The sequence below is a fragment of the Glutamicibacter protophormiae genome, assembly GCF_014647495.1.
GTDB classification, from domain to species: domain Bacteria; phylum Actinomycetota; class Actinomycetes; order Actinomycetales; family Micrococcaceae; genus Glutamicibacter; species Glutamicibacter protophormiae.
In genome coordinates this window covers 114,467-229,809 of sequence record NZ_BMPH01000004.1, presented here as the reverse complement: position 1 = coordinate 229,809, position 115,343 = coordinate 114,467, and the positions used below count along the sequence as shown (strand labels likewise).

Sequence of the window (115,343 nt, the reverse complement as noted above, 5' to 3'; positions counted from 1 at the left end):
CAGGGCTGGAACAGGGTGGCCAAGCCATCCGCCTGTTCGGTTCCGGATCGGTTGCAACGTCTGCTGCAATCAGCGCCGCGAATTTTCCTGCCGATGTAGACACCGTCGTTGTCGCCAGGGTCAACCATTACGCCGATGCGCTCACCGTCAGCGCGATCGCGAGGAAAGCCAACGCGCCGGTGCTCTTGATCAATACGAACAGCATTCCTGCGGTTGCGGCTGAAGAGCTGACTCGGTTGAGCCCAGAGAAGATCATCATCGCAGGTGGTCCTAGTGCAATCAGCGCTACCGTTGAGGCTCAACTGGCGACGTTCGCTCCGTCCGGTGTAAGCAGAATATTCGGCAGTACGTCTGCAAATACGGCCGTCGAGATCAGCAAGTATGCGCACCCGGATCCTGACGCGAATCCAGTAGCAACGGTCTACATTTCGACTGGTTCGAGTTTCCAGGACGCGCTTGCGGTCGCCGCACCGGCTGCCCGCGACAATTCGCCGGTACTTCTTGTTGGGCGCGACAGCATGACTACTGCGGTTCGAAATGAAATCGCCAGGTTGACCCCGGACAAGGTGGTCATTCTCGGTGGAACGAGCGCCGTATCGACTGCCGTAGAGAATCAGCTGAAGGCATCATGGACGACAGAGCGCATCGGCGGGGCAGGATCCATTGAGACCGCGGTCCGCATCTCAGAGGCTCACTTCCAGCCTCCGGTGCCGGTTGCGTACTTGACAACCAACTCCAACTATCCGGATGCCTTGTCGATCGCCTCGGTCGCCGGCGCCAAGGGCGCCCCGATCATCCTGGTTCCGCAAAACGGGTCGTTGCCCGACCTTGTCAAGGCCGAGCTGACTCGCTTGCAACCGGGAAGCATCGTGATTCTTGGCGGAAACACTGCGGTCAACATGTCCCTGGATCAACTGGTCAATCCGCTGATTACCAGCACCAATTTCGTGATTCCCGACATCGCGACCGATGAAGGGCTTTCGGCTTCGGCTACCGGACTGTTCACGATTTTCGGCCAGTTCTTCGACCACGGACTTGACCTCGTTTCGAAGGGCGGCAATGGTACTGTCGTGATCCCGTTGAAGGAGGACGATCCGCTGTATGTTCCGGGATCGCAAACCAACTTCCTGACACTGACACGTGCAACCATTGACACCACCGACGGCCAGCGGGAGCACGTAAACCGTACGACTCCATTCGTCGATCAGAACCAGACCTACGGTTCCCACGCTTCGCACAACGCGTTCATGCGTGAATACGAGCTCAACAACGGTTCGCCGGTTCCAACCGGCCGGATCCTGAACGGCGCCAACGGCGGTCTGCCAACGTGGAAGGACGTCAAGGACCAGGCACGCAACGTGTTGGGTATCGCAATGGACGACTTCGATGTGCTCGACGTTCCTTTGCTGGTCACGGACCCCTACGGCGGTCTCGTGCGGGACGCCAACGGCCAGGCTCAGCTGGCGTTTGCCGATGGCATGCGCTCCGGCGACCGGGCCAATCCCTTGTCCACCGAAGGCGTGCTCACCGCGAACGCTTCCTTCCTGGATGACATCGCGCACGGTGCCACTCCGAAGGATCCCACCATCAGCAACGATGGCGTCACGATTCCGGGGTATGACAACGTGGCCTTGGACGCCCACTACATCACCGGTGACGGACGCGGCAATGAGAATATCGGGCTGACCTCCGTGCACCATGTGTTCCACTCCGAGCACAACCGAGTGCAGGCCCAGGTCAAGGACGAGCTGGAGAACAACATGCCGGCCAGCCTGCTGGCCCGGTACCAGAAGGACGGATTCTGGAACTACGGCGAACGCCTGATGCAGGCTGCCCGGTTCTTCACCGAGATGCAGTACCAGCACCTGGTCTTCGAGGAATTCGCCCGAAGGATCCAGCCATCGATCGACCCGACGGTGCTGAACGAGAACTCGTACCAGCCGAACGTGAACTCGTCGATCAGTGCAGAGTTTGCCCATGCGGTGTACCGCTTCGGACACTCGATGCTGCGCGAGTCCATTCCACGTGAGCACAATGGCGTGGTGACGGAAATGCCTCTGCTGGATGCATTCCTGAATCCAACGGCGTTCGCCAACGGGCCGGATGGACAACCGATGTCTGCCGATGACTCGGCCGGAGGCATCCTGAAGGGGCTGGCCAACCAGACCGCCAACGGTATCGATGAGTTCGTGACCGATACCCTGCGCAACAAGCTGCTGGGGCTGCCGCTGGACCTTCCGGCGATCAATATGGCCCGTGCCAGGGACGCCGGCGTTCCACCGCTGCAGAAGGCCCGCGAGACCTTCTACAACGAATCCGGTGATTCGCAGTTGGCTCCATATGAAAGCTGGGAAGACTTCCGGCTGTCGATGAAGAACCCGGAGTCGATTTCGAACTTCCTGGCCGCCTACGCCAACCACCCATCGGTGGTTGACGCGACGACCTTGGAAGCCAAGCGTGCAGCAGGCACGGCGCTTGCGGCAGATGCGGCATTCATGTCGGCACCTGCGGCAGACACCGGGGTCAACGACATCGACCTGTGGATGGGTGGACTGGCTGAGAAGCCATACATCTTCGGAGGCATGCTCGGCTCGACCTTCAACTACGTCTTCGAGCAGCAGCTGGAAGATCTGCAGAACGGCGACCGGTTCTACTACCTCTCGCGGAACCTGGGCAATACGCTCTTCAGCTCGCTGGAGGCGAACTCGCTGTCGCAGATCGTGTTGCGCAACACCACCGCTGACCGCGTCCCGCATGACGTGTTCGCCTCGCCTCAGTTGACGTTCAACTTGGATCAGCCGCAGGCTGAGCTGAATGCGGCCGGCCTAACCGGTTCGGCGGCTTCGGGCTGGCGCTTCACCGGCCCTGAGCACATCGTGATCCAGGATACCGACGCGGCAAGCACCATTCGCGGCGGACTCGGCGACGACTCCATCTGGGGCAAGGGCGGAAACGACCGGATCGAAGGTGACGACGGCGTCGATGCCCTGATGGGCGGTGACGGCGACGACATCCTCAACGATCTGTTCGGAGACGGCGACAGGTTGCAGGGCGAAGCCGGCAACGACGTCATGAACCCCGGACCGGGCGTAGCCGATTTGACCTTCGGCGGGTCTGGCAGGGATTACATGCTGGGAGGCCAAGACAGGGTTACCGCGCACGGCGGCCTGGGCAATGACTTCCTGATCGGCTCCACCGGACCGGACGTCCTCTACGGCGATGAAGGCAACGACTGGCTTGAGGGTCTGGGCGGCGCCGACTTGGTTCAGGGCGACATGGGAAACACCATGTTCAACGATCCGAACCTCTACCATGGTGGTCACGATGTGCTGATCGGCAACGGCGGCAACAACGACCTCGATGCCGAGGGTGGAGATGACATCATGGTGGCCGGTCCGGGAACGGACAGGTACTCCGGTGTCCTCGGTTTCGACTGGGTGACTCACAAGAATCACACCACGCCGGTAAATGCGGACATGGGATTCATTGTCGGTATGCCTCAGGACCTGACCAGCATCAGGGACAGGTTCCTGCAGACCGAAGCCACTAGTGGCTGGCGCGGCAACGATATCCTCCGCGGTTCGCAGGGCGGCATCGATCTGACCTTTGATCCAGCCGGCGGGCAGATCGGCTACGGACACCAGCTGACCCAGAGCCATCTGAATCGGATTGACAATCTGCGTGAGCTGCTTGGTGGTGGGGAAGTACCTGCCTATGCAAGGCCGTTCCTGCAAGACGACCCGGTTTCCTATGACGGCGACTTCAACAACAACATCCTCCTTGGCGGTCAGGGATCGGACCTCATTGAACCTCGCGACGGACGCAACTTTGTTGACGGCGACGCATGGCTCAACGTCCGGCTTGAATACCGTCCAGAAGGCGGTGCGGTCGAGTCGCGGGACTCAATGACATCGTTCAACACCAGGATGCTCAACGGGACCATCAATCCCACCGAGCTTCATGTTGTCCGCGAGGTCATGAGTCTGGAGAACCAGGCGAACAACATTGATACCGCGGTGTTCGAAGGCATTGCCGACGACTACACGGTCACGGAGTTGGAATCCAACGTGGTCAAGGTGGTCAACACCTTGGAAGGCGAGGAAATGTCGAACGTGCTGCGCAACATTGAACGCATCCAGTTCAATGACAAGGCCGTCTGTCTGCCGCTGGGCTCTACCGCAAACTGCGGTCAGGCCGATGGCGAAGTCACCTTGAACTACACGCAGCCGATCTCTGAAGATGGAACGATTACCGCGGACGCCAGTGGGGTCACCGACCTCGACGGCATTGATTCGGCGTTCACGTATTCGCTGCAGTCGTTCGTTGAGGCTGGTACCGATCCGTTCACCAGTGCCTGGGTAACTACCCAGACCAATGAGTCTGGCGAGTTCACGCTCACCGACGCGGAGGTTGGTGCTCCTGTCAGGATCCAGGTGACCTACATTGACGGCAACGGCACGCACGAGCAGATCTCGTCCGCGGGCACGGAAGCCGTGGCGAACGTGAATGATGCACCAGTCGGCGCGGTCATCGCACCTCAAACACCGCAAGTTGGCGACAACCTGCATATCACCACGCACATGTCGGATGCTGACGGTGTTGAGTCGGTACTCGAAGAACCAGGCGGCGTGTACACCTGGCAACAGAGCACCGATGGTGAAAATTGGACGGACATCGATGGCGCTACCGGAGACGGTTCGAACATGGCTAGCTTCACGGTAACCGCCGCGCAACAGGACCACCACATCAGGCTGGCCATCGCCTATACGGACGATCAGGGGCAGGACGAAGTTGCATATTCAAATGCGACCGATCTTGTGCCAAGTCCCGCGAATCCAGTCCAGGCCCCATAGGGAAAGGGAATGTCGAAACAGGCCTGAAATCAAGTAAACGGAACGGCGGGTGCCGCGTGGGATTGTCGAATCCTGCGCGGCACCCGCTTGCCGTGAGATCGGACTGACGTAGTCCCGCGATTGCCCAAGGCATGGAATGCCTGTCAATGGTTTTTGGCTCGCATTTATAATCATTGATTAGGCAGGGCAATAAGTTGTCGACAGGTCGTCAATTGCCAACAACGATTGCGTATTATTTGCCCCAAACTCGGGTATATTGCGAGTGTGGTTTGGAATGATTATCGATATCATTTTGATTCGTTTGTGGAACCGCAGCGAATATCTGGCTGATCGGCAAGCGGCATGCTTCAAACAATTTTCCGCGGATGCAGAAACACTGTTTGGTTGCATTGTTGCAACCTTATTCCGATCTAAATACTTGAGTCCGAAGTGGGGGTAACTGAATGTCGATCATCTTTTAAATACGCGTCAATTCTCCATATTTCATGATAATATTTATTGTTAATATGTGATGTTCGGCACAAGTATCTCGTTGGGGCAAAGTAGTTGCTGGGCGTCGCATTAGTTGGCTGATGATTCAATGGGTAGCTGCAGAATTAGTGGATGAATCGATGGCCTACTAATACTCGAATTCTGGACCCGGGGAGTCTGGCACCATGAAGGATGTACTTCATCAACTCGTAGCAGCAGTAAAAACCGACTCGAGAAATCTTGCGGGAAGATTGGGGCGGAAAGCGGGTCTTCATGAAGCGCTCGGTTGGATAGGTATTGAGAATGGCCGTTCGTTCAATGTCGAGATCGAAAATGTGTCTATTGACGCCACTATCGTTGTGTACTTCGGCGATGAGCCCGACAAGATGTACCAGTTGCTTCAATGGCTACCGATCCTGGAACAGCTGCATGAGTCGTATCGTGTAGTCCTGCTGTTCCGCGACGTTGCAACCTTCCGTCAAATACGCCGACATACCGAATTGCCACGTATGTTCGTCCGTCGTTTTTCCAGTCTGATGGATCTATATGAGGATAACCAGTTCCAGCTTGTTCTCTACGTGAACAACAGCCGGAAGAACTTCCAGTCCTTGGAACACCCGCGTCTTGTACATGTGCATATCAATCATGGTGAAAGTGACAAGCTTTCCATGGTTTCCAACAAGGCCAAAGCTTATGACCGAGTCCTCGTCGCCGGGCCTGCAGCCATTGAGCGATACAAGGCCCGGCTTATTGATTTCGACCTGGACAAGCTGGTGATTTCGGGGCGGCCGCAGCTTGACGTGCGATTCGAACCAACCTTAGCGGCCCATGAAAAATTCACGGTGATGTACGCTCCCACCTGGGAAGGGGAGAACGAAGACAACAACTACACGTCCATTGATTGCTACGGAGTAAATATTGTCCGGGCCCTGCTATCCTGCGACGATTTCAGGGTTATTTACAAACCGCATCCAAGGATCATCGACTCTAGGACGTCGTCCGTGAGGGAGTCGCACGAAAGGATCTGCGCCCTGATCGATCACTCGCGTCGCACCGGATCAAACCACGAATACCACGATTCTGGCAATGTTCTTGCAATGTTTGACTCGATCGATGCGCTGGTAGCCGACGTTTCCAGCGTTGGATTGGATTTTTTGTATCTGTGTCCAAACAAGCCACTGGTCATTACGGATCGGCGACAGAATCTTCCGCAGCTTCTATTGGACACACCGGTAGCCGGCGCCTGCAATGTGATCAGCGCTCGTGAACTTTCGTCCCTGAACACGTTGCTGCCATCATGGATCAAATCTGACGATTTCTCGGAGGAACGACTTGATATACGTAGCTACTATTTTGGAGATATTCGTCGAGGCGAGTCAACCGAACGTTTTTTCACCCATATTGCCGACCTGCTGATGGATCGAAGGAAAAAGCTCCCAGGATACCGGGCATGGCATTCTGCGATGGGGGATGAGGCGAACTCATTCCCTCCGAATCGAAATCACTTCCAGGCACAGACAGAAACTCAATAATATTCCCTGGATTTTCTGTCTTCCAACGGCGACGCCGAGGTCGGAAAGCTCGACGTACCCAACCTGAACGTGCTGCATTGCGGACCTCGCGCTGACTTGAATTTGGCACGGGAATGTAATGCGCCGAAAGCAGGTTATTCGACGATTTCCTGATTTCGCTTTTTCACAGATTCCGACCGAGTCGCCAACAATTGATCAATGGCGTCTAGGAATGCCTGAGTCGAGGTTAATGAATTGTTCGTCCCGAAATAGTAGGATCGCATTTCAGCGCGCACCGCAATCGATTCTGGTTGGCTGTACTCGGCCCACCGCGTAAGAATCTCTTCTTCGTTGCCCACAGTGATAACTGGACAAGCCTTGCTGATCGGGGCGTCAGTATTCAGGAGGGCCTGGTTATTTCTCCTGTCGGTGAGTACCAAGGGCTTCTCAGGGCATAGGTATAAGTAATCAAGCCCGACGCTAGAGATGTCGGTGATCATGCCGTCGGTGCTTTGGAAGTGGGCAAGGATGTCCCCTGCCTCCACATAGTTATTGGGGATTCCCTGCTCGGAGCTTTCTTCGAGAATCTGAACAATTGCCAAGTGGGCCTCAGTGACGGCCTTATTCGTCGAGCTGGCAATTCGAGGATGCGGTTTGTAGAGCACCCGGGTATCAGGCTGTGAAAGAATGGTCTGCACGATTTTCACACCATACACGTCGATGGAAGTGTAGTTGTTTTGTTCGTTCTCGCCTTCCCACGTTGGAGCGTACATGATCGTCCGACCCTTGAATGGATCGATGATCGGATCGTAGTCGTTATCCAATTGAGGTCGACCAACACTCACGAGCTTGGACAGATCAAAGTCGTAGAGCGCGCGGCGGTGACGCTCAATGGCGGCCTGTCCGGCGACGAAGACCTTGTCGTATGCCTTCGCTTGGTTTGAAACCATCGAAAGCTTGTCGCTTTCTCCGTGATTGATGTGCACATGCACCAACTGCGGTGCACTCAAGGATTGGAAATTCGCGACGCCGTTGTTGACATACAGGCAAATCCGAAAATCGTTGTGATTGTAGAAAGTGACCAGATCTTCAAAGCGGCGCAGGAAGATTTTCGGCAGGCTGGTTAGCTGGCGAAAGTAACGAAGTGCTTGAACCTTACGGAAGACCAGCACCACACGATGATGCCTGTTGAGCTCTTCCAAGGTAGGTAGCCACTGTTCAAGCTGATAACTCTTCTGCACCGCGTCGCTGAAATATACTACGACAGATCCACTGACGGATATTCGATCTAGCTCATGATTAGCCGCAATAGTTGGTTCGAGCCCGAGCCACTTCCTGGCCGTAGCTCCCGGCTTCGATTGAATCATTGACTTAGCTTGGTCGCCTAGCCAGTCCCTAACGCTCAAGAATCCTCCTGATCGTATTCGTCGTGTCCTGCCTGCATAGCGGAAAACAAATTTTCGCAAATCCGCTTCTTTGAATGCCAACTGTACCGTGCGGAACCATGATTACTCTGGGCAGTCGCTGCGAGCCGCCCGCATGTTGCTTTGAAAACCAGAAACTGCTTCGGTGCCGCGTAAAACTAGAGTGGTACGTTGTTTGCCCAATTCGGCATTCATGACCCCAGCCATTGAAATTGTTTAGCTCCACCGTTGGCATGTGAAGTGCGCAGAGCAGGGCAACATCATGCATTGACACCGTCAGTTTGCTAGCAATTTACAGTGCATCGCTCCACGACCGTAGTAGAACCCAATTGGATCGCTGACGCACCTATTCGTTGAGACTTCTGTGCTACTCAAATAGGACTACGCCAGCGCGCGATGTCCAGATGTATTCGTGCTTCGGCGATGAAGTAATGGTTCTTTTGGATGGATATCTCAACAATTCTCATGTCGCGACGACGAGATTCAACATAAATTGTGACCATTTTCAACTGCCGCAGACAGTTCCGGAGCAGTAGAAGTTTCAGACAAACTTGAGCTGACTTTTCCGATGATACGTGTCTCAGTAACCCGTGAGTCATTAACAACGGTAGACGGTATCCCAGACGACTCCGTGTTGCGTCTGTCGCGCGGAATTCCAAAATACGTCCAAGGGCGTCTACCTCGGTGAAATCACGTTCTTTCCAGGGACGTTCTACTACAAGGACCGGAAGATCATGCATGATGTCGAGGCCGACAGGCTTGGCCGCCTTTGGGCCCGTGCTGAAGAACGCCTCGAAATTGCCAAAACGACTGGCTAGATCCGTTAGGGCCGGCCAACACGAAAGCGGGAGCCTTGGAATAATCATGAGTGATTATTCCAAGGCTCCCGCATCCGTATTTACCGTTTACAGAAGTATCTAGACACTCAGCGGATCCGCGGCAGCGTGATATGGATCTGCGAACCTGTGATCGAGCAGCTCTTTGAGATAATCTCCGTAGCCGCTCTTGCCGAGCTCGACGGCCAAGCTGCGCAGGTGTCCATCGTCGATGAACCCCTGACGCCAGGCGACTTCTTCCGGAGCACCGATTTTCAAACCCTGTCGGGCTTCGACGGTACGAATGAAATTGGACGCATCGTTCAAAGATTCGAAAGTTCCGGTGTCAAGCCAAGCGGTGCCCCGGGCCAGGACATTCACATTCAGGCTTCCCTCGTGGAGATACAGGCGGTTGATGTCTGTGATTTCCAATTCGCCCCGCGGAGATGGAGCGAGTGTCTGCGCCTTGCCGACCACGGAATTATCGTAGAAATACAACCCGGGTACTGCGTAGTGGCTCTTCGGTTCAGCCGGCTTTTCCTCCAGGGAAACAGCTCGGTGGGACTCGTCGAATTCCACCACGCCGTAGGCCCGCGGGTCTTTGACCCAGTAGCCAAATACCGTGGCTCCAAGCTGGTCTACGTATTTCCGCAGTTGAGTACCGAAGCCCGGTCCGTGGAAGATGTTGTCGCCCAGCACAAGGGCAACGGACTCATCCCCAATGTGATCGGCACCGATAATGAACGCTTGCGCTAGTCCTTCCGGCTTCGGCTGCACCTTGTAGCTGAGCCTGATCCCGAACTGCGAGCCGTCGCCGAGCAAGCTCCGAAATTGCGCCTCGTCTTGAGGCGTTGTGATGATTAGAATGTCCCGAATACCAGCCAGCATCAAAGTTGATAGCGGGTAGTAAATCATGGGCTTATCAAAGACTGGCACCAGTTGTTTTGAGATGCCCTTCGTAATTGGGTGCAGACGCGACCCGGTTCCCCCAGCAAGTATGATTCCCCTCATAATTCGAGCGTAGCAACGACGCAATACTGGTTGTCAGCGTATCCGTACTCGAAAATCTCTAGGTCTGCACAACGCGCGCGTAATGCTGGTTAGCGTAGGGCTATGAATAGAATCCTTGTGACTGGGGGAGCGGGATTCATTGGGGTCAACTATGTCCACCACATGATCAAGCACTCCGACAGCGCCATCACAATCCTTGACAAGATGACCTATGCGGCGAATCGGCTATCTCTGGAGGGCCTTCCGAACAACCGGGTCAAGCTGGTTGTCGGGGATATTGCCGACGCGGCCCTCGTCGACGAACTGGTCGCGAAGCACGATGTCGTTGTGCATTTCGCGGCGGAATCGCACAACGACAACTCGCTGCACGATCCGGGTGTCTTCGTACGGACCAATGTTGTGGGGACCTTTGAGCTGCTTGAAGCGGTACGCCGGCACAACGTGCGGTTCCACCATATTTCCACGGACGAGGTGTATGGAGATCTGGCTCTGGACGATCCGCAGCGGTTTACCGAAACCACGCCTTACAATCCATCAAGCCCGTACTCGTCGACCAAGGCATCAAGCGATCTCCTGGTTCGCGCTTGGGTGCGGTCATTCGGTATCAACGCAACGCTTTCAAATTGTTCCAACAACTACGGTCCGTTCCAGCACGTAGAAAAGTTCATTCCACGCCAGATCACCAATGTCCTGACATGTGACAGGCCAAAGCTCTATGGCGACGGAACCAACGTCCGCGACTGGATCCATGTTCAGGACCATTCGTCCGCGGTCCAACGCATCGTGGAGAAGGGACAGGCCGGACGCACTTATTTGATTGGTGCCGACGGAGAACGCAACAACATCCAGGTTCTGAAAATGATCCTGCGACTCATGGGAGAGCCGGAGGATGCATTCGATCACGTGCTCGACCGCCCGGGCCATGATCTGAGATATGCCATCGATTCCACGACCCTTCGTACCGAACTGGGCTGGGAGCCTGAGTATACGGACATCGAGCTCGGATTGGCGCAAACCATCGACTGGTATCGCACCAATCAAGCCTGGTGGGAGCCGAGCAAGGCGCAAACCGAAAGCCGATATGCACAGCAGCTGGGCAACACCTCGCAGGCGGCCACGGCATGAGCGAGGCCAAGCGACTTGACGTCCAACCAACCGCGATCGAAGGACTGCTTGAACTGACGCTGCCCGTGCATGCAGACGCACGCGGGTGGTTCAAGGAGAACTGGCAACGTGAAAAGATGGTCGGCGCTGGGCTGCCTAACTTTCGTCCGGTGCAAAACAACGTTTCGTTTAATGCCGAGCGCGGGACTACCCGCGGGTTGCATGCAGAGCCATGGGACAAGTACATCTCTGTGCTTTCCGGGAAGATTTTCGGCGCCTGGGTGGATTTGCGCCCGGGTCCGGGATTCGGTGCAGTCCATACCGCGGTTGTCGGGCCGGACTCTGCGTTGTTCATTCCGCGAGGAGTTGCCAATGGCTTCCAGACGCTCGAAGACGAAACCGTTTATTCGTATCTGGTGACCGAGCACTGGACTGAGCAAGCTCGCTCGGAGTACAGCTACGTCAATCTGGCGGATCCCGCCCTCGGAATCGACTGGCCGATCGCTATCGAGGAAGCAATTATTTCCGACGCGGATCGGAATCATCCATCGCTGGGCAACGCTAAGCCGGTTTTGCCGAAGAAGATTGCCGTATTCGGCGGCAACGGGCAATTGGGGCGTGCCCTTGCGCAGTTGGGGAAGCAAGATCCTCGGATCGAGGTATTCACCCGCGGCGAGATCGATCTGGAGCGGCCCGACTTCCTAGAAGGTTTCCCATGGGCTTCGTACAGCCATGTCATTAATGCTGCGGCGATGACGGCGGTGGATGAAGCGGAGAATCCTCTAGGACGGAAGACCGCTTGGCGGGTTAACGCCACGGCGGTTGCGGACATGGCAGCTCGGAGCTCACAGCATGGCGTCAAGCTGATCCATGTCTCCACTGACTACGTCTTTGATGGGAAAGACCAGTGCGTCGCTGAGGACCATCCCATTGCGCCTCTGGGCGTCTATGGCCAGAGTAAGGCGGCTGGTGAGGCTGCAGTTTCTTCGCACCAGGAACATACAGTGGTGCGAACGAGCTGGGTTGTCGGTGATGGCAAGAACTTCGTTGACACGATGTTCAGGCTCGCGACAAGCGGGGTTTCACCGCAAGTGATCGATGACCAGTTCGGACGGTTGACGTTTGCGGAGGATTTGGCGGACGCCATCTTGCACTTGATCAATACGGGGCAGCCCGGCGGGATCTACCACTTGCAAAACGAAGGCCCGGCAGCCAGCTGGTTTGACTTGGCCAAGGCGATTTACGAGCTGTCCGGACACGACTCTGGGCAAGTACGGCCAACGTCGGCTGCCGAATACTCTCGCACTGTGGTAATGGCTGCTCCTCGGCCCCGGAATAGCACTTTTAGCTTGGAAAAGATTCGGGCAACTGGGTACGAACCCACTGCATACTTGGTTCGTCTGGCGGATTACCTCAAGGCTAAGAGTGAAGCCAGTCAAATGGTCGACTAATTTGCGGACCTGATGAGTAACCCAGTAAAAAACGAGTAAACCTTACTGGGATCGGCGGATTCGTGGCGCAGTGCAACTAACGGGGAGGCCTTCGATCTTAACTGTTGACATAAATCATCTAGTCAACTGGTTATCCTAAGTAATCCTGCGCAGTGCACTGGCTGCAAGGCATGGAGGGGCATGTACTTGATTCCTTGCGTAGTCATACTTGGATCGTTTGAAGCGCCCTGAAATATGGTGATTTTTGTCTAATGCGCGCCTAGGATGAAAGCACGCGGATTGGTCGGGGGATCCATCCGCAGTCATATTTGGGGAATGAACCGATTGGGGCGGTTTTTAAATGGAGTACTCGAGAGTACTTATTGGGGAAGATACTCGGAATTCACGCAGGCTTTGGGGCGAGACCAATGCGTTGGTCGCAACTCCAACTGACGCAATTACCGAGATCGGCAGGATTCTAGAAAATCCTGCAAAGTCCGGAGCGGTGGTCTCAGGACCATCGGGCAGTGGCAGGCGCGCAAGCGTAGAAGCGGCGCACAGCCAACTCATTGATCCGCAACGACTCATTCGGCTCAATGGCAGCAGTTTCGGCCAAAAGATGCCAATGGGAGTTTTGGCGTTTCTGCTGGCACAGCTTGAAACGACTGAACGGCCAAGCCGGCATGAGCTTGTTCATGGACTTGCTCGGGCCTTGTGCCCGGATGGTAAAGCTTCTGTTGTCTTGCTCGGAAAGCCGGAACTCATCGATGAAGAGTCAGGGTCATTGCTTGCCCAACTTGCGGCGATGCACAAGATCAAGCTGATTGTGATCTGCGATGAAATCCAGGATTTGCCGCAGGATATCCTTTCGCTGTTCCGTACCGGGCAGATGGAGCATGTGAGCATCAGCCGCATGACCACCCTGGAGACGCGGGCATTTCTGGAGTCCGAACTGCAAGGGCCGATCTCGGCATTTGCTGCTTCGACGTTGCAGTATCTGGCCGACAGCAACCGTGGGCTGATTCTTAAATTGTCGAGGATTTGGATTTCCAACGGGCAGTTGAGCCAGGAATCCGGAACATGGATTCTTCGGAACCTGGATCTGGGCAATGGGGCTGCAGTGCAAACCATGTTCAATTCCATGACCTCCGGGCTGGAAGACTCCGAACGCGTACTTTTGTATGCACTGGCCATGGGCGGGGCAGTCTCACGAGACATGGTGCACCGTTCCGAGCAGACCGAGGCCATGGATCAGCTGATCGCCAAGGATCATGTCAAGGTCGTTCCGGAGGCGGATCACCGCGTTATGATCGCGATTCCGCTGCTGCGCTTGATGCTTCGGCAGAACATTGATCCGGACATGGAACGCCGCTGCAACGAAGTCGTGGCACAACTGCACAAGGATCCTGCGACGGCCGTGGCGCTATCAGGGATGTCCATTTTGTCGGATCTGGGTCAGAACACCGAGCTGCTTGTAATCGCGGAAAGGTATTCACGCAACGGGTACGCCAGCGAGAAATGGGTTGAGGCACCGTTTGCCCGCATCCGCATTTTGAAGCTTCACATCCGAGTATTGCTTCTGCAGGGCGACATTCCTGCTGCCCTGCGCCTCGTGCAGGAAGCACATGAGAATCTTCGTTCAGCCATTGACGATGCGTGGTCCCAGGATCGGCTTTTGCGCGCCCAGCAAGAGCTTGAGTTACTGGCCCAGCTGGTTGACTCGGCTCAAGCCGAGACTATTGCAGGGGCGGAAGAAAAGACTGTCGATGAAACCCCGGTCCATCTGAAAGGGTGGATGACCCGGGGACTGCACTTGCGAGCCATGGCTTTGCAGTCGACCAACCTCGCCGCGCGGGCGCACCAGACCGACGCTCTGGCGATCGTCGATCATATCGGCAATGAGCTCAGAACTCGCCGCTTGGGCATGGCCGCTTACGGCGGTATGTGCGCTGACGACCTGGGAGAGATAGAAGAACAGCTGCTCCTCACCGAAATGCTGTGTGGAAAGTACGCCGAGGCATTGGTCAGGGCGACTGAGCTTGCGGCCGGGAAGTTCGCCAATCCGCAATTGATCGCCCGGGCAGAGAGCCATAGGGGCATTCTGTTCGCCTTACAGAGCGATCATGAACGTGCGCTGAAGATTCTTGAACCCTGCCTCTGGCAAGCGCTTCAGCAGGGGGAATCCGCAGACAGGGTTGCAATGGAAGCCGTAGTTTCGCACGCCCTGATGGGGTTGGGACGGCGGACCGAAGCTGCAGAACTTCTGGCACAAGAACAGGAAGAAAGCTCGGTCACTGGGCTGGTGAACTTCCACAGCTGGGTAGCGGAAGTCTTCTCCTCCATGAGCCTGGCCGCAATCGGATCGTCAGCGCTGGCGATCTCGAAGTTGGTATCCATTGCCGATCGATCCCGCGCATCTGGATACCTGACGCTGGAGATGGGCAGCTTGGCGTGCGCACTTCGACTGGGGTATGAAGACAACGATTCCCGTTTGGGCGCCGTAGCCGCAGAATGCCAGGGAGACACGGCAGAAATGTACGCCGAGCTCGCGAAGCATCATCATGGCGAACCAGCTGACCTGTTTGCAGCGCTCCGCAACCTTGTATCTGCCGGTCACCTTCTCATGGGAGCAGGCCCTGGCAATGCGCTGGTTTCGTCGCTGACGACAAAGGACCAGCGTAAGCTGGCAAAGCTCGTGGGTACGCTCAAGCGCCCTGCGTACCTCGCGGATAACAATCGGGCCGATGCCCCGGATCCTGCGAAAACCGGCGCACCGACGTGGGCCGGAGAGTTGACCAAGCGCGAGTCGCAGATTGCCTTGCTGGCAATTTCGGGGAAAACGAACCTTGAAATTGCGCGAGTAAATGGTGTTTCGATTCGTACCGTCGAAGGACACCTGTACCAGGTGTATTCGAAGCTGCAGGTACGCAATCGGCAAGAACTCACTGCCTTGGATCGTGCCAGCCGACGTGCGGCGGGACAGCTATGAGCACCATAGATTACAAGAGCCGCAGTAAGTCCAGCGAGTACCACGACCTGTTGCATGTCGTCAGCACCCCGGAGCCGAGCGGTGCCCTGGTGCTTGGCGGCGTGGGGATGGGCAAGACCAGTTTGGTTGACGCGGTCATGGGCAGCATCGGGCTCAGCGAGCCTGCAATGAAGCTCTACTGCAGCCCAACACTGGCTTCAGTGCCCTACGGCGTGCTGTCGCCATATCTCGACGCCCTGGAATCAGTGGAAGAACCCGTGCAGGTGCTGCGGGAGATCAACCACGTTCTGGCCAGCGTTCCCGATAGCGACCAGCCAAGGATCGTTGTCGTTGAGGATGCCCACTTCCTGGATGCGCAGAGCTGTTTCGTGCTTTCCACCCTGATGGAGAATGCCGCGATCAAGCTGATTGCACTGGGCACTGGCGTCCTGGAACCAGAATCGACTGTCGGGCAGCTGGCTCAATCGCCCCTGATGTCTACGATCGTTGTTCAGCCATTGGAAGTATCCGGAACCCGAGCGGTTGCCGAATCCATGATCGGGGGGATCCTTTGTGAAATCTCAGCTGGGACGATCCACCGGCTGTCCGGCGGGAATCCAAGCTTCGTGGAGGCCCTGATTGCTTCCAGTTTGGAGCAGGGACTGCTGGTCCAAGACAAGGAACTGGATTACGGCCCCAGTGCACCTCAGGGGATTTGGATCTTGATCCAAGACGGCATCGGTGCCGACTCGCGGCTCACTGACCTCGTCAGTGAAATCCAACGATTGAGCACCGACGACGAGCGGCGCACCATGGAACTCCTGGCTCTGGGAGGGCCGGCATCCAAGCGGATCCTCGATTGCGGCCGTTTCGAGTACCGGCGGATGACCGACGCCGGCCAGCTGGTCGAAACGCCGGACGGCACTGTGGCACTGGCCTCCGAGCTGCACCGCAAAGTGCTTCGGTTGATGATTCCATCGCAGCGAAGTGCCCAGCTGTACCAGTCATGGCAGCAGTGCACGAATACGTTGGGAGTCGAGCAGTCGGCTTCCCATATGCTTTGGGGGTTGGAACTGGGACAGGTCTTTACGACCGAGCAGATCCTGGAAGCCGCAACTTCCGCCTTAGATGAGGGCGATTATTCGTTGGCTTGGGAGCTTTGCCGGGCTGGAAAACTTGCCCATTCCAGCGGCCAGGGAGCATTGTTCGAGGCAGACGTGCTGCTCGGCCTGGGACGGTTCGAGTCTGCGCGAAACATCCTGTTGAAGTTCGTCGGAGCGGCCAAGGAGCCGCACCTACTGACCTTGGCCTTTAGCCAGCTACTGGTGGTTGTCACCCACCTAGGCAACAACTTGCCCCTGATGCGCGACTACATCCAGCAGTGGCGGGAATGGGTCTTGAATCTTCCAGCCGATACTGAATCGGCGAAGGCCGTGGCGGATCAGCAGTATGCGCAGCAGCTGCTGGACCTGTGGAAGCGGGTGAACTCGGTCAACGCGCAATTCCCCGCGGCAGAAGAATTCGAGCGGATCATTAATGACCCCGAATTTCCCGATGAAGGCCAGATCATCGCCCGGCTGATGTATTGCGATGCCGAAAGCATGGCCGGACGCTCCGAACAAGCACTGGCTATCGCGCAGGATGCCATCGCGCTGATCTCCGACGATCCGAAGGCCCGGACGCTGTATGAAACCCGGTTGCTGTTCCTACAGGGATGGAATCTGCTGCAAATGGGGGAGAATCATAGGGCTCAGCAGCTTCTTGACACCTATCGGTACGGCGGAAAACGTTTTGGCGTACAGCACCAAGGTGTGGTCATCCTGCTCATGGGGCTTGCTGATCTGCTGCAGGGGCGCAGCCAGTTAGCCGTTCGGAGGTTCGCGGAAGCAGTCGCCGAACTACGGTTCGGCGATCCCGCCCAGGTGCTGGTGTGCGCACGGAACCTGCACGCCATGGCACGCCAATATGGAGGAGGCCTCGGCACAGGTTCATCCTTCGTCGTGTTCGAATCCCCTTCTCAGTACCCAGGCCTCCTGGGTGAGACTCCGTCGCACCAGCGAGTTTTTGCCAGGGGGTCGGCCGCGACGATTGGCAGGCCGAAAGGCAACGAGAAGCTCAAAGACTTCCCTGTTTTCGAGCGAATGGCACTTGCCCAAAGGGTTTCGCATCTGTCAGACGACGAGCTGGCCGGCAGCAAGGACCTCAAACGCTTGATGGAGCTTTGCAGCGACCATGAAGGCACGAAGTCGCAATTGTTGCTGCAACTGAGTAAATACCGCGCCAGGAGCGAGCCCCAACCGCTGGAAGAGCTTGCACAGAAAGCGTTCCGAAGCCAAGAAGTACTGATTGGCGTCGAAGCTCTGGCTCGTGCGGCGGTGCGGTACTCGGAAGCGGGGGACTCGCGGACTTGCGGCACACTGCTTCGCCAGGCATCGCGGGTAGTTAACGAGCACCGGATTAATCCGAACAAATACGTTGCACGTGCACTCGCGCTGACCGAGCTGACCGCTCGGGAAGCGGAGATTGTCCAGCTGGCATTGTCCGGGAAAAACAATGCGCAAATCGCTCGAGTGCTGACCGTTTCGCAACGTACCGTCGAGGGCCATCTCTACAGGGTTTTCTCAAAGCTTGGTATTTCCGAGCGTTCGGAACTAGTTGTTGCGGAACTTGATTTTGGGACAGTCCAGTAAGCTGACTACGGGTTTCAAGCAATCTTGAAGTAAGAAACACGCGTGTGCAGGCCGGTGGAGCCTAAGTAGTCTCTATTGTTAGGGAGCGGCGCGGGATCCATGGATTCCGTACTGTCCACGAGAGAACTGGGGACCATGCACGTGGTTAATATCCCTGAGGACTCCTTCCCATAGACGGGGCGGCGGTTAGCGAATCCGCAAGGATTACCCCCCAGCGCAACCGTTCGCCCCTTATACGAAACAGGCTTCATACCGGATCTCCCCCGATCGTTGGTATGGGGCCTGTTTTGTCGTTTGCGGTGCAGGTGCTCCCTAGGTATCGCCTAGGTATCGGTCGAGTATGTTCTCAGAGTTTATTCTCAGAATTCGAGTGATCGGCCACTCGTGCCACCAAGTAACTCGCATCATAAGCTCGAAGTAACGAGAGTTGCGGGATAACGCAAGGGGAAGCGGCTCTCAATTGGGGAATTTGCATCATTTTGGGGGATTGCACAAGATGTTTATTTTTGGGGGGCTTTCACGCGCCTGCACCCGCGCAACGGAATCTTCGCAGGTCGCGGGGTTCGGTCATGTCGCAGCTTAGCGGACGCCTTGAAAGCAATGACTTTGGATCATCCAAGCTGTTCAGCTCAACCAGGACAGCAGGTTCGGGTGTAGCATCCACTGCCGCAGTCGACGGGCGACGTTACGTCCGTCGCTTGGCGATCACGGACTTCATCATCATCGCCGCAGCGAGTGTCCTGCCGGAAGTTTTCGTTCTGGCCGGAGGCCAGATGGATCCAGCCGCGCAACAGTTGTCGCAGCACTTTGCCCTGACCGGAGCCATTGTCGCGGTGGCCTGGATTCTCAGTTTGGTCTTTTTTCAAACCCGGGCCGCCGGCCGGATTGCCGTAGGAATGCAGGAATACAAATTCCTGGTCTACGCAACCGCGGCGGTTGCCGGAGGCATCGGGTTGATCGCGATCATCACAGGAAACCTGGACTACAAGTTGTTCATCCTGCTGAGTTTGCCAGTCGGTCTCGGAGCGCTGCTTCTGGGGCGTTGGGGTTGGCGCCAGTGGTTGTCACGGCAACGCAAACGCGGCTTCGCGTTGAGCAACGTTCTGGTCTATGGACAGATCAAGGACGCACCCTACGTCGTTCGCCAGATTTCCAAGCAGTCCGGTCCCGCCTACCGCGTAGTCGGCGTGCTCTTGGATGGAGACAAGGACGCAGACTCCGAGCAGGCCCTGCGGGCCGTGGACCCGACGCTCCCGCTGTCCTATGAATCCGGAGCCATTGAGGATGAAGTCAACCGCTACGGGGCAGACTCCGTCGTGGTCGCCGGTCCTTTGGCAGGTGGAAATACCGCGCTGCAGGAACTCGGATGGCGTCTGGAAAAGACCGGTACCAAGCTCATCGTTGTTTCCTCGCTGACCAACGTGGCCAGCCGGCGCGTGCGGACCAGCCCTGTTGACGGGATGCCGCTGCTGCATGTCGAACTGGCCCGGTTCACCGGGTGGAGGTTCTGGCTCAAGCGCGGGTTTGACATCGTTTTCGCCTCGCTGGCGCTGCTGGGCTTGTCCCCGGTATTCCTCATCATTGCCCTGCTCATTCGGATGGATGGCCCGGGCAAGATCTTCTACAAGCAGGAACGCGCAGGACTAGACGGGCAACCGTTCTACATGCTCAAGTTCCGCTCAATGGTGGAAAACGCCGAGGAGCGGCTGGCGGAGCTGGAAGCCCAGAACGAAGGAGCTGGACCTCTATTCAAGCTCAAGGACGACCCCCGCGTGACCCGTATCGGTCGCCTGCTGCGCAAGCACTCGCTCGACGAGCTGCCGCAGTTCCTGAACGTCCTGCGTGGCGACATGTCGGTGGTCGGTCCGCGGCCGCCGCTGTTCAAGGAAGTCGAAAGCTATACGGGACACGACCACCGTCGCCTTTACCTGAAGCCAGGCGTCACCGGACTGTGGCAGGTCAGCGGACGGTCCAACCTGGACTGGACCGAAAGCATCCGCCTGGACCTGTACTACGCGGAGAACTGGACGGTCCTGAGCGACCTGCGCATCGTATGGCGCACCTTTAAAGTCATGATCAAACCGGATGGAGCCTACTAAATGAGCATCGCACCAGATACAAGCATCAACCCCGCACTGCGAGTCGCGGTGGTCGGTGCAGGATACTGGGGACCTAACCTGGCGCGAAACTTTGCAATGAGCAGTGAATGGGAACTTGTCGCCATCTGCGACATGGACCTCGACCGCGCCCGGGCACTGGCCCGCAAGACCGGAGAGCCTGCAGTGGCAGGATCCTTGGATGAGCTCCTGGAAAACTACGAGATCGACGCCATCGCAATTGCCACGCCGGCAAGGACGCATTACGCCATCGCCATGCAGGCGATCGCCGCCGGCAAGCACGTGGTGGTCGAAAAGCCGTTGGCGGACAACAGCGTGCACGGACGCGAAATGGTGCAGGCCGCGGCCGACGCCGGAACCATCCTGATGGCCGACCACACGTACTGCTACACGCCGGCCGTGCTGAAGATCCGCGACCTGCTGGCCGACGGCGAGCTGGGGGAAATCCTCTACATCGATTCGACCCGCATCAACCTCGGACTGGTCCAGCCCGACGTCGATGTGTTCTGGGATCTCGCCCCGCACGACCTGTCCATCCTGGACTTCGTGCTTCCAGGCGGGCTGCGCCCGCTGTCCGTCACCGCGCAGGGCGCGGACCCGCTGCAGGCCGGCAAGTCCTGCATCGGCTACCTGAGCATGCCGCTGGAAAACGGCGCACTGGCCCACGTGAACGTCAACTGGCTTTCGCCGACCAAGATCCGCCAGATGGTGATCGGCGGCAGCAAGAAGACCCTGATCTGGGACGACTTGAACCCGCAGCAGCGCTTGAGCATCTTCGACCGCGGCGTGGACCTGGACCGCCAGGAATTGATCCGCACCGATTCCGAGGACCGCAAGGGCGCCACGATTTCCTACCGGCTCGGGGACACCTGGTCTCCGGCCCTGTCCGAATTCGAACCGCTGGGACTCATGGTCTCGCAGTTCGCAGCCAGCATCCGCGGCAACCAGCCCGCACCCACCGACGGTGAATCCGCACTGCGCGTCCTGCGCGTCCTGGAAGATGCCAGCGCAAGCCTGGCCAACGGATCCTCACCGCAGTACAACACCGAAACTTCCGCAATGGAGAACGCATCATGACTCAGCCACTGGCACGCCTTGAAGGCAAGAAATTCCTGGTCACCGGCGGTGCAGGGACCATCGGTTCGGAAATCGTCGACCAGCTGCTGGCCGCCGGCGCCGACCAGGTGGACATCCTGGACAACCTGGTCCGCGGACGCCGCGGCAACATCACCGAGGCACTGGCCAGCGGCCGGGTCAACCTGATCGAGGGCGACATCGCCGACCGCGAACTGGTCCGCGAGGTCACCCAGGGCAAGGACGTGGTATTCCACCAGGCCGCCATCCGCATCACCCAGTGCGCCGAGGAGCCTCGGCTGGCGGTGGATGTCATGGTCAACGGAACCTACAACGTCATCGAAGCAGCCGTAGAGGCCAAGATCCCGAAGGTCGTTGCCGCCTCCAGCGCCTCTGTCTACGGCATGGCCGAGCAGTTCCCGACCACCGAACGCCACCACCCGTACAACAATGACACCCTGTACGGCGCGGCCAAGACCTTCAACGAGGGCCTGCTCAAGAGCTTCCACGCCATGTACGGGTTGGACTACACGCTCCTGCGCTACTTCAACGTCTACGGACCGCGCATGGACGTGCACGGCGCCTACACCGAGGTGCTGGTGCGCTGGATGGAACGTATTGCCGACGGGCTGCCGCCGCTGATCTTCGGCGACGGCTCGCAGACCATGGACTTCGTGTTCTCCGAGGACATTGCGCGCGCAAACCTGCTCGCCGCCGCCAGCCCGATCCGCGAAGGCGTCTACAACGTGGCCAGCGGCACGGAAACCAGCCTCAAGCAGCTGGCCGAAACCCTGCTGAAGGTCATGGGCTCGGATTCGCACATTGAATATGGTCCGGAACGCGCAGTGAACTCGGTGGTACGTCGCTTGGCGGACACCAGCGCTGCCCGCCGCGACCTCGGTTTCGAATCAACCGTGGGACTGGAAGAAGGCCTGCGCCGGCTGGTGACCTGGTGGGAACCGCTGCGCGAGGAAGTCGCCGCCGGCCGCCTGCTGAAGAAGCCGGTCGCCGCAAGCCACTAGGCAAAACAGCGCGTACGCACTACATTTGTGGATCAACACGCGAACAACGATTTCTTGGGGGAAGAATCATGGATCGCATCAGCGTCATGAAGCCATGGCTGGGGACGGCCGAATCCGACGCGGTAGCAGAGGTCATCGCCTCGGGATGGGTCGCACAAGGCCCGCGCACCGCAGCATTTGAACAGGCATTTGCCGAGCACCAGCAGGCGGGGCATGCGGTAGCGGCCTCGAACTGCACCACCGCACTGCACCTGGCCCTGAAGGTCGCCGGCGTGCAGGCAGGGGATGACGTGGTAGTCCCATCATTCTCATTCATCGCCACGGCCAACGCCCCGACCTATCTGGGGGCGCGTCCGGTCTTCGCGGACGTCGAGGAAACTACGGGCAACGTCACGGCGGAAACCATCCGCGCCGCGCTCACGGACAAGACCACCGCCATCATCGCCGTGGACCAGGGCGGCATGCCGCTGGACCTCGAGCCCTTGCGCAGGCTCTGCGACGAGCGCGGCCTGGCACTGGTCGAGGACGCGGCCTGCGGCGCGGGATCCACCTACCGCGGTGCGCCCGTCGGTGCCGGTGCCGACGTGTCGGCGTGGTCCTTCCACCCGCGCAAGCTGCTCACCACCGGCGAAGGCGGCATGCTCACCACGAACAACGAGCAGTGGGCGCAGCGCGCCCGCCGCCTGCGTGAGCACGCCATGGATGTCTCCGCCGCGGACCGGCATGGGTCCACGCTGGCCCCGCAGGAAAGCTACGGGGAAATCGGCTTCAACTTCCGGATGACCGACATGCAGGCCGCCGTGGGGCTGGTACAGCTTTCCAAGCTTGAACGGATGGTGGAGCGCCGCAGGGAACTGGCGGCACGCTACCAGCAGGCGCTGGCCGGGGTACCGGGGCTGCGCTGCGTGCAGGACCCGGAGTACGGGACCTCCAACTACCAGTCATTCTGGGTTGAGGTGGGCCACCCGTTCCCGCTGGACCGCGAACAGCTGCTGGCCAAGCTGGCCGAGGACGGGATCTCCGCCCGCCGCGGCATCATGGCCTCGCACCTGCAGCCGGCCTACGCCGGGCATTCCGGGTACACGATCCCGCTGCCGGTGACCGAACGGCTGACCGCAAACACGCTGATCCTGCCGCTGTACCACGACCTGAGCGAAGCGGAACAGGACCGCGTGATCGCCAGCGTGCTCTCGGCCAGCGTACTGACCAGCGCCGGAGCATAGCATGGCCCAGGTTCTGCTCGTGGCCGCCAGCGGGCTGGCCAGGGAGGCTCTTGAATCCATCCGCCAGACCGGCGACCACGAGGTGTCCGGCATCCTGGACGACAACGCGGACCTGCACGGCACCCGCGTGAACGGGGTGCCGGTGCTGGGCGGCCTGCAGCTCGCGGCGCAGCGGGGCGAACAGCTGCTGCTGTGCGCCGGGAAGGGCGCCTCGCGGGCGGCCATCGCCCGGCGCCTGGGCCTGCCCGAGGAACGCTACGCAACGCACATCAGCGCCCACGCGGTGCTGGGCGGCAGCGTCAGCGTGGGCGCCGGCAGCATCGTCCTGGCCGGCACCGTGGCCACCTGCGACGTGCGCATTGGCCGCCACGTGGTCTTGATGCCGCGGGTGGTACTCACCCATGATGATGTCCTGGAGGACTTCGCCACGCTGGCCGCCGGCGCCGCCCTGGCCGGCACCGTGCACGTTGGCAGCGAAGCCTACCTGGGCACCAACAGCACGGTCCGCGAAAACCTCAGCATCGGCCGCGGCGCAGTGCTCGGCATGGCCGCGGCGCTGATCGCCAACCTGCCGGCGGAACAGACCTGGGCCGGAAATCCGGCCCGACCGCTGGGCACGGGAAACGCCGGGCCGCACCCGGCCCCGCACACTGAAAAACTTTTGAACGCAAGCCTGAAAGAAGCCACTCGATGACCAACAACTCGCTGACGACCCACGCACCCATTCCACTGGTCGACCTGAAGGCGCAGCAGCGCGAAGTCCAGGAACAGGTTAATGCCGGCCTCGCCAAGATCTTCGAGAACACCGCATTCATCGGCGGCGCCGCGGTGAGCGACTTCGAACAGGCCTATGCGGGTTTCCTCGGCGCCGGACACTGCATCGGGGTGGGCAACGGCACCGACGCGCTGGAGCTCGCGCTGCGCGCCGCCGGTGTGGGCCCGGGGGATGAGGTCATCATCCCGGCCAATACCTTCGTGGCCACGGCCGAGGCCGTGAGCCTGACCGGAGCCACCGTGGTTCCGGTGGACGTGGACCCCCAGCATCTGCTCATCGACCCGCTGGCCGTGGCCGAAGCGGTCACCGAGAAGACCAAGGCGATCATCCCAGTGCATCTGTACGGCCAGACCGCCTTCGTGGAAGAGCTGGAACCCATCGCCGCCGCCTGCGGCGCCGTGATCATCGAGGACGCCGCGCAGTCGCAGGGCGCCACCCGTTTCGGCCGTACCGCCGGAACCCTGGGCCACATTGCCGGCACCAGCTTCTACCCGGGCAAGAATCTGGGCGCGGCCGGCGACGCCGGCGCGGTCCTTACCAACGATGCAGAGCTTGCCGAACGGGTTCGCCTGCTGTCGGCCCACGGCAGCCGCGTGAAGTACGTCCACGAGGCAGTGGGCCGCAACTCCCGGCTGGATGCGGTGCAGGCCGTGGTGCTCAGCGCCAAGCTGGAGCGGCTGGCCGGCTGGAACCAGCTTCGCCGCGAAGCCGCCGCACGATACGCCAAGCTGCTGGCGGATGTTCCTGGCGTGGTCCTGCCGCGGCAGGCGGAGGGCAATGAGGACGTCTGGCATTTGTACGTCATCCAGGTCGAGGAGCGCGACCGCGTGCTGGCCGAGCTGAACGAGGCAGGCATCGGGGCGGGCATCCACTACCCGGAACCGGTGCACCTGACCGGCGCCTTTGAGCACCTGGGCTACGGCGCGGGGTCCTTCCCCGTCGCAGAGCAGGCCGCCGGGCGCATCCTGTCGCTGCCTCTGTACCCGCACATTACCGAGGAACAGCAGCAACGGGTGGTTCAGATACTTAAGCAGGTCCTCTAGCCATGGCGCAACACCGGCTTGAGTCAGGAAAGCCCGCCAAGGCTTCTGGCCCTTCGGCCGGTGGAGCTTTCGGCTGGAGCTTGGCCAATACGCTCATTTCACGGCTCGGAACGCTGGGTATCGGCATCGTGCTGGCCCGCGTGCTGGGGCCCGAGCAGTTCGGCACCTTCGCCATTGCATTGGTGGCGTTGATGGCTGTCTTGAGCTTCAACGAGCTCGGGGTGTCCCTGGCCATCGTGCGTTGGCCGAGCGATCCTGCGCTGATTTTCCCGACGGTCAATACACTGTCGCTAATCGGAAGCTCCGTGTTCTGCGCACTGGCGTGGCTCGCGGCGCCGCAGTTCACCTCGCTGATGGGGGACCCTGAGGCCACGCAGGTGGTCCGGCTGCTGATCTTGTCCGTGCTGGTCAATGGCGCGGTGGCAGGTCCCGCGGCACTGCTGCAGCGCTCGTTTCTGGAGCGACCGCGCATGGTCATCGACCAGGTGAACGTCTGGGTCGGCGCCCTCGTGTCAATCGTTCTGGCCTTGATGGGGATGGGCGCCATGGCGCTGGCCATCGGCCGGCTGGTGGGCAGCGTGCTGTCCGGCATCATGTTCCTTGCAGCTTCCCCGATTCGCTTTCGCCTGGGGTTCGACCGGCAGAAGGCCTCTGCACTGCTGAAGTTCGGGCTACCGCTGGCAGGATCCAGCATCGTGGTGTTCCTAGTTGGCTACGCGGACCAGCTCATGGCCGGTGCCCTGCTGGGGACCATCGCCCTGGGTTTTTACGTGCTGGCTTTCAACCTGTCCAGTTGGCCGCTGAACATTGTGTCCCAGCCGCTGCGGCGGGTCGCGCCGGCGGTCTTCGCCGCCGTGCAGCATGATCCGCAGCGCTCGCAAAACACCCTGCGGGGCCTGTTCGCACTGGTCGCCAGCGTGAGCATCCCGGTGTTCACCGCTCTGGCCGGCGCCGCCGAACCTCTGGTTCAGCTGATCTACGGCGAGGTCTGGATGCCTGCGGCCGCGGTGCTCATGTGGCTCGTGATCGCCGCGCTGGCCAGGGTCTTCTGCGAACTGGTCTATGACTACCTGGTGGTTGCCGGCCGGACCTCCGTGGTCTTCACGGTGCAGTTCATCGGGCTGGTGCTGCTGGTACCGGCGTTGTGGATCGGCGCAGAGCTGGGCGGCATCGTTGGCCTGGCCGCCGCGCAGACGCTGGTGTGGTTTGCCATTATTCTTCCCATTTACCTGGGGCAGCTTCGCAATCTGGGAGTGCATTTCCTCTTCCTGCTCAAGGCGTTTTGGCGCCCAGCGCTCGGTGGATTGGCCACCAGCCTGGTCTGCTACTTTGCCGGCGAACTGGATATCCATCCGCTGGCTGCCTTGGCCTTGGGCGGGCTCTTTACCTTATTGATCTTGGGATTGCTGCTTTGGCAGCAACGCGGTGAAATCGCAACGATCCGCAACATCTCGCGAAATGACGAAACGACGGTGCCAGCATGAGAATCCTTCTTTACCCTCATGACCTGGACATGGGCGGAAGCCAGCTCAATGCCATCGACATTGCATCCCAGCTTCAGGCCGAAGGGCATGAAGTCATCGTTTACGGGTGGCCCGGGCCGCTGGTCGAACGCATCAAGGAACGCGGTCTGGAGTTCATCGCTTCCCCGCGCCCGCGTTTCCGGCCCACGCCGGCAATCGTTGCCGACCTGAGAAGGCTGGCCGTTGAGCGCCAGCTGGATGTGCTGCATGGATTCGAATGGCCTCCCTCGCTCGAATGCAGGCTGGCCGTGCAAGGGCTGGAAGGGAAAACCAGCGTATCGACCGTCATGTCCATGGCGGTCGCCGACTTCATCCCGCGCGACATGGCGCTGACTGTAGGCACCGAACAAATCAGGGACGAGCGGCGCAAGAAGGGCTACTCGCAGGTCTCGCTGCTCGAACCGCCCATCGATACCCGAGAAAACCGGGCCGATGCGGCGTTGGGCGAGCAGTTCCGCCGCGCCCACGGGATTCCGGATGACAACCTGCTGCTCGTGGTTGTCTCCCGGCTGGTTCCGGAGCTGAAACTGGAAGGAATCCTCGCGGCGATTACCCACGTCGGCAAGCTCGCAGAGCACCGGAATGTGTCGTTGGCCATCGTGGGCGACGGATCAGCCGAAGATCTGGTTGCCGCGCAAGCCGCCGCGGCCAACGAGGCCCGTCCGGGCACCATCATCATGTGTGGCCAGATGTCAGATCCGCGTGGGGCTTATGCGGCGGCGGACATCATGCTGGGAATGGGCGGGTCGGCGCTGAAGTCGCTGAGCTTCGCCAAGCCGCTGGTGGTCCAGGGGGAAAACGGCTATTGGAAACTCCTGGATGAAACCACGCTCAAGGACTTCGAGTGGCAGGGATGGTACGGAGTCGGGGAGGGCGCCGAGCGCGGCGAAGCGGTACTGGCCGAAGAACTCGCGCGGATCCTCGACGACGAGCCCTTGCGACGCCGGTTGGGGGACTTCGGCCGCCGTCTGGTGGAGGAACGCTATTCGCTTCAAGCTGCTGCATCCACTATGGAGGGCATCTACACTTCAGCGCTCGACCGCCGACGGGCTTCCTGGTCCGAGGCCGTGCGCGCCGGCGTATTCTTCGGTGGCTACCTCGCCGAACGCGCCATCCAGAAGGTGCAGCGGAAGGTCGTCATGGACGACTTCAATTCGCGCAAGCTACTGGTGGAGCGCAGCCAGCATCCGGGTGCCCGGCAGCGCGTCGTCGTTTTTGTCCCCGGGACATTCTGGGATGATCTGAAGGGCACGGACCACATGCTGGCCAGCGCCTTGTCCCGAGAGGCCTCGGTACTGTGGGTGGATCCTCCGAGGACCATCCGTTCCTCGGTGTCCGAAGGCAGGGGTGTGTCGCTGAAACCGGTGGTGGTCGACCAACTGGAGAATTCGGTGACTAGAATCCGGACTCAGGTTCCGGGCGGAGTGCGCTTCGCAATCCTGCGCAACCTGTATGATCTGCTTCCGCTGCACAGGATCCGCACGTTCGTGCGGGCGCAGAGCGCGGAGAAGCCGGTGATCATCAATGCCTCGGCCACGGCATCCTTTCCCAAGGATCTGGATGGCATCAAGATCCTTTACGTCACCGATGATTGGATCGCCGGTGAACAGCTGATGGGATTGCCTGTGGGCAGCGTCATCAAGAGGTTGCGCGCGAATCTGGTCGAAGCCGATGCCGTATTCGCCGTGTCTCCGACGTTGGTCCAGGAGCTAACCCAGCTGGATCCCTCGTGCGGTGCTACGCTACTGCCCAATGGCTGCAGGCTCCAGGACCTGCTTCCCGATGCCGGCCAGCCTGCCGCCGGTCTCGTTGGGCAGCTCAATGACAGGTTGGATTTGAATCTGCTGGAAGCAATCCGGGACGCCGGAATCGCCCTGCGAATCGCCGGTCCGCTCCGGGGCAACGACCCGGCATGGAGGGCACGGATGGAAGAATTTCTCGCGTCCGACGGGGTCCAGTGGGTAGGCCAGATCCCGTCCGAGCAGATTGCAGAATTTCTTTCCCATTGCCGGGTCGGCATCACCCCATATGCCAACAATGAATTCAACCAGGCAAGTTTTCCCTTGAAGACGCTGGACTACCTGGCCGCGGGACTTCCTGTCATTTCCACGAACCTGCCGTCATCGAAATGGTTGGCCACCGAACACGTCTTGATCGCAGAATCCACCCGCGAGTTCGTGGATTTGCTGGGCCAGGCAGTGGCCACGGGCCTTGAGCCTGCCGAACGGCAGGAACGGCGCCAGATCGCTGAGCAGCACACTTGGGAACGACGAGCACAGCAACTTTTGGCCGATATTGATGACTGCGTGCTCACCGGCACGTAGACTCGAGTAAGCCGACGGACATCGTTCGTTCGGCCACGCCACCGATAATTGGGGATCGTGTGGCATGGGGGTGCCGCCGTGGCGGCAAATTTTTGGGGGAAACATGTTTGTTAACGACATGCTGCGCAGCTTAATCCACCGATGGTACATCGTACTCGCGGGATTGCTGGCGACAGCAGGCATGGTCTACGGGGCCTATGCAGTCACGCCGGTCACCTACCAGGCGCAGGCCACAGTCATACTGCTGCCGCCGGAAAAATCTGTAGTGGACGGAGACAATCCGTATCTCTACCTCGGCGGGCTGGGGCAGGCGCTGAACGTCTTGGTGATCAGCATGAACTCTGCGGAATCCCAGAAAGCCTTGGTCGGGGAGCAGGAAGGTTATGGATACGCGTTGGAACAGGACGCGACAACCACTGGCCCGATCATCAACATCACCACCGTGGCACCTGAAGCCGACGCAACCATGGCGTTGCTGGACCAAGTAGTAGCCCAGGTGCCGAAGACCCTTGTGGGGCTTCAAGACCAACTGGAAGTCCAAGCGAACGCGCAAATCGGCATCATGACACTCGCCAAGGACGCTGAGCCTGAGGAAGAAAACAAGAAGCAGCTGCAGCTCATGGCAGTCGCAGCGGGAGCCGGTGGTGTGGGTACGTTGCTGCTCGCCGCCGCCGTCGACAAGTTGCTGGCACGACGCAGCGCCAAGCGCGCCAACGATCAGGGCGGGGATAAAACGTCTCGGCGCAGGCGCTCAGATAAAAGGAGGAATTCACGGCTCGAAAACGACCAAACCGGGGACGACAGCCAGTTGCCTGGGCCGGCGACGGGTGAGGTGCCGGACGGCAGCGACTCTGACAGCCCGCGTTCGACCGACGCATCGATTCTGCAGGTCCGCAGCCTGAAAGCCTTCAACGGGTTCTAACTGATGCTGACGATTGCGCTTCCAGCACCAGCGAACACGCCCGTCAAAACGACGCGAACCAGCGTCAAGTCGGATGCAGTGACCGGGCTAAGCATCTATGTTGCGCTGATGTTCCTGATTCCCAGCGACCGGGTGGTTGCACAACTGGGCGGATCAGGCACGCCATCGGTCGTTTTTTCCATTGGACTTCTGGTCTGGTGGCTGTGGTTCCGCGCCCGACGGTCAACACGAGCGCGATTCCCCAACCCGGTAGTTATCGCCTTCACCTTGTTCTGCATTGCGGTCTTGGCCAGCGAGGTGGTCGCCGCAACCATGACCGTCCCCATGATGGATCGAAACGCCGCCGATACGGGGCTGATCAAGCTAGCCAGCTATGCCGGTGTGTTTTTCGTCGCGGCCGACGGCATCCCGAGTTTCGACCGGCTCATGGTCCTGATCCGACGATTGGTCTTTGCCGGTGCGCTGGTGGCCTTGCTGGGCGTCTACCAGTTCGCCACCGGGACGGTGCTCATCGACAGGATACCGACCCCAGGGCTGGCCAGCAGCGACGGTGGTATCGACATGCGCGGCGGGTACATGCGCCCGCGAGGCACTGCCAGGCACGCATTGGAATTCGCCTCGGTGATCACGAGCATCTTGCCGCTTGCATTGGCCTTGTGCGTGGGAGACCAGACGCGCCGGGTGATCCGCCGACTCGTTCCTGTCATGCTATTGGTACTCACCGCCTTGATTTCTTTGACTCGATCGGCGCTCATCGGCCTGGTGCTGGGGTTCGTAGCGATGTTTCCGTTCTGGGACAGCAAAGTGCGGCGCATTGCCATTGCGTCGATGATTGCCGGGATGGGCGCTGCCGCGGTCGCGTTCCCGCAGCTGATTCGGACGATCGGGGACATGTTCTCCGCCGTGGATTCAAGCGTCAACTCACGCACCGATAGCTACGGCGTCGCCTTCGAGATCTTTGAGATCCATCCGTGGTTTGGCCGCGGGTTTGGAACATTTCTTCCTTCCTACCGCATCTTGGATAACCAGCTGCTCCAGTTGCTGCTCGAAATCGGCATCGTGGGCATCCTGTGTTTCCTCGGCCTGCTGCTGACCTCCGTCTACTGCCTCTTCGCGGTGCGCAAGGCAAAAATGAGTACATTGGAAAGCCATGTGGGCGTGGGCCTGGCAGCCTCGATCACGGTCGGTGCGTCGCTCATGGCGTTTTTTGATGCGTTGTCCTTCCCCCAAGCGCCCGGAGTCCTCTTCTTGGTGCTTGGATTGGCGGCGGCGTACGTGAGGCTGGTCGGCGAGGAGAACACCTATAACAGGATCATGATCCCCGTGGTTTCCGTATCAAAGCATCGGGCGCATCTGCTGGCAACGGTAGCGGCGATGCTGGTACTGCTCATTGCGGCGCCCGTTGCCATGGCAATCAAGTCGACTCCGGGCATTGTCTGGGCCCAACGCGACGTTGTTTTCCTTCCGCCGGCTTCCTCGGTGGGCGGCAATTCACTGAGATCCGATGCTCGGGACCTGATTCCGTTCGCCACCATGGTTGAGCACAGCTATGACGGGGTGCACGGGCTGGACGCCATCCAAACTGTGTCGGCGCCAATTTATGGAACCGGTATCTCCTCTGGTTCAGCTGTGTACGTCCCGAACGCGGGAGGCCAATGGCAAACGTACATGACCGACGCAATCATCAGCGTCGAAGTGGTCGCAGACACTAACGAGGCGGCATTGCAGAAGCTCAATGTCATGACCGACGAAATCGTGGCTTTGGCTGCACAACCTCAAGCGGATATGAAGATCATCGAAAGTGCCTATATTCTCACCGATACGTATCCGGAAGAAGTTGTGCCGCAGACCATCATGCCGCGGACCAAATGGGCCCTGTTGCTCTTTGGATTCCTCACCATTGTGGGTGTTGGATTTGCCTACGACTTGACCCGGCGAAAGCTCGGCTGGCCCTAACCGCAACTGATTCACGAAAGGCGAGATATGGACTACAAGCGAACGCAGAAGGCAGCCGCCGTCTGGAAGCCAGTGCTGCTCCTTTCGGCCGGCCTGCTGGCCCTGTCCGGCTGCAGCACGGCTGCCGGGAACGTATCTTCGCTGCAGGATGATCAGCGGGCCATCGACGGAGGCGCCGATTACTATTCGCAGTTCACGAATGGACTGCCCGATGACACCGGGTTCTTTCCGCTGGCTCTTTGGCATGAGAGCCTGACCGACGTCGCGGGGGTCCAAGCCGACAAGTCGTTCGGAATCAACACCTATGTTGAAGTCACTCCGGACTCGGACACTTCCTTGGCCCGGAACCAAGACATGTATGTTCTGTCCAGCCTTCCCACAGAAGAACAGAACGGATTCGTGCTGCCTGATGAAGTGGACATGTGGGCCAAATCCGGCGACGGTCTCTGGACCGGGGCCTGGCCGGGGGAAGCCCCCGTGTGCGAACCGGAAGAGAGTCGCTGCGGTTACACCGTGATGGAGCAATCCCTGGCCAAGGCGCCACAAGGCTTGGCTGTCTACGCGAACTTCGGCAAAGGGGTGACGTTCTGGGATCCGGATGAACCCGGGAAGAAGTTCGTCAATTCCTATGCCGATATAGTCTCGGCCGACAACTACTGGTTTACGGACCCGAATATCTGCAGCCAGCATGAGGGGGGAAGACGATTTGAGACGCCGCGGGACATGACCGCGGAAGAATGCCGTCTCGCCGCCAACTACGGGTGGACGGTCGAAAGAATCCGTAACCTGATGGATCCCGAAGCTCGCAAGCCCGTGTGGGGATTCGTTGAAATCGGGCTGCCTTTCGCCAACGGCTCTCGCCCGATTGCCATCCAGGAGATCCGTGCGGCGGTGTGGCAGAGCATCATCGCCGGGGCTCGGGGCATTGTGTACTTCAACCACAGCTTCGGCGGAACGTGCCAGTCCCAGCATGTGTTGCGGGACTGCGGAACCGAGCTGGGCAACGATCTTTCGGCGATCAACATGGAGGTGGCCAATCTCGCTGCGGTCATCAACGCCCCCATTCTTGAAGGAGCAGTGGCCGTCAATGGCCCGACGAACGCGGTGGTCAAGTCTGTCGGCCATGACTTGTACATCTTGGCTGGTTCGGCACAGGCAGCGAAGCAGGAGACGGAATTCAGGGTCTCATGCGATCTGCAAGGAAGTGTTGAAGCCATCGGTGAAGGCCGGACGATCCGGGCACCTGGCGGAACGTTCACAGACGTGTTTGCCGACGGTAACGCGATTCACCTCTACAAGCTTGCCGGGGCCAGCTGCTGAACCGTTGAGCTGCTGGGACCCCACCACGCGGCGAGGGCCCGCATGCCGCTTGGGCGCGCTACACGCCGCCGGGTTCTACGTGCCTTTCAGCAGAGGAGCTATGCGCAGCCGCCAAGCTTGCCCCGCTCAACTGCGGCTGGTCAAGTCCCGCTCCCAGGTGACAACCTTGGTCTGGTCCTGCCGGTTCTTTAGCCTGGCAGCGGCAACCATAAGGGCATAGACCGTTGCATCAAGCGCCGACCGCGGCCCCGCAACGGAACGCGCCAATTCTCGGGCTGTCTGCATAGTGCCGGAGGTGGTGGCCATGGTTGGGGCCTCCGAAGCAATTTCAGCCTGCCCGCGATAGTTGCGCTTCAGGATGCCCATCAAGGCCTGGACCGTGCGCGGGGTCGCGACCTTGACCGGGATGCTTGGTACGATCTGCTTTTCCTCGGCCCCGAACTGCAGATCCACAAACAGGTCGTCGCCGGTGAGCTCCGGGAACTGCTCGAACCGGGCACGTCCCGAGGCGCTCATGGCGTACGCCCCGGCGCCCCACAGCGCGCTGTTGGTCGAGGGCAGCCGGCGGCGCGCCCGGTAAAAGGAACGGACCGCCCACGATGCACCGGTGGTGTCGTATTCGAACGCGGGACGGGCAGACAACGCACCTGGCTGGTTCAGCCGTTCGAAGGTCATGCGCAAGGCCGACACAGTCAACGTGATATCGGCATCCAGATACAGCCGGGGGAAGGTATCGGTGGATTCGTCGGCCATATTCAGGGCCGCCACCTTCGACGGGACGGGAGATTCAATCACCCGCACTCCGGCAAAACTGCGGGCAATATCCGCAGTGTTGTCGGTGCAGCCGTTGCAGGCAACGATGACCTCGATCGTGCCTGCCGCCGCCAGCGGAGCCAACGGGGTCAATGTGCGGGCAATGACACTGGCCTCATTGTGCGCCGGGATGATCACCGCACCGTGGGGGAAATACGCACCCCCATTGACCGTCTGCGTCCCGGAGGGTAACGCCTGCCAGGATTTCTCGTCGGCGACCCGTGCGAAAAGGCCCCGATGCGCCGGCTTGTTGCGCCGCGCGGCTTGGTGCAGGGCCACAAGAGCATGGAATGCGGACGCATGGCGCGGCGTTCCGTGCTTGCGGGCGTAACGCACCCGGTTGACGGCCATGAGTGCGTTGAGCTCCAGGGAAGCTCCCGACCCGCCCATCTGGTGGGTCATCACCGCTGCTGGCTCGTACCAGATCTTCGCCCCCGCAGCACGCGCACGCTGGAAGTAGTCCGTCTCCTCCGAGTACAAGAAGAACTGCTCATCCCATGGGCCGAGCTGCCGCTCCAGCTTCGCGTCGATGAGCAGCGCGGCACCCGTGGCCCAGTCGATCTGGTGCGGATAGGCGTAGCTTTCCGAATCGAACTCGATCTCGGTGGTCCATCCCGGCCTGGATGAAAGCTTGGCGCCAAACAACGCGTCACCCAGCGCACGCATCAAGGTCGGCTCGCGGCGCAGCGATACGTAGGTTGTCCCGTCCGACTCCAAAAGTTTCGGCACCACAATTCCCGCCCCCGACCGGCGCATGCGTGCCGTCAGTGCTGAAATAGCTCCGGGGGAGACCGTCAGGTCGGGGTTGAGCACCAAAACGGCATCGCTGTCGCCGATCAGCGTGCGGGCCATGTTGATACCGCCTGCGTAACCGAGATTGGCCCGATTTTCCAAGACGAGGACATCTTCGTGTTCTTCAAGGATGGAAAGGGTTGCATCGCGGGACCCATTGTCGGAAACCACCACCCGAAGGTGCATGTTCTGCGCTTCGTTGCGCAGGCTGTCGAGCAGGTCTTGAATCGAATCTTCATTGTTGTAGGTGACGGCCAGGATGCTCACGTCAGCGTGTTCCGAAGCGGAGCAGAACCTACCCGGCGAAGTCTGCAACCGCTCCAGCGCCTTCGGGAGGTTTTCGACCTTGCGAGGTTCGACGCGTCCCGTCAGATGGGCGCGCTCACGTCGGATCCGCAGTAATCCCGGGGGATCGTTGACCAGATAGCGCTGCGCCAGTCGACGAGGTTCAAGGCTCAGCCGCCATGCCCATTCCAGGCCGTTGTCGCTGACCCAGGCAGGCGATCGCTTGACTGCGCCGGCCAGGAAATCCACCACGGCGCCGAAGGCCAGAAGCACCTTGGCCCCGGTTAGGGCTCCATAGCTGGCCATCCACAGCTCCTGGCGAGGCTTGCCCAGGCCCACCACCAGGATGTCGGTCTGCGAGTCGTGGATTTGTTCGGCCAGCTCGAAGGACGCCTGCGGATTCTCGACGTCGTCCCGCGACGGGGCCCAGAATCCCGAAACCTTGAGCTGTGGCCTGTCCACCGGCAGCGTTGCGGCCAGCTGCCGCTGCACCCGAGGCTGGCCTCCGAGGAAACCGACGGAGAGATTCTCCTGCTCGGCGGCATCGAGGATGGGCCCTATGAGATCGCTGCCGGCCAAGCGCGGCCACGTCTGCTTAGTGATCTGGTTGGCTTGGGCCACCAACGGCGCCCCGTCAAGCAACGTCAACCAGTGCATGCCGCGCTCTGCGGCATCGTGCACCGGATCGTTGCCGGGGCGCAACGGCCTGGTGTTGTGCGTTGAATCGCCCAGCACCCCGCGCCACCGGCTTTCGTTGCCGAACTGCACGATATGGTCCAAGTTCGCCGACACGACCGAGAGCGGGCCCACGGAATCCGTTGGCGCCAAGGCATGATCGATGATCCGCTTGACCGCAGCGGGCTGGTCCATCAGGTCGACGACGATGCCTCCGAGACTGATTTTTTGATGAGTTGAGTACACTTGCGACTCCTTGCAAAATCCAGCCGGGCGCGGCCGCAGGGCTTTGCTGCAGGCGGCAGGGACTGGTACGACGTAGGTGAATGAAAGGCGCGGCGGATTCAGCCGACCGGGGCGAGCTGTTCGTCAGCGACGGAATAGCGCTCGCCGGTAGCGGGACAGACCCACTCATCGCCTTCGAGGACCAGGCGGTGGCCTGATTTTCCGACCCAGCCGATCTGCTTTGCAGGAACTCCCGCCACAAGTGCATGTGCAGGAACGTCCTTGTTGACGACGGAGCCCGCGGCCACCATGGCCCAGGCACCGATTTCGACAGGCGCAACACAAACCGCGCGGGCGCCGACGGACGCTCCTTCGTGCAGGGTGACGCCCACTGCATGCCAGTCCGAACCGTCTTTCAGCGAGCCGTCGGTATTGATGGCGCGCGGATAGAGGTCGTTGGTGAGCACGGCGGCGGGGCCGATGAACACGCCATCTTCAAGGCGCGCAGGTTCATAGACCAAAGCGTAGTTCTGGATTTTGCAATTCTTGCCCAAGATCACGTCAGGGCCGATGTAGGCACCTCGACCGATGTTGCAGCCAGCGCCGATCTCGGCCCCCTCGCGGACCTGCGCCAAATGCCAGATGCGTGCGTCGGCACCGATACGTGCCCCCGCGGAAACATCAGCGGTGTTTTCAATATGTGACATGTAATTTCCCCCAAGTATGGCTCCGTATTAGCCATGGGCGCCCAGCAAGTGCGGTGTTGGGCACCTCGTAGCTCCGAGGATAGATTCAGCGCACAACTTTCTCAATGCGAATTGCTGAATTACGTGGCAAATAGGTGGGAATAGCGTACTTGCAAGTAGTAATCGAGTGTCACGCTTGGAAGCCAAAAGCGACATCAGGGCCCATGGCGTTCTAGTCTTGTGGTGGTGATATTCCGCATTCGTGGGGGATCGGGATATCCATGGGGGAGAAAATGAAATTCAAGTCTTTGATTGCCGTAATTCTATCTTTGGCGGCAATTCTTTTTGCGGTGGCTATGACGCTGGACTGGATGGGGCGACCAGAGGCGCCATCAATGGCTGGAGCACCGTCGAGCACCGCGGTTGCGGGCGCTTCCAAGGGCACCGATTCGCCGACAGGCAGCGCCGATACGCCCATCGAGACATCGCCGACGCAGCCATCGTCCGGCGGCGCGAAGCCTTCCCAGCCAGCGGACACTTCGGAGAACGTCGAAGCGACCCGCCCGAGCTGGAATCCGCAGCCAACACAGGCCGATGAACGCCTTGAGGTTCCTGAGGATCCTGAGAAATCCTCCGGCGCCCTGCCAAGCGGCGAACCGCGCAAGCCGGTGTTGACCAAGGCACCGAAGCCCGGAGCCGCAGAGGGGAAGCTGACCAAGGGATTCCCCAAGGACGCCATGCCGCTGCCGTCGTCCACGACGATTGAATGGTCTTCCGTCGAGAAGCAGTCCTCGCTGGTCATGGTGGGGGTGCAGGGCCGCAGCAAGCAGGGCGTGGAAGAAATCCTCGCGTTCTACGAGTCGCATTTCAAGGACCTCCAATGGCTGGCAACCACCAGTTCCGAGGCTGACGGGAGCACCCGGCTACAGGCAGGATTCGGTCAGGACACCGCCACGGTGACACTGCACCAGCTGCCCACAGGATTGACCGAAATCAACGCTGCCGGCGTCTTCACCGTGGAGGACTAGGGAAAATGTACCTGAGCCTCTCGGACTGGAGAAGCAACAAGGCATCCAACACCTCCCGGGCCGCAAAAGTGGCGTTCAAGGCCTCGCCGACGGTGATCGCCCTGGGCATCGTGAGCATGCTGACGGACATCTCCTCGGAATCCGTCGCCGCCATCCTTCCCATGTACATCACCGGTGCGCTGGGGCTGTCCATGATCGCCTATGGATTCTTCGAGGGCCTGAACCAGTCGGCCAGCGCGCTGGTCCGCATCGCCGCCGGATACGCCGCCGACCAGACCAGCCGGCCCAAACCGGTAGCAGTCGCAGGCTATGGGCTGTCCATGGTGGCGCGTATCGGACTGCTGTTCGCCACGGGGTTCGCCGGAATCGCCGCAATCATCGGGGTGGACCGCGTGGGCAAGGGGATCCGCACGGCGCCGCGCGATGCCATGATCCAACAGGCGTCCCAGCCCGAGCACCTGGCTCGCTCCTTCGGCCTGCACCGGCTGCTGGACACCATCGGCGCCACCGCGGGCCCCATGCTGGCTTTCGTCGTCCTGCTGCTGGTCCCTGACGGATACCGTGCAGTTTTCGTGCTGTCGCTGGCCGTGGCGATTCTGGGCGTCGCGGTGCTCGTTCTGGTGGTGCCCAATCGCAAGCTGGGGGCGAAGCCCGTACCTGCAGCGCAGTCCCGCACTGCGGCCGCGGAACCGGAGCGGAGCATCCAGGTGCTGAAATTCAAGCCGTTGCTGCGGATGCTGTCGCGCGGGCGGATGGGAAGGATGCTGTGCGCCGCGGGCTTGCTCGGCCTGCTGACGGTCGGCGACGGCTTCGTCTACCTGGCGCTCATGGCCCACGGAACGATGGACTACTTCTGGTTCCCGCTGCTGTTTGTGGGCTCCAATCTGGTGTTCCTGCTGCTGGCGATCCCCTTGGGCAAGCTGGCAGACCGGACGTCCCGGGCAGCAGTTTTCGTTGCGGGCCATCTAGCACTAGCCGTCGCCTACCTGTGCGCCAGCGGGGGAGGATCGCTGTTCTTCATCGTTTCCGCCCTCGCAGCTCTGGGGCTGTTCTACGCGGCGACCGACGGAGTGCTGGCGGCCTTGGCTGGACAGCTTTCGCCGGAGGGATCGGTGTCCACGGGGATCGGGGCGGCGCAGACGGTTGTGGCCGTAGCCCGCTTGTTGTCCGCTACGGGATTCGGCGTGCTGTGGGTGCTGTTCGGGTCTAACCTCGCCCTGCTCGGCGTCGCGGCCTTGCTTTTGCTCGCGGTCCCGTTGGCTTGGTATCTTTTGCTCGGAAAAGCCTCCCGGCCGATTGAGGAGAATTCATGAGCGATACCGGGCCCAAGTTCCTGGGAAGGCAGCGGACGCTGGTTCTAATTGCCATTGCGGTGCTGGTCCTCGGAGCGGCCGGGATCTACAGCGTGCAGGCCTTCCAGCGCTACCAGGAACGTACAACCGGCGCCTCGGCGGCGGCGTTGCGTGCGACCATGCCCGAAGGCGACCGCATCGTCTTCCGCAATACCGCCATGGGAGAGGGCTACGGGTCCATGGCCGCCGTCGCCCTGGACGCGCCGTCAGGCCAGCGCGCGGTGACCGAGATTCCCTGCGACCGGGTGGCCGAGCGTGCGGGGCTGGTGTCCTGCATGAAGACGCGCCGCGGGATTCCCACGACCTTCGAAAACGACGTGCTTGATGCCGACGGAAACCTTGTTGAAACCCTGCCGCTTCCAGGCATCCCGAGCCGCACCCGTATTTCTGACGGAGGCCTGGTGGCAACCACGTCATTCGTGACAGGGCATTCCTACGCGGCCGGGAGCTTTTCCACCGAGACCACGGTGACGAGGGCTGACGGCAGCGGGTACGGAAACCTTGAAGACTTCACCATGATGGTTGACGGCGAGGAGCTCACTGCCGTGGATCGCAACGTTTGGGGCGTCAGCTTCGTCTCCGAAGACGAGTTCTACGTGACCGTCGCCTCCGGCGGCAATACCTGGCTGATGAAGGGGAGCTTCTCCACGCGGACCTTGGCCTCGGTGCTCGGGAACGCCGAATGCCCCTCGGTATCGCCGGACCGCACCCGCGTCGCGTACAAGAAGCGCACCGGTTCGGGCGCGGCGGTGCATTGGGATATTGCGGTGCTGGATCTGCAGACCGGCAAGGAAACTGTCATCGGGTTGCGCGACGGCTTCGACGACCAGCTTGAATGGCTGGACGACGGCCGGCTGCTGTTCGGGGTTCCGCGTCCCGGAGCAGTGGGAGACAGCGACGTCTACGTCATCGATGCCCGGGCCGAGGCGGAACCCGAGCTGCTGATTGAACATGCGTGGTCGCCATCGGTCGTGCGGTCGGCCAACTAGCGAGGCGGTGCCGGGCCGTGGCGTGACAAGGCGTGGCCGGGGAGAATACTCTCCCCGGCCACGCCTTGTACTGTTTCTGTTGATGTCCGGAGACCACAGCGCCCGCGAACTGCGGATGCTGCCCTTCCCCCTACTGCTCCGAAGCCTCGGGCGGCCTGGAGGGTTGCGGCACAACGCCGTCCGTGTCGTCCGGCGTCGGCGTAGGTGTTTCGCCGCCGTCCGCGGTGGGCGTGGCCGTCGGGGATGGCTGCGCCGGCTCCGGATCCCCGGTGTTCTGCGGTGCCGCCGGAACCGTGGATTCGGCAGGCCCGTCGGAGGCCTGCTCCACCGAGGAGGGCTCGTCCGGTGCTTGCCGGGCTGCTGGCGCCTGATTGACCGAATACAGCAGGTCCACGAAGTAGTTGCTGTTGTTCCAGGAATTCGAAGGCCGGCTTCCGGGGCCGTAGGCGAACAACCCGTTGCTGCCCGACAGGCTCAGCGCTGCGTTGTCCTTGCCGTTGGCGAAGTCCGCACCAGTGACGACGTACCCGCCGTTGGGCGCGTGGTAGGACACCGTGAACTGCTCACCGTTGCTGATCGCCACCGGAGTGCTCAGGTACGCGGTATACCAGCCCGGAGTCGTGGCCGGCCCGAAGGTCGTGGTGGCCAGCAGGTTGCCCTGGGTATCCCACAGGCTTCCGCTGGAGGCCCCGGAGCCGGTGCTGCCGCGGTAGTAGCGGATCGCGTGGACCGTCAGGTCGGCGGATGCCGCCAGATGCATGCCCAGCTCGACCTCGCCGGTGTCCTGCGGATCCAGGGTCTGCGGAACCTGGTCTCCCAGGAAGGAATCCAGCTGGAGATCGGCTCCGGCGGTGTGGACGGTCCACGGCGCGATGGCGGCCGCGCCGGATTCCACGCCGCGGATGTTCTGCGGCGTGATGGTCAGCACGCTGCTCTCCGGCAGGGCGGAGGCCGGCGTGAACGTCATCGTAGTGCCCTGCTGGCCCAGCTGCGAGGTCCCCGGGATCTCGCCGTCCGGCCCGGTGACCTTCAGCGTGGCACCGCTCTCCAGCGCCTGGCTGAAGGTTGCGCTCAGCGTGCTGTCCAAGGCGACGTTCGAGGCTCCGGCTTCAGGGTTGCGTTCGGTGACGGTGACCGGCGGAGCCTTCGGGACGAACCTCACGTCCACCAGGTAGCTGGTGGTGACCGTGGACGCCGGGTACCCCGTGCCGTAGCTGTAGTGGCCGGCGCCGACACCGGTCTTCAGATGCCCGGTCTGCGCGGTCGCGGCGAACTTGCCCGGCGTGGCCGGGTAGGTTCCGTTGCTGCGGTAGGCGGCCACGTAGTCGTTGTTCGGCTGGATCTGCACCGGTGTCTCGAAGGCGGCGTACTGCCAGCCGGAGACGTTGGTGTCCGGGAATTGGACCGTTGCCAGCACCTCGCCCGAGGTCGAGTACAGCGTGCCGGTATGCGTTCCGGTTTCTCCGATGCTCCGGTAGAACTCAAGCCCTGTCAGCTTTCCTTCGACATCCGAGGAGAACCGGGTGCCAAGGGTGACCGGGGTACCGTCGGCAATCGCCGCGACGGTGGGTGTCTCGGTGTTGTTGAACAGCCCGCACGGGCAGTTCGCGGGATCCTCGGGCATCGCCTGGGTCCTGAATGAATAGGAGGACGGGTTGGCGAAGCCTTCCGGCTCCCCGCTGATGGAGAAATCCACGGTGTAGACGGTGTCCGCCTGCAGCGGCGCCTGCGGGGTGAAGGTCAGCGTGGTCCGTTCGGCGTTCAGCGCCGAGGAACCGTCCACGGCCGTGCCTTCCAGCTTCAGGGACAGGCTCGACCCCTCGGCCACCGGTCGGTTGAATGTCGCGCTCACCGCAGACGAGGTCTGGACCGCCGAAGCCTGCGCTTCGGGACTGCGGGAGGTGACCTTCAGGTCGCTCGGTGCCGAACTGCTCGGCGATGGCGTTTCGGTGGGCTGCCCGGAGCCGGAGAGGCTTCGGTAGACCAGGTCTGCGAAGTAGTTGCTGTTGTTCCAGGAACTGCCGGGCATGCTCCCGGCGCCATAGCTGTAGATGCCGTTGGCGCCCGTCAGCGACAGGACACCGTCGGTCTTTCCGTTGGCGAAGTCAGCGCCCGTGAAGACATACCCGCCCTTCGGGGCCTGATAGGAGACGGCGAACTCGGCCCCCGCGGCCAGGGTGACCGGGGTGCTCAGGAACGCGGTCTGCCAGCCCTGTGCGGTGGTCGCGGGGAAGCTGGCGGTGCCCAGGAGGTTGCCCTGCGCGTCCCAGATGCTTCCGGTGTGCTCGCCGTATCCCAGCGGGCCCTGGTAGTAGCGCAGCGCCTGGATTTCGATGTCCTGGCTGCTGGTCAGCCTGATGCCGAGCTCGGCCGCGGAAGAATCCGATGGATCGAGATTGGCCGGTTCCTGGCTGCCCAGGAAGGTGCGCAGCTGCTCGCCGCCTCCCGCGGTGCGGAAGGTCCACGCCGGGATCTGTGCCGCACCGGTGTCCGTGCCGGAGATGTTCTTCGGCGCGACGGTGATAACGCTGGCCTCGGGCAAGGGGGCGCCGGGGGTGAAGGTCAGTTTCCTGGCGTCTTCCGAGACCGCGGTGGTTCCGGCGATGGCGTTGCCACCTGTGCTGACTTCCAGCTGGGCTCCGGCTTCCAGCGGCTGGCTGAAGGTGGCAGAGATCTGCGAGTCCACCGGGGCATCGAAGACGCTGCTGGCAGGGGATCGCTCGCCGAGGCTGACGGGCTTGCCCTGCGGCTGGAAGCGGACGTCTACCAGATAGCTGCTGGAGACCATCGAGTCCGGGAACTGGTCGCTATAGGTGTAGTGCCCGGCCGAAGCACTGGTGCGCAGCGGGCCGACCTGCGTCGGGCTGCCTAGGGCGCCGGGGGAGACCGGGTAGATGCCGTTGCTGCGGTAGGCCGCCACGTACTCGGTGTTCGCGGAGATGGTCACCGGGGTGTCGAAGGCGGCGTACTGCCAGCCGACGGCCGAATCATCCGGGAAGGTGGCCTCGGCGAGCTGCTGGCCGGTGGCGGAGTACAGCCAGCCGGTGTGCGCTCCGGTTTCGCCCGGGCTGCGGTAGAACTCCAGTCCCAGCAGCTGCCCGTCTTCGACGGCGGAGAAGCGGGTGCCCAGGGTAACCGGCCGGCCGTCGTTGACCGACGGCACGGCGGGAACCTGCGCATCCGGGTACAGGCCGCACGGGCAGTCGTTCGGATCCGCCGGCGTGGCGAGCACCGTGGTGAAGCTCCAGGTTCCGCCGCCGCTCACCGGGTTGCCGGTGGTATCCGTGGCGCTGATCTGTGCCGTGTAGGTGGTGCCCTTGGCCAGTTCGGCTTGCGGGGTGAAGACCGCTTTGCGTGTGGCCGCGTCATAGGAGGTGGCACCCTGGACTGCGGTATCGGAGGCGTCTTTCAGCGTGATCTGGACCGACCCGGGATCGACCTTCTTGGACAGGGTCGCCCCGATGGGCGTGGTGGTCGGCACGCTGCGTGCGGTGTCTATGGGGGAGTGTCCGTAGGCGCTGAGGCTGATGGACTCCCCGGTTTCGAAGACCGCGTCGACGAAGTAGTTCGCCCGGTCCCAGTCACGGGTGGGGAACCCTGCGCCGCTGACGAACAATCCCGCGGCCGGAGCGCCGAAGCCGCCGGCGGCGCTGATCGGGTTCGCCTCGGCTCCGCGGTAGGCGAAGTCCTGGGTGACGGCCGAATAGTGGCCGTTCGGCGCGTGGTAGGAAACCACGAACTCGTCCCCGGCACGGGCTTCGACAGGCTTGGCAAAACTTGCGGTCTGCCAGCCTTCGGCCGATTCGTTGGAGAACGTCACGGTGGCCAGCTCGGTGCCGTTCAGCGTCCACAGCGTTCCGGTATGCGTGCCGGTGTTGGCCTTGGACTTGTAGAAGCGCACGCCGGTCACGTACCCGTCGGTCTGAGCGGTGAAGCGCAGACCCAGTTCCACCGCCGCCGAGTCGCCGGCGTCAGCGGTGGCCGGCACGCGCTCGCCGAACACGCTGTAGGGTCCGGTGATCTGCAGCGGCACCGCAGTGCCCTGTTGCGGGTAGTTCGCTGAGTCGTCCACCGCACGCACCAGCAGCTGCTCGTCGCCGCTGCCTTCCTGGACTGCGGTGAAGCTCCAGTTGGCCGTTCCCTGGGCGGCCTTCCAGGTCGTTCCGCCGTCGAATGAATACTCGACCGCGGCGACACGGCCCCCGGGGTCGCTGGCGGTGCCCTTGACGGTGATTTTCTCGCCGTTGCGCACCGAGCCCGTGGGTGCGGTGGTCACGTTGACTGTGGGCGCGGTGGTGTCCTTGGCCGCGGTGGGCATAACCAGCCCGCTCATCAGCGTGGTCGGCATCGAATCCATGTCCGCCAGTAGGTTCACCTGGGCCTGCTGCATGCGGGCGTCGGCCGGCGCGCCGTCTCCGTCATGCCACTGGTCCAAGCCCCAGGTCCACTGCACGGACCCGGTGGAGAAGACCAGCGCCCCGCTGGCCGCACGATACATGGTTGTGTGGTGCGTGGTGCTGCCGGCGGCCACGGTGTTGCCGAAGTCCTGCAGGTATTCGGGAACCGAACCGGTGGTGGTCGACAGGTGGATCAAACCCGGTGGGCGGAAGCCGTTGGGCAGATCTTCATTCGATTCGTAGCCCACGGTATGCGGAGCCAGCTCGGTTTTGGCCCCCGGGCTCTGGGCATTCAACGGCGTATCGCGCCACAGGCGCATCTTGCCTTCCTCCGCGTTGACCGTCACGGGCAAGTCGCCGCTGTTGACCACGTAGGCAGTGCCGGTCAATCCGTTTTCCGGAAGTCCGCCGCCGTTGGCGGTGGAGGCGAAACGAGGGTCCCGCCAGGTTCCGGTCCATTCTTCGGACGGGTCGATCTTGTTATTGCCCCAGGTTTCCTTGTAGGTGACCAAGGTGCGGTAGTCCTTCTGGTCCGTGGGCGATTTCTCGTAACGGGTGCGCCAGTACACCTCGTTGCCGGTCAGGAACTGCAGGTTGACGCCGGCATCCCTGGCCTCCTCGACGTTCTTTCGCTGCGCTCCCGACCAGTATTCGTCGTGTCCTACGGAGACGAAGACCTTGTGGTTCTTCAGCAGCTCGCCGTGCCGGTCCGTGTCCACGCCGGAGAAATAACTGACGTCGTAGCCGTTGCGCTCGAGGAAGCGCACCAGCGGATATTCGGCACCGAAGTAGAAATCGCGGGCTTCCAAACCTGCGCGGGTGGCGAAAGGCCGGTTGTAGCTGAGCTTGAAGGCCCGGCCGTTGTCGGCGCCCGAGTAGAAATCGGAGCCGCCGTACAGGTTGTAGGCGTGCCAGGTGGGGTCGGAGGTCTGGACCAGTACGTCCGAGGTGCTGGCCTCGTTGCGCACGATGAAGGTGATGTGGCTGGATCCGCCGGTGTCCTTGCGGGTGAGCTTGGCCAGGTAGACGCCGGAGACGGCGTCCGCCGGAACATTCCACGAGGCGGAGACCGCCCAGGTCCCGCAGTCGATCAGTTCCGTGGTGACGTCGCTGAGGCATTCGGGCTGGCGCTGCGGCAGCTGGGCGCTGGGCTGGACGGAGGTGATCTTGCGGGCGCCCAGCCCCTGGTACCAGCCGGTGCGGTAGATGTCGATGGAGTAGGCGTTCGCGTCCGTATCGATCTTGAAGTCGACACGTTGGCCTACGTTGACGCTAATGTCGGTGGCGAACCCCTGGATGGAATCGTCCCCGGCACCGTCGATGTCCCATTCTTCGAAGGACGTCCCCAGTTTCGAATTCTCGCAGACGATCGCGTTGGCCTCAGGCCCGCAGCCTGGTGTCACCGCAGCTGCAGGAACCGCTGGCAAGCCGACGGCGACCAGTACCGTAGCAGAGAAAGCCGCCGCGGAAATCTTCGCGGTGCGGCTGAATGTCGTTATAAAGCGGCGTGTCATCCCCATGACGAAGCCCATTTCATCCCCCAATGATGCGTCTCCCGACGCGCGAGCGTGGATGCCGCCGAAAGAACATCTCTCCGGGGCATGCCCAGCATACGGCGAAACACAATCTTTAAAGTATGGGTTCCGTAAAATCAGGAAATATCCGAGTGTGCAATTTGCGTCACTGTGTTCCCAATGGCGGTGCAGGGTTGAGCATTCTTACAAGTCACATCGCAGAGAATTCAGTCGGAGCAGGGCCTGTCCCGATGAGGAAAAGATGGGAAGCACCAGCGTTTGGGCGCCTTCGGCTGGCCGGTGGCATCTTGCACCATCCATGAAGTTCCGTCGGCCCGCGAGGGCATCAAAATAATTCTTACTTAGTTGTAGGCGACACGATGAGAAGAAGTTCTTTTGCCAGCGGGCATTAGCGCCGCCTGTTTCCGGGCCATTGCATTCCAAGGCGACCCTATAAGAATTGCACTTGATCGAACTCGGCTCACGGGCGAATGGAGCTGATTCAATGGGCGCTATGGTGCGGAACTGCGTTCCCTGGATCTCGGTTCCAAGGACCAGGTCTCGGACTTGCCCACCATGTTGCCGACTGCGTTGGCGCCCAGCCAAAACTGCCGCCAGGAAAACGAGCGTGGTATCAAAATGCGGGGTGGTCCTCACCGAGTAAGTGCGAATTCTGCGCACCCTTGCGAACCTGGCTCGGCCGTCGGGGCATACGTCATCCGGCCCAAAGGCTATTCAAGTAGCGAACCGAGTAGAGGGAAACCCCAAACACTTGGAAAAAAGCCAAAATCAAGTACGCGGAAGGGGTGGCAATATTGCATATGAATCCTATCGTAGGGAGTGGATACTGTGGCCAAATCCGGCCAAGCGTTACATCGGGGGAATTGGACGCACGCTCATGAAGCTAGACGACGGGTATTCGTGGGGCAACCCTCACGGCTTGGTTTTGCCGGAGGATACGCCGCGACAAGAGATTCCGAATAATGTGTCGAGGGCCGAGAGGGAAGAAATTGCTCCGGGTTCCGGACCTCTAACTGAAAAGCGTCAACACAATCGAATGGCCGTTCCACCGGCGATGGAATCGCATGTGGAAGGCCGGCGGCCTCGCTCCTTGCTTGTTGGCTATGCAGCTGGGGCCTACGACTTGTTCCACATCGGTCATCTCAACATTCTCAGGCAAGCGAGACAACGTTGCGACTATCTGATCGCTGGAGTCGTGTCAGATGAAATGCTGAGAGCAAATAAGGGCATCGAACCTTTCATTCCGGAGGACGAGCGTTTAGCTATCGTCCAAAGTATTGAATTCGTCGATGAAGCAATACTTGAAGATTTACCTGACAAGCTAGAAACGTGGAAAATCCTGAAATTTAATGTTTTCTTCAAGGGCGATGACTGGCGAGGCACAGCGAAGGGCCAGGATCTTGAAGAACGTTTCGGCAAAGTTGGTGTCGACATCGAGTACTTGCCGTATACCTTGCACACATCATCAACTAAGCTCCGGATGGCCCTGGATAACTTTGAACGGATAGCTCGAGGTCAGTAGCCAGCGGGGTCGATTGGGCCTTCCAGCCATCGACTTCGATTTGGCATGATGAAATTGGCCTTGCGGGGCGAATAATTGGTACTTCTTTGCTGGATGGGTCGGTTAGCTAATTCGCCTCTTGCCTTCCAACTCGTTCGTGGTTCACGGCGGCTCCTACCGCCTTGGCCGCTGTGGCAGTGGCGGTGAAAATTGTGAGCGACGTGCAGGGCGTCCCCAAAAATGCTCATCTGCCTGAGGGGCCATTGACGCATCGTTACTTGGTGCGTGCATGATATCGCGTGGACGAAAATCTGTAGGCCGCGAACTTTTCGGGTCGATGTCCCGCACGCGTGATTTCGAGAGCGTCATTTTCGGTGCGGCCAAGCTCTGCTTACCTGCTCCAACCGGGGAAATGTGGTCCGGGCAGAGGTTATGGCCATCTGTTTGGCACCTCCGGCTACTGCTGCCGAGATGGAAGACATGAGCCGCGCATGATGGCAGTCGAGCTGGGACCTGAGATTCCAATGAAATCGGGTGCGCGGCAGCGGGCAATCGTTTTGCAATGACTTCCTTTTTAGTCTCCGCCGCTGGGGAGAACGGCGATGGATGCCACGCCTACCAGATCTTTTGTCCGAAAAGACCGATATCAGCCGAACACCTATGACGATGTTCGCAATCTTGGGCTGGCGTGGGGCTCAATCAATCTGAATATCATGCGATCAACGTTTTTCGAGTATTAGTGCGTAGAGATTCTAGTCACACAAGTGTTAAACGGGTATCTCCATGCCCGTGCTTGCTACGCCTGATGGACATATGCTTGAGGGCAACTGGGAAATCGTATGGTGCGCATGCGGCTATTTTACTTAGCTTGAGCAGGTCATCGTGTTATTTGGGGGACACTGTGCAGGTAAACAGGCAGCCCGTGCTGCTTTCGGAAATTTGGGGGCGCATCGTATTTAGATGGAAGACGGTATGTACGGTACTGGTACTTACCGTCATCGTTGCTTTGGGCTTTGGCGTCGTCAACGGAACAAGCTATTCGGCCAAAACAGTTCTGACTGTTAACCCGCTAACTACGAATCCGTTTTCATCGGCGACGGCGAGCCAGCAAATTAACATTACGACCGAACGTGCCATCTTGGGCTCTAGCGAAGTGGCGCGGAGGGCAGCAGAAGACCTAGGAGAGGAAGCCAGCGCGGCTTCGCTGAGCGAAAACGCAAGGATCGAGGCACCGCAGGGCTCCCAGGTTCTTACCGTGACCGTCGTTGATGCGAATCCTCAGCGTGCAGCGGATAAAGCCAACGCTTTGGCAGCGGCCTATCTGGAATTCCGTGCCGAGGGTGCCGCGCAGGTCGCGGATACGTACATCAAGGCAATCGACAAGCGCATTGAGACTCTGAGCCAGACCGGAAAAAACGGTTCATCCTACGAGCTGGCACTCGCTGACCTCGTCAATCAACGTAACGACCTCTCCCTTGTAGCAGAGAATCCGGGCCGTATCATCGGTTTCGCAGACCCGGCTGATGCTGGATCGTATGCGGGTTTGCTTCTGTACGCTGTTGCAGGGCTCGCCGGAGGCCTGGTCCTGGGACTGATCGCTGCCGTCGTCCGGGACCGTTTAAGCAAAACCGTAGGAAACGCGACTCGCCTGGCCGAATTGACTGGTTTGGAGGTACTCGCCTTGCGTAACCCCGCAGACCGTGAAGGGATGCGGTGGATCGTCAGGTCGCAGATAGGAACGGGGGAGCCCGGGACACGGTACCCCAAGGCCATTGGGCTGCTGGGTCTTGGCCGAACCCCGGAAGCAAGAATCCGTTCGCTCCTCTATCAGGGATTGAAAGCACGGGAGCAACACAGCTACAGCATGTCTCTGGCTGCTATCTCGCCAGAGGAACTTGATCGTGGTTGGCCGGACTCAGCCGCGCGAAGTGCATGGGCCGGCATGGATACCGTGCTTATTGGAATTCCGACTGAGGTTGCAGACTCCCGAGTGGCTTTTTTGAGCGACAGATTTTTGGACTCAATAATCCTGTTGGTCGATGAGACGACACCGATCACGGCGATAAGCCGTCGTGTGGCGTTCCTAGGCGGGATGAGCCAAGGAGCGATTTGCCTAGTTTTCATTGAAAAGCCGAAAGGCCACAGTGAAGGGTCGCCTAATCGAGATTCTAGGGAAATAAAGGTCGAGGAGAGCGCTGGCGTCATTTAGGCGTCGGAATCTTTCGGCAAAAATTCTGCAAAGGGGGAGCAGATGAAAATTCTACTAGTGACATCACCGGGTGGTCACCTGGCTCAGCTACTGTCATTGAAGTCGTGGTGGGGCAAGCATGAACGTGATTGGGTGACATTTAATCAGTCCGAGGTGACCTCGTCCTTGAGCGGCGAGAGGATTTCGTGGGCCTATTTTCCGACGTCCAGAAATGCCTTGAACGCCATTAGGAACTTTTGGCTGGCATGGCCTACGCTGCGTCGAATCCGTCCGGACGTTGTGATTTCCAATGGTGCCGGGGTCAGCGTCCCGTTCTTCATCGTCTGCAAAATCATGAAGATCAGGACGGTCTACATCGAGTGCTTTGACCGAATAACTCTGCCGACGATGAGCGGAACTATCTGCTATCCGATCAGCGACCTGTTCTGCGTGCAGTGGGATGAACAGAAGCGATTTTATCCTGATGCTGTGAACATTGGACATTTGTTATGACTGCTTTGACACTTCTTCAGGAAACGCTCGATGGGGTCCAGCCCGAGATCGTGGTTTCCGTGGGAACAGATCTTCACTTGTTTAATCGGCTCATCGATTGGGTCGATGATTGGCTGGGCAGCCAGGAGGATCGTCCGACCTGCCTAGTGCAGTACGGCGCCAGCCGAGCCCCGAGAAATGCGCTGGGGGTTAGCCGCATGTCTCGCGACGAATTGCTGGACCTGTACGCGGGGGCAAAAGTGGTTGTCGTGCAAGGCGGCCCCGGGTCCATTCTGGACGCCCGGGAGGTTGGTGCTCTGCCTATCGCCGTGCCGCGATGGCCGGAAAACCAAGAAGTCGTCGACGGGCACCAAATCGCATTTACCGAAACCATGGAACGCCACGGGGAAGTGGTCGCCATCCATTCGGAGGATCAACTGCGCTGGTCCTTGGACGCCGCGTTGGAGAATCCGGATTGCTTCCGTAAAGCCCCGAGAATCAGTGATCCGACAAACGCCACGGCGTTTCTCGAGGCGGAAATCGAAAAGCTAATCAATGATCCACGGAATCCGCAAATGCTGAAAAAAGCCTGGTCGATGATGCGTTCACGAAGTTCAAAGGCAAATGAGGGACGCGGCTCGCGAGCCACGAATCCGGTGGGGAAGTTTGTGCGAACTTCGATTGATAACCGAGGCCTGCAACAGCCATGAAGAAGGTTCAGCGTATTCAGTTCTCGCGGGCCCTCGTGGTTGCCATGCTACTGGCCGGCTTAGCAGGCTGCGTCCCGCAGCAGTCGCAATCCTCCCAAACCGAGCCATCATCGGATGCTGCTGGAGCCGTATCGGCAATTCCCGGTGCAAGGGAAACTGCTTCTCCGGAGGCGGCCGCAACGAAGCCTTCCAGAGCGCCCGAAACAGGTCCGTCAACCGGAAACGAGGTCGTGCCTCCAGCGTCGGACGACCCGACGTCGGCCCGTGTGATCGCCACGGACGTCAAGCCGCCAAAAACCTGGCCGCAGAAGTCCCGCAAGAGCGATGCCGCTGAACAAGCGGTCACTAACGGGTTCATCGGCAAGTCCGAGAATATGACATCTCCGAATTTCGGAAAGAAGTTGTTGAGCCCGGAGACGGCCATCGGATCACCGCCCGACTACACCGGTGTTGCCAAAGGCGCTGCGCTGGGTGAACTCGAGGCCCAATACATGGAGTATGCCGCCAGCAATTGGAAGCAAACAGGTGAGATCTTGATTGTCGGTGAGCCGAAGGTCGAGGATCTGACTATCGATGATGTCGTGACTCATCGAGTGTACTTGTGCATCGACTCCAGCGGCATCCAGGTCACGGAATCGGACGGGTTCGTTGTCACGCCTACGGCGAAGCCCGGAACACGGACCGCGCTGAATATCTATGATCTCCAGGAGCACGAAGGCCAGCTTCTGGTGGTCAACCATATTTTCCCTGAAGATCCCAACTGTTGATTTTAGGTTCGGTAGAGACCATGAAACGTGCATCTAGATTTGCCCGACGGGGAAGCGCGAGCCTCCCTCTTTGCGCCGCAGCCATTGTTGCCCTTGTCGTGTCGAGCCTGAGCGCGATGAGCCACCCGGCAGAAGCTGCCGGCCAGCCAACATTCGATGGGTCGAGCGAACTTAACGCGGCGGCATCCTGCTGGGAAGCCAAGAAGATCGACCCTTCGTCCGCGTCTGGTATTTACTGGTTGCAGACCCCAGCTATGGCAGCTCCGCAGCAATTTTACTGCGACCAGGAAACGGACGGCGGCGGGTGGGTGCTGATCGGTCGAGGCCGCCAGGGCTGGAAGGAAACTTACGAAGGGCTTGGAACAGCCGCCCAGGTACGTTCCACCGTCACAGGCCAAGGAGCGTTCGCGCCCAAGCAGCTAGCTTCGAGCACCATCGACGAGCTGCTCAACGGGAAATCGGCCCAGACGCTCAGCGATGGAATCCGGCTGCGTCGGGCCTTGGACGTTGACGGATCCCAATGGCAGGAAGCCCGATTCCAAACCAGCAAGCGAGAACGCTGGACGTGGGCATTCTCCTCCCAGACCCCCATTACCAGCTACAAGTTCGACGACCAAACGGGCAATGGCGGCACCACCGCATCCTTCGGCTCCGGCCAAGGCACCTCCAGGGTGGACACGAACGAAGCGCAGACGCAGGGCTGGACCCAGGGATGGGCTTTCGGCTCGTCCATTTCCGGCACGAGCGCGAGCAACAGCTATCTCTGGTCGGCCTCCGCCGGCGTGGGCAACGCGCGGCCGTTCACCCAGATGTACCTTCGACCGAAGCTGCTGCAGGCAGATTTGGACTTCGGTACGATTCCCGATGGCGGAACGCCGAAGTACGAGCAGCGATCCATGCAATCGACCGGAGCCATGCCGACTGTTTGGGGCGTGAATGGCCTGGCCTCAGGTAGCGGCGAGCTGCGGACCGAGGCCCAGACCTTTGCCCAAATTGGAAACACCGTGTTCGTCGGGGGCAATTTCAGGTACGTGCAAAAGGACTCAGGCGGCACCGGGCGCGTAGAGCAGTCGTATATCGCTGCCTTCGACGTGACGACCGGAGAGTTCCTGCCGGGATTCAAGCCGAAGCTCAACGGCCAGGTCAAGGAACTCACGGCACTGCCCAACGGTTTGCTGGTGGCCGGCGGGGAATTCACGCAGGCCAACGGCCAACCAACGGTGGGCATCGTCGCTTTGAACGCGACGACCGGGGCTTCCTCCACGTCGTGGAAGGTAGGGATGGAAAACCGGATCACCGGTGGCTCCGTGTCCGTCAGGTCTCTGGGCGTGCACGGCCAATGGCTCTATATTGGCGGAGCATTCACCCATTTGACCGGCGGGACCAATACCAGTGCGGTCTACGCACGATCTGCCGCGCGAGTCTCCGTGGCAGACGGTACGGCCGACCGCAACTGGAACCCGGCCTTCAACGGGACGGTTCTGGACGTGGCTCCTTCTAAGGACGGCAACCGGCTCTACGCCTCGGGATACTTCACCTCGTCCAACGGCGTGCCCACCGATGCGGCGGCTGCCATCCGTACGGCATCCGGAGCGGGGGTGGATACCTGGAACTGGACGCCGAGTGCTCCGGCGCACTTCCAGTTCGGAATTGCCGAGGAGGGCGGCCGTGTATGGCTCGGAGGATCCGAGCACAGCTTGTTCAGCTTCAATCCATCGACTTTCGAACGGCTGTCCACCAACATCACCCGGGCCGGTGGTGACTTCCAGGATGTCACCGGCCAAAACGGCCTGATCTACGCGGGTTGCCACTGCGGAAACTGGAACTACACGGGTGGAACCGTGTGGCCGGGGCCCGGACCCAGCTGGAGCATTGCCGACAAGATCAATCTCGTGGGCATTTGGGACGCAACCACCGGACACTACCTGCCGCAGTTCAACCCGGTGATCAAGGGTCGTGGCGGCTACGGCATCTGGGGCAACTTCGTGGACAGCCGCGGAGTGCTCTGGAGCGGTGGAGATCTCGTTTCTTCAGTACGCACCAACGGTTCAGGCCAATGGTCCGGCGGGTTCGCCCGGTTCGCGCTGAATGATTCGACCGCCCCGGGGACACCGGGCGGGGCCAAGGCCGTGAGCAACGGGAGCACCGATACGCTGTCGTGGACGGCGTCCAGCGGATCGCCGGCCAGCTATCAGGTGCTGCGCGGCGACAGGACGATTGCCACAACGACAAGCACGAGCCTCCAAGTCGAGCATGTCGACGGGGCCCGCTATTTCGTCCGCGCAACGGACGCCGCGGGAAACCGCTCGGCTTCCTCGAAGGTGTTCCGCGCAAGCACGGATACCGTCCCTGCCGGTTCGATCCAGTACATCGCTTCGGCGGAGAACTGGAAGTTCCGATTTGAGAACAGCGCGCCGCCGGCACAATGGGCCACTACGGGGTTTAACGATGCGTCGTGGAGCACGGGCAAGGCCCCGCTGGGCTGGGGCTCGGCGAACCTCGGCACCACGCTGGCCGCACCGGGCACGAAACCGCTGTCCTACCATCTGCGGAAATCGTTCAACGTCGCCGATGCCAGCAAAGTCTCCAGTTTGGAATTCGAGACGATCGCCGATGACGGCATGGTGGTGTACCTCAACGGAGTTGAGGTGGCCCGCGCCAATATGGGATCCGGCAACATCTCGTACAACTCCTATGCGACCACGGCGCCGAGCACGAGTGCCGCGCAAGCGAATCCCGTGAAAGTCACGGTTCCAGGCTGGGCCGTGCATGATGGGAACAACGTCGTGAGCGTCGAAGTCCACTCCAATTACCGGAGTACTCCGAATTCGTCCTTCGACCTGAAACTGACGGGAAACCTGGGCACGCAGCCCGACCCGCCAGCTTCTCCGGTGGTTAACGAACCGGCCATGGCCGTCGCATCCGGAGCCACGTGGAAGTACAGGTTTGAGAATTCTGCTCCCGCAGCGAACTGGGCGGCAGTTGGAATCGACGACGCTGGATGGGCGCAGGGCAAGGCCCCGTTGGGCTGGGGCAGCACGCAGATCCAAACCGAACTGGCCGCGGCCGGAACCAAGCCATTGACCAGCTACTTCCGCCATGGTTTCACTGTGAAGTCCCTGGCGGGGGTGCAGGAACTGCAAATCACAACCCGATCGGATGACGGGATAGCGGTCTATGTCAATGGTGTCGAGGTGGCGCGGAAGAATTTGCCGACCTCGGGGCTGACCTACCTGACCTATGCGACGGCAGCGCCGCGGACCAGCGCAGCGCACAACGCGCCGCTTGAGGTGACGCTTCCCGCCAGCGCCCTCAGAGCGGGAGCGAACGTCATCGCCGCGGAAGTCCATTCGAATTGGCGGGCGACGCCGGATTCGAGCTTCGAACTCGAAGCCGAGCTGGTGAGCGGAGCGCAAGCGCAGAACGTGATGAAGAAGGATCTGGAGAAGCTGGGGCTGCTGGATCAATAGGGGAACGGCGCCTGCATGGGGCAGCGCCGAGCGAGCACAAACTTTTTGGGGGAGCAGTGAGAACAACAGAGGCGCGGACACCTGCGGGAGTCCGTCCAACATTCATGCAGGTCTTGAACGAGCTGGATCATGCGCAAAAACCGGGTGACGGTGTTCCCGCGTATTCGCGGTGGGTCAACCGTCGGGCCGCGCGCGTTTCTGCGGCCGCAGCCGTTTCGATGGGGCTGGGCCCGAACGCGGTCACGCTGGTCAGCGCCTGCGCCAGCACCATCGGGTTGCTGCTGCTCGTGGTGGTTCCAGCCAGCTGGGGAAGCGGGCTTGCCGCGGCAGCGCTTTTGGCGCTCGGGTACGTCATGGATTCCGCCGACGGACAGGTGGCCAGGATCACCGGAACGGGCAGCCCCGCCGGCGAATGGCTGGATCATGTCGTCGACGCCGTCCGCACCCCGGCGCTGCATGTCGCCGTATTCTTCGGATTCCAGCTGTCATTTGGGATCGAATCGCCCCTGAAGTACTTGCCCCTGGCCTTCGCCCTGCTGTCCGTGGGGCATTTCACCAGCCAAATCCTGGCCGAGCAGCTGAGCCGCTACCACACGGCCCGCACGGAATCCTCCGCAGGCGCAGGCGATGCAGGCGACCCAGGGCAGAAGGGCATCCTCTGGTCGATTCTGATTCTTCCGGTCGACACAGGGGTCATGTGCTGGGTATTCGTACTGTGGGGGAGCCAGACGCTGTTCCTTGCCAGCTACGTGATCCTGTTTGGCTTCGCAGCAGTTTTTGCCGGAATCTCCGCACGCCGGAAGTACGCACAGTTGAAGGGCCTGGGAAAATGAACCAACTCCACGAAGACACCAGCACAGCACGGGGACAACAGGAAACTCTTGCCAGCGTCAGCGCGGTCATTACCACCTGCGGGCGCCCCGAACTGCTGCGCAAGGCAGTCAGGTCAATACTCGACCAGTCCTATGAAGGAGCCATCGAAGTTGTTGTCGTTTTCGACAAGATCGCCGTAGACCCGCTCACGGACATTGAGGTTCCGCCAGGCCGGAGGCTGTCGACGATCCCGAATGCGCGGACGCCGGGTCTTGCCGGGGGACGGAACACGGGCATCCTCGCTGCCGGAGGGGACGTGATCGGGTTCTGCGACGATGACGATGACTGGCATCGGGAGAAGCTGGTACGGCAGATGTCGACGTGGGAACAAGCTCCCCAGGCAGTGGCCATTGCCAGCGCAATTGATATCCGCACCGACGGCTCCAATATTGTCCGCACCCCGCCGGCGCAGGTGTCCTTCGACAATTTCCTGCGCTCCCGGGTGACGGCCGTACATCCTTCCACGATGCTCTACCGGCGCGCGGACCTCATTGGCCGCATCGGCCTGGTCGATGAGCAGCTTCCCGCGGGCTACGGCGAGGACTACGACCTGTTGATCCGCGCAACCCGCTTCGGGGATGTCCACTCTACCCAGGAGCCCCTGGTGTCAGTCCTCTGGGACAGGCCGTCCTTTTTCGCGGGCCGCTGGGAGAACATCGCTGCGGGATTGAGCTATATTCTCGCCAAGTTCCCGGAGTTCGAGGGCAGCGCCCAAGGCACCGCACGGATCGCCGGGCAGGTGGCGTTCGCCCAGGCTGCGCTGGGCCAGCGGAAGCTGGCTCGCAGCTGGGCCCGGCGTTCCCTGCGCAGCGATTGGAAACAGCTGCGGGCCTACGCCGCCTTGGTGGTCTCAACCGGCCTGGTTGATGCTGGATGGCTTGTGCGGCAAATGCAGAAGGCGGGACGAGGCATTTGACACCGTATCGGCTGTACACCACCGGCCCGACCGCGGCCATCGGGGGCGTAGGCACCCGGGAACTGCCGCGCTGGCCGATCGCCGCGCTGCTGGTCGGTTTTCCGGTGTGGTGGTTCCTGGGCGCGATCCCACTGCTGCCGCCGGTGCTGGCCACGGTGATGGTTTTTTATCTCTTGAATTCGAAAAGAGTCAACTTCCTGCCGGGTATGGCTCCCTGGTTCCTGTTCCTCATCTGGGTCGCCGCAGCAGTGGTGAATGTGCACGGCACCGGGGATCTTATCGGTTTCGGAATGCGCGCCATGGACCTGATCCTGGCTGGCGTGAGCATGCTCTATGTGGCGAACGCGGGGTTTTCGCTGCCCAAGGAGCGAATCGTCAACTATCTGGTGATCGTGTGGATCGCGATTGTCGCCCTGGGCTTCGTGGCCTTGCTGATCCCCGAAGTCAGGGTGAAAACCGTTTTGGGAGCCGTGCTTCCCGAAGCGGTGACCACCAATGAACTGGTCCGCAATCTCGTGGCCCCGCCGCTGGCGGAGGTCCAGCGGCCGTGGGGTGCCCCGGAGCCCTTCTACCGTCCGGCCGCGCCGTTTCCCTATGCCAACAGCTGGGGCGCAGCCTTCGCCATGCTCGTGCCAGTGGTCCTTTCGCGGATGGCCACCCTACGCCGCTGGAGGTCTTTCGTACTGCTCGGAGTGCTGCTGGCGCTGTCGTTCATTCCCGCCGTTGCGACGAGCAATCGCGGAATGCTTGTCGGCCTGGCGATCGCGGTGGTGTACGCCCTGTGCCGGCTTCTGGGCCTTGGGCACTGGAAGATGGCCGCGGCATTTTTCGGTGGCGCGGCACTACTTGGGGTGGGGCTGGTTGCGAGCGGAGCCGTTAGTGAGATTCTCGGGCGTCAGGAGTACAGCGATTCAACCGGCGGTCGTATGGCGCTGTACGTGAAAACCTGGGAACAGAGCCTTGAAGCCCCGGTTCTAGGGCATGGTAGTCCGCGCATCGATCCCACCATCGGGGTGTCGCTGGGCTCCCAGGGCTTCCTGTGGACGCTGATGTTCTGCTATGGCTTCGTGGGACTGGCGCTGTTCCTCTACTTTTTCGCCGGGGGATTGCTCCGGACCTGGCGGCAGTCATCGGTGGCCGATGTGTGGCTGCACGCTGCGATTCTGGGCGGCCTGTCCTTGATCCCGTTCTACGGGTTATCGGTCTTGCAATTGTGCGTGCTGGCGATTCTCCTGACGGTGCTGCTGCGGCAAAGGTACGTGGGTAACCATGGGTGAGCGGGTGCTGGCCGGCAACGCCGCATCCAAGGCGCCGGGGACAGCCCGCACGACGATACTGACCTTTTCCAGCGTCCTGTGCGGTGCTGTCCTCGCCTTCGGAACCACGCTCTATGTGGGCAATCAGGTCGGGGAAAAGGGAGCAGGCCTGTTCTTCCAGATCATGGCATTTTTCTCCATCGCCACCGTGTTTGTCACCTTCGGGGCAGATACCGGGCTGGTGCGTTCCCTGGCCGCGATTAAGGTCCTGGGCACCCCCCGGGACTTGCGGCGCACGGTGGCCATCGCCGGGGTGCCGGTTCTGATTTTCGCCGCCTTGGCAGGTCTGACGCTCTGGGTGGTGGCAGACGCGCTGGAGAACTTGTGGGGTGTCCACGGGCTCACCGAGGTCATCCGTATCATGGCGGTCATGCTTCTTCCCGCTACGGTCATGAATCTCGGGTTCGGCGCCATGCGGGGAATGGGGCGTGTAGCCGGCTTCAGCGCCATTCAGAATATTCTGCTTCCGGCAACGCGGTTGTGCACCGTGGCCCTGGCGATTCTCCTGGGCGGAAGCCTGCTGCAGCTTGCTACTTCGTGGGTGGTTCCCGTGCTGTTGGCAGCCGCGTTGGCCGTTGCGGCAACATGGCGGGCTATCGCCGGCTTCACCCCCGGCAGCGGCAGGACGGCAACTGTCGGCACGCCATTGCCGCATGCGGAGCTCTCGGCGGGAAAATTCTGGAGTTTCTCCTCCGCACGGGGAGCAAGCGCTCTGGTTGAGACGCTGCTTGAGTGGATTGATGTCATCGCTGTCGCGATTTTTCTCGGCCCCGCGGCGGCGGGCATCTACGGTGCGGTGAACCGGTGCGTCCGGCTCGGTGTGATGCTGGAGCACACGGCGCGACTGGTGACAGGTCCGATGCTCAGTGCGTGCTTAGCCGTAGGGAACCAAACGGAGGCCAAGCGCCTCTTCGGCGACACCGCGAAACTATTGGTCTGGTGCGCCTGGCCTTTCTACCTCACGCTGGCGATCTTCTCAGAAGGCGTCCTGTCATTGTTTGGAGCCGGATTCACCGCCGGCGCAGTGCCCTTGGCCATCATCAGCTTGGTGATGATGCTGGTCGTCTCGGCTGGGGGCGTTCAAAGCATGCTGCTCATGGGGGGCAAAAGCCGATGGCAATTGGGCAACAAGTTCTGTGCCTTGGCGGTCGCCGTGCTGTTCAACCTGTGGCTGGTACCGTTGTGGGGCCTTCTGGGGGCCATCACCGCGTGGTCGCTCGCGGTGCTCGTTGACAGTGCCCTGGCGACGCTCCAGGTTGCGCGCAGCATGCGCTGCAGTGTCCCGCTTCGCGAGCTCCTGCCACTGGCTGCCATCAGTCTGCTGATCTTCGGAGGAGGCGGAATGCTCTGGCGTTTTCTCCTCGAACCGAGTCTGCTCGTCGCGGCGCTCCACCTTGCAGTAGCCTTGCCAATCTATTGCTGGGTATCCGTCAGGCTCAGCAGGAGGTTTGGGCTGGAGCCCCTCGTCCAGCAGATTGCCAAGACGCTGGGCAGGCGCAAGTACCCGCTGGACGAGCACGGTCGGTGAGCAAAGCTGTGAACCTCGTGGAAATGGCCGGAAACCAGGCTCCCGGCGGCCAAGGCCTGTGCGCCTTTGAACTCAACGGCCGCACCGAGAATTCAGGCTTGCTAGCAGGTCCATGACGCAGATGCCATTGCACAGAATTGCGCACGGCTCGCCGGAGGACGCAAATGAGGATTGCCCGGCTGGATACTTCCAACCGGGCAATCCTCGGTAAATCGCGGGCCAATAACTTTCGATCGGATGAACCATCCATTTTTCACGCAGCTTGATACTGGCGAAAGGTTGGAATGGCGTAGGAAAGCATCCGAGCGTACTGCTAATGCCCTGAGGCGCTTCTGACTAGCCCTTGTAGGCCCACGCACGGACGTAGTCGATCTTGAAATCGGCGGTGTCCTTGGTGGTGGAGTCCGGCATTCCCCAGTACGGGGAACCGTACTGCATGTTGAGGCGAACATGGAACTTGGCTGCAGTCTCGAAGGCCTTTTCGTAAGCGGCGTTGCCTGCACGTTTGACCGTCTTGTATGGCTTGCCATCGAACAGCCAGGTCATTCCCTCTGGGGTCCATTCAAAGGCCCAGGTGTGGTAGCCGCCGGACAGGTCGGTGACGGGGATCCACGAGTTGGTCTTGCTCTTGCCGCTCTGGTCGTAGTGGAGCGTTCCTTCGCTGCGGTTGAACGGGTTGAAGGAGGTGTTGGCGCTGTGCGGAGTGCCGTAAGCCTCCATGATGTCGATTTCGCCACCGGTCTTGGCGCCGTCAGGACGAAGCCAGAAGGCCGGCCATACGCCCTTCGCATTGCCCTTGGTCAGCGGCAACTGCGCACGCATTTCCCAACGACCGTACTTCTGCGAGAACTTGCCGATGCTATCGACATATCCGGTGGAAAATTCACGCGTGCCGCTCTTGATGACCGGCTTGTCCATCCGCTTTCCCTTGATGGTCAGCACGCCGTCCTTGGTGGTAGCGTTTTCCTTCTTGATGATGGCTCGGTCATAGGACAGAACGCCGTGCGTTGCATCATCACGGACGGTCCACTTGGACAGCGAGCTATTGAATTCATCCTGCCATACTGGGGTTCCCCACCCAGCCACGTAGCCGTTCCCCGATGAAGGGGGAGTGGTCGGTGTTGTCGGAGGGGTCGTCGGCTTGATCGGATCAGGCGTCGAGGTGCTCGCCAACTTCATTGGTGCGATGACCAAGTCATCGTAGGACAGAGTCGAAACGGGGCTGCTGCTGCCGCGGTACGCGCTCACCTCTACAGTTCCAACGCCGGTCAGCGCGTCAGCGGAGGAGTCGGTCGCCGAGGTATTCCAGCCCGACGGTTCGGCACTTCCTACCGGCCATGCCTTGGCGCGTACGCTGACGGCAGGCTTGCCAGTGACTTCGAGCTTGAGGTTGGTCTGCTTATTTGCTGCAACCTTGAAGCCGAGCTTCACGGGCTTGGTGAGGGACTTCATGCCCTTGCTGGTCCAGCGGTTGAGTTCCAGGTAAGTGACGCCCTGCGGGGAAACGCGCAACGTTGCGCGGTAGTCTCCGGCGGCGGACTTGCGTGCGTGGAGCGACGAATAGATTCCGGCACCGCTAGTAGCCAGCTTGTTCGTGGACACCTTGTAGTTGGCGACTACGTCTTGCAGCTTGTAGTTGGTGTTGACACCCTTGGTCTTGCCCGATGCCGGCAAGGCAATGAGTGCGCGGGACCCATTGACCGAGAACTCGGTGCCCTTGCTGTTGTATGCGACAGAAGATGAGTACTTGCCCCATCCGGAGGTCTGCGTGCGCGACATGGAGTCTGAGACGATGGCCTTGCCAACGGTGTATTTCGAAGCGGCGTCTGCAGCAGACGTAGAGCCGATTACGGGGGACACCACGGCAATAGCCGTGGCAAGCGCGGCAGTTGCGGCAACTGCCTTCGCCAAGCGTTTCTTGCTGGGTCGATTGTGCGAGCGGGGGGTCTCGTTATCGATTTTCGTCAAGGGGAGGCCTCTAATCATAGGTCTATCAAGTAAGCATGCGCAGGGGGTAACAGGCGCCAAGTACTGGGGGAGGATGGGGGAGCATGTTGTTGGGGGCAACGCTCCGTATCCGACGTGAATCATGGTTGCATGCATCGAATATCGTTAGCAAATCGTTATAAACAACCTTGCGTTCGCGCGAAGTCGCGTGAATATGGGGTGTTCGAGGGCATCTGGCAGTGCAATCCTGTGCGCCGCATAAGTATCCGAATAGAATGTTGACCAGTGTTGTTCGATCCCTGAAATCCGCGCACCGGGGAGTGCTCGATGGGTCCTCGGAGCCACGCCGATTCAAGATGGCGGCAGGAACAAAGCGTAAGACAATTCACAAAATTCTGCGGTGTTTTGCAAATGTGAACTAACAGGCTTTCGATACTTCTGGATGTATCCTGCGCGGCACTTTCCGCACTGTGCGGCGGCAACGGCGATAGGCCGAACCTTGCATCTACTCACGGATGCGAAGACGGGCCGAGCGCTCAGATTTAACGCGGAGAATGGGGAAACCGTGAGGGGGCCGTGCTGCGTAGCGAAATAGTCAGCGTCATGCATTGAGAACAATCGAATGAGAGATCCTGACGCTATTGGGATGGGCGCCATACACGCGGTGCCGTTGCGTGTAGTGGCCAGCGCTCAGGACTGCGCAAGCATGCAAAACCGGGATCGTGCGCTACCGGAAATACTGCCGGTGCAACAAAGATTCGCATTCATCCGGAACAGCAGCGAGCGCCCTTGCATCGTGGGCCAGGTCGAGGCCGCTGCACGCTGAGCCGGAACACGGCGAAAAGTTGTCGCGTAGGGAGCTATTCGCGACTGCAGGCCGCAATTGACTCCACAGCCTTGCAACCGATGAAGCACTCGGGCGCGGCCCGTCCGTTAGGAGTGCACATGTTGCCCTGCAGTGTGAGGAGTGGTTGGAGGGTTGGGCCCTGCGGCCTTGTAGAATCTGCGCTCGCCGAGTCGAGCGTTCTAGCTCTCGGTGGTTCCTGCCTGCTCGGATCACGAGTTAGTGGCATCTAGGTCGTTCTAGCACTCCGGAGGCCGGGCCCTGTAGATGCTCCCAGGTTTGTTCGTCCGTGCACGAGACAGTGGACGAGTTGGACGGGCAGCGGCGACAGAAAGATTGGGGCAACATGGACACACGCTTTGTGATGGGCGTCAAATAGGTGAAAAGTAAAAGTCTGAACAGGCATGTAAGTCGAGTGAAGTGATCTTGCTTCCGGTTGGGAACTACCTGTGAGAACGGATTCATCATCACACCGACAGAATGGTCTAGCGTTGCTCATTAGGAGCCGCTGATAACTCAGTAGTACTTATCGTAATCACTCGTGAAAATTTTCACAAAGTACGCCATTCTGTGCGTAACATGCAGGAATTCAAGGCGAATCGGGGCATCTGAGGGGTTAGTCTGATTAACGGGGATCTCCTGCCGAGGTCTCCATGCAAGCCACCAGCCCAATGAAATCGCAAAGGTGCCACACCCGTGTCTGACAACAAACCAATCGTACTTCTGGCCGAACAGCTCTCGCCTGCAACCGTCGCGGCGCTCGGTCCCGACTTTGAAATTCGTCAGACCGATGGAGCGGACCGCTCCCAGCTGCTCGAAGCCATCGCCGATGTCGATGCCATTCTCGTCCGCTCGGCTACTCAGGTTGATGCCGAAGCCATCGCAGCGGCAAAAAACCTGAAGGTCATTGCCCGCGCTGGAGTCGGACTGGACAACGTGGACATCAAGTCGGCCACCCAGGCCGGCGTCATGGTCGTGAACGCACCAACCTCGAACATCATCTCGGCCGCCGAACTCACTGTCGGCCACATCGTATCGCTGGCTCGCCGTATTCCGGCTGCAAATGCCTCGCTCAAGGGTGGAGCTTGGAAGCGTAGCTCGTTCACCGGTGTGGAATTGTTCGAGAAGAAGGCCGGAATCATCGGCCTTGGCCGCATCGGCGCACTGGTTGCCGCCCGACTGCAGGGCTTCGGGATGGACATCATTGCTTATGACCCGTATGTAACTCCAGCACGAGCCTCCCAGCTCGGCGTAACCCTGGTGACCCTTGACGAGCTTCTGGCGCAGGCGGACTTCATCACCATCCACATGCCGAAGACCCCTGAAACCTTGGGCATGCTCGGCAAGGATGCGTTCTCCAAGATGAAGAACACCGCTTACGTAGTCAACGTAGCCCGTGGTGGACTTGTTGACGAGGACGCGTTGTATGAAGCACTCAAGAACGAGGAAATTGCCGGTGCCGGCATTGACGTCTTCGTCAGCGAGCCAAGCACCGACCTGCCGTTCTTCGAATTCGACAACGTCACCGTCACCCCGCATCTGGGTGCATCTACCGACGAAGCTCAGGAAAAGGCCGGCGTATCGGTCGCCAAGTCGGTACGCCTGGCTCTGGCCGGCGAACTCGTGCCGGACGCTGTGAACGTCGCTGGCGGTGTGATCGACGAAAACGTCCGCCCTGGCATCCCGCTGATCGAGAAGCTCGGCCGTATCTTCAATGCGCTGACTACCGGATCGTTGACCAGCATCGATGTAGTTGTTGCTGGTGAAATCGCCGAGTTGGATGTCAAGGCTCTGGAACTGTCCGCACTCAAGGGTGTCTTCATGGATGTTGTCTCCGACCAGGTTTCCTACGTCAATGCTCCGGTTCTAGCAGAGCAGCGCGGCGTTGCAACTCGTCTCATCAAGACCACCGATTCGCCTGAATACCGCAACCAGCTGACTATCAAGGGTGCGAGCAACGAAGGTGCACAGCTGGCAGTAGCAGGAACTTTGACCGGTCCGAAGCAGATTGAAAAGCTCGTAGGCATAAATGGACACGAAATCGAGATCCCAATCTCGGACCACATGATTGTTGTCCGTTACTCTGACCGTCCTGGTGTTGTAGGTTCTTTGGGCAATGTGTTGGGCGAGCAAGGCATCAACATTGCCGGTATGCAGGTTTCACGCGACGAGAATCGTGCTGAAGCGCTAGCAGTGATTAACATCGACTCTGCACTACCACAAGGAGTGCTGGATATTGTCGGCGCTGCGATAGGAGCTAGTGTCGCGCGCGAGATTAATCTTGCCGAGTAGTATGTTCTGAGATTCGGCAAGGAAGAACTGCCAACAGCCGAAAGCACGATGCAGAACGCAATAAGCTAGAGCGGCAATTGCATGGGGTAGGATCAAATGGGCGCGGACCCCTGATCCTACCTTTTGCTGTTTTACAATAGGAAGTCAATAGTTTAAGATCCTGTAGAATAACACTGCACAGGAGTCCAACCGAATGACATATTCCACCTAGATAGACAACGGGAAGACAATTATGAGACTTAAATCCCTCCGAGAAGACACGGCGTTCAAAGAAATGGCGGCTGAGATCAGGACGCTTTCTAGAGGCAAAAAAGTTGTCTACGTGGCAAATGTTGGTAACTGGGGAGACGGCCTAATCCACAAGGGAAACGAACAATTCCTTCGCGCGAACAATGTGGATTACCTTCAGATGTCTAGAAGCACTGTAGAATCCATAGTCGATTCCGTATCTAAATTGGGATCACGGCTCGACGGTACAATTTTGATCGCAGGGGGAGGTGGATCGTGGTGTCAAAAATGGAATGGCAGTAGACGATTTGTGGAAAAAGTCCACCGAGCTTTCGATAATGTCGTAGTCTTGCCAACAACGTTTGAGCTTCCGCCATTAGAAAATGCTAATAATATTACGTACTTTAGACGTGATAATTTTCTTAGTAAACAGGAAAATCCAAATAGTAAATTCTGCCATGATACGGCTTTCTATTTAGAGATAAAGAAAGATTCCAACGATCCAGTGATTGAACGAGGGAATTTTTTCCGAGAAGATCGCGAAAAGAATCCGAATGCTCGAACCTATCCAGATAATTTAGACTTGAGCCTATTGGCGAATGATTCAAAGCCAATCACCCCATTCTTTCAAATCCTATCTAGCTACAAAAATATATTTACAGATAGAATGCACGTAGCAATCGCAGGAAGCCTTTTGGGAAGAAACGTAACTCTGTATCCGGGAAGCTATTCAAAGTCGGTTGACGTATTTAAAAGTTCTATAGAACCTAATTTCAATACGAGCAAACTAGGACAATGGTAGTGAAATCACAGAGTTTCCATATCGCCGAAATCTCGCCAGTCCTCCTACGCCCCAACGTGGGCGTATATCGAAAACCTCCACGGTCTAAGCGAAATCAGGAGAGTGACTACCTGGAACGTTTCGATCATCATACGCTTTTTTACGACTTATTTGAAGACTATAACGGTGTGGTATTTTCAGGGCCGCCACTTAGAAATCTTTTAGACATCATCAAAATCGCGAATATTGAACTTTATGGACAGGAAGTTCACCAGAAGGATGCGTTCGCCGACGGATGGAAAACGCAACGCTCGAAAGTAACGATTCCTGCAGAAGAGATTTATTATTCTAATGACAGCACCTTTAGAATTGACGTCGGCAAACTTTCAGTAAGAGGTAAAATCCAAAAAAATCATTCCGATGTTTTTAAAGATAGAAATGTTTTAGTAACACTATCAAAAAACAATGACTTAAAATGGATTGAAGACTGGGCAACATATTATGCGCGACAACACGGCATAGACGCGGTTCTATTCTACGATAATAATTCTTCAAAATATTCACCAAATGATATTCTTAATGTTTTCAAGAGCATAAAGGAAATAAAAAAGCCGTGGTTGTTCCTTGGAACTTCAAGTACGGACCTGGCTCGGGGCCAAACAAAGAATGGGATTCTAATTATTGTCAATATGGCGTACTCGAGCACGCTAAACGACGCTATCTCCGACAGTCCAATGTGGTCGTTAATGTTGATATAGATGAATTAGTAGTAAAAGAGAACGATATTTCTTTGGTTGACGGAGTACTAGCGTCAAAAGATGGCGCAATCAGGTTCTCTGGCTCGTGGGTTGAAACCGTGCAGATTGACAATCAAAGTGAGCGCCTTCCGCGCTTTACTGACTTTAAATACAAAGACATAAAAAAGAGTAAAAGCCTTGAAAAATGGGCAATCTCTCCAAAGCGAGTTGACGATAAATACCAGTGGCAAGTTCATGGGTTCGGCGGCGGTTTTGAGCCGGAGATCTCTCAAGACTTTGTTCATAGACATTATCTCGGAATTAATACGAATTGGAAATATAACAGAACTTCTATAGTTGACTATGATCCAGCGACACATGAGGTTGATCAAAAACTTGAAGCCGCTCTACAACAAGCCGGTTTCAAAAATCATTAGGAATTCAACTTTTTAGAATTCAAATAAAAAGTCTCAACCACACTCATATTAGATACTTTCCCTAATATGTATTCAAATAATAAAACTTCGTTGCTCCGCTTAGAATAAGGCGGCATAGATAGGAAATATTCATGTCTAATCTCCAGTCTTCCACCACATTGATATTAGGACGTCAACTGGAAAAGGGAAACCACTGGTGGCGAGCAGCAAGACTCTATGAAAAATTTATTCGGGATAACGGTAATGCGGATCCAAAAGTGAACTTGCGTCTGGCTGCTTGTCGGATGAGAACTAACAAGCCAGAGTTAGCTATAAATGTACTAGCTGATTTGATCACAGATGGGCACAAATCATCCGAAGCCTATATTGCACTTGGTGAGGCTCAAAGAGCCTCTGGGAAATTTAAAGAAGCCACACGATCTTTTGAGAAAGCACTCGAATATTGCAATAATTCTCAAAATATAAGGATTCTTCATGCAGAATCACTAATCCATGCTCGGGAACCAAAAACTGCTGTATCTTTCCTTGAAAATTTGAATACAGAGAATCCTGACTCTCCAGAGATTACAGATCTGCTGGCGCTAGCACTAAATAAATCGGAGCTGCGTTGGAGAGAGCTTGAGGTTTTAGAATCTCAGCAGCTCAGTCGGACTGGAGAATCACAGTGGAGTCTTAGAATTGCTCATGCTGCTTTTTACCTTCGCAAATTTGAACTTGCTGGCAGTAACTTTGAAATTTCGTACCGAAATTCGAACAAATCAGCACAAGATTCATGGATGCTCTACAACGCCGGCCTATCCTTTCAAAGGGCAGGCCAGGTGGAGAAATCCAATCTTTTATATCAAGAATTTCTTAGTTGCCAGAGTGGTAAGAAAAAGAAGTTCGGCATTGGAGCTTATCACGAGGAAAAGCAGCAGTGGGTATTTGCTCTCGAAGCTTATCGTAACTTCTTACCGCAGGAACTTGACAAGGGCGAGCTGCTCTACACTTGTGGTCGAGTTGCTGAAAAGCTGTACAACTGGAAACTTGCTCGAGAATTCTACGTACAGGCGCTATCTTACGAATTGAAGCTTGAGGATTGCCAGTATCGCCTTGGATACGTAAATGATCGTCTTGGAGATTATGAACTTGCTGCCGCTTCATATACCTTGTCGGCAGCATTTGGAAGTAATAATCAAGCGTTTCGTTGGTTTCGTGCGGGCTACTCTTTTGCCAAAGCGAAAGACTATGAATCGTCATGCGATGCTTACGTTCGTTCTTGCCTAGCCTATGGAACGCTAAACCGCGAAGAAGCGGCACTCGTCATTAATGAATCTGAACGCGATGAACTCGTTTTCAAAAGTCTGGCATTCTTCGATTTCATAACGCCGGGTTTACGACCAAATCCGGGCTCTTCTGAATCTACGCGTCTCGAATACCAGGCAGATGTTCTTCTACGTGCGGGAGAATTCGCTAGAGCCGCCGAATCTGTTGAGCATAGTCTTTTCCACCGAACCGGAACGAAATCGAGCCTATTCGCAAAAAAGGGTCTGGCCCTACTTGGTGATAGAAAATATAAAGATTCTTCTGATAGCTTTGCGCGCACAAGAAACTTCGCGCGGCCGAGTGGAGTCGACGAGCGTCCATACCTTAAAGGTCCTCAGACGAGACGACACATGATTTACAATGACTTTCGTGAATCTACCGAGATCTCGAACAATACAGTTTTGTTCGAATCAAGCCACGGATCTTCCATTCATTGCAATCCTCTTGCTATTTATAATACTTTAAAAAAAGATGTTGCCTATCAGGAATTGAAATTTGTCTGGGTTATAAATGACTTAAAGAATACGCCTCAAGAAATTCTGAGTTGCCCTCGGACTATGCTGGTAAAGCAGCATAGTGACGAATATCTTTATCACCTTGCCTGCGCAAAATATCTAGTGAATAATGCAACTTTCCCAACCTATTTTATTCGTAGAAGCGGTCAGCGTTATTTGAATACTTGGCATGGCACTCCGCTGAAACTTATGGGGAAACGTGTAAAAAATGCACATTTTGAACATTCCAACGTCGTACGAAATCTGTTGCACAGCACTCATCTGTTTTTACCTAACGAGCATACTGCAAATGCATTGATAAACGATCACGATATTGATGGACTACTGACGGCTGAAATTGTGATTGGTGGTAGTCCGCGAATCGACCATAGCATTTCAGCCTCTTCTTCTAAGATACAAGCAATTCGCCGACTGCTCGGTGTCTTCGACGATAGCAAAAAAATTGTGCTTTATGCGCCAACGTGGCGTGGGCAGCTTGGTAAACAGACTTTCGACAATGACGCTCTCGTTAAAACACTAGGCAAGCTCGTCGGTGACGGACATGAAGTAGTATTCCGAGCTCACCGTTTTGCCGAACGTGCAATTTCAGGTACGGACCTACCGGTTTCGGTTGTACCGCCAGAAATTGATACCAATGAACTACTGTCCGCAGTCGATGTACTCATTACAGACTATTCGAGTATTTTTTACGACTTTTTGCCTCTTCAGCGACCAATCATTTTCTATACTCCGGATTATGATGAGTACATTGAACAGCGGGGAGTGTATTTCAACCAGAATGAGTGGCCAGGTGAGATTTGCTGGAATGAAGATGAGTTGCTCGGTGCAGTAGATGATGCACTTCACTCGGGGCAGAAAGACTATTCCGAATTTTTTGACTTCATAAAATTCGAAGACGGAAATGCTAGCAAAAGAGCAATTGAGTGTTTCTTTGATCCGAATTATGAGCCTAATACAATGAGTTCTGAGAAAAAATCGATTCTCATTTATCAAGGCTCATTTATTCCCAACGGTATCACGACTTCTTTCGTTAATCTTGTAAATTCTATCGATACCGATAGCTACGATGTTTATGTTGCGATTGATGCGAAGCAGATTCCAGTCGACGGTGAGTCTCACCGGATACTAAAATCCGTTTCTGAACGTGTTAAGTTTATTGCCCGCATTGGAGGACAGGTATTAGGTCCTGAAGAGCGGTTAGTGAGTGATAGGTTTCATAAGGATTCAGGTTTGATTTCCGTAGAAGAAAATCAGATTTTTGCATCTGCTATGAAAAGAGAATTTTTGCGTGTATTTGGATATGCTAAATTCGATCATGTAATTAATTTTGAAGGTTACTCTCGCTTTTGGGCTTCGATTCTAGCAAATCCAATCAATCACGAAACAAATAAAGTCATTTATCTTCATAATGACATGGTAAGGGAACGTGATTCTCGGTTCCCAAGAATGCAGGGGCTGTTTTCGCTTTATGGTAGTTATGACCGACTAGTTTCTGTCAGCAAGTCAGTTCACGATGAAAATCAGAAGAAAATTTCGGAGGAGTTCCGTTTACCTGTAAAGAAATTTGTATATGCTGATAATTTGATTGATGTTCAGAATCCAATTGAACAGGCAAAGATCAGCGGATCTGATTTGTCATATTATTTTGATGACCTATCTGGTGCAGAGAATGTATTTGTCAACATGGCACGACTTTCGCCTGAAAAAGGACACAAGAAGCTGATCGATGCATTCGCAATTGTTAAAGCCAAGTATCCGCAATCACGCCTGCTCATTATCGGCGATGGTCCATTGCGCCAGAGCTTGGAAGCAAGAACAAAGCGACTAGGACTTAGCGCAGATATTGTTTTTACAGGTCAACTTAGCAATCCATTTTCGTTGGTCGCCCAATCGGATTGTTTCGTATTCTCATCAGAGTATGAAGGACAGGGTTTGGCCATGATCGAGTCACTGATTCTTGGTACGCCTGTTATTTCAACTGATGTTGTCGGTTCACGTAGTGTCGTTGAGAATGGCCTGGGTATGCTTGTTGAGAATACTATTGATGGCCTTGCCGCCGGAATGTGCAAATTCATAGAGGGTTGGGTGCCTCAAGTTGCATTCGATCCTGAATCATACTACAAAAATGCGTCATATCAGTTTAGGACTTCTGTACTTGGATTGGACGAGAAGTCGCCGAAATAAAATCACGTTAGACGCGGTTGAATTGGACTATATTTTATGGATCAGATGACGGTTAGAGGTTCACTGTGAGTTTTCAGCGCAATCCAGTTAAATACCTACGCAGTTTTGAACGACGGATTCGACGAGTTGCTCATGAGAACCGACTTTCAAAGTACTTTTATGCACCATTACGTAATAACTTTGTATTTTACGAGGCGTTTGATGGACTAGGCATCAACTGCAATCCGGCTGCAATCTTCGAATCGCTCATTGCGAACCGGGCTTATTCGCATCTGCACCATGTTTGGTCTATACGAGATGCGGATGTTTTGGCTTCGCTTATAGATAAGTTTGCAGATTTTGATAATATTTCTTTTGTAAAGTACCGTTCGATTACATATTTTGAGATGCTTTCAACTTGTAAGTATTTAATCAATAATTCCACCTTTCCTCACGAATTTGCTAAGCGAAATGATCAGGTTTATATTAATACCTGGCATGGTATTCCAGTAAAGAAGATGGGATATGAAGTTCCAAACGGGAGAAGCGACGCGAGAAATGTAGTCAGAAACTTTCTGTCGGCCGACTACATATTGTCAAGTGGAGCGTTTTTCTCCGAAGATATTTTGAGTACGTCTTTTAAGCTTTCCAATATCTACCAGGGAAAAATCCTAGAGGTGGGGCAACCTCGCGTCGCTCGTATGCTGGAATTGTCAGCCAGTAAGCAATTGACTATTCATCGTTTGGAAAAACAAGGAATTTTTACCGCTGGCAAGAAAGTAATTCTTTTTGCACCTACGTGGAAAGGCGCAAACGCTTATAATGTTCACTCAGATATTTCCGAAATAATTGATACGGTAACGAAAATACAATCTAATCTGGGTTCTTCTTACACCGTACTTGCTAAGGTACATCAATTAGCACTACGTACAGTGAATCCTCGAGAACTACCTGATTTTATCTTGCCGCGTGATATTGATACAAGTGAAATTCTCTCTATTACTGATCAGTTGATTACAGATTACTCTAGCATATTTGTTGATTATTTGGCTTTGGATCGTCCGGTTCATTTTATTTTTTCTGACTATGAATCTTACGCCGAAGACCGTGGCTTGTATTTTAGTGTTGATGATCTTCCTGGGAGCGTCAATTATGACGTGCTTAGCGTGACTGATTCTATATTAAAGTCGTCCATGCATGATTCTTATTCGGCGGCGCGTATTTCTTGGAAGCGTCGTTATGCTTTAGAAGATACTTCTGATTCTACTAAAAACGCCATTAGTATTATTTTTGGTAAACAGAAATCTGAAAAAATCCTGGAACTTGGCCATGATAAAAAGCGCCTTCTAATTCATGCTGGCTCATTGATTCCTAATGGGATTACTACTGCTGTCATTAATCTCATTTCACGAATCAATTACGATGAATATGATGTAACAGTAATCTTTCCCTATTCTTCGAAGTCTTTTCAGACTAAAAAAAGCATGGAACTGGATGAAAGGGCACGGCTTATGCCTCGTGTCGGAAACGTATCCATGCGATGGTTCCAACGTCGCGCATATTGGGCATACACCAAGGGCGGTGGGCTGCGAACAAATTCTAAGTATCGGGATTCTATTAAACCCATATTTTCTCGTGAGTGGCGTAGGTGTTTTGGTGATTCCGATTTTGATATTGTGATCGGATTTGACGGGTACCAAGTGTTTTGGGGAGAGTTGCTGCTTCGATCCAACGCGAAGCGAAAGTACCTTTGGGCGCATAATGATCTACTGCTCGATGCGCATCGGACGATCGGATCAAAGAAGCCGCACTTTAAGAATCTGATGTCTGTTTTTCCGATGTATGGCCGCTTTACAAAGATCGTATCTGTAACTGAGGAGTTAGCCCGAATTAATAGCAATAAATTGGGTAGGTATGCCGACCCAAGTAGGTTTACCCACGTACGTAATTTTGTGGATGGTGAGAGAATACTGTCACTCGCAGGGGAACATATAAGGTCTGCAACACGACAACGCGGACCGAATTTTGTTACTGTTGGACGACTTTCGCCGGAGAAGAACCAAGCACGAATTATTCGTAGTTTTGCGCGAGTCAACGAAAGATATCGCGAATCAACTTTGACAATCGTTGGCGATGGACCTTTGATGAGTGAATTGGTTCGACTCGTTGCCGAATTGGATATTTCTGAAAGCGTAGAATTTGTTGGTCTTCAGGAGAATCCCTTCCCATTTGTCCGAAATTCTGATTGCTTTCTTTTCGCTAGCGAGTATGAGGGTCAAGGTCTCGCAATTTTGGAGGCTCTGGTTCTTAAAGTTCCTGTAATCACTACTAGATTCAATGTTGTTGAAGATGTTTTGGGTCCGCGTGATGGTATTGTCGTTGATTCCACAGATTCTGATCTCACGGCCGCATTATTTGATTTTTGTGAGAAGGGTTTACCTGTTCCTTCATTTGATTTTGTTAAATATAACGTCGAAGTCTCATCTGAATTGGATCAGCTGCTTCATATTCAATAATTGAGTAATACGTTCTCACCGTAGTATCTTGCGTCTTTTTATAGTGGTGTTATTGCAACGTGAACTCTCGGTCTTGTGCAGCCATTGTCTGACTCTAGTGCTTGAATACTGAACAGTCCGAACCCAACGCTTCCACCGCCAGAGCGCAGACCGTCGCCCAAGCCCCGGTCGAGAGTCGAAGCTTGGCAAGGCTTGGAATGCTGATTTCGATTCCAGGCTAGCGTGTTTGGCAGAGGTATTTGGTAGCACCTGTGCGCGTATTGTTTAGCAGAAGCATTTGGTAGCACCTGTGTATCGAAGTGGTGTGAAATCTCGGGACTTCGTAGACACTGAATCTCATGGCTTCGTGGACAACCGATCTCATGACTTTGTACACAGCTGCCGGCGGTTCCCATTCGGGAGCCGCCGGCAATGGCTGACTACCGGTAATCAAAGACCTCTGGCATGTCTTCTTCCCGCGCTTCGTACTGGGCCTGGTATTCGGCGGCCTTCCGGCTCCACTGCTTGGTTGGGTGCGCCAGGTGAATTCCTCTGATCGAGTACGAGGCCACAAACCGCTGATGAACACGCAATGCCACCAGGGGCAACGGGAAGCTCAACACGACTTCTGCGGTATCGGGATCCGACAAGATGAATTCATTATCGGTGATGGTTCTCAGGAACTGTCGGTCGGCATAGGTCTGCGGCAGCGAGATCTGCTTGCCCCGATAATACGCTTGGCAGTTGTCTTTATTGACCCGAACCAGTAACTGATGGCTTTCCCGATCCATGGCAGGCTCGTGCTGCTCCGTGAGCTTGTCCAAGATGTCCCCGGTTTTCGAAACGACAAGGTCAGCGCGATTCACCGCCGAGCTGCCCACGCGGCGCTTCATCAGGTACTCAGCCGCCTTGGCTTCCAGCACCACCATCGGTATCGGCTCGGTGGCCGGTGTGTGCTCCAGCAGCTCCCAAGCCTTCTGCGGGCTTGCCTGATTGCCAAATAGCATCAGCGGGTAGTGCCGTTCCGACGACCTGGTAGTGCCGTTCTGGATACATGGTGTGTAATCTCGCAACATCGTGGACACTGAATCTCATGGCTTCGTGGACAACCGATCTCACGACTTCGTACACAACTACCGGCAGCCCCTTCTTTGGAGAAGCTGCCGGTAGTTATCGCGTTGTTTATTGATAGTCGAAGACCTCAGGCATCTGCTGCTGGCGTGTTTCATACTGCTCCAGATATTCGTCGGCCTTCTTCTGCCATTGGGCCGTCGGGTTCGCTAGCTGCACGCCTTTGATCGAATAGGACGCCACGTACTTTCCGTGAACCTTGAGCGCAATCATGGGCAACGGGAAACTGAAGGCAACTTCCGCTGTTTCCGGGTCAGAAAGAATAAATTCCGTCTCAGAGATGGTCCGAACGAATCGGCGGTCGGCAAAGGTGCTTGGCAAGGAGAGGTGATAGCCCTTGTAGTACGTCTGTCGGTTATCGCGCGTGACATCCACCAGCATCTGGTTGCCTTGCAGTTCCTGACGTTGCGGTTCCAAGGGTGAGGCCAGTTCCACCTCTCTTCCTGACTTGGACACCACGACGTCGGCACGGTTCACCGCCGAGCGCCCGAGCCGTCGTTTCTGCAGGTATTCTGCGGCTTTTGCTTCCAGCACCACCAGTGGAATCGGTGCTGTTGCCGGGGTATGTTCCAGCAGGTCCCATGCTGTTTGCGGCGTCGACTGGTTGAGAGCTTGATGAGGGCGGCGCTGATTGTAGTGTTCGCGATAGCGATGAATGAGTTTGCGTACGTCGGATAGCTCTTGTGGTTTGTTCGCTGTCAGGAACCGCTGCAATGTTTGATGGGATCGTTCGTTCTTGCCTTGCGTGGTCGGCCGTCCTGGAAGGCCCGTGATGGGCATGGTCCCTTGGGAGGCAAGATAGATCTCCACGGCACCAATGGCTCCGCTACGCAGCTGGTTGAACGCTTTGAAATTGTCGCTGAGCACTTCGCGTGGTGCCCCGTATGCGCCGATTGCCTGGGCGAGCACGTGATGGGCATCGCCACTGTTCTCGTGGCGTTGGTATGCGCTGGAGCCCACGTCGTACCGGGTCGCGTCGTCAATGAGCTGATAGACGGTGACCAGTCGGTTGGCTGTTGTTCTGAATTCGAAAGCATCCAACTGCCACAGTGCCATGGCGGTGGACCGGACAAACGGAACATAGGACGCTTTGGGACGTTTGCGAGGGTTGCGATCAACATGGCCCACGCTGGCCAGCAGCCTGGCGATCGTGGCCACGGACGGGACGGGACCTTCCGGGAAGTCCGGGCGGATGGTGGCTTCGTAGTGGATGGTTTTCGGTCCGAAGTCCCATCCATCCGTCTTCAACTGTTTGCGAATCTTCACCAGTTCGTTGACGATCTCCGGGCCATAGCGGCGGGCTGGTTGCTTCGGTGCTCGGGAGCGTGGGTGCAGGGTTCCGGCTGCTTCATGGGCGGCACGTTCGCGGATGCGGTAGTAGATGCTGCGGGAGATTTTCTGGGTTTTGCAAAATTCACTGACGGTCAAAGCCTCTGGCTGAGTTGGGTCGAATTTGATGATGATCGCTCGGACGCGTGGAGAAAGGATTTTGGCCATGTCCTCGACGTTGCCAGAAAAAGGGTGTCTGAAGTGTCTACGAAGAGTTGAGACATCGTGTCCACGATCTTATGAGATCGTGTGTCCACAAAGTGATGAGACAGGACATACGAAGTCGTGAGATCGGTTGTCCACGAAGCCATGAGATTCAGTGTCCACGATGTTGCGAGATTACACACCAGGTCGCCGGAACATCACTACCAAGAGACCCTATTTCGCACCTGATTCAAGGACTGATGTGGGCGGCGCTGGTTGTAATGCTCACGGTAACGACGGAGCAACCTCTGCACGTCAGCAAGATTTTGGGGTTTGTTGGCTTTGAGGAACCGTTGAAGGGTCTGGTGCGAGCGTTCATTCTTGCCCTGAGTCGTCGGCCTGCCCGGTAGTCCTGTGATCGGCATGCTTCCTTGAGAAGCTAGATAGGCCTCAACGATGCCGATGGTTCCACCGCGAAGCTGGTTGAACGCCTTGGAATTATCGCTGAGGACTTCCTTGGGAGGGCCGTATTCATTGATGGCGTGGGTGAGCACCTGTTGCGCATCGCCGCTGTTCTCGTGCCGTGCGTACGCGCTGGAACCCACATCGAATCGCGTCGCATCATCGATGAGCTGGTAGACGGTCACCACCTGATCGGAGAGTGTTCTGAACTCGAATGCGTCGAGTTGCCACAGTGCCATGGCGGTGGAGCGTACGAAGGGGACGTAGGAGGATTTAGGGCGCTTGCGCGGGCTGCGTTCAACATGACCGACACTGGACAGCAACCTGGCAATGGTCGCCACGGACGGGATCTGTCCGCCAGGAAAATCATCCTGGATAGTTGCTTCGTAGTGGATGGTTTTCGGTCCGTAGTCCCAACCGTCTTTTTTGAGTTCTTTGCGGATCCTGACCAGTTCGTTGATCACTTCGGGACCGTAGCGTCTGGAAGGTTGCCTTGGGGCTCTGGAGCGCGGGTGGAGCGCGCCGGCTGATTCTTGGGTGGCACGTTCGCTGATGCGGTAGAAGATGCTTCGCGAGATTTTCTGGGTCTTGCAGAATTCGCTGATGGTCAGGGCCTCGGGCTGTGTCGGGTCGAAGCTGATGATCATCGCGCGCAGGCGTGGAGGAAGTGCGTTAGGCATGCAATTGAGCGTGCCAGAAAGTCCAGTTGTAAATGTCCACGAAGAGGTAAGACATCGTGTCCACGATGTGATGAGATCGTGTGTCCACAAAGTGATGAGACAGGACACACAAAGTATTGAGATCCACTGTCTACGAAGCCATGAGATTCAGTGTCTACGAAGTCCCGAGATTTCACATCCGATACGCGCACAGGTGCTACCAAATACCTCTGCTAAACACCGCGAGTCCGGCCAGTCACACAAAGTATTGAGATCCAATGTCCATGAAGTGATGAGTTTCAGTGTCTATGATGTTGCGAGATTACACACCATATTCGCGGAACAGCGGTACCCAGTTGCAAGAGCAGGAGTACCTTCAAGCGCTATTCTGCAGGCTGGCTACCAAGACACCGCGATGCTTTGGACCAGGGCGTATTTTCTGCGGCAAGCCAGCAAGATCGTCCCCGGGACCGTTGAAGCGATCACCCGGTTTCTGGACCAGAAGGAGATCGAAGCGCAGGGCTTTCGTTCCTGCGTGAATATCTTCACCTTGGGCAAAGGCATGAACCGCATCTTAATGGAACGGACCTGCCAAGAATTCTGCGCCTCCGCACTACGCTTAATTGTTTGAGAGCCGGCGTAGAGCTGATTAGACACTAACCACTAGCGGATAAGTCAACTTTGAGGGGCTGTACCGTACGATCAAACTATGCCAAGCCAAACTGCAATTTTTATAGATGCCGGATTTTTACTGTCACTTGGTGGGCATCGCGCCGCTGGAACGACATTGCGATCCGCGTTTACGACCCATTACGAATCGTTGGTGCGGGGGATCGTCCAAACCGTTAAGAAGGACTCTGGCCTGAGTAACCTACGGGTTTACTGGTATGACGCTTCGAAAGATGGACTGTTTACTGAGCAGCACAAACGTATTGGGCTGATTTCAGGGGTAAAAGTTCGCTTAGGCCGTATTTCCTATAATGGCGAACAGAAAGGTGTGGATCTGAGACTCGCCTTGGACCTAGTCGGTGTCGCACGTACTCGTGCAGCATCAGTTGCGTACCTGGTCTCAGGAGATGACGACTTGGCAGAGGCCGTCGAAGAAGCTCAGGATCTTGGAATGAGGGTAGTGCTCCTAGGGGTTGCTAAGCCAGAAAGCCGATTGGGCGTGGCCTCTGTCGCTGAACACTTGGCGCTCACAGCTGATGCCATTGAGACGATCCCAGACCAGCTCTTGGATTCTGCGTTCACCCGAGTGATTGAGTGGGACCAGAACCATTCTGAAAAATCGGCGCTCATTGCCAAAGCAGGCGCAAATCCAGACGATAGCAACACAATCGACAGGCCGTCAGTTCCCACACCGGCCGTGATGGCGCAAAAAGTTGGCCCGTTTAATTCCGTGGAACCATTGCCCGATGCGGAAATTGTTTATTCCAGCGGCTCCAGTCGCCAAGGGTTTCAGGGCAGTGCAGCGTACGAGCAGAAAGAGCTTGCCGTTGCCGAGGAAATCGGAGGCAAGGTTGCCGAATCATGGCTGGCACTCACCACCCAAGCAGAAGTACTTGAACTCCTTGCAGATAAGCCTCAGCTGCCTCTGGAAATTGATAGAACATTGCTGAAAGATTGTGCGCAAGTGCTAGGGGAGTGGAAGACCGACCAACAGAAGATTCGGCGGGCACTCCGTGGAGCATTCTGGGACTACCTTGATCGGCTGATGTGACATTCGCGGAGCTTTACGGAAACCACTTTCCCGGCGGGACTAAGGTAAATTTAGATCGTGACTTCTCAGCAGAAACCCTTTTACGCGACAACTGCAATCTCCTATCCGAACGGCACTCCCCATATTGGGCATGCCTATGAAGTAGTGGCAACCGACACGTTGGCACGCTTCAAGCGTTTGGATGGCTTCGACGTCTTTTTCATGACTGGTACCGATGAGCATGGCCAGAAGATGATGCAGACCGCGGAAAAGGAAGGGATCACCCCTGCCCAGCTTGCGCAACGAAATTCGGATGCCTTCCAGACAATGAATGACGAGCTCGGAACGAGCTATGACCGTTTTATTCGTACCTCAGATGCAGATCATCACGCAGCTGCGCAGGAGCTGTGGCGCCGCATGGAGGCCAACGGAGATATCTACCTGGACAAGTATGCAGGTTGGTACTCGGTGCGGGATGAGGCGTTCTACACCGAAGAGCAGACCGACGTGCGAGAAGACGGAATTCGATATGCTACGGAAACCGACACTGAGGTTACCTGGACCGAAGAAGAATCATATTTCTTCCGACTGTCCAAGTATCAGGACAAGCTCTTGGCTTACTATGAGGAGAATCCCGACTTCGGTGCACCACGCTCCCGGTTCAATGAAGTTGTTCGTTTCGTTGAAGGTGGACTAACCGATCTTTCGATTTCGCGCACCACTTTCGACTGGGGAATTCCGGTGCCGGGCAACGAAAAGCACGTCATGTACGTATGGGTCGATGCCCTGACGAACTACTTGACCGGTGTTGGATTCCCGGACGTTGAGTCGGCATCCTTCCAGAAATACTGGCCAGCGGACGTCCACGTGATTGGCAAAGACATTTCGCGATTCCACGCGATCTACTGGCCGGCGTTCCTGATGTCCGCGAAACTGCCGGTTCCCAAACGAGTCATGATTCACGGCTTCCTGCATAACAACGGTGTGAAGATGTCGAAGTCGTTGGGCAACACGGTTTCCCCTGACGATTTTGTCACCCGGTATGGCTTGGACCAGGTTCGGTACTTCTTCTTGCGTGAAGTACCTTTTGGCGCCGACGGAAACTACAACCACGAGACCATCGTGGCGCGTATCAATGGCGACCTGGCAAACAACTTCGGCAATCTTGCACAGCGTTCGCTGTCGATGGTAGCCAAGAACTGCGGGGGATTGGTGCCGACGCCCGGTGAATTGTTGGCAGCCGATACCCAAATTCTGGGAGCCGCCGCGAACCTGTTGGAGATCAACCGGGATGCATACGACCGCCAAGAATTCAGCAGAGCTTTGGAAGCCGTGTGGCATGTTCTCGGAGATACCAATGCGTACTTCGCGGAGCAAGAACCTTGGAAGCTGAAGAAGATGGATCCTGCTCGCATGGAGACCGTCCTCTACGTGACGATAGAGATTGTCCGCCAGGTCGCTATCCTGCTTCAGCCAGTGCTTCCCCAAGCCATGACCTCACTGCTCAACGTCCTTGCGGTGGGCGAAGGGTCGGCACGCAATTTCGAAAACTATGGAACAGCACTGGTTCCCGGAACCGAGCTTCCAGCGCCGGCCCCGGTGTTTCCTCGCTATGAGGAAGAAAAATAGTCTTCGCTCGTTGAGTTGAAACGGCCGTGGCGCTATTCCGATTGATAGATCGGAATAGCGCCACGGCCGATTTCCGCTTCGTGCCGATTTACGGGCTGACTACTCCGGTCTGATAGGCGATGACGACTGCCTGTACACGATCTCGTGCACCCAGTTTGGCCAGAATATGGCCGACGTGAGTTTTGACTGTGGCTTCCGATAGGAAGAGACCTTCGGCGATTTCTGGATTCGACTGTCCTTCAGCGATGAGTCCGAAGACCTCACGTTCGCGTGGGGTCAGGGACTCCACCGCCGACATCAGCGAGTTGTCGGCCTGCGCTACGGACCTCTTCAGGATGGGGGCCATGTGATTCAGCAATCGCCGCGTCGTCGATGGCGCAATGACAGCATCTCCCCGGTTGACCGTGCGGACGGATTCAAGCAGCTCCTCCGGCGGCGCATCCTTGAGAAGAAAACCGCTGGCCCCTGCTTGGATGGCGCTCAGCGCGTACTCGTCCATGTCGAAAGTCGTCAGAACGATGACCTTGGGCCCATCCGCGGCTTTCTTGGCTGGGTCCAGCAGGCGCTCGGTGGTCTGTATCCCATCCATTTCCGGCATGCGCACATCCATCAGGATGACATCTGCTTGCTGTAGTGAGGGTGTTGCCAGCGCTTCGCGTCCGTTGCCGGCTTCGGCGATGACTTCCATATCGGGCTGCGAATTAATCAACATTCGGAAACCGCTGCGAACCAGCAACTGGTCGTCAACAAGTGCGACCTTGATTATGTTGCCTGATGCCATTGGGTGTTAGTCCTCCGAGTAGGGAATGAATACGGAAACTGTGAATCCTCCACCTGTTCTCGGAGAGGCACTGCAGGTTCCATCGTATAGGGCGACACGTTCGCTCATGCCTTGCAGCCCGTAGCCTTGCCCGTCGAAAGTCAGGGAACCAGCACCACGACCATTGTCTTCAATGCGGATTTCCAGTCCACGCGAGATCCAACTGAGCTGTACCGATGCAGTGGTGTTCGGTCCTGCATGCTTGACTACGTTGGTCAGTGCTTCCTGGACGCTCCGGTAGGCGGTGAGTTCAGCGCCTGCTGGCAGTTCTTTTCGCGGCGATCCCTCAAAGCCGAAACGAACGTCCAGCCCGGCAGTTTCAGCGTTCTGGACAAGATCCGGTATGTTCGCCAAAGTTGGCAACGGGCGGTTTGCGACTTCCTCGTCCTTGCGTAGGACGCCAAGTAATCTGCGCATTTCACGGAGGGACGCACGCCCAGTATCGGAGACGGTTTTCAGCGTGTCGATGGCAATTGATGGATCCTTCACCGCGGCGTAGCGGGCGCCATCAGCTTGTGTGATGATCACTGACAAGGAATGGGCCACGATGTCATGCATTTCACGTGCAATATGGTTTCGTTCATCGGCGGCAGCAAGATCGCGTTCGATGATGCGTTCATTCTCCAGGCGCGCGGCATGGTCCTGCAACGCTTTCATTGTCAGACGCCGATTACGCGCAAGGTCGCCGAAGGTCCAGGAAACGGTAACGACCAGGGCCAGCCCGACGAATGACACCATCATGTCGAAGCTGAAGAAGGTGAAGAAGCCGTAGGACGAGTTGGCGCTGTTGAACATGCTGAATGTAGCCAACAAGGCTCCGAGCAATCCGAAACCCAAAGTGGTGAAGGACTGCCACCGTTTTCCATAGACAGCCATCGTATAAACCATGATTGGGACAGATAGCTGTGAGGGCAGTACAAGCCCTGCAAAGGCCAGCTGCAGCAGATGCCCTGACGTGACAATGAGTGTCGCAAGCCATGGCTTGGAACGGCGCATCATTAAGGGGGCGGTTTGCATCAGGGAAATGGCAACTAGCGAAAGAGTAGTCAATAGCGAACTGCTGAACCCGAGGGTTGCTGTCAAGAGCAGGCAAAAGAGCGTATAGGTTAGGCCCGTTGCAAAATCCACTTTGCTCGAATTTTCGCGAATCCACCGATCAATTCGGCGATGCGGGTTTGAAAGGATCAACTACGCCTCTGGATATAGGAATACGTGCTGTTGCACACGGTTGCCACGAATGCCCTGAACGGTGCATCGCATTCAAGTTTAGTTGCCCCCCATGCTGAGATACCTCATACCCGAGTCTGAAGTCGGAAGAGCGGAAAGCTTACATTTTTCACTATTTGAGACGGGCTCTCACATGTTGGACTTGATTCGATAGGCTTGGTGCTATGGGAAAAGTTTTTGAAATTGCAGTCATCCCTGGGGATGGCATTGGACCAGAAGTCGTCGCGGAAGCCGTCAAAGTCTTGAACTTTGTCACCAATGGTGGTGACAAGGAGGTCAATCTGACCACCTACAAGTTGGGCGCCGAGCATTGGCTGGAAACCGGTGAAACTCTGCCAGAGGAGACCCTGGAGAGTCTCAAGAAGCACGATGCCATCTTGTTTGGTGCGGTAGGTGCCGCGCCCGGCGACACCCGCATTCCTTCGGGGCTGATTGAGCGTGAAATGCTGCTGAAGCTTCGCTTTGCGCTGGATCACTACGTCAACTTGCGTCCCTCGAAGCTTTATCCGGGCATTGAAAGCCCGCTGGCCAATCCGGGCAATATCGATTTCATTGTTGTGCGCGAAGGCACCGAAGGCCCCTACGTAGGCAACGGCGGCTCCGTGCGTACGGGCACCCCGCACGAAATTGCCACCGAAGTGTCGGTGAATACCGCTTACGGCGTGGAACGCGTTGTTCGTGATGCCTTTGCGCGCGCTTCTCAGCGCGAGCGCAAGCACGTGACCCTGGTTCACAAGCACAACGTTTTGGTTCATGCTGGCCATTTGTGGCGCCGGACTGTCGAAGCGGTCGCAGCAGATTTCCCGGAGGTAACCCATGATTACCTCCACGTGGACGCTGCGACGATTTTCTTGACCACCGACCCTGCCCGGTTTGATGTCATCGTCACGGACAATCTTTTCGGTGACATCCTGACGGACCAGGCTGGCGCAATCACCGGCGGCATTGGTCTGTCGGCCAGCGGCAACATCAACATGTCGCGGACCTACCCGTCGATGTTCGAACCTGTACATGGCTCCGCTCCTGACATTGCCGGCCAGCAGAAGGCCGATCCGACCGCAGCGATCCTTTCCGTCGCGTTGATGCTTGACCATTTGGGACTCTCTGAAGAGTCCAAGGCTGTTGAACGGGCAGTCGAAAAAGAGATCACTTCACGTCAGGAACTGACCGATCACCGCACCACCAGCGAAATTGGCGATGCAATTGTAGCCCTGCTGGCATAAGCTAAAAGGGAAGTTTCCGGTTTTGAGTAACCGGTAGCTAATCCACAAACGGGTGTTCCGCAACTTTGTGGGACACCCGTTGCTCGTACATGAATTAGGAAGTCCAAGGTTAGATGGAATTCACCGAAAATCTCTCAACGAACCGCAAGAGCGCCGCGGACCGCGCAAAAGTTCTTGCCGACCCGGGCTTCGGGGATTTCTTCACCGACCACACTGCAGTCATTGACTGGTCGGCCAGCGGTGAAGGCCACGGCGGTACCTGGCATGATGCGCGCATCGAACCATACGGCCCTATCGCACTGGATCCTGCTGCCTCTGTGCTCCACTACGGCCAGGAAATCTTTGAAGGGCTGAAGGCCTACCGTCATGAGGACGGCTCTGTCTGGACATTCCGTCCCCACGCGAACGCCGCCCGACTGAATAAATCGGCAGCACGCTTGGCTTTGCCCCAGCTCGACGAGGACGTATTCGTGGAGTCGCTGCGCAAGCTCGTTGCTTCCGATATCGACTGGGTGCCAACCGGTGATGGCGAGGCCCTCTACCTGCGTCCATTCATGATCGCCACCGAGGCGTTCCTGGGTGTTCGTGCAGCGCGCGAAGTTTCCTTCCGGGTCATCGCATCGCCGGCAGGCAACTACTTCGGTGGAGAACTGAAGCCGGTGGCTATTTGGGTGTCCCGGAATTATGCGCGTGCAGGCCGGGGCGGTACCGGTTCGGCCAAGTGCGGCGGAAACTATGCGGCATCGCTCGTTGCCCAGCTTGAAGCCGAGGACAACGGATGCAAGCAGGTGCTCTTCCTTGATCCATTCAACGACAATGCGGTTGAAGAACTTGGCGGCATGAACGTGTTCTTCGTTACCAAGGACAACAAGCTCGTGACTCCGGCACTGACCGGAACCATCCTCGAAGGTGTTACCCGCTCGTCCGTGATCCAGCTTGCCAAGGATCGGGGAATGGACGTCGAGGAACGTCGCATCACCCTCGATGAATGGCGTGAAGGCATTGCCAGTGGCGAGATCACCGAGGTCTTCGCCTGCGGAACCGCTGCAGTGATCACCCCGATTGGCGTTCTGAAGAACGGCACGGAACTCATTGGCGAGGAGAACGCCAAGGCTGGCGATGTCACGATGTCGATCCGCGAGGAATTGCTCGGGATCCAGCGCGGAACGGTCGAAGACCGCCACGGATGGCTGGAGCGTTTGGCCTAACGCCTAGAAAAATTAGTAGAATTGCCTGTGCAATATTAATTGCACAGGCAATTCGTCTTGAGTGAGGATTTTTGGCATGCACGTTCTGGTTACCGGTGGAGCAGGGTACATTGGCTCGCACACCGTCCTTCTGTTGTTGCAGGAGGGCTTCCGGGTTTCCATCATCGACAACTTCAGCAATTCCTCGCCGGAGTCCATTCGCCGCGTTACGCAGCTAGCGGGACGGGCACCGGAGCTTCACCATGTCGATTTGCTCGATGTTGCGGAAATGAACTCGATCTTCGAGTCCCTGCGTCCGGATGCAGTGATCCATTTTGCCGGGTTGAAAGCCGTGGGGGAGTCCGTAGCCCAACCGTTGCGCTACTACCGCAACAACGTTACCGGCACGCTGAATCTTCTGGATGCGATGGAAGCAGTCGATTGCCGGACACTCGTTTTCAGTTCATCCGCGACTGTCTACGGCGAATCGACGGCCTTGCCGCTTTTGGAGTCAACGCCTCGCAGCGCCACCAATCCCTATGGACGCACGAAGCTTCATATCGAGGAAATGCTCGAAGAATTGGCGACGTCAGACCCGCGCTGGTCCATCGCCAACTTGCGATATTTCAACCCAGTAGGAGCCCACGAATCCGGCGAGATCGGCGAGGATCCGCAAGGCATCCCGAATAACCTCATGCCATTTGTGGCCCAGGTTGCCGTGGGAGTGCGGGACAAGGTCAATGTTTTCGGCGGTGATTATCCGACATCCGACGGAACCGGCGTTCGGGACTACATCCACGTTATGGACCTAGCGGCAGGACACCTGTCGGCCCTCGGGTACCTGCAGCAGTCAACTGGTGCCCACGTCTGGAATTTGGGCACAGGAGCCGGATCCAGCGTGCTGGAGGTCATCGATGCATTCGCCCGCATCTCGAAGCGCCCTGTGCCGTACGAGATCGTGGAACGCCGCGCCGGCGACGTTGCTGAGAACTATGCCGACCCGGAGAAAGCCCGCCTTGATCTTGGGTGGAAGGCCGAGCGCGGACTTGAGCAGATGGTGGGTGACATGTGGCGCTGGCAGAGCCAGAACCCGACAGGTTTCCCGGACCTTGAGCTCCAAACGATGAGTGATGAAGAACTAAACGCATTTATCTGTAACAAGTAAGCCGCCGGAGCGTGCCAGGCAGTGGCCAGAGCGAGATAGGGTTGAATTATGCGCATTGCACGATTTGTAGTTGACGGCGACCCGCTTTACGGAGTTGTCGATGGAGAAAACGTTCATGTCCTAGCGGGGGATCCGTTCTTCCAAGGCATCAAGACCACCGGTGCCGTGCACCCCCTTGACGACGTTCGTCTGGTAGCGCCGATTATTCCGCGTTCCAAGGTCGTCGGATTCGGCCGAACCTACAGTGAGCACGCCAAGGAGCTCGGCAACGAAGTCCCGCCGGAGCCGCTGATGTTCTTGAAGCCGAATACCTCGGTGGTCGGTCACGGCGAACCAGTGACCCTCCCGGCGTTTTCGCAGGAGGTTTCCTTCGAAGGAGAGCTGGCCGTCGTCATTGGACGTATCTGCAAGGACGTGCCGGCAGAAAAGGCCAGCGACGTCATCTTCGGATACACGATTGCCAATGACCTCACTGCCAGGGACGCGCAGCGCACAGACCCGCAGTGGGCTCGTGCCAAGGGATTCGATGGTTCGTGCCCGCTCGGACCCTGGATCGAAACCGAACTGGAAGATCCTGATGACGTCGCGATCACTACGCGCTTGAATGGCGAGGTCCGCCAGGATGGTTCCACCAAGGACATGATTTGGCCGGTTTCCGAACTCGTTGCACGGGCATCCGAAGCCTTCACGCTGCTTCCCGGTGATGTCATCATGACCGGCACCCCTGCAGGCGTAGGGCTCGTCGACGCGGGCGACATCGTTGAGATTGAGCTTGAAGGCCTCGGCACTCTCCGCTCGGTGTTCCGCCGATAACGCGATTTGGGCAAACGTGGTTTTCATTGCAACTTGAAAAACCACCAACTTGCCATCATCATTTTGGTGGTACCGCACTGGCCCCCGGTCATCAAAGACCGGGGGCCTTAGTGCTGTGAATTCGGCAAGATGGCGCGAAGGCATAGAATGGAATCATCATGACTGATCTTTCCCTGATTCCATCCGTGACCGAAGACACTCCTGTTCGCGTCCGTTTCTGCCCATCGCCTACCGGCACTCCACACGTAGGCATGATTCGTACGGCCCTGTTCAACTGGGCCTATGCCCGCCATACCGGTGGCAAGATGATTTTCCGTATCGAGGATACCGACGCAAAGCGCGATTCCGAGGAAAGCTTCAACCAGGTTCTGGACGCGCTGGACTGGCTGGGCATCGATTGGGATGAAGGCGTCAACGTGGGCGGCCCGCATGAGCCGTACCGTCAATCGCAGCGCGGCGACATTTACCAGGACGTCATTGCCAAGCTTCGCGAGGCGGGACACCTGTACGAGTCCTACTCGACGCCGGAGGAGGTCGAAGCGCGGCACAAGGCCGCCGGCCGCGACCCAAAGCTGGGCTACGACAACTTCGACCGTGAACTGACCGCGGAGCAGATTGCCGCTTTTAAGGCCGAAGGCCGCGAACCAGTGCTTCGTGTGCGCATGCCGGATGAGGACGTGACCTTCAACGACCTGGTCCGTGGCGAAATCACCTTTAAGTCGGGCAGCGTGCCGGACTACGTCGTAGTCCGCGCCAACGGCCAGCCGCTGTACACGCTGGTTAATCCGGTGGATGACGCGCTGATGGGAGTCACCCACGTGCTGCGCGGCGAGGACCTGCTGTCTTCCACGCCGCGACAGGTTGTCCTCTACGCACTGCTACATGATGTAGGTGTTGCCAAGTACATGCCGCGGTTCGGGCACCTCCCATACGTGATGGGCCAGGGCAACAAGAAGCTCTCCAAGCGCGATCCCGAATCGAGCTTGTTCCTGCACCGCGAGAACGGCTTCATTCCTGAAGGCCTGCTGAACTACCTGGCGCTGCTCGGCTGGTCCCTGAGCGCGGATCAGGACATCTTCAGCAGCGAAGAACTGATCAAGGCTTTTGACGTGACCGACGTGCTGTCGAATCCGGCTCGATTCGACGTGAAGAAGGCCGAAGCCATTAACGGCACGCACGTTCGCATGCTGGAACCGACGGACTTCCGCAATCGTCTGGTTCCCTACCTCCAGGCCGCAGGCCTCGTCGGTGAAGAACTCACCGACCGTGAAAAAGAGATCCTCGACCAGGCCGCGCCCCTGGTCCAGGAGCGCATCACCCTGCTGGGCGAAGCTGCAGACATGCTCGAATTCCTCTTCAAGAATGATGACGAGATTGTTGTTGAAGACAAGGCGCTCAAGGGCATGCCAGCCAACCTGGGTGAAGTGGTAAATGCCTCTCTTGAGGCGTTGGAAGGCGTGCAGAACTGGAACGCGGAAGAGATCCAGAATGCCCTGCGGACCAAGCTGGTGGAAGAGATGGAATTGAAGCCGCGCCAGGCCTTCGGACCGGCACGCGTTGCCGTTTCCGGCAAGCGAGTCTCGCCGCCGTTGTTTGAATCCATGGAAATCCTCGGCCGGGATTCGAGCCTTAACCGTCTGCGCACCTTCGGCGCTTCACGGTAGCGGAAAACTCCAATTTCGTGAACGAAGTACGCAACGCCTTGGGTGGATCCGGCACAGGATCCATCCAAGGCGTACTTTTTGACATTGACGACACCCTGGTGGACCTTCGGGCAGCGGCAATCGCGGCATTCTTGGAGCTCACAACCGAAGAGCTTGGCCACGTGGACGAAGCGGGGGCAAATGCTGTTGCCGCCGCGTTTGCCGATGACAAAGCCGGAGCCTACGAACGCTACATGGCAGGCGAGCTGACTTTCCTGGAGCAGCGTGAAATGCGCCTGCGGCATTCATTTGGACTCGTGAATGCGGAGCCGCCGGCGGGGGAACAGTACCAATCGTGGGCCGCAATTTACGAGAAAACAGTGCGCAGCTATTGGCGCCCCTTTGACGACGTCACGCCGCACCTGGAACAGCTCAGGGCCATGGGAATTCCTTTCGGCGCGGTCAGCAACAACCTTGAATCCTACCAACGGGCAAAATTGGAAATTGCTGGGCTGCCCGGATTTGACGTAGTTGTCGGATCCGATACCGCCGGCGCACCGAAGCCTGCAGCCGCACCGTTTCTCGCGGGCTGCAAAGGACTCGGCAGCCGACCAGAACAGACGCTCTACGTGGGGGACAATCCTGTCAACGACTATGCAGGAGCCCGCAATGCAGGACTTCCCGCGGTACTACTCGACCGCGGGTCTGTCCACCAGGATTTCTCGGGGATTCGAATCCGTGACCTATGGGTTTTAGCAGAGTTAATCGATGAAGGTTTCGACAGGATTCATGCTGATTCCTAGGACGGCCGTCGATTTGTGTTGATTCCAGAACGTCGGTATAGTTATATCTCGTGCTGAAGCGATCAGTGAGAATTGATTCATTAATTTTCTCTGAAAGCCCAAGTCACAATGGGATATGGTGTAATTGGCAACACAACGGTTTCTGGTTCCGTCATTCTAGGTTCGAGTCCTGGTATCCCAGCGCTTCATCAAAGTAATTTGATGAGCTGAGAAGAAATTCTTGGCATACGGCCCCATCGTATAGCGGCCTAGTACTCCGCCCTCTCACGGCGGCAACACGGGTTCGAATCCCGTTGGGGTCACCAAGCATTCTTCGCAGGCCCTCCCGCAAGGGAATATACGGCCCCATCGTATAGCGGCCTAGTACTCCGCCCTCTCACGGCGGCAACACGGGTTCGAATCCCGTTGGGGTCACCAATCAAGCCACAGGTAAATCTGTGGCTTGTTGTATATCCAGCCAAATCTCCCCGATGTGTTTCAAATAACCTCCCCGCATAGGGCAAGATGGTCACATGGAGGCATATTCGGAATCCCGTTCTGCGGGCGGTGCAGCTACCCCAGAGAACTCAGGTGATGCACTCAAAACCATCAAGCAGCTGACTGCCCTGAGCTCCGCACTAGACAGGCTCACTTTTCTGCTTGCCGCTTCCAATCCGATGCTTCCCAGCGAAGTACTCAGAGCCAAGACGATTCATCAGATCGCCGACTACATTGTTCCGAGGCTGGAAAATCTCCATGCGCCACTGCTCATCGTTGTCGGCGGCTCCACCGGTGCCGGGAAATCCACCCTGGTGAATTCACTGCTTGATGAGTCGGTCAGCGCGTCCGGTGCCGTTCGGCCGACAACTCGCATGCCGGTCCTTGCCTACAATCCCTCCGAGGCGTCGTGGTTTGAAGATCGACGGATCCTTCCCGCCTTGAAAAGGCAGACTCAGTCCGGGTATCAACAGCACGACGCCGAAACGAATTCCCAGGCAGTGCGGCTCGCTCCACACGCAAAAGTTCCCTCCGGGATAGCCCTCGTTGATGCGCCGGACATTGATTCCATTTCGGATGAAAACCGCGCGCTCGCGGCGCAGCTTTTGAACGCGGCGGACCTATGGATATTCGTCACGACCGCTAACCGCTACGCGGACGCGCTGCCCTGGGATTTGCTCACGGAAGCCGGAGCGCGGAACATCACGGTCAGCATCGTGCTCAATCGTGTGCCGGCCGGCGCAGAAGTGGAAATCCTCCCTGATTTACAACGGCTGCTCGCAGAAAAGGGACTGGGATCTTCTGATATCCACGTGATTCATGAGATGGAGCTCGACCAACGCAAATTATTGCCGCGAGAGCTGACGCAACCAATTTCCAGCTGGCTCGGAGGCTTGGCCGAGGACGCCCAGGAACGGAAACGCATCGCGGTTCAGACTCTTGACGGTGCGCTTAAGCGGTCTGCTGCGGACGTGAGCGAACTCTACGCAGAGCTTGAAGACCAGGAAGCACAATTGCAGGAACTGATCCTCGGTGTGGACCAGCGCTTCAACCAGGCGCTGGACGTGGTGAAGTCTGCGCTGAAGGATGGCTCCTTGCTGCGCGGAGAAATCTTGGCCAGATGGCAGGATTTTGTCGGTGCAGGCGAACTGCTGCGTGGAATTGAAGGTAACGTAGGCCGTATTCGCGACCGCATTGGTTCCTTCTTCTCCGGGCGACCACCGGCGAGCAACAAAGTTGAACAGGCGATTGAAACGGGCCTCCATGCGATATTTGTCGCAGAGATTACCGAAGCGGCAGCGAGCCTAGACCGGGTTTGGCGCACGACGCCCATGGGGCAGGAACTCAGTCGCGAACTGCCCACTCCGAGGCTGCCCGGCGACCTGAACGAGCTGGCAAGCCAGACCGTCCGCGAATGGCAAAAAGACATCCTCACAATGATCCGGGAAGAAGGCGCTGGAAAACGTAAGACCGCGCGGATGGTGGCTTTCGGCGTGAACGGTATCGCGGTGATTCTCATGGTTGTCGTTTTCGCCTCGACCGCGGGACTGACCGGACTGGAGCTCGGCATCGCCGGAGGATCTGCGGTCGTCGGCCAAAAACTGCTGGAAGCCATATTCGGTGAAGACGCCGTGCGGCGGATGGCGGCCAGAGCCAGCGTCATGCTCGAAGAACGCGCGCACGAGCTGATCACCACGAACGCCGAGGTCTACCGCAACGTCATCACGACTCACCAGCAGCCCGAAGAACTAAAAGCCCTCGCAGAGTTTATTCGCGCCCAAGGCCAGAAAGGTCATCACGTATGAGCGAGCGCAAAGTACTCAGGGCGCAATCCAGCCTCATGAGCCAGATCGAGGCTATCTCCGAGGCGGTGCAGCTTGGCGAGCCTCACCTCGACCCGGAAACTGTGGACTTTGCGGCAACGGTGATTTCCCGCGCCCAAACCAGGCGCCAGCTGTCCGCTGACCACGTGGTCATCGGTCTCTTCGGAGCTACGGGTTCCGGGAAATCGAGCCTGTTTAATGAAATGGCCGGAGCGCAGCTGGCCCGGACCGGGGTCATTCGACCGACAACCACGAAAACCATCGCGGCGATTTGGAACCCTGATGGGTCAGGAGAATTGCTGGATTGGCTCGAAGTTGACGAGCGGCACGTGGTTGATTCAATGCTCGGAACCGGCAAAGCTTCGCGTGGCACTGGCACGAGCGGAGGGCTCATCCTGCTGGATCTTCCAGACATGGACTCAACCGCGCTCGGCCACCACGAAATTGTCGACAGGTTGTCCGGCCAGGTTGACGTGATGGTGTGGGTGCTGGATCCGCAGAAGTACGCAGATGCATCCATACACCGGGGATATCTTGATGGTTTGGCATCCTTGGAAGGCAACTTGCTGGTGGTGCTGAACCAGATTGACCTTGTTGCACCATCCGATCGAGCGGAGATCCAAAATTCTCTGACAGGGCTTCTTGCCCAAGACGGATTCAGGGGACTGGAGATCCTGCCGGTATCATCAAAGACCGGCGAAGGTATCGACGCCTTGCGGGCGCGAATCGCAAAGCTCGCGGAAAACAAGGCATTGTCGATTCGACGGCTGAAGGCCGACGTTGATCAAGTGGTTCATCGTCTCGTTGCCGAACTTGGCGTGGAACAGGTCAACGCTCCGGGGAAGCTTGATCAGGCAGAGCTGGAGCAAGGCATCGCCGCCGCCCACGGAGTGAACGTGATTGCAGACGCGGCGGCCAAATCCTACTTGCTCCGAGCCTCCTCCCACACTGGCTGGCCCTTGACCAGCTGGCTGGTCCGTTTCAAGAACGACCCGCTGAAGCGGATGAACCTGGGTCGAAACCACGAGCGTCCCGAGCTGGCCCTGACTTCCAAGCCGCCGCTGTCCGCGGCGCAATCAGCAGGCATTAGGCATTCGGTCAACACCTACCTCTCCAGGGCTTCGGACGGATTGCCCGCGGGCTGGACCGACAATCTCAGGGCGAGTGCCGCTGACCGGCTGGGGACAATGGACCAGGAAATTGACCTGGCCATTGCGTCTACGGATCTCGCCGTGGAAAAGAAGTCGTGGTGGTGGCCCTTGACGAGGGTTCTTCAATGGGTGTCGATTGTGGTGGCATTGGGTGGCGCCCTGTGGCTCGGTGCTCTTGCCGTAGCCGGCTACCTGCAATTCGCTGTTCCGGAGCCTCCGAAGGTGGAAGGTTTCCCGGTCCCCACCCTCATGCTTTTGCTCGGGCTACTGCTCGGTATCGTCCTGGGGATCGCTGGTTCATTTGTCAATCGAATGGTCGCTAAGATGAAGAGAAAGCGTGTGCACCGGAATCTTGAACGCTCGGTCGCAGGCGTTGTCCGCCAGAACATCGTGGATCCTGTCGCTGCGCACCTGGACCAATTCAACAGCTACGCGGATCTCATTAACCAGGCCGCGAAGAAAGCCGATTAATACTCTGTGACGAATCACCAAGCTAGCAAGTTCCCGACTGTCGGCGACCTAGGGGAGCAGGGAATCCTTGATGCCATGTTGCCTCTTCTGGACTCCAAACAAGCACCCCTTGGCCCTGGAGACGACGCCGGAGCGTTGGCCGTTGCGGGCTCAGAGGTCGTGGTGTCCGTTGATACCCTCGTTGAGAATCAGGACTTTCGACTGTATTGGGACAGCGGTTTCGAGCACAAGGCCTTTGACATCGGTTGGAAGTCAATCGCCCAGAATGTCTCGGACATCAATGCCATGGGCGGCGTTCCCACGGGCGCCGTCATCTCCCTGTCGCTGCCCGAACACACCAGCATTGAATGGGTCAAGGAATTCTCCAAGGGAATCTCCGCAGCGGTTGAAGGCCTGGGCGCAGGCCGGCTGGCAGTCATCGGCGGAGATTTGGGCAAAGCCACCGAAATCTCGGTGACCACTACCGTCATCGGAGAATGCGAGCACGGCAAGGTGCTGCGTAGCGGTGCCAAAGCAGGGGACCGTGTTGCCATTGCAGGCCGAGTGGGTTCTGCCGGCGCCGGGCTCGCGGTACTCGACGGAAGTACGCAATGGCAGACTTGGAACCGCTCGGTCCGCAGGATCGTTGATTCCCAGTGCAAACCGACCCCGCCGTTGGAATCGGGTCCCCGTGCGGCCCACGCCGGGGCAAGTGCCATGATGGACATTTCCGATGGCCTGATCAAGGATGCTTCGCGCCTGGCCAAGGCCAGCGGCGTCAACCTGAACCTCAACGGAGACTCATTCAAGGACTTCGCCGCCCGTTTGGAGCCGGCGGCGGTGCTTCTCAACGCGGATCCGATGCAATGGGTTCTCGAAGGCGGAGAGGATTTCGGCCTGCTCGCGGTGTTCCCGAAGGGTGCCGCAATCCCTGAAGAATTCACAGTTATCGGTGAGGCCAGCGCCCAGACTGGCCGCCGGGCCCTGGTGAAAATCGATGGGCAGATCGTCAATGGGTCGCGCGGATTCGACCATTTTTCCGCCGCCCTGAACCGCTAGGACTAAATGCTGCCCCGGCCTCAGGGGCGTTCGGCTTGGGCCCGGAGCAATTCCGACAGCTCATTCGCGGCGGCGACAACCGATTCATGGAAGATCTTTCCCGGCTGGCGGGTCAGGCGCTCGATCGGGCCGGACATCGACAGTGCGGCAATGACCCGGCCGGACTGGCCTCGGATCGGCGCCGATACCGAAGCAACCCCGGGCTCACGTTCGCCCAGCGACTGCGCCCAGCCGCGTCGGCGTACTCCGGCCAGAATCGTAGGCGTGAATCGGGCATGATGCAGGCCGTCGATCATCCGCTCGTTGTCTTCCCAAGCCAGAAGGACCTGTGCAGCGGAACCAGCTTTCATGGATAGCTGGGTGCCCACGGGGATGGTGTCACGCAGTCCAACCGGGCGTTCTGCGCTGGCAATGCAGACGCGGAAGTCGCCCTGCTTGCGGAAGACCTGGGTGCTCTCTCCGGTTTGATCGCGGAGCTTGAGGAGGATCGGTCCCGCGGCACTGACCAGACGGTCTTCACCGGCGGCGCTGGCAAGTTCCACCAGGCGGCTGCCCAGCTCGAAACGGCCGTGCAGGTCCCTTCCTACAAGCCCGTGGTGGGCCAGGGACTGCGCGATTCGATGCACGGTTGGCCTGGAAATCTGTGTCAGTTCCACCAGCTGCGAGAGCGTGGTGGGCCCGTTCTCCAACGCATTGAGAATGGCGGCTGCCTTGTCGAGCACGCCTACGCCGCTTCCTGTTGTCATATCTCGATTCTCCCGTCTCAGCATTTGAGATTCAAGTCCGCATACTGGAAATGTCCTTCTATGAAGTGTCACAGTTGAGATATCAAAAGTACGTAGCTTGAGGAGTGTGTCGCATGTCTGCCACGCAGTCGCCACAGACACTGGCCGAGAAGGTCTGGAATGCGCATGTTGTGCGCCGTGGAACCGGCGAAGGCGAAGCCCGCCAGCCGGATCTTATTTACATCGATCTGCACTTGCTGCACGAGGTGACCTCTCCGCAGGCATTCGAAGGACTGCGCCTGGCCGGGCGCCAACTGCGCCGGCCTGATCAGACCATCGCCACGGAAGATCACAACACGCCAACGCTTGATATCGACAAGCCGATCGCGGACCTGACGAGCCGGACACAGATCAACACCTTGCGGGAGAACTGCAAGGAGTTCGGTGTGCGCCTGCATTCACTGGGCGACAAGGAGCAGGGCATCGTCCATGTGGTCGGCCCGCAGCTTGGCCTGACCCAGCCGGGAATGACCGTGGTTTGCGGCGACTCCCATACCTCCACCCACGGTGCCTTCGGGGCCTTGGCCTTCGGCATCGGCACCTCCGAGGTCGAGCACGTGATGGCGACCCAGTCATTGAGCCTGAAGCCGTTCAAGACCATGGCGATCAACGTCGAGGGAACCTTGAAGCCGGGTGTGACCGCCAAGGACATCATCCTTGCCGTCATCGCCAAGATCGGCACCGGCGGAGGGCAGGGGTATGTCCTGGAATACCGCGGCTCCGCCATCCGGGCCTTGTCCATGGACGCCCGCATGACCATTTGCAACATGTCGATCGAAGCAGGCGCCCGTGCCGGCATGATCGCTCCTGACCAGACCACCTTCGACTATGTCAACGGACGTCCACACGCCCCGCAGGGCCAGGACTGGGACGCGGCCGTCGAGGAATGGAAGCAGCTGCATTCGGACGAGGGAGCCCAGTTCGATGCAGAGGTCTTCCTGGATGCTGATGAACTGGAACCATTCGTGACGTGGGGTACCAACCCGGGCCAGGGTGTGTCGCTCTCCGCCTCGGTGCCGACTCCTGAAGACTTCGAAGATGAAAACGACCGCAAGGCCTGCGAACGCGCACTGGAGTACATGGGCCTGACCGGTGGTACCCCGATGAAGGAAATCCGCGTTGATACCGTGTTCCTTGGTTCGTGCACCAACTCCCGCATGGAGGACCTGCGCGCAGCTGCCGCTGTGATCAAGGGCAAGGAAAAGGACCCGGATGTCCGCATGATCGTGGTTCCCGGCTCGGCGCGCGTCCGCTTGGAGGCCGAAGCCGAGGGCCTGGACCAGATCTTCAAGGACTTCGGCGCCGAATGGCGTTTCGCCGGCTGCTCCATGTGCCTTGGCATGAACCCGGACCAGCTCTCCGAAGGGGAGCGTTGCGCCTCGACCTCCAACCGAAACTTCGAGGGCCGTCAGGGCAAGGGCGGACGCACCCACCTCGTTTCGCCGTTGGTGGCTGCAGCAACGGCAATCCGCGGCACGCTGTCTTCGCCCAGCGATCTCGTCAATACCTCGGTAGCGGTCTAGGAAGGATCACCGTCATGGAAAAGATTGTTAGCCACACCGGAATCGGTGTACCCCTGCGTCAGAGCAACGTCGACACTGACCAGATCATCCCGGCCGTGTACCTCAAGCGCATCACCCGTACAGGGTTCGAAGATGCCCTGTTCGCCGGCTGGCGCCGCGACGAGAACTTCATCCTCAACCAGGAACCCTTCAATGCGGGGTCGGTACTGGTGGCCGGACCCGATTTCGGCACCGGATCCTCCCGTGAACACGCGGTCTGGGCACTGAAGGACTACGGTTTCAAGGCTGTGATCTCGGCACGTTTCGCGGATATCTTCCGAGGCAACTCCGGCAAGCAGGGCCTGGTAGCCGCCGAAGTCGCCCAAAGCGACATCGAATTGATCTGGAAAGAACTGGAAAACAACCCGGGCACCGAGGTCACTGTCGACCTGGACTCCCGCACGGTCCAGTGCGGATCGATTTCCGCGCCATTCCAAATCGACGATTACACGCGGTGGCGTTTGATGGAAGGCCTGGATGACATCGGCCTGACCCTCCAGCACGAAGGAGACATCACCGAGTTCGAGGCTGCACGCCCTTCGCACAAGCCGAAGACCCTGCCGGCGCGATTCGCCGACTAAGCACCGTCATCTCGGAATTGGCATCAAGCAGATTTCGATGCTCTCCACGGATGCCTCCGGCGGCCCGTTTGCTTTCCAGCACCATGCATTGTGCTGAATGCGAACTGGCCGTTTCAGGTTTGAATCTTCCGCCGGCGTATTCCCTGAATTCAAAGGCTGAAAGCATCCTCACAATACCCACGCCACGCGACAATCGGTCCCATTTCATGCTGGCTGAGGCGGTATGCTTACTTAGTCCTGCTAGTTCACGGCCCGCAGGCTGGAGCAGGTAATAACGACTACGCGATGAGGTATTTCATACATGGGTAAGATCCTGACGATCCATGGCGGTGTGCCACTTGAAGGCACCGTACGAGTCGGCGGAGCTAAGAACCTGGTTCCCAAAGCCATGGTGGCGGCGCTGCTCGGCGATACGCCCTCGGTGCTCCGCAATGTGCCAGAGATCAAGGATGTTACTGTCGTTCGCAGCCTGCTGGAGATCCACGGGGTCAAGGTCGAACAGGATCCTGAAACCGGCGACCTCACCATGGACCCGAGCCAGGCCAAATCGGCCTCCAACCAGGCGATCGATGCACACGCCGGCGATTCTCGCATCCCGATTCTTTTCTGCGGCCCCTTGATCCATTCGCTGGGAGAGGCGTTCATCCCGGACCTCGGCGGCTGCCGCATCGGCGACCGTCCCATTGATTTCCACCTCGAAGTCCTCCGCGAATTCGGCGCGGTCGTGGACAAGGCCACTGATGGGATCCGCATCTCCGCACCGCTGGGCCTCAAGGGTGCAAAACTCCACTTGAAGTACCCAAGCGTCGGCACCACCGAACAGGTACTGCTGTCTGCAGTTCGCGCCAAGGGCGTCACAGAAGTCAGCAACGCCGCCATCGAGCCGGAAATCTTGGACCTCATCTCGCTGTTGCAGAAGATGGGCGCCATCATTTCCGTGCACCGCGACCGCGTGATCCGCATCCAGGGTGTGGACAAGCTCAACGGCTACGAGCACACCGCGCTGCCGGACCGCAACGAGGCCGCCTCGTGGGCTTCCGCAGCCCTGGTGACCAAGGGCGATATCTTCGTCCAGGATGCCCAGCAGCGCGACCTGACTGCATTCCTCCATGTCTACCGCCAGATTGGCGGCGAGTTCGAGGTCAAGGCCAACGGCATCCGCTTCTACCACCCGGGCGGCGACCTGAACCCGTTGATCCTTGAGACGGATGTCCACCCGGGCTTCATGACCGACTGGCAGCAACCTCTGGTGGTCGCACTGACCCAGGCCAACGGCGTTTCGGTAATCCATGAGACCGTGTACGAAAATCGCTTCGGCTTCACCGACGCACTGGTTCGCATGGGTGCCACCGTCCAGGTCCACACCGATTGCCTCGGATCCACCCCGTGCCGCTTCGGCCACCGCAATTTCAAGCACTCCGCCGTGGTTGTCGGACCAGCCAAGCTGGTCGGCGCGGAAATCGACGTCCCGGACCTGCGCGGAGGCTTCTCCCACCTGATCGCGGCCTTGGCTGCCGAGGGAACCAGCAAGGTCACCGGCATTGAGCTGATCAACCGGGGATACGAGCACTTCATGGACAAGCTCACCGCGCTTGGCGCCAATGTTGAACTGAGCGAATAGAGGATACCGGTCCGTGGTTAAAATCCAGGCTCCCGGCGAAAGCCCGCGAACCAAGCGTATTTTCAATGTCCTGGGAAATATCGTTCGTCCCTTGATGAACTCCCTGATGGGGAAGACGTGGAAGGGCTTCGAGAATCTCCCGCAGGGTGGGTACATCCTCTGCCCGAATCATTTGACCGAAATCGATCCGCTGGTGGTCGGCCATGCTGTGTACAGCCACGGCCGCCTGCCGCGCTGGATGGCGAAGGAATCGCTGTTCAAGCCGCCGGTGCTCGGGTGGATCCTTCGCGAAACCGGACAGATCCCGGTGGCGCGCAGCGCCGCGGGCGCCGGCGATTCGCTGAAGGCTTCCAAAAAAGTCTTGGACGCCGGGGGAGTCGTAGTGATCTACCCCGAAGGCACCCTGACTCGCGACCCGAACTTGTGGCCAATGGTCGGCCGCACGGGTGCTGCCCGTCTGGCGCTGCAGACCGGTGCGCCGGTGATCCCCATGGCGCACTGGGGCGACCAGGAGCTGCTGCCTCGCTACTCCAAGAAGATGTACCTGTTTCCCCGCAAACACGTGACGGTATCGGTTGGCCAACCGGTAGACCTCGACGACTTGCGCAACGGGCCGCGTACCCGCAAGGTGCTGGAAGAAGCGACAGAACGCATCATGGCATCGATCACCGAACTCCAGGCAGAAATCCGCGGTGAAACACCGCCGAGCAAGCCATGGGATCCCAGCGAGCATGGCCAAGCCAGGACCGGCCGAAGCTTTGAGAACCCAGACAAGTAACTACACGTCAGCAACGTCGAAAGAAGAATCGTGACCAAGCCTTTACCACGCAAGATCGCCGTCATGGGTGCCGGAAGCTGGGGAACCACTTTCGCGAAGGTGATGGCGGATGCCGTGGCCGAGAACGGCATTGCGGTTCAAATCTGGGCTCGCCGGGACGATGCCGCGCGTGAGATTAATGAGCGCCATACCAATTCCAGGTACCTGCGTGATACGAAGCTTCCGCAGAACATCTCCGCTTCATCCGACCGCCAGGAAGTCCTCGCCGGGGCGGATCTGGTGGTGCTGGCGATCCCATCCCAGTCGTTGCGTGCAGAACTGGAGAGTTTCAAGAACCTCATCGAGCCGGAGGCAGTGGTTCTGTCCTTGATGAAGGGACTGGAACGCGGCACGGATTTGCGTATGAGCCAAGTGATCGCAGAAGTAGCGGAACTGCCCGCAGAACGTATTGCGGTGCTGTCCGGACCGAACCTGGCCATGGAAATTGCTCGCGAACAACCGACGGCATCCGTTGTCGCCTGCTCGGATGAGGCGACCGCCAACTGGATCGCGCAGCTGTGCTCGGCTCCCTATTTCCGCCCGTACACCAACGATGACGTGCTGGGCGTGGAGCTCGGCGGCATCGTGAAGAACATCATCGCGTTGGCAGTTGGCATGTGCGACGGCATGGGCATGGGCGATAACACCAAGTCCACCGTCATCACGCGTGGCCTCGCGGAAACGACTCGCCTGGTCCTGGCATTGGGCGGCCGCCTGGACACGCTGGCCGGCCTCTCCGGCTTGGGCGACTTGGTGGCCACCTGCTCGTCCTCGCTCTCGCGCAACAACACCGCCGGACGCCTTCTGGGGCAGGGCCTGTTCCTCGATGAGGTCAACGACCGGATGTCGCAAACAGCCGAGGGCATCAAGTCGGCACGAGCGGTATTCGACCTTTCCCGCACGCACGGCGTCGACATGCCCATTACCGAGGCCGTCGTGATGGTGCTCGAAGGCACGCTCAGCGTCGAGAACATGGCGCAGCGCCTGCTGGCTCGCGAATTGAAGTCTGAAGGAGAATTGCAGTAATGACTGAACGCAAACCTCGGGTCCTGCTCCTGTTCGGTGGCCGGTCATCCGAGCACTCGGTGTCCTGCGTCACCGCTGCGGGCGTGATGCACGCGATCGACAGGGAACGTTTCGACGTCGTGCCCGTGGGCATTACGCGTCAGGGTGAATGGACGCTCTTGACCGAAGATCCCCAGGACTGGGCCCTCAACACTGGTTCCTTGCCGGAGATCTCCGATGTCGACAACCCGGTGCAGCTCTCGACGGATCCCAACAAAACCTCGTTGATGTCCCTGTCCCAGTCGGCCATTTCCGAGCTTGGCGAAATCGACGTGGTCTTTCCGCTGCTCCACGGGCCGTTCGGCGAGGACGGTTCGATCCAGGGCATGCTTGAAATGGCTGGAGTCTCCTACGTGGGTTCCGGTATTGCCGCGAGCGCCATGGGCATGGACAAGCACTTCATGAAGGTGGTCTTCGAAAGCGCCGGGTTCAAGGTCGGCCCCTACGAAGTCATTACCAACAAGCAGTGGCTGCGAGACAGCGAGTCGGCGCTCCAGCGTTGCGATGGGCTTGAATACCCGCTGTTCGTCAAGCCAGCCCGAGCTGGTTCGTCGGTTGGCATTACCAAGGTCGATGTTCCTTCGGAACTGAGGGACGCCATCGAGGTTGCACGCCGTGAAGACCCCAAGGTCATCGTGGAGCAGGGAATCGTCGGTCGAGAGATCGAGTGCGGTGTCCTTGAAGGCCGCGGTTCGACCCCGTCACGCGCGTCCCTGCCTGGAGAGATTTCGGTGGCCGACAATGGCCACACGTTCTATGACTTCGAGGCGAAGTACGTTGACGGCGCCGCAGCGAAATTGAGCTGCCCCGCCCAGCTCAGCGAGGAAGCGACCAAGCAGATCCGGGATCTTGCGGTCAAGGCCTTTGACGCCATTGACGCCGAGGGCTTGTCTCGGGTTGATTTTTTCTACACTCCCGAAGGCGAGTGGATTATCAACGAAATCAACACGATGCCAGGTTTCACGCCATCGAGCATGTACCCGCAAATGTGGGCTAAAACCGGCATCAACTATCGTGAACTGATCGACGAACTGATCGCGCTGGCCAGCGAACGCAAGGTCGGTTTGCGCTAGAGGGCAGTAGCTGAAATGCGTCTTGCTTCAACTCACCTACCGATGAATTGATGCAAGACGCATTTCCCTATGCACTTTGAGACCGCAGCTTGGGTGCCTCGACCGGCCGCTAGAGTTTCTCGTCCTTCTGGATGCTGACGCACTGTTTCTCTGCGGGAATCCGGGAGGCTGCATCAGACAGCGTGGCTAGAACCGTGCTTGAGGGGATGACCTGCGGATCCATGATGATTTCAGTTGCGGGAGTGCGACCATAGGTGGTCAGCGTCCAGATGCCGTCCTCACCTTCGTGGGCGATCCAGTCGACGTCATTGACTGATACACAGGGGTCGGTGGTCGGTCCCGGTACTTCGACACCGCAGCGCAAGACCACCTGGGACGGGTCTCCCCACGCTGAGGTGGCTTGAGACGAGGTGGGACGGCGCTCGGCGTCTCCAATGACTTCGGGCAGCACGACCATCATTTCAGCGCACAAGGGGTTGGCGGCGTCAGGAGCAGCATCAACGGATGCAACAGATTCGCAAGCGGCCAGACCGGGCCCGACAACAGCGAATAAGGCGATCAATACCGTGGTTCGACCAAATTTTCGATTAAGTTTTGGTGACGGTTCCGGGTTCAAACTGATTTTGGACACGTTGTAAGCGTACCGTGCGAATCTGAAAGATAAGATGTATTGAGTTGAATCTGTGAAAGGTAGCATATGTCATTCGAAGAACAGCCTACGCGTTCGCGCGCTAAGAAAAAGAAGCGCACCGGGCGAGTAGTCCTCCTGAGTATCCTGTCGTTGGTAGTGATCGCCGCGCTCGTCGCTGTCGGATACGCATGGAACCTCGGACGTACATTCGATGACAACAGCCAGAAGCTTGAGAATGCCTTCCCCGCCGAGGAAACTCGTCCAGAGGTAAAGAAGGAATCCGAGAATGCGCTGAACATCCTCCTTCTCGGCAGCGATACTCGGGCGCAACGCGAAAACGACGAGCAGAACGATGATTTCGCCACGCTTCCCAACGGTGGACGTTCGGACACCATGATGCTTGTGCACATCCCGTCAGATCGTTCCGGCGTCTATGTGACATCGATCATGCGCGACACCTGGTTGGATCTTCCAGGAATTGGCGAAGCCAAGATCAACCGCGCATTTGCCAACGGTGGAGTGGCCAAAGCCGTTGAGACCTTGGAAGGCCTGTTCGGCGTGCGCATCGACCACGTTGCATCCGTTGACTTCGAAGGATTCAAGGGATTGACCGATGCTGTGGGAGGCGTGACCATCAACAACCCCATTGCCTTCCGTCCAATTCACAATAAGAGCTTCTACTTCCCGGAAGGTGTGCAGAAGCTTGACGGCGAAGAAGCGCTGGCCTTCGTCCGAGAGCGCAAGGCATTTACCGGTCCCGGTGGCAGCGACTACCGTCGCGTCAAGAATCAGCAGCTGTTCGTCAAGGCGCTGCTGGGCCAAATCCTGTCGAAGGACACCCTGACGAACCCCGTCAAGATTCAGAATGTCGTGAGCGAATTCGCTCCGTTTGTGGCGGTTGACGATACTTTGGACGCAGGCAAGGTCGTTGGAATCGCTTCATCGATGATCAACGTCAGCACCAGCGACATGGAATTCTTCACCCTTCCAAACAACGGTCCGGGCCGTTCGGCCGACGGACAGTCGATTGTCATCCCGGATATGGATACGATTAACAAGTTTGGAGAAGCACTCCAAAACGATACGGTTGACGAATTTGTAGCTTCTACTGACCTGTCTCAGTAACCATTGAAGGAACCACTCTTTATGACCACCCAGAAACTCGATACTTCGGTTCGCGCTATCCGCCATTGGCTGGCGCGCAGTGTCAAGAGCCTGGGGAATCATTCGGATCGCCTCAACGCCATCAATGTCTTTCCGGTTGCCGACGGTGATACGGGAAGCAACCTCTACCTGACTGCACGTGCCGGTCATGATGCCGTCAGCAAGTTGGAAAGCGATGACATTGGTGGATTCCTGGAAGTTGCCGCGCGCGCCGCCATGGAGTCTGCGCGCGGCAATTCCGGGACTCTGCTGGCTGTTTTCCTGAGCGGCCTCAGCGAGCCGTGGCAGGGACAGCCGCGATTGACGGCACCGTTGCTGGCCCTGGGGCTGGAACGGGCGAAGGTCCGCTCCTGGTCGGCGCTGAGCGAGCCCGTGGAAGGCACCATGCTTTCGGTGATCAATGCACTGGCCTTGGCGGCAGCTTCCACGCTGATGCACCTCAAAGTCGACAGGGATAGCCGCGCGGCGTTGGACACCTTGCTGACTCAGATGACGCAAGCCGCCAGATTGGCTGTCAAGGGCACCGAAAGCGAATTGCCAAGCCTGGTCAAAGCAGGCGTCGTGGACGCCGGGGCCGTCGGCATGCTGGTGATCATTGACGAGCTATGCGCAGCCATTCGCAACGAACATACTGATTTTGACGACTATGAAAGCTTCCACGGTTACAGCGTTCAAGATCCGCATGTCCATTTCGACTTCGAGGAAATCGACGGTGTGGAAGTCATGTGCACTGTGGCGTTGGACGCCTTGGGGGCTGCGACACTTCGCGGCCAGCTGGACGCGCTGGGAGACTCGGTGATCATGTCCCCGGTCAACCAGCTTGAGGGAGACACCTACCGGTGGCGAGTCCACGTGCATGTCCAAGATCCCGAGGCAGCGCTGGATCTCATTCGAAAGCAGGGGAACCCGGTAAATATCAGCGTGACCGATCTTTGCATTCATGACGGCTGAAACGACGAGCCGGGATTTCGAAAGCTCGCCGCTTTCCGTGGTGCTCGGGGCCAAGAATGCAACCGCATTGGAAAAAGCCTTCGGCTACGGCACGGTGGGAGAGTTCCTTCGACATTTTCCTCGGCGCTACGTTGAAGTGGGGGAACTGACCCCCATCGCGGAGCTGCCCTTCGACGAACATGTAACGGTGGTGGCGCAAGTCGTCAACATCAGCCAGCGCCAGATGCACTCGCGCAAGGGATTCATCTTCGAGGTCACCGTCAGCGATGAACTAGGAGATGCCGGCCAGCAGCTGAAGATGACTTTCTTCAACGGATATCAAGCACGCTCGGATCTGCTCGTCGGAACGATTGCCATGTTCAGCGGCAAAGTCGGTTGGTACCAGGACCATCTGCAATTGAACCAGCCGGACTACGCCGTGCTCGACGAGGCCTCCCAAGCAGATCCACGCCCCATACCGATCTATCCAGCGTCGGCCAAGATGCCGAACAAGAAGATCCGCGACCTGATGGCTCACCTGCTTGAACAGATGACGCAGGAGAATCTGCCGGAATTCCTCCCGCAGGAGCTATTGGATACCCATCATTATCCAATCCGGCACCAGGCCTACGCCAACCGGCATTCCCCACGCGAGTTGAAGCATGCATACGTTGCCCGCCAGCGCTTCGCCTTTGAAGAGGCATTTCTGCTCCAGCTTTCGCTTGCTGAACGAAACCGCCAAATCGGCACCCAGCACTCCGTCGCCCGGCCGCGTCGTAGCGGCGGGCTTGCCGACAAGTTTGATGCCCAGCTGCCTTTCATCCTCACCGATGACCAGCAGCAGGTAGGGCGCGAGATCAGCCAGGATCTGGAGCTGAACCATCCGATGCACCGTTTGCTGCAGGGCGAGGTCGGCTCGGGCAAAACCGTTGTCGCGCTCCGGGCTATCCTCCAGGTGATCGATGCCGGAGGGCAGGCAGCGTTGCTGGCGCCCACCGAAGTCCTGGCAGCCCAGCACTATGCCTCCATAACCAAGATGCTGGGAGCATTGGCCGACCCCGGCCTGTTCAATGAAGGTGAAGGAACCGGCGTCGCGCTGCTGACGGGCTCGGCGAAAACCGCCCAACGTCGCGAAGCGCTGCTGGGCATCGCCAGCGGCGAAACCGGCCTGATCGTCGGCACCCACGCGCTGCTGGGGGAGCAGGTAAGGTTTGCAGAACTCGGGTTGGTCGTCATCGACGAGCAGCACCGTTTCGGTGTTGAGCAGCGTGATGCCTTGCGGGCCAAGGCCAACGACTCGGTGCCCCACACGCTAGTTATGACTGCCACGCCGATTCCACGCACCGTTGCGATGACGGTTTTCGGCGATCTGGACACCTCGACGATCAAGCACCTTCCCGTCGGCAGGGCACCGATCTCGACCCACATCGTTCCGATGCAGCTTTCCGGCTACAGGAACCGCCTGTACACGCGTATCAGCGAAGAAGTGGCAAAAGGCCACCAAGTCTATGTTGTCTGCCCGCGCATCAGCGATTCAGCCGGTGAGCAAGGCGTATTGCTGGCGACCTACGAGGACACTTCCGGTCAGTCGATGAGCGTTGAGAAGATGCTGGAACTGCTCGGTGGATTGCCCGACTTCGAGTCGATCAGGGTGCAGGGACTGCATTCTCAGCTGGACTCCAACGACAAGCAGGGAATCATGGATGACTTCGCGGCGGGGGACATCGATGTACTGGTCTCCACGACGGTCATCGAGGTCGGTGTGGACGTCCACAACGCAACGTTGATGGTGATCATGGACGCCGAACGCTTCGGAATTTCCCAGCTGCATCAGCTGCGCGGACGTGTGGGTCGTGGCGGCCTTCCCGGCACGTGCCTGCTCTCAACATGGCTGGATGCGGATCATCCGTCGGTCAATCGCCTGCGCGTCATCGAATCAACCCTGGACGGTTTCGAACTGGCGGAGGCCGACCTGGCGGAGCGCAAGGAAGGAAATATCCTAGGCGTCCAGCAATCGGGAAGCCAATCGGCGCTTCGCGAGCTGAGCATCATCAGGGACCGGGCATTGATTGAAAAGGCACGGGATGATGTCAGGGCGCTTATGGCGATGCCGGCATGGCGGGAGAAGTACCCCGTACTGCTGGCGACCACCAAGAACTGGGTCGATGAATCCACCCGTGAATTCCTCAACAAGAACTAAGTGAAAGCGGCAAGAATCAATGAGCCGAATCATTGCCGGCGCGGCCGGCGGCAACCCGCTGAAGTCCGTTCCCGGCGACGCTACGCGACCAACCACGGACAGGGTCAAAGAAGCACTCTTCTCGCGGCTGGAGAGTTGGGATATTCTTCAGGGCGCTCGGGTGCTGGATCTTTTCGCCGGATCCGGGGCTTTGGGGCTGGAAGCTGCAAGCAGGGGAGCGCGCCAAGTGGCTCTCGTCGAAAAAGCTCCCAAGGCCGTTGCGGTGTGCCAGCAGAATGCCGCGATGATCAATAAAACCCTGAAGAGCGACATTGCTTCCGTCCAGCGCGGATCAGTCGACTCGATTCTTGACGGCTACTTTGACGAATCTACTCGGATACCTCGCAGGACATTCGACGTGGTCTTTTTGGACCCTCCGTATCCCTTGACCGAAGCGGAACTCGAAACCACGCTGCTGAAGGTTTCCCTCGTGCTAGCTGACGATGCGACAGTCATTGTAGAGCGATCCAGCCGGTCTCCGCGCCCCCTGTGGCCCGTTAGCCTGCAGCCGTTCGCCGACAAGAAATACGGCGAGACGCACCTATGGTTTGCCGAACCTGTCCAGCCCGAGTGAGTGCTTGATTTCCGAGGGAAAAGGTCCCGAGGCTTGGCATTGGTTGATGCTTGAATCGTCCAAGCGGTGTTTGGCGGCAGTCAGGATCAAGTTGCCCGGGTATCGCCTGGTAAACATTTCAGGCGAGGAACTCAGCATGACAAAGTCGAAGTTTTGTCGGGCGGCCGCTACCTGCCGGTCCGTGAATGCCAGGGGCGGATCGTCGCCGATATTGACGAATAACAGCCCTTGGTCGTCAAGCGCCGTGCACAGCTCCGAATAGTACTCGGTTACCGTCAGATGCTCGGGTGCCTCGGGGCCGCTGAAAATATCGACAATGATGACATCGAATGTCCGGCCGTCCAGCTGGTTGTGCAGGACATCGCGGGCATCGGCGACGATGGTCTCGAGTGAGCAGTTTTTCGGCAGCGGGAGTTGCGCTATTACGAAATCAAGTAGTTCCCGCTCGATGTCGACTGCCACGTGTGTGCTATTCGGAAAGACGACACTAGCCCAACGGGCAAGGGTGAGCGCCCCCGCCCCCAGGTGAAGCATCCTCAGCGGTTCGCCGGGTTCTCGCAGTACCTTGAGATGGTTCGCAATCCTGGCGAGGTATTCATAGAAAACCTCCTCCGGATGGGCGAGGTTCACATGGGATTGTTCTGCGCCGCCGATAGCCAGGATCTTCGCTCCGGGTACGAGGTCATCGTCATAAATGTTTGCATGCGCTTGGACAAATCCAAGCCAGCGCTTCTGGCTTGAAGCGGTCATCGGACCAGCTCCGGCAGTCGGCTCAGGCGTCGAGCCGCTTCCAAGATCACGTCTTCCTTCTTGCAGAACGCGAAGCGCAGGAGAGATGAGTAGGCCTGCCTATTTTCCGGATGCACAAAAACTGACATTGGTATTGCCGCTACCCCTAGCCGCTCGGGGAGCAGTCGAGCGAGCTCAGTCGCGTCTTGATAACCTAGCTGGCTAACGTCTGCGACGAGAAAGTATGTTCCACGGGGGCGGACGACGGGGATGCCCGACTGTTCCAAGCTGTCGGCAAGAAGACCGCAGGTGTGCCCCAGCGAGCCGGCAAACTGCGCGAAGAATTCGTCTGGGAGTTCCAAGGCTTGTGCCACGGCAGGTTGAAAAGCCGGTCCCGACGAGTAGGTGAGAAACTGCTTGACCGTTCTGACGGCGGTAATCAGTTTTTCAGGTCCGGTCGCCCAGCCGACCTTCCATCCGGTAAACGAGAAGGACTTGCCCGCCGACGAGATGGTAATCGTCCGGTCGAATCCACCGGGCAGGGTAGCAACGGGAACATGGCTCACCCCGAATGTCAGGTGCTCGTAGACCTCATCGGAAAGAATAATGCAATCATGCTGGTGAGCCAGTGCAATGATCTCATTGAGCACATCTTCCCCAAATACGGATCCAGTCGGATTGTGCGGATTGTTGAGAATTATCATCCGGGTCTTGTCAGTGACCGTTGCGCGGAGCTTGGCCAGGTCTGGTTGGAAATCCGGTAGCTGCAACTGGACCACGTTGTGTTTTGCGTTCGCCAGCCCGATCATGGCCGCATACGAGTCGTAGTAAGGCTCGAATGTGACAACCTCGTCACCGGGCTGAACGAAAGCGAGGATTGCAGCGGCAATGGCCTCGGTGGCGCCTGTGGTGACGACTACTTGGGTTTCTAGGTCCAGCTCGAGGTCGTAGAACCGTTTTTGATGGGAGGCAATGGCGCGGCGGAGGGCTGGTATCCCTGAACCGGGTGCGTACTGATTTGCACCTTCAGCAATCGATTTTAGTGCGATTTGGCGAATTTCTTCGGGTCCTTCTGTATCGGGAAAACCCTGTCCCAGATTCAATGCATTGTGTTTGTTGGCAAGACCTGTGATTTCTTCAAAGATCGTCACCCGTGGCGTGCCAGCCGGATCCAAGAGGTTCGCGCCGTGCGCTGTTCGTTGCCAAGGGTTGAAATCATTGCTCATAAACCCATTATGTACGGGGGACATGTGCGGTCGAGCATTCGAAACGTCACTTCGTTACTTGGGTTTATCCGCAATTCACGTTTTGGCCGGGACTTCTTGATACATTCAACGTATGCGTAGAGCCGTTTGCCCAGGATCCTTTGACCCGATTCACAATGGTCATGTCGAAATTATTGCTCGAGCCGCCAGCCTGTTTGATGAAGTGATCGTCGCGGTATCGACGAACTATTCAAAAAACTACCGATACAGCGAAGATGAGCGAGTCGCCATCGTCGAGGAGACGGTCGGCGGTCTCCGCGGTGTCACGGCCCTTCCCATGGGTCAGGGCTTGTTGGCTGATTTCTGCAAGGAACAGGGTGCGGAAGCCATCGTCAAGGGCCTGCGAAGCACTGTCGACTACGCATACGAAATTCCGATGGCAACCATGAACCGCCACTTGACCGGTGTTGAAACTGTATTCCTTCAGGCCGATACGCGGTTCACCCATTTGTCGTCATCGCTTCTGAAGGAAGTGCAGACCCTGGGTGGCGATGTCGCGGAATACTTCCCACGTGCAGTGATGAAACGGCTGATGAGGAAGTAGGCAAAAATATGTATTTCTACCCCGTAGATATATGCTTGTAGTTCTGTAATTTCACTCGTTTTAACTGATAGGTCGCTTAATTAATGACTCATCGTCCAATAACAAAGGCCGTCATTCCAGCAGCGGGCCTCGGAACTCGATTCCTTCCGGCAACGAAAGCGATGCCCAAGGAGATGCTGCCTGTTGTAGATAAGCCCGCAATCCAATACGTAGTGGCCGAAGCCGCGAAGGCTGGCTTCACTGACCTGCTCATGATCACCGGCCGCAACAAGCGTGCGCTAGAAGATCACTTCGACCGTGTCCCTTCGCTTGAGTATTCCTTGGAAGCCAAGGGCGATAAGAAGAAGCTCGATGCTATTCATGAGGCTACCCATTTGGGGGACATTCACTACGTGCGCCAGGGCGATCCCAAAGGTCTTGGACACGCTGTCCTTTGCGCGAAGCAGCATGTAGGGAACGAGCCTTTCGCGGTTCTGCTTGGTGACGACCTCATCGACGAACGCGACGAGCTGCTTTCAGTTATGGCCAGCGTGCAGCAAAAGGTCGGCGGGTCCGTGATCGCCCTCATGGAAGTTGCTCCCGAACAGATCAGTGCATACGGCTGCGCTGATGTCTCGTCCGTCAGTGGCGAGGATTTCGTCAAGGTCAACGGCCTTGTTGAAAAACCGGCGGCTGAAGACGCTCCAAGCAATTTGGCCATTATCGGTCGCTATTTGCTGCACCCGAGGGTATTCGAAGTTCTTGAACATACTGCACCAGGCCGTGGCAACGAAATACAACTCACTGATGCACTTCAAGTCCTCGCAGGCGCCGAAGGCGAAGGCGCGGGTGTGCACGCAGTGGTATTCCGCGGTCGCCGTTATGACACCGGAGACAAGCTCAGCTATTTGCAGGCCAACATCACCCTTGCGGTAGATCATGAAGATCTGGGTGAAGGTCTGAAGAGTTGGCTCAAGGACTTCGTCGCCGAGATGGAAGACTAACAGTCATTAAAGGCTACTCAGGATAATCACATTTATCTTGGGTAGTCTTTTTGATTGCACGAAGTCACTTGGAAGGTCCGTTGGCTTCGACGGAATTTTCTCGGTGGGATAGAAATGAACTCAAACGATCCAAGTCAGAATGACATCAGCACTCGAAGTGTGCGTTTTGGTGCCGCGCGGCGAAAGAAGAAACGCGTAAGAGCCGTTGTTCTTTCCGCGCTGGCCGTGCTTTTGATTGCCGTGCTGGGCGCTGGATACTATCTCTTCAACTTGCAGCATGCTTTCAATTCCAAAACCAACACCGTTGACCTTAACTTCACCCAAGAACAAGAAGATGCACGGCCGGTAAAGGATCCCGATGATGGATCCATGAATATTTTGCTGGTTGGTGTTGACCATGCAGACGATAACTCAGCCCAATCGGCTGCCTTGGATGGGGCAGTCAGCCAGCGCAGCGATTCCATGATGCTCGTACATGTTCCGGAGGACCGTTCGCAGATATACATTATGTCTACGGTCCGAGACATGTACGTTGACATCCCTGGATATGGGAAGAACAAACTCAACGCAGCCGTATCTTTTGGCGGTATTCCCCTCTTAGTGCAAACGATGGAAGGACTTTTCGACACCAAAGTTGATCATGTTGCCATGATCGACTTTGATGGATTCAAGGAGTTGTCCACCGCCCTCGGCGGCGTGACAGTTCAGAACGACATCCCTTTCACAGCCCACGACACCGACTACTTCTACCCCCAAGGCGAGATCACTCTGGAAGGTGACCGGGCCTTGAGGTTTGTTCGCGAGCGCAAGTCATTCAGCAACGGTGATTATCAGCGGGTCGCCAATCAACGGAAATTCATCGCAGCTGCCGCAAGCCAGATGTTATCGGCCGATACGCTGACCAACCCGGTCAAGCTGTACGACATCGTCGATAAGGTGTCGCCCTACCTGACCTTTGACAGCAGCTTCGATGCCGCAACGCTAGTCGGTTTGGGAATGCAGCTCAAAAACGTCGATACGAACGACTTGGCAATGTTCACGATGCCAACAGCTGGCAGTTCCACGAGTGCAGATGGCCAGTCAATTGAACTGCCCAGCGAGCAGGCCATCCAGCAAATTCGTGTAGCGTTGAAAGCCGACACGATGGATGAGTATCTCAAGGAAAATCCGCCCCAAGAATAGATTGAACGAGTGACAGACACTACAGTTGTGCACCCGTGGCAGGCGAAATCGTCGAAAATCCAGACCGATCTACTAGACTTTGAACATCTGTGTTATTACGGCACAAAAGTTGGTTGAAGACAATGAGGACAATTCACACATGACAGTGGCAGAAGAAGCCGAGAAGTTTGGCTTGCACCGTGTGGGTGCCCGCCCAAGCTTGGCCAGCTACCTGAAGCAGACTTGGGAACGGCGTGAGTTCATCTACGAACTTGCCAAGGCGCGTGTTCAGAAGCAAAATCAGCAGAACCGCTTGGGTATGATCTGGGTTGTTCTCAAACCGACGATGAACGCGATTATGTATGGCGTCATCTTCGGCGTCTTGCAAGGCGACAGTAAGGGCCCAGACTTTCCAGTTTTCGTTGTTATCGGGGTATTCCTCTTCGAGTTCTTTACGAGTTCCATGAACGGTGGCGCGAAGTCCATCACCGGTAACCAAGCGCTGGTCCAATCGCTATCCTTCCCCCGGCTGACATTGCCGGTTGCCCAGGTTACTCAGAATCTCTTGACATTGATGCCCATGGTCATAGTCATGTTCATTTACGCGATGATTCTTGGCACAACTCCCAAATGGTCGTGGTTTGTCATCATCCCGTTGCTCATGATCTTCAGCGTTTTTAATATGGGAATCGCCCTGATCTGCGCTCGAATCACTGTGCACATTAGGGACTTCACCCAGATCCTGCCACTGATTACCCGCATGCTGTTCTACACCTCGGGCGTTCTATTCAGCGTTGACCGAATCTTGAACCACTGGCCTTGGCTCGTTCAGATATTCGACTTTCATCCGCTGTACCAGACGCTGCAAATCGCCCGCGCAATGATCATGAATGATGCCACCTACGATCCATTCGCATGGATTGTAGTTTCCGTCTGGGCGCTGCTGGCGCTGGGCTTCGGACTCATTTATTTCTGGAAGGCTGAGGAGCTCTATGGCCGTGCCAATTAGTTTTGACGATTTAATCAATCCCGGGCTCCACCCGGAATACGAACCCGCTCCGATATTTTCCGACGACACGTCGTTCATCGATGTAGTCAAGCCCGAAGACATCAAGTCATCCACCCTCACCGTTGATGAAACTCGACAGCCTGTCGTCATGGTGGACAACCTCCATGTGAAGTACCAGGTATTTTCCAGTGGAAAGGCTGTTGGAACCGCCGGAGCACGGCGATTGCTGCAGCCAAAGATGCGCGGTGTTCGTACAGTCCACGCGCTCCAAGGTATTTCTTTCGTTGCGTACGAGAATGAGTCGATCGGCATCATCGGTTCCAACGGATCCGGTAAGTCGACGCTGTTACGAGCCATTACTGGACTCACGCCGCCCGCTTCCGGTGCAGTGTACGCACGATCCAGGCCAAGCCTGCTGGGTGTTGGTGCGGCACTGATTCCGGACCTTTCAGGCGACAAGAACATTACCCTTGGTGGTTTGGCCCTTGGCTACAACCGTCAAGAAGTTGAAACTATGCGTGAAGAAATTACGAAGTTCGCCGAGCTAGAAGAGTTCATCGATCTGCCTATGCGAACTTACTCGTCGGGAATGGCTGCCCGTTTGAAGTTCGCCATTGCTGCCTCCAAGCAGCATGACATTCTCATTGTCGATGAGGCATTAGCGGTCGGCGATGCCAAATTCCGCAAGCGCAGTGAAGCCAAGATTCGTGAGATCCGGGAAAACGCCGGAACGGTTTTCCTGGTATCGCACTCGATGAATTCCATCAAAGAAACTTGCAACCGATGCATCTGGATCGAGAAGGGTGTTCAGAAGATGGACGGCGACCCGGACACGGTTATCAAGGCGTATCAACAGCATAAGAAGTAAGTGACAGATGACTGACTTTCCTGGCGTTTCATACGTCATGCCGGTGCTGAACGAAGCCGAATATTTGCATGAGGCTGTTCAATCGATCCTCTCCCAGGAATACGAGGGCGACAAGCAACTAGTTCTTGCATTGGGCCCAAGCAGCGATAGCACCAACGCTGTTGCGAAACGCCTGGCCTCTGAAGACTCCCGTATTATCCTCGTTGATAATCCGAGAGGCCGGACACCCAATGCGCTGAACCTCGCCATTGGCAAATCAACCCACCCCATCATTATGAGGGTCGATGCCCATAGCGAGCTTCCTCCCGAATACACTCGGCGAGGAGTTGAGACGCTGTTCCGCGTCGGCGCCCACGATGTCGGTGGGCTTATGGACGCCAAGGGAAAAACGCCAGTTCAACGTGCGATCGCGGCAGCATATCATTCGAAATTCGGTTTTGGCGGCCCCGCATACCACTCGGGTGCACCCGAGGGCGAAGCCGAGTCGGCCTACCTTGGCATCTTCCGACGGGAAGTTTTCGAAAAGGTTGGACTCTACAATGAAGACATGTGGAGGGCCCAGGACTGGGAACTGTGCATGCGGATCCGTCAGGCAGGGTACAAAGTTTGGTTCGATCCGGAACTGAAGGTCGGCTATTACCCGCGTGATAATTTCAAGGCGCTGATTCGCCAGTCATACGCTTCGGGTACATGGCGTGGTGAAATCGCCCGTCGTTACCCCGAAGGCAAGTCCCTGCGCCACGACTTGCCACCGCTATTGCTTCTTGGTGTAAGTGCTGGCCTCGCGGCGACGCTCGCTGCGCCTTTTGTTACGCCAAAACTCCCCAAGGTAGCCCGTGCCGGATTGAATCTGCTCCAGGTCGCACCGCTACTTTACGCTGGCGCCACGGTTGCCGCTGGCATCTCGTCCAAAGCTGAAAACCTCGGCGAGAAACTGCTCGCAGCTGTAGCATTCCAGAGCATCCATCTGCCGTGGGCCGCCGGATATGT

The 115,343-nt window shown here is 57.9% G+C and carries 77 protein-coding genes, 3 tRNA genes and 2 pseudogenes (2 of these 82 running past the window's edge); 67 read left to right on the top strand and 15 right to left on the bottom strand.

From position 1 onward, the window contains the following. Both IEY43_RS07125 and IEY43_RS07120 read left to right on the top strand, forming a co-directional pair. Positions 1-4,853 carry the 3' portion of a peroxidase family protein gene (locus IEY43_RS07125; protein ID WP_188947914.1) on the top strand. It extends 658 nt beyond the left edge of the window, so only the last 4,853 of its 5,511 coding nucleotides appear in the window; its start codon lies beyond the left edge, outside the window; it ends in the stop codon at positions 4,851-4,853. Between the two features lie 656 nt (positions 4,854-5,509). Further along, on the top strand, positions 5,510-6,856 hold the full coding sequence (locus IEY43_RS07120; RefSeq protein ID WP_188947913.1) for a CDP-glycerol glycerophosphotransferase family protein: 1,347 nt from the start codon (positions 5,510-5,512) through the stop codon (positions 6,854-6,856). A 134-nt stretch (positions 6,857-6,990) separates the two neighbouring features. Here IEY43_RS07120 and IEY43_RS07115 read toward each other — a convergent pair whose 3' ends face one another. Both IEY43_RS07115 and rfbA read right to left on the bottom strand, forming a co-directional pair. Further along, positions 6,991-8,202, bottom strand: a complete 1,212-nt coding sequence (locus tag IEY43_RS07115) for a CDP-glycerol glycerophosphotransferase family protein (RefSeq protein WP_188947912.1) — start codon at positions 8,200-8,202, stop codon at positions 6,991-6,993. A 974-nt stretch (positions 8,203-9,176) separates the two neighbouring features. Then, on the bottom strand, positions 9,177-10,085 hold the full coding sequence (rfbA, locus tag IEY43_RS07110; protein WP_188947911.1) for a glucose-1-phosphate thymidylyltransferase RfbA: 909 nt from the start codon (positions 10,083-10,085) through the stop codon (positions 9,177-9,179). 102 nt (positions 10,086-10,187) lie between these two features. On the opposite strand from rfbA, the gene rfbB reads away from it, so the two are divergent. The 15 genes from rfbB to IEY43_RS07035 all read left to right on the top strand — a co-directional run bounded on the left by rfbB (position 10,188) and on the right by IEY43_RS07035 (position 33,576). Further along, entirely contained in the window at positions 10,188-11,210 is a 1,023-nt protein-coding gene (gene rfbB, locus IEY43_RS07105; protein WP_188947910.1) for a dTDP-glucose 4,6-dehydratase, read from the top strand. Continuing rightward, positions 11,207-12,640 (top strand): sugar nucleotide-binding protein, encoded by a 1,434-nt coding sequence (locus IEY43_RS07100; RefSeq protein ID WP_188947909.1) that lies wholly within the window; start codon positions 11,207-11,209, stop codon positions 12,638-12,640. Before rfbB ends, IEY43_RS07100 begins: the two co-directional genes overlap by 4 nt. A gap of 340 nt (positions 12,641-12,980) precedes the next feature. Further along, positions 12,981-15,608: a helix-turn-helix transcriptional regulator gene (locus IEY43_RS07095; RefSeq protein WP_188947908.1), complete on the top strand. Its 2,628-nt coding sequence runs from the start codon at positions 12,981-12,983 to the stop codon at positions 15,606-15,608. Beyond that, positions 15,605-18,277 carry a LuxR family transcriptional regulator gene (locus IEY43_RS07090; RefSeq protein WP_188947907.1) on the top strand — a complete coding sequence of 891 codons (2,673 nt, stop codon included), beginning with the start codon at positions 15,605-15,607 and terminating at the stop codon, positions 18,275-18,277. The genes IEY43_RS07095 and IEY43_RS07090 overlap by 4 nt, the downstream gene beginning before the upstream one ends. A 698-nt stretch (positions 18,278-18,975) precedes the next feature. Continuing rightward, entirely contained in the window at positions 18,976-20,376 is a 1,401-nt protein-coding gene (locus IEY43_RS07085) for a sugar transferase (protein WP_188947906.1), read from the top strand. Continuing rightward, complete coding sequence (locus IEY43_RS07080) at positions 20,377-21,471, top strand: Gfo/Idh/MocA family protein (RefSeq protein WP_188947905.1); 1,095 nt, start codon at positions 20,377-20,379, stop codon at positions 21,469-21,471. Continuing rightward, positions 21,468-22,490, top strand: a complete 1,023-nt coding sequence (locus IEY43_RS07075; protein ID WP_374189857.1) for an NAD-dependent epimerase/dehydratase family protein — start codon at positions 21,468-21,470, stop codon at positions 22,488-22,490. Before IEY43_RS07080 ends, IEY43_RS07075 begins: the two co-directional genes overlap by 4 nt. 68 nt (positions 22,491-22,558) lie before the next feature. Then, positions 22,559-23,713 carry a DegT/DnrJ/EryC1/StrS family aminotransferase gene (locus IEY43_RS07070; RefSeq protein ID WP_188947904.1) on the top strand — a complete coding sequence of 385 codons (1,155 nt, stop codon included), beginning with the start codon at positions 22,559-22,561 and terminating at the stop codon, positions 23,711-23,713. A 1-nt stretch (position 23,714) separates the two neighbouring features. Continuing rightward, positions 23,715-24,407 carry a NeuD/PglB/VioB family sugar acetyltransferase gene (locus IEY43_RS07065; protein ID WP_188947903.1) on the top strand — a complete coding sequence of 231 codons (693 nt, stop codon included), beginning with the start codon at positions 23,715-23,717 and terminating at the stop codon, positions 24,405-24,407. After that, on the top strand, positions 24,404-25,531 hold the full coding sequence (locus IEY43_RS07060; protein WP_188947902.1) for a DegT/DnrJ/EryC1/StrS family aminotransferase: 1,128 nt from the start codon (positions 24,404-24,406) through the stop codon (positions 25,529-25,531). The genes IEY43_RS07065 and IEY43_RS07060 overlap by 4 nt, the downstream gene beginning before the upstream one ends. A gap of 80 nt (positions 25,532-25,611) precedes the next feature. Then, complete coding sequence (locus IEY43_RS07055) at positions 25,612-27,015, top strand: oligosaccharide flippase family protein (RefSeq protein WP_229777307.1); 1,404 nt, start codon at positions 25,612-25,614, stop codon at positions 27,013-27,015. Beyond that, entirely contained in the window at positions 27,012-29,378 is a 2,367-nt protein-coding gene (locus IEY43_RS07050) for a glycosyltransferase family 4 protein (protein WP_188947900.1), read from the top strand. Before IEY43_RS07055 ends, IEY43_RS07050 begins: the two co-directional genes overlap by 4 nt. Before the next feature lie 103 nt (positions 29,379-29,481). After that, complete coding sequence (locus tag IEY43_RS07045; RefSeq protein WP_188947899.1) at positions 29,482-30,300, top strand: hypothetical protein; 819 nt, start codon at positions 29,482-29,484, stop codon at positions 30,298-30,300. A 3-nt stretch (positions 30,301-30,303) separates the two neighbouring features. Then, positions 30,304-32,256: an O-antigen ligase family protein gene (locus IEY43_RS07040; RefSeq protein ID WP_188947898.1), complete on the top strand. Its 1,953-nt coding sequence runs from the start codon at positions 30,304-30,306 to the stop codon at positions 32,254-32,256. Positions 32,257-32,283: 27 nt separating this feature from the next. Next, entirely contained in the window at positions 32,284-33,576 is a 1,293-nt protein-coding gene (locus IEY43_RS07035; protein WP_188947897.1) for a hypothetical protein, read from the top strand. Positions 33,577-33,702: 126 nt separating this feature from the next. Here the strand turns inward: IEY43_RS07035 and IEY43_RS07030 are convergent, their stop codons facing one another. Together IEY43_RS07030 and IEY43_RS07025 are read right to left on the bottom strand one after the other, a co-directional pair. Beyond that, positions 33,703-36,387 carry a WecB/TagA/CpsF family glycosyltransferase gene (locus tag IEY43_RS07030; RefSeq protein WP_188947896.1) on the bottom strand — a complete coding sequence of 895 codons (2,685 nt, stop codon included), beginning with the start codon at positions 36,385-36,387 and terminating at the stop codon, positions 33,703-33,705. Between the two features lie 98 nt (positions 36,388-36,485). Further along, positions 36,486-37,073: an acyltransferase gene (locus tag IEY43_RS07025; protein WP_188947895.1), complete on the bottom strand. Its 588-nt coding sequence runs from the start codon at positions 37,071-37,073 to the stop codon at positions 36,486-36,488. 374 nt (positions 37,074-37,447) lie between these two features. Between IEY43_RS07025 and IEY43_RS07020 the strand changes: the two genes are divergently transcribed. The 3 genes from IEY43_RS07020 to IEY43_RS07010 are packed head-to-tail and all read left to right on the top strand — an operon-like array spanning position 37,448 to position 40,421. Next, entirely contained in the window at positions 37,448-38,080 is a 633-nt protein-coding gene (locus IEY43_RS07020; RefSeq protein ID WP_188947894.1) for a hypothetical protein, read from the top strand. Between the two features lie 5 nt (positions 38,081-38,085). Beyond that, on the top strand, positions 38,086-39,393 hold the full coding sequence (locus tag IEY43_RS07015) for an MFS transporter (RefSeq protein WP_188947893.1): 1,308 nt from the start codon (positions 38,086-38,088) through the stop codon (positions 39,391-39,393). Further along, positions 39,390-40,421: a TolB-like translocation protein gene (locus IEY43_RS07010; RefSeq protein WP_188947892.1), complete on the top strand. Its 1,032-nt coding sequence runs from the start codon at positions 39,390-39,392 to the stop codon at positions 40,419-40,421. Before IEY43_RS07015 ends, IEY43_RS07010 begins: the two co-directional genes overlap by 4 nt. Before the next feature lie 130 nt (positions 40,422-40,551). Here IEY43_RS07010 and IEY43_RS07005 read toward each other — a convergent pair whose 3' ends face one another. Further along, a complete protein-coding gene (locus tag IEY43_RS07005; protein WP_188947891.1) occupies positions 40,552-46,338 on the bottom strand; it encodes a DUF4082 domain-containing protein in 5,787 nt (1,928 codons plus the stop codon). Positions 46,339-47,407: 1,069 nt separating this feature from the next. Here IEY43_RS07005 and IEY43_RS18500 point away from each other — a divergent pair. The 10 genes from IEY43_RS18500 (at position 47,408) to IEY43_RS06955 (ending at position 60,114) form a co-directional block, all read left to right on the top strand. Beyond that, positions 47,408-47,875, top strand: coding sequence for an FAD synthase family protein (locus IEY43_RS18500; protein ID WP_188947955.1), 468 nt, complete (start codon positions 47,408-47,410; stop codon positions 47,873-47,875). A 901-nt stretch (positions 47,876-48,776) separates the two neighbouring features. Continuing rightward, positions 48,777-50,063 (top strand): YveK family protein, encoded by a 1,287-nt coding sequence (locus tag IEY43_RS06995; protein WP_188947890.1) that lies wholly within the window; start codon positions 48,777-48,779, stop codon positions 50,061-50,063. 42 nt (positions 50,064-50,105) lie between these two features. After that, positions 50,106-50,555, top strand: coding sequence for a PssD/Cps14F family polysaccharide biosynthesis glycosyltransferase (gene pssD, locus IEY43_RS06990; RefSeq protein ID WP_188947889.1), 450 nt, complete (start codon positions 50,106-50,108; stop codon positions 50,553-50,555). After that, positions 50,552-51,244, top strand: a complete 693-nt coding sequence (locus IEY43_RS06985; RefSeq protein ID WP_188947888.1) for a hypothetical protein — start codon at positions 50,552-50,554, stop codon at positions 51,242-51,244. The genes pssD and IEY43_RS06985 overlap by 4 nt, the downstream gene beginning before the upstream one ends. Further along, positions 51,241-52,011 (top strand): hypothetical protein, encoded by a 771-nt coding sequence (locus IEY43_RS06980; protein ID WP_188947887.1) that lies wholly within the window; start codon positions 51,241-51,243, stop codon positions 52,009-52,011. The genes IEY43_RS06985 and IEY43_RS06980 overlap by 4 nt, the downstream gene beginning before the upstream one ends. Before the next feature lie 116 nt (positions 52,012-52,127). Next, the gene (locus IEY43_RS06975; RefSeq protein ID WP_188947886.1) at positions 52,128-55,481 is read left to right on the top strand and encodes a fibrinogen-like YCDxxxxGGGW domain-containing protein; all 3,354 of its coding nucleotides are present in this window, start codon (positions 52,128-52,130) and stop codon (positions 55,479-55,481) included. Between the two features lie 104 nt (positions 55,482-55,585). After that, positions 55,586-56,314, top strand: a complete 729-nt coding sequence (locus tag IEY43_RS06970) for a CDP-alcohol phosphatidyltransferase family protein (RefSeq protein WP_188947885.1) — start codon at positions 55,586-55,588, stop codon at positions 56,312-56,314. After that, positions 56,311-57,270, top strand: a complete 960-nt coding sequence (locus tag IEY43_RS06965; RefSeq protein ID WP_188947884.1) for a glycosyltransferase family 2 protein — start codon at positions 56,311-56,313, stop codon at positions 57,268-57,270. Before IEY43_RS06970 ends, IEY43_RS06965 begins: the two co-directional genes overlap by 4 nt. After that, the gene (locus tag IEY43_RS06960) at positions 57,267-58,547 is read left to right on the top strand and encodes an O-antigen ligase family protein (RefSeq protein ID WP_188947883.1); all 1,281 of its coding nucleotides are present in this window, start codon (positions 57,267-57,269) and stop codon (positions 58,545-58,547) included. Before IEY43_RS06965 ends, IEY43_RS06960 begins: the two co-directional genes overlap by 4 nt. Beyond that, positions 58,540-60,114 (top strand): lipopolysaccharide biosynthesis protein, encoded by a 1,575-nt coding sequence (locus tag IEY43_RS06955; protein ID WP_188947882.1) that lies wholly within the window; start codon positions 58,540-58,542, stop codon positions 60,112-60,114. Before IEY43_RS06960 ends, IEY43_RS06955 begins: the two co-directional genes overlap by 8 nt. Positions 60,115-60,450: 336 nt before the next feature. Here the strand turns inward: IEY43_RS06955 and IEY43_RS06950 are convergent, their stop codons facing one another. Continuing rightward, positions 60,451-62,025, bottom strand: a complete 1,575-nt coding sequence (locus IEY43_RS06950) for a glycoside hydrolase family 16 protein (protein ID WP_188947881.1) — start codon at positions 62,023-62,025, stop codon at positions 60,451-60,453. Positions 62,026-63,601: 1,576 nt separating this feature from the next. Here IEY43_RS06950 and serA point away from each other — a divergent pair. The 6 genes from serA (at position 63,602) to IEY43_RS06920 (ending at position 73,879) form a co-directional block, all read left to right on the top strand. After that, positions 63,602-65,197 carry a phosphoglycerate dehydrogenase gene (gene serA / locus IEY43_RS06945; protein ID WP_188947880.1) on the top strand — a complete coding sequence of 532 codons (1,596 nt, stop codon included), beginning with the start codon at positions 63,602-63,604 and terminating at the stop codon, positions 65,195-65,197. 232 nt (positions 65,198-65,429) lie between these two features. After that, the gene (locus IEY43_RS06940; RefSeq protein WP_188947879.1) at positions 65,430-66,227 is read left to right on the top strand and encodes a glycosyltransferase family protein; all 798 of its coding nucleotides are present in this window, start codon (positions 65,430-65,432) and stop codon (positions 66,225-66,227) included. Then, positions 66,227-66,964: a hypothetical protein gene (locus tag IEY43_RS06935; protein ID WP_188947878.1), complete on the top strand. Its 738-nt coding sequence runs from the start codon at positions 66,227-66,229 to the stop codon at positions 66,962-66,964. Before IEY43_RS06940 ends, IEY43_RS06935 begins: the two co-directional genes overlap by 1 nt. After that, positions 66,943-67,380 (top strand): hypothetical protein, encoded by a 438-nt coding sequence (locus tag IEY43_RS06930; protein ID WP_188947877.1) that lies wholly within the window; start codon positions 66,943-66,945, stop codon positions 67,378-67,380. The genes IEY43_RS06935 and IEY43_RS06930 overlap by 22 nt, the downstream gene beginning before the upstream one ends. A gap of 131 nt (positions 67,381-67,511) precedes the next feature. Beyond that, positions 67,512-71,384 (top strand): CDP-glycerol glycerophosphotransferase family protein, encoded by a 3,873-nt coding sequence (locus IEY43_RS06925; RefSeq protein WP_188947876.1) that lies wholly within the window; start codon positions 67,512-67,514, stop codon positions 71,382-71,384. A 65-nt stretch (positions 71,385-71,449) separates the two neighbouring features. Next, the gene (locus tag IEY43_RS06920; RefSeq protein ID WP_188947875.1) at positions 71,450-73,879 is read left to right on the top strand and encodes a glycosyltransferase; all 2,430 of its coding nucleotides are present in this window, start codon (positions 71,450-71,452) and stop codon (positions 73,877-73,879) included. A 419-nt stretch (positions 73,880-74,298) separates the two neighbouring features. Here the strand turns inward: IEY43_RS06920 and IEY43_RS06915 are convergent. The 3 genes and pseudogenes from IEY43_RS06915 to IEY43_RS06905 form a co-directional block, all read right to left on the bottom strand. Further along, positions 74,299-74,853, bottom strand: a pseudogene (locus IEY43_RS06915) (IS481-like element ISAar27 family transposase); the annotation flags it as partial. Between the two features lie 187 nt (positions 74,854-75,040). Further along, complete coding sequence (locus IEY43_RS06910) at positions 75,041-76,486, bottom strand: integrase core domain-containing protein (protein ID WP_188947874.1); 1,446 nt, start codon at positions 76,484-76,486, stop codon at positions 75,041-75,043. 200 nt (positions 76,487-76,686) lie between these two features. Continuing rightward, positions 76,687-77,604 (bottom strand): annotated as a pseudogene (locus IEY43_RS06905) (integrase core domain-containing protein); the annotation flags it as partial. Between the two features lie 271 nt (positions 77,605-77,875). On the opposite strand from IEY43_RS06905, the gene IEY43_RS06900 reads away from it, so the two are divergent. The 3 genes from IEY43_RS06900 to metG all read left to right on the top strand — a co-directional run bounded on the left by IEY43_RS06900 (position 77,876) and on the right by metG (position 80,911). Continuing rightward, positions 77,876-78,214, top strand: a complete 339-nt coding sequence (locus IEY43_RS06900) for a hypothetical protein (RefSeq protein ID WP_188947873.1) — start codon at positions 77,876-77,878, stop codon at positions 78,212-78,214. Between the two features lie 78 nt (positions 78,215-78,292). Continuing rightward, positions 78,293-79,303, top strand: coding sequence for an NYN domain-containing protein (locus tag IEY43_RS06895; RefSeq protein WP_188947872.1), 1,011 nt, complete (start codon positions 78,293-78,295; stop codon positions 79,301-79,303). A gap of 57 nt (positions 79,304-79,360) precedes the next feature. Continuing rightward, a complete protein-coding gene (gene metG, locus IEY43_RS06890) occupies positions 79,361-80,911 on the top strand; it encodes a methionine--tRNA ligase (RefSeq protein WP_188947871.1) in 1,551 nt (516 codons plus the stop codon). Positions 80,912-80,999: 88 nt separating this feature from the next. Here metG and IEY43_RS06885 read toward each other — a convergent pair whose 3' ends face one another. Together IEY43_RS06885 and IEY43_RS06880 are read right to left on the bottom strand one after the other, a co-directional pair. Continuing rightward, positions 81,000-81,692: a response regulator gene (locus IEY43_RS06885; RefSeq protein WP_188947870.1), complete on the bottom strand. Its 693-nt coding sequence runs from the start codon at positions 81,690-81,692 to the stop codon at positions 81,000-81,002. 6 nt (positions 81,693-81,698) lie between these two features. Next, complete coding sequence (locus IEY43_RS06880) at positions 81,699-82,919, bottom strand: sensor histidine kinase (protein WP_188947869.1); 1,221 nt, start codon at positions 82,917-82,919, stop codon at positions 81,699-81,701. A gap of 203 nt (positions 82,920-83,122) precedes the next feature. Here IEY43_RS06880 and IEY43_RS06875 point away from each other — a divergent pair, with 203 nt between their 5' ends. From IEY43_RS06875 to thiL, 12 genes are all read left to right on the top strand, one after another. Continuing rightward, positions 83,123-84,181, top strand: a complete 1,059-nt coding sequence (locus tag IEY43_RS06875; protein WP_188947868.1) for a 3-isopropylmalate dehydrogenase — start codon at positions 83,123-83,125, stop codon at positions 84,179-84,181. Between the two features lie 113 nt (positions 84,182-84,294). Then, on the top strand, positions 84,295-85,389 hold the full coding sequence (locus IEY43_RS06870) for a branched-chain amino acid aminotransferase (protein ID WP_188947867.1): 1,095 nt from the start codon (positions 84,295-84,297) through the stop codon (positions 85,387-85,389). Between the two features lie 76 nt (positions 85,390-85,465). Beyond that, entirely contained in the window at positions 85,466-86,533 is a 1,068-nt protein-coding gene (gene galE, locus IEY43_RS06865; RefSeq protein ID WP_188947866.1) for a UDP-glucose 4-epimerase GalE, read from the top strand. Between the two features lie 48 nt (positions 86,534-86,581). Further along, entirely contained in the window at positions 86,582-87,346 is a 765-nt protein-coding gene (locus IEY43_RS06860; protein ID WP_188947865.1) for a fumarylacetoacetate hydrolase family protein, read from the top strand. 158 nt (positions 87,347-87,504) lie between these two features. Next, positions 87,505-89,010: a glutamate--tRNA ligase gene (gene gltX / locus IEY43_RS06855; RefSeq protein WP_188947864.1), complete on the top strand. Its 1,506-nt coding sequence runs from the start codon at positions 87,505-87,507 to the stop codon at positions 89,008-89,010. Positions 89,011-89,027: 17 nt separating this feature from the next. After that, the gene (locus tag IEY43_RS06850) at positions 89,028-89,792 is read left to right on the top strand and encodes an HAD family hydrolase (RefSeq protein ID WP_188947863.1); all 765 of its coding nucleotides are present in this window, start codon (positions 89,028-89,030) and stop codon (positions 89,790-89,792) included. Positions 89,793-89,901: 109 nt separating this feature from the next. Further along, a tRNA-Gln gene (locus tag IEY43_RS06845) sits at positions 89,902-89,973 on the top strand. Positions 89,974-90,021: 48 nt separating this feature from the next. Then, positions 90,022-90,097, top strand: a tRNA-Glu gene (locus IEY43_RS06840). A 36-nt stretch (positions 90,098-90,133) separates the two neighbouring features. Then, positions 90,134-90,209: transfer RNA gene (locus IEY43_RS06835), tRNA-Glu, on the top strand. A gap of 95 nt (positions 90,210-90,304) precedes the next feature. Further along, on the top strand, positions 90,305-92,074 hold the full coding sequence (locus IEY43_RS06830; protein WP_188947862.1) for a dynamin family protein: 1,770 nt from the start codon (positions 90,305-90,307) through the stop codon (positions 92,072-92,074). Next, the gene (locus IEY43_RS06825; protein WP_188947861.1) at positions 92,071-93,714 is read left to right on the top strand and encodes a GTPase; all 1,644 of its coding nucleotides are present in this window, start codon (positions 92,071-92,073) and stop codon (positions 93,712-93,714) included. Before IEY43_RS06830 ends, IEY43_RS06825 begins: the two co-directional genes overlap by 4 nt. Positions 93,715-93,789: 75 nt before the next feature. Beyond that, complete coding sequence (gene thiL / locus IEY43_RS06820) at positions 93,790-94,752, top strand: thiamine-phosphate kinase (RefSeq protein ID WP_188947860.1); 963 nt, start codon at positions 93,790-93,792, stop codon at positions 94,750-94,752. Between the two features lie 20 nt (positions 94,753-94,772). Here thiL and IEY43_RS06815 read toward each other — a convergent pair whose 3' ends face one another. Further along, positions 94,773-95,498, bottom strand: a complete 726-nt coding sequence (locus IEY43_RS06815; protein ID WP_188947859.1) for an IclR family transcriptional regulator — start codon at positions 95,496-95,498, stop codon at positions 94,773-94,775. 113 nt (positions 95,499-95,611) lie between these two features. Between IEY43_RS06815 and leuC the strand changes: the two genes are divergently transcribed. The 6 genes from leuC (at position 95,612) to IEY43_RS06785 (ending at position 102,256) form a co-directional block, all read left to right on the top strand. Continuing rightward, entirely contained in the window at positions 95,612-97,060 is a 1,449-nt protein-coding gene (gene leuC, locus IEY43_RS06810) for a 3-isopropylmalate dehydratase large subunit (RefSeq protein WP_188947858.1), read from the top strand. A 14-nt stretch (positions 97,061-97,074) separates the two neighbouring features. Further along, positions 97,075-97,680 (top strand): 3-isopropylmalate dehydratase small subunit, encoded by a 606-nt coding sequence (gene leuD / locus IEY43_RS06805; RefSeq protein ID WP_188947857.1) that lies wholly within the window; start codon positions 97,075-97,077, stop codon positions 97,678-97,680. Positions 97,681-97,981: 301 nt separating this feature from the next. Then, positions 97,982-99,301, top strand: coding sequence for a UDP-N-acetylglucosamine 1-carboxyvinyltransferase (gene murA / locus IEY43_RS06800; RefSeq protein ID WP_188947856.1), 1,320 nt, complete (start codon positions 97,982-97,984; stop codon positions 99,299-99,301). 13 nt (positions 99,302-99,314) lie between these two features. Further along, positions 99,315-100,079 (top strand): lysophospholipid acyltransferase family protein, encoded by a 765-nt coding sequence (locus tag IEY43_RS06795; protein ID WP_229777305.1) that lies wholly within the window; start codon positions 99,315-99,317, stop codon positions 100,077-100,079. A 30-nt stretch (positions 100,080-100,109) separates the two neighbouring features. Continuing rightward, positions 100,110-101,144 carry an NAD(P)H-dependent glycerol-3-phosphate dehydrogenase gene (locus IEY43_RS06790; RefSeq protein WP_268240054.1) on the top strand — a complete coding sequence of 345 codons (1,035 nt, stop codon included), beginning with the start codon at positions 100,110-100,112 and terminating at the stop codon, positions 101,142-101,144. Further along, entirely contained in the window at positions 101,144-102,256 is a 1,113-nt protein-coding gene (locus IEY43_RS06785) for a D-alanine--D-alanine ligase family protein (RefSeq protein ID WP_188947855.1), read from the top strand. Before IEY43_RS06790 ends, IEY43_RS06785 begins: the two co-directional genes overlap by 1 nt. A 109-nt stretch (positions 102,257-102,365) precedes the next feature. Here the strand turns inward: IEY43_RS06785 and IEY43_RS06780 are convergent, their stop codons facing one another. Next, positions 102,366-102,818 carry a DUF3515 domain-containing protein gene (locus tag IEY43_RS06780; RefSeq protein ID WP_268240056.1) on the bottom strand — a complete coding sequence of 151 codons (453 nt, stop codon included), beginning with the start codon at positions 102,816-102,818 and terminating at the stop codon, positions 102,366-102,368. 135 nt (positions 102,819-102,953) lie between these two features. Between IEY43_RS06780 and IEY43_RS06775 the strand changes: the two genes are divergently transcribed. Genes IEY43_RS06775 through rsmD form a run of 4 tightly spaced genes read left to right on the top strand, consistent with a single transcriptional unit; the run spans position 102,954 to position 107,794 of the window. After that, complete coding sequence (locus tag IEY43_RS06775; protein WP_188947853.1) at positions 102,954-104,012, top strand: LCP family protein; 1,059 nt, start codon at positions 102,954-102,956, stop codon at positions 104,010-104,012. A 21-nt stretch (positions 104,013-104,033) separates the two neighbouring features. Continuing rightward, on the top strand, positions 104,034-105,002 hold the full coding sequence (locus IEY43_RS06770; protein ID WP_188947852.1) for a DAK2 domain-containing protein: 969 nt from the start codon (positions 104,034-104,036) through the stop codon (positions 105,000-105,002). Then, positions 104,992-107,181 (top strand): ATP-dependent DNA helicase RecG, encoded by a 2,190-nt coding sequence (locus IEY43_RS06765; RefSeq protein WP_188947851.1) that lies wholly within the window; start codon positions 104,992-104,994, stop codon positions 107,179-107,181. The genes IEY43_RS06770 and IEY43_RS06765 overlap by 11 nt, the downstream gene beginning before the upstream one ends. A gap of 19 nt (positions 107,182-107,200) precedes the next feature. After that, positions 107,201-107,794 carry a 16S rRNA (guanine(966)-N(2))-methyltransferase RsmD gene (gene rsmD, locus IEY43_RS06760; RefSeq protein WP_188947850.1) on the top strand — a complete coding sequence of 198 codons (594 nt, stop codon included), beginning with the start codon at positions 107,201-107,203 and terminating at the stop codon, positions 107,792-107,794. Here the strand turns inward: rsmD and IEY43_RS06755 are convergent. Further along, positions 107,762-108,544: a spermidine synthase gene (locus tag IEY43_RS06755; RefSeq protein WP_188947849.1), complete on the bottom strand. Its 783-nt coding sequence runs from the start codon at positions 108,542-108,544 to the stop codon at positions 107,762-107,764. The two genes, rsmD and IEY43_RS06755, sit on opposite strands and share 33 nt — an antisense overlap. Then, positions 108,541-109,749 carry an aminotransferase class I/II-fold pyridoxal phosphate-dependent enzyme gene (locus IEY43_RS06750; RefSeq protein WP_188947848.1) on the bottom strand — a complete coding sequence of 403 codons (1,209 nt, stop codon included), beginning with the start codon at positions 109,747-109,749 and terminating at the stop codon, positions 108,541-108,543. The genes IEY43_RS06755 and IEY43_RS06750 overlap by 4 nt, the downstream gene beginning before the upstream one ends. 112 nt (positions 109,750-109,861) lie before the next feature. On the opposite strand from IEY43_RS06750, the gene coaD reads away from it, so the two are divergent. From coaD to IEY43_RS06720, 6 genes are all read left to right on the top strand, one after another. After that, complete coding sequence (coaD, locus tag IEY43_RS06745) at positions 109,862-110,332, top strand: pantetheine-phosphate adenylyltransferase (protein ID WP_188947847.1); 471 nt, start codon at positions 109,862-109,864, stop codon at positions 110,330-110,332. Between the two features lie 83 nt (positions 110,333-110,415). Continuing rightward, positions 110,416-111,315: a UTP--glucose-1-phosphate uridylyltransferase GalU gene (galU, locus tag IEY43_RS06740; protein ID WP_188947846.1), complete on the top strand. Its 900-nt coding sequence runs from the start codon at positions 110,416-110,418 to the stop codon at positions 111,313-111,315. Between the two features lie 114 nt (positions 111,316-111,429). Then, positions 111,430-112,497: an LCP family protein gene (locus IEY43_RS06735; RefSeq protein WP_188947845.1), complete on the top strand. Its 1,068-nt coding sequence runs from the start codon at positions 111,430-111,432 to the stop codon at positions 112,495-112,497. 139 nt (positions 112,498-112,636) lie between these two features. Beyond that, the gene (locus tag IEY43_RS06730) at positions 112,637-113,485 is read left to right on the top strand and encodes an ABC transporter permease (RefSeq protein ID WP_188947844.1); all 849 of its coding nucleotides are present in this window, start codon (positions 112,637-112,639) and stop codon (positions 113,483-113,485) included. Then, the gene (locus IEY43_RS06725; RefSeq protein ID WP_188947843.1) at positions 113,469-114,353 is read left to right on the top strand and encodes an ABC transporter ATP-binding protein; all 885 of its coding nucleotides are present in this window, start codon (positions 113,469-113,471) and stop codon (positions 114,351-114,353) included. Before IEY43_RS06730 ends, IEY43_RS06725 begins: the two co-directional genes overlap by 17 nt. A 7-nt stretch (positions 114,354-114,360) precedes the next feature. Further along, on the top strand, positions 114,361-115,343 hold the 5' portion of the coding sequence (locus tag IEY43_RS06720; RefSeq protein WP_188947842.1) for a glycosyltransferase. 55 nt of this gene lie beyond the right edge of the window; 983 of the gene's 1,038 nt are visible here — the first part of the coding sequence; it begins with the start codon at positions 114,361-114,363; its stop codon lies beyond the right edge, outside the window.

Excerpts from the sequence above, each read along its gene's own strand:
- IEY43_RS07010 (WP_188947892.1), top strand. The coding sequence starts at position 39,390 with ATGAGCGATACCGGGCCCAAGTTCCTGGGAAGGCAGCGGACGCTGGTT.
- IEY43_RS07095 (WP_188947908.1), top strand. The coding sequence starts at position 12,981 with ATGGAGTACTCGAGAGTACTTATTGGGGAAGATACTCGGAATTCACGC.
- IEY43_RS18500 (WP_188947955.1), top strand. The coding sequence starts at position 47,408 with ATGGAATCGCATGTGGAAGGCCGGCGGCCTCGCTCCTTGCTTGTTGGC.
- IEY43_RS06860 (WP_188947865.1), top strand. The coding sequence starts at position 86,582 with ATGCGCATTGCACGATTTGTAGTTGACGGCGACCCGCTTTACGGAGTT.
- IEY43_RS06875 (WP_188947868.1), top strand. The coding sequence starts at position 83,123 with ATGGGAAAAGTTTTTGAAATTGCAGTCATCCCTGGGGATGGCATTGGA.
- IEY43_RS07100 (WP_188947909.1), top strand. The coding sequence starts at position 11,207 with ATGAGCGAGGCCAAGCGACTTGACGTCCAACCAACCGCGATCGAAGGA.
- IEY43_RS06985 (WP_188947888.1), top strand. The coding sequence starts at position 50,552 with ATGACTGCTTTGACACTTCTTCAGGAAACGCTCGATGGGGTCCAGCCC.
- IEY43_RS07045 (WP_188947899.1), top strand. The coding sequence starts at position 29,482 with ATGTTTGTTAACGACATGCTGCGCAGCTTAATCCACCGATGGTACATC.
- IEY43_RS06870 (WP_188947867.1), top strand. The coding sequence starts at position 84,295 with ATGGAATTCACCGAAAATCTCTCAACGAACCGCAAGAGCGCCGCGGAC.
- IEY43_RS07025 (WP_188947895.1), bottom strand. The coding sequence starts at position 37,073 with ATGTCACATATTGAAAACACCGCTGATGTTTCCGCGGGGGCACGTATC.
- IEY43_RS06885 (WP_188947870.1), bottom strand. The coding sequence starts at position 81,692 with ATGGCATCAGGCAACATAATCAAGGTCGCACTTGTTGACGACCAGTTG.
- IEY43_RS07020 (WP_188947894.1), top strand. The coding sequence starts at position 37,448 with ATGGCTGGAGCACCGTCGAGCACCGCGGTTGCGGGCGCTTCCAAGGGC.
- IEY43_RS06775 (WP_188947853.1), top strand. The coding sequence starts at position 102,954 with ATGTCATTCGAAGAACAGCCTACGCGTTCGCGCGCTAAGAAAAAGAAG.
- IEY43_RS06725 (WP_188947843.1), top strand. The coding sequence starts at position 113,469 with ATGGCCGTGCCAATTAGTTTTGACGATTTAATCAATCCCGGGCTCCAC.
- IEY43_RS07070 (WP_188947904.1), top strand. The coding sequence starts at position 22,559 with ATGGATCGCATCAGCGTCATGAAGCCATGGCTGGGGACGGCCGAATCC.
- murA (WP_188947856.1), top strand. The coding sequence starts at position 97,982 with ATGGGTAAGATCCTGACGATCCATGGCGGTGTGCCACTTGAAGGCACC.
- IEY43_RS06980 (WP_188947887.1), top strand. The coding sequence starts at position 51,241 with ATGAAGAAGGTTCAGCGTATTCAGTTCTCGCGGGCCCTCGTGGTTGCC.
- leuD (WP_188947857.1), top strand. The coding sequence starts at position 97,075 with ATGGAAAAGATTGTTAGCCACACCGGAATCGGTGTACCCCTGCGTCAG.
- IEY43_RS06815 (WP_188947859.1), bottom strand. The coding sequence starts at position 95,498 with ATGACAACAGGAAGCGGCGTAGGCGTGCTCGACAAGGCAGCCGCCATT.
- coaD (WP_188947847.1), top strand. The coding sequence starts at position 109,862 with ATGCGTAGAGCCGTTTGCCCAGGATCCTTTGACCCGATTCACAATGGT.
- IEY43_RS06970 (WP_188947885.1), top strand. The coding sequence starts at position 55,586 with ATGCAGGTCTTGAACGAGCTGGATCATGCGCAAAAACCGGGTGACGGT.
- IEY43_RS06730 (WP_188947844.1), top strand. The coding sequence starts at position 112,637 with ATGACAGTGGCAGAAGAAGCCGAGAAGTTTGGCTTGCACCGTGTGGGT.
- IEY43_RS06830 (WP_188947862.1), top strand. The coding sequence starts at position 90,305 with ATGGAGGCATATTCGGAATCCCGTTCTGCGGGCGGTGCAGCTACCCCA.
- IEY43_RS06770 (WP_188947852.1), top strand. The coding sequence starts at position 104,034 with ATGACCACCCAGAAACTCGATACTTCGGTTCGCGCTATCCGCCATTGG.
- IEY43_RS07065 (WP_188947903.1), top strand. The coding sequence starts at position 23,715 with ATGGCCCAGGTTCTGCTCGTGGCCGCCAGCGGGCTGGCCAGGGAGGCT.
- IEY43_RS07115 (WP_188947912.1), bottom strand. The coding sequence starts at position 8,202 with ATGATTCAATCGAAGCCGGGAGCTACGGCCAGGAAGTGGCTCGGGCTC.
- IEY43_RS06975 (WP_188947886.1), top strand. The coding sequence starts at position 52,128 with ATGAGCCACCCGGCAGAAGCTGCCGGCCAGCCAACATTCGATGGGTCG.
- IEY43_RS07060 (WP_188947902.1), top strand. The coding sequence starts at position 24,404 with ATGACCAACAACTCGCTGACGACCCACGCACCCATTCCACTGGTCGAC.
- IEY43_RS07015 (WP_188947893.1), top strand. The coding sequence starts at position 38,086 with ATGTACCTGAGCCTCTCGGACTGGAGAAGCAACAAGGCATCCAACACC.
- IEY43_RS06750 (WP_188947848.1), bottom strand. The coding sequence starts at position 109,749 with ATGAGCAATGATTTCAACCCTTGGCAACGAACAGCGCACGGCGCGAAC.
- IEY43_RS06895 (WP_188947872.1), top strand. The coding sequence starts at position 78,293 with ATGCCAAGCCAAACTGCAATTTTTATAGATGCCGGATTTTTACTGTCA.
- IEY43_RS06940 (WP_188947879.1), top strand. The coding sequence starts at position 65,430 with ATGAGACTTAAATCCCTCCGAGAAGACACGGCGTTCAAAGAAATGGCG.
- rfbB (WP_188947910.1), top strand. The coding sequence starts at position 10,188 with ATGAATAGAATCCTTGTGACTGGGGGAGCGGGATTCATTGGGGTCAAC.
- IEY43_RS07040 (WP_188947898.1), top strand. The coding sequence starts at position 30,304 with ATGCTGACGATTGCGCTTCCAGCACCAGCGAACACGCCCGTCAAAACG.
- IEY43_RS07090 (WP_188947907.1), top strand. The coding sequence starts at position 15,605 with ATGAGCACCATAGATTACAAGAGCCGCAGTAAGTCCAGCGAGTACCAC.
- rfbA (WP_188947911.1), bottom strand. The coding sequence starts at position 10,085 with ATGAGGGGAATCATACTTGCTGGGGGAACCGGGTCGCGTCTGCACCCA.
- IEY43_RS07120 (WP_188947913.1), top strand. The coding sequence starts at position 5,510 with ATGAAGGATGTACTTCATCAACTCGTAGCAGCAGTAAAAACCGACTCG.
- IEY43_RS06785 (WP_188947855.1), top strand. The coding sequence starts at position 101,144 with ATGACTGAACGCAAACCTCGGGTCCTGCTCCTGTTCGGTGGCCGGTCA.
- IEY43_RS06900 (WP_188947873.1), top strand. The coding sequence starts at position 77,876 with ATGAGTTTCAGTGTCTATGATGTTGCGAGATTACACACCATATTCGCG.
- thiL (WP_188947860.1), top strand. The coding sequence starts at position 93,790 with ATGTTGCCTCTTCTGGACTCCAAACAAGCACCCCTTGGCCCTGGAGAC.
- galU (WP_188947846.1), top strand. The coding sequence starts at position 110,416 with ATGACTCATCGTCCAATAACAAAGGCCGTCATTCCAGCAGCGGGCCTC.
- IEY43_RS06965 (WP_188947884.1), top strand. The coding sequence starts at position 56,311 with ATGAACCAACTCCACGAAGACACCAGCACAGCACGGGGACAACAGGAA.
- IEY43_RS07050 (WP_188947900.1), top strand. The coding sequence starts at position 27,012 with ATGAGAATCCTTCTTTACCCTCATGACCTGGACATGGGCGGAAGCCAG.
- pssD (WP_188947889.1), top strand. The coding sequence starts at position 50,106 with ATGAAAATTCTACTAGTGACATCACCGGGTGGTCACCTGGCTCAGCTA.
- leuC (WP_188947858.1), top strand. The coding sequence starts at position 95,612 with ATGTCTGCCACGCAGTCGCCACAGACACTGGCCGAGAAGGTCTGGAAT.
- IEY43_RS06925 (WP_188947876.1), top strand. The coding sequence starts at position 67,512 with ATGTCTAATCTCCAGTCTTCCACCACATTGATATTAGGACGTCAACTG.
- IEY43_RS06765 (WP_188947851.1), top strand. The coding sequence starts at position 104,992 with ATGACGGCTGAAACGACGAGCCGGGATTTCGAAAGCTCGCCGCTTTCC.
- IEY43_RS06825 (WP_188947861.1), top strand. The coding sequence starts at position 92,071 with ATGAGCGAGCGCAAAGTACTCAGGGCGCAATCCAGCCTCATGAGCCAG.
- IEY43_RS06735 (WP_188947845.1), top strand. The coding sequence starts at position 111,430 with ATGAACTCAAACGATCCAAGTCAGAATGACATCAGCACTCGAAGTGTG.
- IEY43_RS07035 (WP_188947897.1), top strand. The coding sequence starts at position 32,284 with ATGGACTACAAGCGAACGCAGAAGGCAGCCGCCGTCTGGAAGCCAGTG.
- IEY43_RS07075 (WP_374189857.1), top strand. The coding sequence starts at position 21,468 with ATGACTCAGCCACTGGCACGCCTTGAAGGCAAGAAATTCCTGGTCACC.
- IEY43_RS07005 (WP_188947891.1), bottom strand. The coding sequence starts at position 46,338 with ATGGGGATGACACGCCGCTTTATAACGACATTCAGCCGCACCGCGAAG.
- gltX (WP_188947864.1), top strand. The coding sequence starts at position 87,505 with ATGACTGATCTTTCCCTGATTCCATCCGTGACCGAAGACACTCCTGTT.
- IEY43_RS06755 (WP_188947849.1), bottom strand. The coding sequence starts at position 108,544 with ATGACCGCTTCAAGCCAGAAGCGCTGGCTTGGATTTGTCCAAGCGCAT.
- galE (WP_188947866.1), top strand. The coding sequence starts at position 85,466 with ATGCACGTTCTGGTTACCGGTGGAGCAGGGTACATTGGCTCGCACACC.
- rsmD (WP_188947850.1), top strand. The coding sequence starts at position 107,201 with ATGAGCCGAATCATTGCCGGCGCGGCCGGCGGCAACCCGCTGAAGTCC.
- IEY43_RS06955 (WP_188947882.1), top strand. The coding sequence starts at position 58,540 with ATGGGTGAGCGGGTGCTGGCCGGCAACGCCGCATCCAAGGCGCCGGGG.
- IEY43_RS07080 (WP_188947905.1), top strand. The coding sequence starts at position 20,377 with ATGAGCATCGCACCAGATACAAGCATCAACCCCGCACTGCGAGTCGCG.
- IEY43_RS06910 (WP_188947874.1), bottom strand. The coding sequence starts at position 76,486 with ATGGCCAAAATCCTTTCTCCACGCGTCCGAGCGATCATCATCAAATTC.